Origin of the sequence: Pseudomonas sp. UC 17F4 (assembly GCF_900101695.1) — a bacterium.
Lineage (GTDB): Bacteria > Pseudomonadota > Gammaproteobacteria > Pseudomonadales > Pseudomonadaceae > Aquipseudomonas.
Genome location: NZ_FNKV01000001.1, coordinates 5001 through 117738, shown reverse-complemented (window position 1 = coordinate 117738; position 112738 = coordinate 5001). Strand labels below are relative to the sequence as shown.

Genomic DNA, 112738 nt, shown 5'->3' with positions numbered 1-112738 from the left:
GGGCAAGGGCGCGGCGCACATGTTCGTCACCTTGCTGATCGGCATGATCCTCGGCGCCATCGTCGCCTTGCAGCGCATTCCCGACATCTCCAAGCGCAAGCCCCTGGCGGCGGCGCTGTTCAACCGCCTGGCGCTTTTGGTGCAGGCGTTTCGCAACATCGTCTTTGCGCAGATCAAGATTTCCCTGCTCAACACCTTCTTCACCGGCATCTTCCTCGCCGTGGTGCTGCCGCTGTTCGGTGTGCACCTGCCGCTGACCAAGACCCTGATCGTGCTGACCTTCCTGCTCGGCCTGCTGCCGGTGATCGGCAACCTGATGTCCAACACCCTGATCACCATCGTCGGCCTGTCGTTGTCGATCTGGGTGGCGATGGCGGCGCTGGGTTATCTGATCGTTATCCACAAGGTCGAGTACTTCCTCAATGCGCGGATCGTTGGCGGGCAGATCAGTGCCAAGTCGTGGGAGTTGCTGCTGGCGATGCTGGTGTGTGAGGCGGCGTTCGGGCTGCCGGGGGTGGTGGCCGGGCCGATTTACTACGCCTACCTGAAGAGTGAGTTGCGCCAGCAAGAGCTGGTGTGAAGCCTGATCGCGGGGCAAGTCGAGGCGTCGCACCGCCCCGCGATAGTTTTTCAGCCGTACCGCTTGCGCGCCTCGATTGCCAAGCCGCTGCCAATGCTGCCAAAGATGTTGCCTTCGACATGCCGGGCATTGGGCAGCATCGCCGCCACGCTCTGGCGCAGCGCCGGAATGCCGCTGGAGCCGCCGGTGAAGAACACCGTATCGACCTGCGCCACACCCACGCTGGCCTTGGCCAGCAGCTCGCTGACACTGCCGCGCACGCGCTCGAGCAGATTGTCGATCGACTCTTCGAACAGCGCCCGGGTCAGATCGACGCTGAGCCCCGGCTGCACCCGCTTGAGGTCGACCAGGCGGCGGTCGTTGTGGGTCAGTTCGATCTTGGTCTCTTCCACTTCCATCGCCAGCCAGTGCCCGGCGCGCTGTTCGATCAGCTTGAACAGGCGGTCGATGCCGTCGGTGTCTTCGATGTCGTAGCGCATGCTGCCCAAGGCCAGCTGGGATTTTTGCGAGTACACCGAGTTGATGGTGTGCCAGGTGGCCAGGTTCATGTGGTGGCTGGTGGGCATGAAGGCGCCGCTTTTCATCCGGCTGCCGTAGCCGAACAGCGGCATCACGCCCTGCAGGCTCAGCTGCTTGTCGAAGTCGGTACCGCCGATGTGCACGCCGCCGGTGGCGAGGATGTCCTGCTGGCGGTCGTCGAGCATGTGCCGCTCCGGGGCCAGGCGTACCAGGGAGAAGTCCGAGGTACCACCGCCGATGTCGACGATCAGCACCAGCTCTTCGCCCTGGATGCTCGACTCGTAGTCGAATGCGGCGGCAATCGGTTCGTACTGGAACGAGACGTCCTTGAAGCCGATTTTCTTCGCCACTTCTGCCAGGGTGTCCTCGGCTTCCTGGTCGGCGGCCTGGTCGTCATCGACGAAATGCACCGGGCGGCCCAGCACTACCTCGTCGAAGGCGCGGCCGGCATTGGCCTCGGCGCGCTTTTTCAGCTCGCCGATGAACATGCCCAGCAGGTCCTTGAACGGCAGCGCGGTGCCCAGCACGCTGGTGTCGTGCTTGATCAGCTTGGAGCCCAGCAGGCTCTTGAGCGAGCGCATCAGGCGGCCTTCATAGCCTTCGAGGTATTCGTGCAGGGCCAGGCGGCCGTACACCGGGCGGCGCTCCTCGATGTTGAAGAACACCACCGACGGCAGGGTGATCTTGCCGTCTTCCAGGGCGATCAACGACTCCACGCCCGGGCGGTGCCAGCCGACGGTGGAGTTGGAGGTGCCGAAGTCGATGCCGCAGGCACGGGCCGGGGATGCTTGACTCATGGATTGTACTTCCGGGGAAAAACGGCCGCGCAGTTTATGCCAGCTGGCAGCAGAATCAAGACCGATTATCTGCTTTGCGGCAAACCCATGGGCACCTTGAAAGGCTATGCTTGACCCCAATCTACACAAGCATTCGATTAACCCATGGTGATTCCTTAGATGGACTTCAAAGACTATTACAAGATTCTTGGCGTTGAGCCCACTGCGGATGACAAGGCGATCAAGACCGCCTACCGCAAGCTTGCGCGCAAGTATCACCCCGACGTCAGCAAAGAGCGTGACGCCGAGGAGAAATTCAAGGAGGCCAACGAGGCCTATGAAGCCCTGAGCAGCCCGGAAAAACGCGCCGAGTACGACGAGCTGCGCAAGTACGGCCAGCATGGCCGGCCGTTCCAGGGCCCGCCGGGCTGGCAAAGCCGTGGTTCGGCAGGTGCCGAGGGCTTCGGCGACGGTGGCGATTTTTCCGATTTCTTCAGCTCGATCTTCGGTTCGCGCGGTGGCAACGGCAATCCTTTTGGCCGCGGCCAGCAACGCAGTGCCGGACGGCGGGGGCAGGACGTGGAAATGGAACTGGCGATTTTCCTTGAGGAAACCCTGTCCAGCGAATCCAAGCAGATCAGCTTCCAGGTGCCGCAGCACAACGCCAGCGGCCAGCGCACCGGCTTCACCACCAAGACCTTGAACGTGAAGATCCCGGCCGGCGTCAGCGACGGCGAGAAGATCCGCCTCAAGGGCCAGGGTGCCCCGGGCGTTGGTGGCGGCGCCAATGGCGACCTGTTCCTGACCATTCGCATGGCACCGCACCCGCTGTTCGATGTCGAAGGTCATGACCTGATCATCACCGTGCCGCTGGCACCGTGGGAAGCCGCATTGGGCACCAAGGTCGAGATGCCGACCCTGACCGGCAAGGTCAACCTGACCATCCGTCCGGACAGCCAGAACGGCCAGCGCCTGCGGATCAAGGGCATGGGCCTGAGCAACAAGCAGGGCCAGCGTGGCGACCTGTATGCGCAATTGAAGGTGGTGATGCCGAGCCAGTCCGATGCCGCTGCCCGTGAGCTGTGGAGCAAGTTGTCGGAAAAGGCTGCGTTCAACCCGAGGACACAATGGAGTAGCTGATCATGAGCAGTACCCTGATCGTTCAACTGGACATGCAGACCCTCTGTCAGGAAGCCGATCTGCCGGCGGCCTACGTGATCGAAATCGTCGAACACGGCATTGTCGAGCCTTCCGGGCGAACGCCGGAAGACTGGCTGTTTGACGATCAGGCGCCGGTGCTGGCCAAGCGCGCGGCCAAACTGCATCACGATTTGCAACTGGAGTGGGAAGGGGTGGCGCTGGCGCTGGAGCTGCTGGAGGAAGTGCAGCAGCTGCGCAGCGAGAACAGCATGCTCAGGCAGCGCCTGGGGCGGTTTGTGCAGGGCTGATCGCGGGGCGCTTCTACAGGATCACACAATCTCTGTGGGAGCGGGCTTGCCCCGCGATGAGTCCCTAAAGCAATTTGTAGTACAACGCCGTCGCCCGATAAACCCCATCCGGCCCACAGGCGTAGTCGGGAAGCTCGCCGGCCTTGCTGTACCCCAGCGAGCGGTAAAAGTCCTCGGCCCCGGAGCCGGCCTCGGTATCCAGGTAAAGCATGCCGCGCTGCTTTTGCCGCGCCGTCAGTTCCAGCGCCTGGATCAGTTGCTGGCCGAGGCCGCGACGCCGCGCGGCACTGTGCACCAGCAGCTTTTGCACTTCGGCGCGGTTCAAGCCGTTGGGTTTCAGGCACAGCCCTAACTGCACACTGCCGAGCACTTCCTTGTCCTTGCCCACCACCCACAGCAACAGCTCGCCGCTGACCAGGCGCTGGCGCACTTCTTCGAAGTAGTGCTCGGCCTGCTGCGCATCGATATCCGCCAGAAACCCCACCGAAGCTCCGTGTTGCACGGCATCGAGCAGCAACGCCACCAGGCCGTCGCGGTAATAGGCAAAGCTTTCATGGGTTACACGGTTGAGCTGCGCAGCATTCACAGGCGTCACTCCATTGTCGGCGGCGGGGCATCGGGGTTGAGGATCAACTGCATGAAGGTCAGGTCCAGCCAGCGGCCAAACTTCACCCCGACCTGGGGCATCTGCCCGTTGAGGGTGAAGCCCAGGCGCTGGTGCAGGCGAATCGAGGCGCTGTTGCCGCTTTCGATGGCGGCGACCATCACATGCTTGTTGCAGGCGCGGGCCCGTTCGATCAGCGCTTGCATCAGCCTGGGGCCCAGGCCGTTGCCGCGCTGGTCGCTGCGGATGTACACCGAGTGCTCGACGGTATGGCGAAAGCCTTCGAACGGCCGCCAGTCGCCAAACGAAGCATAGCCCAGTACCTGCCCGCCAGCGTCGACCGCCACCAGGATCGGGTAGCCCTGGGCCTGGCGGGCGTCGAACCAGGCCTGGCGGTTGGCGAGGTCGACCGCTTGCTCGTTCCAGATCGCCGTGGTGTTGAGCACGGCATCATTGTAGATCTCGCGAATGCCCGGCAGGTCGGCAGGCACAGCATCGCGCAGCAGGTAGGTCATGGCAGGGTCTCGAACAGGGGCACGGTGATCGGCTCAGGTTAAATGGTTACCAGGCCGCGCACACCCTCGGCTTGCATATTTTCGCCACGCCCGGCCTGGATGATTTCGCCGCGTGACATCACCAGATACTGGTCGGCAAGCTCGGCGGCAAAGTCGTAGAACTGCTCGACCAGCAGGATCGCCATGTCGCCACGGGCAGCCAGCTTGGCGATCACCGCGCCGATCTCCTTGATCACTGAAGGCTGGATGCCCTCGGTGGGTTCGTCGAGGATCAGCAGCCGCGGCTGGCTGGCCAGGGCACGGCCGATGGCCAGTTGTTGTTGCTGGCCGCCGGAGAGGTCGCCGCCACGGCGCTGCTTCATCTGCTCCAGTACCGGGAACAGCTCGTAGATGAACGCCGGCACGCTCTTGGCCTGGCCGGCGCCGAAGCGCGACAGGCCCATCAGCAGGTTCTCCTCGACCGTCAGGCGCGGGAAGATCTCCCGGCCCTGGGGCACGTAGGCGATCCCGGCGTGCACCCGCTGGTGCGGCTTGAGCGTAGTGATTGCCTGGCCTTCCCAGTGCACGCTGCCTTCACGGGTGGGCAGCAGGCCCATCAGGCAGCGCAGCAGGGTGGTCTTGCCGACGCCGTTGCGCCCGAGCAGGCAGGTGACCTCGCCAACTTTGGCCTCGAACGACAAGCCACGCAGGATGTGGCTGCCGCCGTAGTATTGGTGCAGGGAATCGATTTTCAGCATGTTGTCGTCCTGTGTTGGCCTCATCGTCCGAGATAAACCTCGATTACCCGGTCATCCGCCTGTACCTGCTCCAGCGAGCCTTCGGCCAGCACACTGCCCTGGTGCAGCACGGTGACGTGGTCGGCGATGCTGCCGACAAAGCCCATGTCGTGCTCGACCACCATCAGCGAATGCTTGCCGGCCAGGCGCTTGAACAGTTCGGCGGTGAACTCGGTTTCAGCATCGGTCATGCCCGCCACCGGCTCATCGAGCAGCAGCAATTGCGGGTCTTGCATGAGCAGCATGCCGATCTCGAGGAACTGCTTCTGGCCATGGGAGAGCAACCCGGCCTGGCGCTGGGCCGAGCCGCTCAGGCGAATGGTCTGCAGGATCTCGTCGATACGGTCGCGCTGCTCGCCGCTCAAGCGCGCAACCAGGCTGGCCAGCACCGACTTGTCGGCCTTCTGCGCCAGCTCCAGGTTCTCGAACACGCTCAGCGCCTCGAACACTGTCGGCTTCTGGAACTTGCGGCCGATCCCAGCCTGGGCGATCTGCACTTCGCTCATGCGCGTCAGGTCCAGGGTGTCGCCGAACCAGGCCTTGCCGCTGGTGGGGCGGGTCTTGCCGGTGATCACGTCCATCAGCGTGGTCTTGCCAGCGCCGTTGGGGCCGATGATGCAGCGCAGTTCACCGACGCCGATGTACAGGTTGAGGCTGTTGAGCGCCTTGAAGCCGTCGAAGCTGACGTTGATGTCTTCCAGGGTCAGCACCGTGCCGTGACGCACATCCAGGCCTTCGCCGCGGCGCTGGCCAAGGCCGATGGCATCGCGGCCGCTGCCGGCGTCGAGGATCGGTTCGAGCATGAATTCCGGGTGCACCGGCGCTAGCGGGATGGCTCTCATTGTTCGCCCCTTTTCTTCAGCAGACCGACCACGCCCCGTGGCAGGTAAAGGGTCACCAGGATGAACAGCGCACCCAGGCAGAACAGCCAGTACTCGGGAAAGGCCACGGTGAACCAGCTTTTCATGCCGTTGACCAGCCCGGCGCCCAGCAGCGGCCCGATCAGCGTGCCGCGCCCGCCGAGGGCCACCCACACCGCAGCTTCGATGGAGTTGGTCGGCGACATTTCGCTGGGGTTGATGATGCCTACTTGCGGCACGTACAGGGCCCCGGCCAGGCCGCACAGCACCGCACTCAAGACCCAGACGAACAGCTTGAAACCACGCGGATCGTAGCCGCAGAACATCAGCCGGTTCTCGGCATCGCGCAGCGCGGTCAATACCCGGCCGAACTTGCTCCGGGCCAGGCGCCAGCCCAGGTACAGGCTGGCCACCAGCAAGGCGACGGTAAGCAGGAACAATACTGCGCGGGTGCTTTGCGCAGTGATTTCAAAGCCGAGGATGCTGCGAAAGTTGGTGAAGCCGTTGTTGCCGCCAAAGCCGGTTTCGTTGCGAAAGAACAGCAGCATGCCGGCGAAGGTCAGGGCCTGGGTCATGATCGAGAAGTACACGCCCTTGATCCGCGAGCGGAAGGCGAAAAAGCCGAACACCAGCGCCAGCAAACCGGGCGCCAGCACCACCAGGCACAGGGCCCAGGCAAAGTGCTGGGTGCCGGCCCAGTACCAGGGCAGCTCGCTCCACGACAGGAAGGTCATGAACGCCGGCAAGCCATCAGCGGCCGCTTCGCGCATCAGGTACATGCCCATGGCATAGCCGCCGAGGGCGAAGAACAGGCCATGGCCCAGCGACAGCAGCCCGGCGTAGCCCCAGACCAGGTCCAGGGCCAGGGCGACGATGGCGTAGCAGAGGATCTTGCCGACCAGGGTCAGTGTGTAGGCCGAGACCTGCAGGCTGTGCCCGGCGGGCAGCAGCGACAACAAGGGCAGGGCCAGCAGCACCAGCAGCACAGCGGCGCCGATGGCCAAGGTCCAGCGCGGGCCGGCCTTCTGGCTGGCGGATACAAGCAGAGGCTGGTTCATCAGTCGATTACCCGTCCCTTGAGCGCGAAGAGGCCTTGCGGGCGTTTCTGGATGAACAGAATGATCAGCGCAAGGATGAGGATCTTGCCGAGCACCGCACCAATCTGCGGCTCCAGCAGCTTGTTGGCGATGCCCAGGCCGAAGGCCGCCCAGAGGCTGCCGGCCAACTGGCCGACGCCGCCGAGCACCACCACCAGGAACGAGTCGATGATGTAGCTCTGGCCCAGGTCCGGACCGACGTTGCCGATCTGGCTCAGGGCCACGCCGCCGAGCCCGGCGATCCCCGAGCCGAGACCAAAGGCGAGCATGTCCACCCGCCCGGTGGGCACCCCGCAGCAGGCGGCCATGTTGCGGTTCTGGGTGACCGCGCGCACGTTCAGGCCCAGGCGCGTGCGGTTGAGCAGCAACCAGGTCAGCAGCACCACGAACAGGGCGAAGGCGATGATCACCAGGCGGCTGTAGGGCAGCACCAGGTTAGGCAGCACCTGAAGGCCACCGGAAAGCCAGGCCGGGTTGGCCACTTCGACGTTCTGCGCGCCGAACAGCAGGCGGATGGCCTGGATCAGGATCAGGCTGATGCCCCAGGTCGCCAGCAGGGTTTCCAGCGGCCGCCCGTACAGGTGGCGGATCACCGTGCGCTCCAGCAGCATGCCGACCCCGGCGCTGACAGCGAAGGCCACCGGCAGGGCGATCAGCGGGTAGAACTCGATGGCCCCGGGGGCGTAGCGCTGCACCAGTATCTGCACCACGTAAGTGGCGTAGGCGCCGAGCATGAGCATCTCGCCGTGGGCCATGTTGATCACCCCGAGCAGGCCGAAGGTGATCGCCAGGCCCAAGGCCGCGAGCAGCAGAATCGAGCCTAGCGACAGGCCGCTGAAGGCCTGGCCGAGCAACTCGCCGAACAACAGCTTGCGCTTGACCTGGGCCAGGCTGGTTTCGGCGGCGGTGCGCACCCCAGCGTTGTTTTCGACACCGGGTGTGAGCAAGGCCTCCAGGCGCGTGCGGGCCATGGGATCGCCGGTTTCGCCGAGCAGGCGCACCGCGGCCAGGCGTACCGCCGGGTCGCTGTCGACCAGTTGCAGGTTGGCCAGGGCCAGGCCGAGGGCGGCATGCACGGCGGCGTCTGCTTCGCTGGCGAAGCGCCGGTCGAGGAAGGCGACCTGGGCCGGCTGCGCACTTTTTTGCAGTTGCTGGGCAGCCGCCAGGCGCACTGTGCTATCTGCGCTGAGCAACTGATGGCTGGCCAGGGCGTTATCCACAAGCCCGCGCAGGCGGTTGTTCAGGCGCAGCTTGCGGGTGTCGCCGGCGGCGATGCGGCCTTGTTGCAGGGCGCTTAGCAGCTCAAGACGGGCCGGGTCCGGTTGCGCCGCCCAGTCCTGGAGCAGGCGCGCCTGCTCATTGGCCTTGGCGGCGATGAAGTAGTCTGCGTCGCTGGCCTGGGCAGTCAGGGGCAACAGCAGGAGGCTGAGGAAAAGGCACAGGAGGGCCTTGGACATGACGGTTTCCTTGTGGTGTGCTGTACGGCCGCATCGCGGGTCAAGTCGAGGCGTCGCACCGCCGCTCCTACAGTGGGAGCGGCGGTGCGACGCCTCGACTTGACCCGCGATGGGCTCAGTTGCCCTTCACCGCATAATCCGGCCGCTTGTCGTGACCTGGAATGAACGGGCTCCACGGCTGCGCTCGCAGCGGTTGCTCGGTTTCCCAGACCACACTGAACTGGCCGTCATCCTGGATCTCGCCGATCATTACCGGCTTGTGCAGGTGGTGGTTGCTCTTGTCCATGGTCAGGGTGTAGCCCGATGGCGCCTTGAAGGTCTGCCCGGCCAGGGCTTCGCGGACTTTGTCGACATCGGTGGACTTGGCTTTCTCGACCGCCTGGGCCCACATGTGGATGCCGACGTAGGTGGCCTCCATCGGGTCGTTGGTCACCGCCTTGTCGGCGCCCGGCAGGTTTTTGGCCTTGGCGTAGGCTTTCCAGTCGGCGACGAACTGGCTGTTGACCGGGTTATCCACCGATTCGAAGTAGTTCCACGCCGCCAGGTGTCCCACCAGCGGCTTGGTGTCGATGCCGCGCAGTTCTTCCTCGCCTACCGAGAAGGCCACCACCGGCACGTCGGTGGCTTTCAGGCCCTGGTTGGCCAGCTCCTTGTAGAACGGCACGTTGGAGTCGCCGTTGACCGTGGAGATCACCGCGGTCTTGCCGCCAGCAGAGAACTTCTTGATGTTGGCGACGATGGTCTGGTAGTCGCTGTGGCCGAACGGCGTGTACACCTCTTCGATGTCCTTGTCGGCCACGCCCTTGCTGTGCAGGAAGGCGCGCAAAATCTTGTTGGTGGTGCGCGGGTAGACGTAGTCGGTACCGAGCAGGAAGTAGCGCTTGGCGGCGCCGCCGTCTTCGCTCATCAGGTACTCCACTGCCGGGATCGCCTGCTGGTTGGGCGCGGCACCGGTGTAGAAGACGTTCGGCGACATCTCTTCGCCTTCGTACTGCACCGGGTAGAACAGCAGACCGTTGAGCTCTTCGAACACCGGCAGCACCGACTTGCGCGACACCGAGGTCCAGCAGCCGAATACCACCGCGACCTTGTCCTGGGTCAGCAACTGGCGGCCCTTTTCGGCGAACAGCGGCCAGTTCGACGCCGGGTCGACCACCACCGGTTCCAGCAGCTTGCCGTTGACCCCGCCCTTGGCGTTGATCTGCTCGATGGTCATCAGGGCCATGTCCTTGAGCGAAGTCTCGGAAATCGCCATGGTCCCCGACAGCGAATGCAGGATGCCGACCTTGATGGTCTCGGCGGCCTGGATGCTCCAGCTCAGGCCCATCGCCGCGATGGACGCGCTGAGGGTAAAGGCCTTGATCAGACTGCGACGCTTCATAGTGCTCTCTCCATGGAATCGGATGTTCTGTTGGGCAGATGGCGACTTCGCCCAAGAGCGTTAGCAAGGGCTGTGCCGAGTGGCGCGCAGCTGTCTGGGGCGGGGTTTGCACGGCGATTGGCGATGGCGGGCGAGCATGCTTGCACCGTGATGGCGCTGTGCCCGGTGCGCGGCAAACAAGTCTGCACAGCTTTGGTTCGCGCAGGTATCATCGCCGCCTTTGAACGCAGTTCAGGGATGACGACAGTGAACAGATTCGCCCGTGCAGGGATGGTGATGGCCGGCGTGTGGGCTGCGATGGGGCAGGTACAGGCCAGTGAGCCGTCCTCGCTGTATTTTCGCTGCAGCATGACCAAGGCGCAGTACGCCACGGTCATGGCCGCCCGGCCGGGCGAGGCCGCGGCATTCACTGACTGGCAGCAGTGGTTCGATAGCAAGGAAATGTACGGTGGCGGCAAGGTCGATACAGACGACCTGCGGCCGATGCCGGCCGAGACCCTTAGCCAGATCGCCGGCGGCAGCCGTTACGGCTCGCTATCGGAGTACGACGAAAAAACCGGCGTGTGGCGCTTCGCCCTGCTGCAGTTCAGCGAAAACTACGGGGCGATGATCTCCATGCTGGCGCCACTGCGCAGTGTCGCGCCGTACTGCGCCGCCGACTCCGACAGCTTCATGCTGGTCTATTCGTACATCTGGGGTGACGGCGACAACGCCTACCTGACCCTCAACGGCCGCAGCCAGTTTGCCGAGGCACCGACCCCAGCGCAACGCGCCGAGGCCGATGCCGTGCTGGCCGAACTGCTCAAGGCAGCAGAAGGCTGAGCCTCTCTGAGCTCGGTTTGATCAGTATTCACCCACGGAACAAGGAAAGACCCGATGGAAGCTTCGTCGCTGTACATTCGCTGTAACCTCAACCCCGCTGCCTATCAGGCCGCGATGAGCGCGCCGGTAGCCAACCCGCGGCAGTTCGACGACTGGCAATGCTGGTATGACAGCAAAGACGCGTACGGCCCGGGCGAACTCCCCGCCGAGGACCTGGATCGTACCGCCTCCTGCAGCCTGGGTGATCTGATCGAAGGCTGGGTTGAGTTTTCTGCGGGCAACAGCAGTCATTACGATGAGCAGGCTGGGGTGTGGACGTTCGCCGTGCTGGAGTTCACCGACAATTATGGCGAGATGCTGCAACTGCTGGCGCCGCTGCGGCAACTGGCGCACTACGCCGAAGTCGACTCGGACAGTTTTCTAGTTATCCTTCCTTACATCTGGGGAGGTGACATCAATGCCTGCCTGAGCCTTGGCCAGGGCCGCAGTGTGTTCATCGACGGCCCGAGCGAGGCGCAACGAGCCGAAGCCGACGCCGCACTGGAACAGCAGTGGGACCGTGCGGCGTCGGCGTACGAACAAGAAGGCTTGAAGTTCGACTGATCAGTTGTCGGCGTTGGCGGTCAGCAGCGCGCGATTGCGCCGCACGAACTGGTAAGTGACGGTCAGCAGCACGAACCACAACGGCGTGACGATCAGCGCCTGGCGGGTGTCGTGCTCAAGGCTCAGCAGCACCAGGATGAAGGCGAAGAACGCCAGGCACACCCAGCACATCAGGCGCCCGCCAGGCATCTTGTACTTCGAGGCCTGGTGCAGCGCGGCGCGCTGTTTGCGGTAGTTCAGGTACGACAGCAGGATCAGCGACCAGACGAACATGAACAGGATCGCCGACACCGTGGTCACCAGGGTGAAGGCTTCGACCAGGTCCGGAATCACGTACATCAGCAGCGCCCCGGCCAACAGGCAGGTGCACGAGAACAGCAGGCCGCTGGCCGGCACGCTGCGCTTGGACAACTGCTCGAAACGCTTGGGTGCATCCCCCTGCTGGGCCAGGCCGAAGAGCATGCGGCTGGTGGAGAATACGCCGCTGTTGGCCGACGAGGCCGCCGAGGTCAGCACCACGAAGTTGATGATGCTGGCCGCCGCCGGCAGGCCGGCGAGCACGAACAGCTCCACGAACGGGCTCTTGCCCGGCACCACGTCACGCCACGGCGTCACCGCCATGATGGTGATCAGCGCCAGCACGTAGAAGACGATGATGCGGATCGGGATCGAGTTGATTGCCCGTGGCAGGTTGCGCTCCGGGTTCTTCGCTTCGGCGGCGGTGGTGCCCACCAGTTCGATGCCGACAAAGGCGAACACGGCAATCTGGAAACCGGCAAAGAAGCCCATCAGGCCATGGGGGAACATGCCCTGGTCGTTCCACAGGTTGGCAAGGTCCGCGGTGCGTCCGGCCGGCGACTGGAAGCCGGCCATGACCATGTACAGGCCGGTGCCGACCAGGGCGACGATGGCGATGATCTTGATCATGGCGAACCAGAATTCGATCTCGCCGAACATCTTCACCGTGATCAGGTTCAGCGACAGCAGCAGGCCGACACAGGCAATCGCCGGCGCCCACTGCGGCAGGTCGGGGAACCAGAACTGCGAATAGGCCGATATCGCGATGACGTCGGCGATGCCGGTGATGATCCAGCAGAACCAGTAGGTCCAGCCGGTGAAGTAGCCGGCCCAGGGCCCGAGCAGGTCGGCCGAAAAATCGATGAACGACTTGTAGTTGAGGTTCGATAGCAGCAACTCGCCCATGGCGCGCATGACGAAGAACAGCATGAAGCCGATGATCATGTAGACGAAGATGATCGACGGGCCGGCAAGGCTGATGGTCTTGCCCGAGCCCATGAACAGCCCGGTACCGATGGCGCCACCGATGGCGATCAGCTGGATATGGCGGTTGGACAGGCTGCGTTGCAGGTGGTCATGGTTTTCCGGCGTGGGTTGTTGCGGGGGCAGGTTCGCGGTCATAGGCAGGCATTCCGTTGAGTTCAGTCTTGTTGTGCGCCGCTAGGCTAACACGCGCCTTCCTGGCGCTAGCGCGACAATACGTCTCAACGCGGGGGCGGTGTTGACCGTGATCAACGTCGGCGCATCAGGCCGATAAAGAACAGACCGCCAATGGCGGCAGTGGCGATGCCGATCGGCAGGTCCTCGGGCGAAATCAGCGTACGTGCGGCGACGTCGACCCAGATCAGGAACAGGCTGCCCAGCAGCAGGCACACCGGCAGCAGGCGGCTATGCTCGGCGCCGACCAGGCGCCGGGCGATGTGCGGCACCATCAGGCCGACAAAGCCGATCGAGCCGCTGATCGCCACCAGCACGCCGGTCAGCAGCGAGCAGATCAGAAACGCCAGCAGGCGCACCTTGCGCGCGTTCAGGCCAAGGGTCACGGCGGTCTGCTCGCCGGCCATCAACGCATTCAGCGAGCGGGCCATGCCCAGCAACAAGGCCAGGCCGAGCAATACGCTGATCGCCGGAATCGGCAGCAGCTCCCAGCGCGCCAGGCCCAGGCCACCGAGCATCCAGAACATCACTGCCGAGCTTGCCCGGTGGTCACCGAGAAACAGCAGCAGGTTGGCCGCCGCCATCATCACAAAAGCCACGGCCACGCCGCACAGCAGCAGGCGGTCGCTGTCCAGGCGGCCGTGGCGGCTGGCAATGGCCAGCACCAGCAGCATGCTGCACAGCGCGCCGATAAAGGCGGCCAGGGGCAAGGTCAGCACGCCGAGCAATTCGCCGATATGCAGCACCACCAGTACCGCACCCAGGGTTGCCCCGGAAGTGACGCCGAGCAAGTGCGGGTCGGCCAGCGGGTTGCGCGTCACCGCCTGCAGCACCGCGCCGATCATCGCCAGCCCTCCGCCCACCAGCGCCGCCAGAAGCATGCGCGGCACGCGGATCAGCCAGACGATATGTTCCTGGCCCGTGGTCCACGCCGGTGTCTCGGGGGTAACGCCGAACAGCTTGAACAGCAGTACGCGCCACACCACCTCGACCGGCACCGGTGCCGAGCCAAAGCCCAGGGACACCACGCAGGACACCAGCAGCAGGGCCAGCAGCGTGAGCAGCAACAACCGCTGCCGGGAGTTTGCCGACCTCATGCGCCGTGCAGGCTCTTGGCGATGGTCTCGATGGCTTCGACGTTCTCAAGGCTCGGCGTGGCCGCCACGTAGGGAATGACCACGAAGCGCTTGTTGCGGATCGCCTCCACCGATTGCAGGGCCGGATGCTGTTCGAGGAACGCCTGTTTCTGCGCGGCGCTGACTTCGCCGTAGTCGACGATGACGATGACCTCGGGGTTGCGCTTGACCACGCTCTCCCAGTTGACCCGGGTCCAGCTGGCTTCGATGTCATTGAGCACATTGCGCCCGCCGGCGGCGGCGATCAGTGCCTCGGGCATGCCCAGACGCCCGGAGGTCATGGCCCGGTCTTCACCGCTGTCGTAGAGGAACACCCGTGGACGCTCGGCCGGCAACTGCTGCTGGACCACGGCAACGCGCGCTTGCATGTCGCCGATCAACTGCTCGGCACGCGCCTGCACGTCGAAGATCCTGCCCAGGTTGCGCAGGTCGGTGTAGGTGTCATCGAGGCTGGCTGCCGGGCGCTTCATGACAAAGGCGCAGGATTCAGTCAGCTCGTACACCGGGATGCCCAGCGGCGCCAGGCTTTGCGGGGTGAGGTCGCCGCCGACGCGCATGCCGTAGTCCCAGCCGGCGAACAGGAAGTCGACATTGGCGTTGAGCAGGGTTTCCACCGACGGGTACTTGGCCGCCAGTTCCGGCAGGCCGTCGAGTTGCTTGCGCAGCTGCGGGGTGACCGCCTTCCAGCCGCTGACACCGCTATAGCCGACCATGCGCGAACGCAGGCCGAGGGCGAGCATCATCTGGGTCATGTTGATGTCGTGGCTCAGGGCATGCTCCGGGGCCTTGGTGAAAGTCACCTGGCGGTTACAGCTTTGCACCGTCAACGGGTATTGGGTGGCCTCGGCGAAAGCGCCGGGGCTGGCCAGCAGCAAGGCCAGGCCGAGCAACAGGATGGATCGAATCATCGCTGGGTTATCCAGGTAAGGCGAGGGTGGTCAGCCAGAGGGTGGCGGTCGATCAGCGCTTGTACGCCGAACACCGCCTGCAGCAATTCGGCGGTCAGCACCTGGTCTGGCGTGCCGCTGGCGACGATGCGGCCGTGGTCGAGCACGTACAGGCGATCGCAAAAGGCCGCCGCCAGGTTCAGGTCATGGATGCTCGCCAGGGTGCCGATGCCCAGGCGCCGCACCTGCTGCAGCAGCTCCAGCTGGTAACGCGGGTCAAGGTGATTGGTCGGCTCGTCGAGGATCAGCACCTGCGGTTGCTGGACCAGAGCCCGGGCTAGGATCACCCGCTGTTTCTCGCCACCGGACAGGCTGGCGAAGGTGTGGTCGTCAAAGCCCTGCAGGCCGACTGCCTGCAAGGCGTCCTGGACCCGTTGGCGATCGGCCGGGCTGTCGCCGTCGAACAGGCCTTTGTGCGGCGTGCGGCCCATGGCCACGACTTCCTCGACATTCAGGCCGAAGGCATCGGGAAACTCCTGCAGCACCACGGCGATACGCTGGGCGCACCAGCGCGGCGACTGCTGCCACAGGTTATGCTCGCCCAGGCGCACCTGGCCGCGTTCCGGCTTGTTGAAACGGTAGGCGCAGCGCAGCAGGCTGGTCTTGCCGCTGCCATTGGGGCCGATCAGGCCGACGAACTCGCCGGCGCCGACCTGCAACTCGACGTCGCGCAGCTGGAACTGGTGGTGGCAATGGCCGTGGCCCAGGGGCGACCAGTGCAGGTCGCTGATACTCAGGGTGCTCATCAAGGTCCTGCGGGCCTGCGGGCGATGACGCCAAAAACAGGCCCGTATCGAAAACGGGCGCTCATGTTAGCGGATTTGTCCGCGCCAGCGGTTGTGCATAACGATCCACCAGCCACACCAGCAGCATCGAGCCGCCCACCAGCGGGAAGGCCGCCCCCAGAATCAGCATGATCACGGTCGCGGTCTTCCAGCGCGGCAGGTCATGGCGCAGCGGCGGTACACCGAGGCCACCTTCGGGGCGGCGTTTCCACCACATCACCAGGCCGCTGACCGAGCCGAGCAGGATCATCAGGCAGATCAGCAGGACAATAAGCTGGTTCAGTGTGCCGAACATCTTGCCTTCGTGGAGCATCACCCCAAGCTCGGTGGCGCGGGCGACGTTGCTGTAATCCTGCCAGCGTACGTCCACCAGCACCTGGCCGGTGTACTGGTCGACATGCAAGGTGGCGTCGTTGCGCGGGTCGTCGGCGAACACGGCAATGGTGTACACGCCTTCGGCACTGGTTGGCAGGGTAATGCTGTAGCCAGGTTCGACGCGGCGGGTAGTGGCCAGCTCTTCGATCTGTTGCAGGCTGACCTGCGGCGCCGCCGGGGCGCTGGAGCCCATGCTGTGGCCGGCATGCTCGGCGTGGGCGGCGGATTGCGGCATCGGTGTGTTTTCCATGGCCCAGGGCACGGTCTGGCGGCTGGCGCTGTTGAGCGCCCGGGCTTGCTGGTCGGACTGCGGCACGTCGTTCCACATTGCCGCCGGAAAACGGTTCCACAGGTCGGCGTACTGCTTGCCCCAGAAGCCGGTCCAGGTCATGCCGCTGAGCAGCATCAACAACAACAGCGCCGCGCCCCAGAAGCCTGTGACCGCATGCAGGTCGCGCCACAGCAGGCGCCCACGGGCGTTCAGGCGCGGCCACAGCACACCGGCGCTGCGCTTGCCGCGCGGCCACCACAGGTACAGGCCCGAGACCACCAGCACCACGCCCCAGCCGGCGGCCAGTTCCACCAGGCGATCGCCAGTGGTGCCGATCATCAGTTCACCGTGCAGCGCACGGGCCACGGCCTGCAGGTTGTTTTTCGCGTCCTGTTCGCCGAGCAACTGGCCGCTGTAGGGGTCGACGAACACATTCAATTCACGGCCAGCGTTGTGCACCACGAACTGGGCACTGCGATCACTGGCGATTGCCGGCAGGTACTGGCTGACCTGGCCCTTGGGGTAAGCCTGCTGCACCTGTTGCAGCAGGCTGTCGGCGTTGTGCCGGTGATGCCCGGCCTCGACCACCATCAAGTCGCGATACAGCAATGGGTCTAGCTGCGGTTTGAACAGGTAGATGATCCCGGTGATCGCCAGCAGGATCATGAACGGCGCGACGAACAACCCGGCGTAAAAATGCCAGCGCCACGCCAGGTTGTAGAAGGATATGTGCGGTTTGCTCATGCAGCGCTCCCGTGTTGCCTGGGTAAGGCGCGATCAACGATCGCGCCCGGGTTGGATCAGAAACTCAGGTCGACCTTGGTCCAGAACGTACGCCCCGGCTCGTTGATCGGCTGCGGGTCGGTGGCCGGGTAGCCGAAGCCGGCGTTGCCCGCCAGGTTCAGGTGCTCGGCGTAGGCTTTGTCGAACAGGTTGTCGACCCCGGCGCTGAGCTTGAGGTTGTTGCTGACCTTGTAGGCGCCGTTCAGCGAGAACACGCCGAAACCGCCGCTCTTCTCGTAGTCCTTGCCCACCACGTTGCCGGAGTTTTCGGCAATGCGGTTCTGCGCCGCCACCAGGCGCCACAAGGCCCCGGCGCTCCACACATCACGGCTGTAGGTCAGGCCCAGGCGGCTTTCAAGCGGTGGCATCTGCGGCAGTGCCTTGCCGTCGCTGCTGTTCTTGCCCCAAGCGTAGGCCAGGGTAGCGTCGGCTTTCCAGTTGCTGGTCAATTTGTACGCCGCGCCCAGTTCGCCGCCCATGATCCGCGCGTCGATGTTCTGCGCCTGGGAGCTTGGCATGCCCATCATCCCCGGCCGGTAGTCGAAGAGGATGTAGTCGCGGATCTGCCCGACATAGCCCGAGGCCCAGGCGTCGACGGTTTCGGTCTGGTACTGGATGCCGAAGTCGAGCTGGGTGGTTTTCTCCGGCTTGATGCTGTCGAAGGCATTGACCGAACCTGCCGGGCCGGACTTGGGCGAGAACAGCTCCCAGTAGTCGGGGAAGCGCTGGGCGTGGCCGAGGCCGACGTAAGTGGTGGCGGGGACATCTACCAAGTCGTGCTCGTAGCGGATAAAACCGCTGGGCAGGGTATCGGCGCGGGTGTCGCCACGGGTGGCGCTGGTGGCGCGGTAATCCTTGGCCGAGGCGCGGTCCAGGCGGGCGCCGGTGATCAGCCGGTCCTGTTCGGCGGCGTACCAGGTCAGCTCGCCGAACACCCCGTAGTTGTGGAAGTCGGCGTCCTTGGTCCAGGCCATGTGCTTGTGCACATCGACGCCCATGCCGCTGCGCTGGCGGTGTTCGTTGGTTTGTGCGTCGATGCCGCTGATCAGTTGCAGGTCATCCCAACGCCAGGTGCCCTTGATCCGCCCGCCAAGGGTGCGGCGGTCGACGTTGCTGACCATCGGCATGCCCATCATGCCCATGCCCGAGGGCGTGCGCAGGCTGTAGTTGTCCATCACGTGGTCGGCGTAGTTGTAGTAGACCTGGGCTTCGAGCTTGTCGAAGACCTCGCCGATGTTGGACTTCTCCAAGCGCAGGCCAAGGCTTTCGCGCTTGAACTGCGAGCCGTCCATGCCGCGCCCGGCATAACGCGCTTCACCGTCGCCCTTGCCGGCGGTCAGTTCCACCAGGGTGTCGGCGTCCGGGGTCCAGCCCAGGGCGACGTCACCGTTCCACTTGTCCCAGCGCGACGGCACGGTGTCGCCATTGCCGTCCTCATAGTCGTCCGAGCGCGACTGGTTGCCGACGAAGCGCGCATAGCCGTAGCGATTGCCGGCGGCGGCATCCAGAACCTTGTCGAAGCGGCCGTTGGAACCGCCCAGCAGGCTGGCGTTGACGCGGCTGCCCAGCTCGCCGAATTTTTCCGGCTCGCGGTCGAAAAGGATGGTCCCGGCCGATGCGCCCGGGCCCCAGATCACGCTTTGCGGGCCCTTGATCACGGTCAGGCGGTCGTAGGTCTCCGGCGAGATGTACGAGGTCGGGGCGTCCATGCGGTTGGGGCAGGCGCCGAGCATCACGCCGCCGTTGGTGAGGATGTTCAGGCGCGAGCCGAACATGCCGCGCAGCACCGGGTCACCATTGGTGCCGCCGGCGCGGATGGCCGAGAAGCCGGGGATGGTTTTCAGGTAGTCGGCGCCATCGCTGGCCGGCACCGGCTGGCGTGGGTCCTTGGGGTTGGTGACGATAGTCAGCGGCGAGCTCGGGGCCACGGCGGTGATCACCGTCGGGCTCAGCTCGGCCTGGTCATGGACATGTGCGTCTTCGGCCTGGCTTGCGGCCAGGGCCAGAGGGCTGAGCAGGGTGCCGCAGATCACGGCGATGGTCCCTTGCAGGGACAGACGAAAAACAGCGGTGCAGCCGGACATAATGATTCCAACATCGATCAGTCATAAGGGGGCGCGCAGTCGACGGCTGATGCCGGACTTCGGGCGCAGGGAGTGAACTCAGACGACGATGAAGGGTGGCGGCGCGCGGCTGCGGGCGCCGGGGAATACCGTTTGCCGGGCATGGCCCTGGCGCGGGTAGACGATCAGCCGGTTGCTGGCGGGTACGGCTTCGGTGTTGAGCAGGCTCAGGGCCTGGGGCAGCGCCGGGCAATGGAAGAACAGGCTGCAGTAACCGCACTTCTCCCAGATCACCTTCAGCGCCGGGCTGCCGCCGTGATGGTTGTCGGCATGGCAATCGGCGGCGCTGTCCATGGCCATGCTCATGTTCATGCCTGGCGGCATGGCACGGTGATCCATCGGCATCGACTGGGAAACCAGTGGGCCGATAAAGATCATCAACATGGCAAACAGGCTCAGCCAGCTGCCGCGAAGCGTCCTGGAACCAGGACGTGCGGGGCGGGTGAACCTGCTGCGGGCGCTAGTCACGCCGGGCAGCCTTCAGCGATCAGTGATTGTGAGCGGCTGCCTCGTCGGGTGCCTGTTTCTGCACCGCGACCTCGACGGTGATGTCACCGGCGTGCTTGAAATGCAGGGTCAGCGGGAAGCGCTTGCCATCAGCCAGCAGGCTGCGGTCCTTGGGCTGCATCAGCATCACATGGTAGGCGCCGGGGGCGAATTTCAGCTCGCCGCCTGCAGGCACTTCGACGCTCATTACCTGCTGCATTTTCATCAGGCCATCTTTGTGCACATGCTCGTGCAGCTGGGCATCGTCGCTGATCGGGCTGTCGACGCCGGTCAGGGTGTCGGCGCTCTTGCCGTTGTTATGCACGACAAAATAGGCGGCAACGTTGGGCGCGTTCGGCGGCAACTCCTGCGACCACGGGTGAGCGATATGCAGCTCGCCAACGGTGTATTCATGGGCAGTGGCAAAGGTCGCCGGCAGCATCAGCGCAGCCAGCAGCAGGGCGTTCTTGAACATGGTGATTCTCCAGTCGATTCAGGTTCGCAACAGGTAGCGTAGTGAACTCAGACCAGAGGGGAGGCGCGGGGGTTGAGGGCCGGCCACTGTTGGCGTGGCGTGGGTTGATAGGCGGTGAGCAGCGGTTCGAGCCCGATCGACAGGGCTAGCGGTTTGCTCAGTTGCGGCGCATGCCCGGGAAGCGCCAGCAACGGCGCGGCGCCCGAGCAGCACCAGCAGTGCTGCATGTTCGAATGGTCATCGCCTTGCTGGCCGAGGTCGATCTTGCCCAGGGCCATGATTGCCGGATTGGCCTTGGCCCCGACGCTCGAACAGAAGGCCCCCCACAGCAGTTGTTCGGCCGGGCCCTTGGGGGCTGCGGACGCCAACGGCATGGCCAGCAGATTGAACAGCACTGCGAAGCAGGCGATCCAGGCGATGGCGGGCCGATATGGGGACATGGAAAGATCCGGTCAGGAATCAGAGGTGGCTATTGTAGCGCCCAGTATAGGAAAAATTACCGGGGGTGCGGTGAAGTGCCGCACTCCCGGTTCGCATCAGGCCTGTTTGTTGCGGCCCATCAGGCCGCGCACGGTTTCCTGCAGGTCGGCCGGCAGCACCACGACCTTGGCGTTGTCGCTGCTGGCAAGGCTTTCCATGGCGCCGATGTAACGCTCGCCGAGCAGGTACATGGCCGGGGTGATTTCGGTGCCGACCGCGTCCCGAACCAGGGTGATGGAACGCGCCGAGGCTTCGGCGAGGTTGATCTGCGCTTCAGCGTCGAGCTTGGCCGCCTGTTGGCGCGCTTCGGCTTCGAGAATGGCGGCCTGCTTGGCGCCTTCGGCGCGGGTGACGTCGGCTTTGCGTTCACGCTCGGCGGCGGCCTGGCGCTCCATGGCCGCCTGCATGTTCTGCGACGGCTTGATGTCCTGGATCTCTACCGAGCGCACGGTCACGCCCCAGTCTTCGGTCTGCTCGGACATCGCTTCGCGCAGGCGCGCCTTGATCTGCTCGCGGCTCGACAGCGCTTCGTCGAGGTCCATGGCGCCAACGATGGCACGCAGCGAGGTCATGGTCAGGCTGGTGACCGCGAAGCTGAAGTCCTGCACGCCGTAGGCGGCTTTTTGCGGGTCGACGACCTTGGCGAAACACAGCGCGTTGGCGACGATCACCGCGTTGTCGCGGGTGATGATTTCCTGCTGCTGCACGTCGAGGATGATGTCCTTGGTCGGCAGGCGGTAGGCGACCACGTCCATGTACGGGATCAGCAGGTTCAGGCCCGGCTTGAGGGTGCTGTGGTAGCGGCCCAGGCGCTCGACGATCCACTCCTCGCCCTGGGGCACGATGCGCACGCCCTTGAACAGGGTGATGAGGGCGAATGCGGCGATGGTGCCGACGACGATAAGGCTGGTCATGAGTCAATGCTTCCTTTTACTGATCAGGCCCGGGCAACCCGGGCGGTATTGCCTTCGATGGCAGTGAGGCGCACGCGCTCGCCGGCCGGGATCTCGGCATCGGCGACGCACACCCATTCTTCATTGCCGAGAATCGGCTTTTGAAAGCGCACGCGGCCCTTGTGGAATTCGGAAACCGTGGCAGTGAGCAGGCCGACTTCGCCGATCACGCTATCGGCAGTCCAGCGGGTGTCCGGCTGCTTCCTGCGAAACACCTTGAACCACAGCAGCGTGGTGATCGACGAGAACACCACCCACAGCAGCACCTGCATATCGAGCTGCAGGCTCGGCGCCAGGAAGGCAATGAACGAAACCAGCACGGCACCAATGCCGAACCAGAGGATGAAGAAGGTTGGCAGGACCAGTTCGAGCACTACGAGGCCGAAACCGAATACCAGCCAGATCCACCATTGCATTTCCATATGGGTGAGGTCTTCCGGGGGGAGGAGGGGGTAGTTTAAGGCACTCAGAGGGCGATGGGCTATTGAGCGGGGGTGAGCCAGTCTTCCACGCGCAGCCCAGGAACACGCTGGAATTCGCGGATGTTGTTGGTTACCAGTAGCAACCCCAATGAACGCGCATGTCCGGCAATCATCTGGTCATAGGGGCCAATCGGTGTTCCGGCTCGGGCCAACTCTGCACGCAACTGACCGCTGTGAGCCGCAGCACGGTCATCGTAACTGAGGACCTCCAGGCGTGCGGCGAATCCTTCGACTACGGCAAGATTGCGTTCAGGTGCAGCGGATTTTTCAGCGCCATACATCAATTCCATCAGCGTCACTGTGCTGATGCACAGTTGGCCGTAATGGCGATTGAATGCTTCACGTACGACCAGAGGCTTGTTCTTGAGGGTGAAGATGCAGATGTTGGTATCGAGCATGTACTTGAGCATCAGAACCCCTCACGCTCCTGATCGGTGTCTTGCTCACGTTCGGCCATGAAGTCCGGGCTGACATCCTGACCTTCGAACCAGCTGTCCCAGGCTTCACCGGAGGGAGAAATAATTCGGGTTCGCCCCACTGCGACTATATCCACGCGTTTGACATCCTCTGGCAGGGCTACGGACTTGGGCAGGCGCACAGCTTGGCTGCGGTTGCTCTTGAAGACGGCACCTTGCTCCATGATCCACCTCGTTGTATATGCCAAATGTATATCCAAGTTTAAAAGAGCGCCGACATCTGTCAACGGGATATGCCTTTGCCCTTGGAAAATACTCACTGAAGTGCTTGCAGCAGTGCTTGAACCGTCGAGAAACTGCGAGTGGCGGGAGGGAGGTCAGGCCTGCGAAGCACCAGTACCGGTAGGCTGCGCTCACGTGCCACTTGCAATTTAGGCTCGGTCGCCCCGCTGCCGCTGTTCTTGCTGATCAGCACATCGATCTGCCGACGCTCGAACAGCGTGCGTTCGTCTTCCAGGTGGAATGGCCCGCGGGCGCCGATCACTTCGCAGCGTGCATTGCCGGGGCAGGCTTCGAGGGCGCGCAAGGTCCAGAATTGATGGGCGGGAATTTCGTGCAGATGCTGCAACGGCTCACGGCCGAGGGTGAACAGCGGGCGCTGGAACGGGCGCAGGGCGTCGATCAGTTCGGCCCAGTCGCTCACCTCGCGCCAGTCATCGCTGGCCTGGGCTTGCCAGGCCGGGCGGCGCAACGCCCAGCACGGCACACCGGTGAGTTGCGCGGCGTGGGCGGCGTTGGCGCTGATGCGGGCGGCATAGGGGTGGGTGGCGTCGATCAGCAGGTCGATGCGTTCTGCGCGCAGGTAAGCGGCCAGGCCCTCGGCGCCGCCAAACCCGCCGACCCGTACCTGACAGTCCAGGTCAGTAGGCACCCGGCCGATCCCGGCCAGGCTGTAGACGTGCTGTGGGCCCAGGGTGCGGGCAATGGCCAGCGCCTCGGTGACGCCGCCGAGCAACAGGATGCGCGTCATGCAAAGCCCCCCGCATGGCCTACGATGCCGCCCTGACGATCAATGGCGAACACTTCCACCTGCACCTGCGCCGGCACCACGCTGCGGGCAAAGGCCAGGGCGTGGGCGCAGACCGCATCACCCAGGGCAATGCCGGCGGCACTGGCGAGGGCCAGGGCCTGCTGGCTGGTGTTGGCCTGGCGAATAGCGTCTTGCAACGCCGGGTCGGCACCAATGGCTGCAGCCCAGTCGGCCAGTTGCGGCAGGTCGATGCTCGAATGGCGGCTGTGCAGGTCCATGTGCCCGGCGGCCAGCTTGCTGATCTTGCCGAAGCCGCCGCACAGGCTGAGTTTATCCACAGGCACCTTGCGCAGGTGCTTGAGCACCGCGCCGACAAAATCGCCCATTTCGATCAGGGCGATTTCCGGCAGGTTGTAGACCCGGCGCATGGTGTCTTCGCTGGCATTGCCGGTGCAGGCGGCGATGTGCTGGTAGCCGTTGGTCTTGGCCACGTCGATGCCCTGGTGGATCGAGGCGATATAGGCCGAGCAGGAGAACGGCCGGACAATGCCGCTGGTGCCGAGGATCGACAGGCCGCCAAGAATGCCCAGACGCGGGTTCATGGTCTTCAGCGCCAGGCTTTCGCCGTCCTGCACGTTTACCGTGACCTCGAAGCCGCCGCTGTAGGCGAATTCGGCGGCCAGGCGCAGCAGGTGCTCGGTCATCATCCTGCGTGGTACCGGGTTGATCGCCGGTTCACCCACGCCGAGCACCAGGCCTGGGCGGGTCACCGTGCCGACGCCGTGGCCGGCAACAAAGCGCACACCGGGTTCGGCCTGCAGGCGCACGCGGCTGTAGAGCAGGGCGCCGTGGGTCACGTCCGGGTCATCGCCGGCATCCTTGAGGGTGCCGGCTTCGGCGCCGTCCTCGTGCAGGCGACAAAACTCCAGGCGCATCTGCACCACCTTGCCCTTGGGCAAGGTGATCTGCACCGCATCGTTGCTCTGGCCGCCCAGCAGCAGCCGCGCCGCCGCCAGGCTAGTGGCGGTGGCGCAACTGCCAGTGGTCAGGCCGCTGCGCAGTGGCGCGGGTTGTTCGCGGGTTTCGTCACGCATCGGCAGGCTTGACCGCGTCTAGCAGGGTGATCGGCAGGGCCTGGCGCCAGGTGTCGAACTCGCCCAGGGGTTGCGCCTGGGCGATATGGATGCGGGTCAGCTCGCCGCCATGCTGCTCGCGCCAGTTGACCAGCGCCAGTTCACTTTGCAGGGTCACGGCATTGGCCACCAGGCGGCCACCCGGGCGCAGTTGCTGCCAGCAGTGTTGCAGCACGCCTTCGCGGGTCACGCCGCCACCGATGAAGATCGCATCCGGGCGTTCCAGGCCCTGCAGGGCCATCGGCGCACGACCTCGAATCAACTGCAGGCCAGGCACGCCAAGGGCATCGCGGTTGTGTTCGATCAGTTGCTGGCGGCCCTCGTCGGACTCGATCGCCAACGCCCGGCAACTGGGGTGGGCGCGCATCCACTCGATACCGATCGAGCCGCTGCCGGCGCCGACATCCCAGAGCAGTTCGCCCGGCTGCGGGGCCAGGCGCGCCAGAGTGATGGCGCGCACATCGCGCTTGGTCAGCTGGCCGTCGTGTCTGAAGGCGCTGTCTGGCAGACCGGCAAGCGGCGACAGGCGCGGTGCATCGGGCGTGGCCAGGCATTCGATGGCGACCAGGTTCAAGTCGGCAACTTGCGGGTGCGGCCAGTGCGCGGCAGTGCCCTCGAGGCGACGCTCGGCGCTGCCGCCCAGGTGCTCGAAGACCTGCAGGCGGCTCAGCGCGAAACCGCGTTCGCGCAGCAGGGCGGCGATCGCGGCCGGGCTGCTGCCATCGTTGCTCAGCACCAGCAGGCGCACGCCGCTGTACAGTTGGGCGTTGAGCGCAGCGATCGGCCGCGCCACCAGCGAGAGCGTCAGCACCTCCTGCAGTGGCCAACCCAGGCGGGCGGCGGCCAGGGCGCAGGAAGAGGGCATCGGCAACACGTTCATTTCGCTGACGTCGAGCTGGCGCGCAAGGCTTGCGCCTACGCCATAGAACATCGGGTCGCCGCTGGCCAGCACGCACACCGGCTCGCCGCGCAGGGCCAGTACCGGCGCCAGGGAAAACGGGCTGGGCCACAGCAGGCGTTCGCCGCTGATGCAGTGCGGCAGCAGGTCCAGCTGGCGCTGGCCGCCAAACACCCGTGAAGCGCCCAGCAGCGCGCGCCGGGCCTGCTTGCCCAGGCCACTGAAGCCGTCTTCACCGATACCTACTATTGTCAGCCAGGGCGACATGGATTTCCTCAATTCAACGCAATCCGACCGGCAGGCTTTTCATGCCTTCGGACAAAGCAGGCATAATACCGCGCCTTCTACACTGAAGTGCCTTTTCACGATTGCCGGGTGACCTTTTGAACCAGCCTGTATCGGCCCACCAGCCCCAAGCTTCGCTGCGTCCCTCGGCCTGTCCGGGGTTGTGGCGCATCGTCCAGGCGCTGGACGGCGGCATCTGCCGGATCAAGCTGGCCGGCGGGGCGCTGACGGCGGCTCAGGCCGAGGCCGTGGCCGCTGCGGCCGAGCGTTATGCCGGTGGTGAAATCGAAGTCACCAACCGTGGCAACCTGCAGATTCGCGGCATCGGCGGCGACCACGCCGGGCTGATCGAAGGGCTGCTGGCCGCAGGCCTGGGCCCGCGCGAGGCCGCCGGCGACGATGTGCGCAACCTGATGCTCAGCCCCGTCGCCGGCCTTGATCGGCAGATGCTGTTCGATACCCGGCCTTTGGCGCAGCAGGTGCTGCAGTCGCTGGAAACCACCCCGCGTTTTCATCAGCTCTCGGCCAAGTTCGCCGTGCAGCTGGATGGCGGCGAGGCCCTGGCGATGCTTGAACACCCCCATGACCTGTGGCTCAGCCCGCTGAAGCTTGACGACGAACTGTGGCTGGCATTCGGCCTTGCCGGTTGCCCGGCCGCGGATGCGCCGTTGGGTGCTGTACCCCTGACACGCGGGCACGAACTGGTACTGGCGGTACTCAAGCGCTTTCTCGATCTGGCCCGGCCAGAGCAGACGCGGATGCGCCAGTTGCTCAGCGAACATACGCCCGAGGCGTTTATCGCCGGGCTGGTTTTGCCGGTGCGGGCGGATGCGGCGGTTTGCCAGTGGCGTCGCTCGCCGGTAACGGCGGGCTATCTGGGGATTTATCCACAGCTGCAACACGGCCTGAGCGCCGTCGGTTCGGCAGCGCCCCTGGGGCGTCTGAACCCTTCGATGCTGCGCGCTGCGGCCCGGCTGGCACGGGAGCAGGGCGACGGCACCTTGCGCATGACCCCTTGGCAGGGCGTGCTGCTGCCCAACATTGGCCACCATCATGCCGGGCAAGTGGTCGACGGCCTGGCCCGATTGGGGCTGCTGGTCTCGACCCATGATCGACTGGCGCGCCTGGTCGCCTGCACCGGTTGCGCCGGCTGCGCCAAAGGCCAGGCCGAAACCAAGGGCGATGCGCGCCTGCTGGCCACCATGCTGGCACCCGGAGCACCGGCCAGCGTGCACTTGAGCGGCTGCCTGCGCTCGTGCGCCATGGCCCACGTGGCGCCCGCCACCTTGCTGGCGCAAAGCCCCGGCCACTACGACTTGTACCTGCGTGACGCAACCGAGCCTGGCTTCGGCCGCCTGCGCGCACGCAACCTCACACTAAAAGAAGCCGGCGCACTGCTAGACGCCTGCTCACGGAGCACCCTTGATGATTGATTACATCCGCGATGGTCAGGAGATCTATCGCAATTCCTTCGCGATCATTCGAGAGGAAGCCCGGCTCGATCGCATCCCGGCCGATCTGGAAAAGCTTGCGGTCCGCGTGATACACGCCTGCGGCATGGTCGATGCAATCGATGGCCTGCAGTTCTCCCCGGGTGCCGGCAAGGCCGGGCGTGATGCCCTGGCCGCCGGCGCGCCGATCCTCTGCGATGCGCGGATGGTGTCCGAGGGTATTACCCGTGCACGCCTGCCAGCCAACAACTCGGTGATCTGCACCCTGCGCGACGAGCAGGTGCCGGAACTTGCCCGCGAGCTGGGCAACACCCGCTCGGCGGTGGCCCTGGAGCTGTGGCGGCCGCACCTGGAAGGCAGCGTGGTAGTTATCGGCAACGCGCCGACTGCGCTGTTCTACCTGCTGGAAATGCTCGACGCTGGCGCGCCTAAACCGGCGTTGATTCTCGGCTTCCCGGTGGGCTTTGTTGGCGCCGCCGAGTCCAAGGCGATGCTCGCTGCCGACAGCCGTGGCGTGCCGTTCGTGATCATGCAAGGGCGCCTGGGCGGCAGCGCCATGGCCGCCGCCGCGGTCAATGCCCTGGCCACGGAGGTCGAATGATGCAGGCTCGTGGACGTTTGCTGGGCCTGGGCGTTGGCCCCGGCGATCCAGAACTGATTACCGTCAAGGCGCTGCGTTTGCTGCGCGAGTCGCCGGTGGTGGCCTACTTTGTCGCCAAGGGCAAGCGCGGCAACGCCTTCGGCATCATCGAAAGCCATCTGCAGGAAGCCCAGACCTTGCTGCCGCTGGTGTACCCGGTGACCACCGAGGTGCTGCCGGCGCCGTTGTCTTATGAACAGGTCATCAGCGACTTTTACGATGCCGCCAGCCTTGAGGTTGCCGCGCACCTGGATGCCGGCCGCGATGTGGCGGTGATCTGCGAAGGCGATCCGTTCTTCTACGGCTCCTACATGTACCTGCACGACCGCCTCGCCGAGCGCTACGATGCGCAAGTGATCCCGGGGGTCTGCTCGATGCTCGGCGGCGCCTCTGTGCTCGGTGCGCCGCTGGTGTATCGCAACCAGAGCCTGTCGGTACTCTCCGGCGTGCTGCCGTATGACGAACTCAAGCGCCGCCTGGCCGATGCCGATGCCGCGGTGATCATGAAACTTGGGCGTAACTTCCCCAAGGTTCGCGATGTGCTGGCCGAGCTCGGCCTGGCCGAGCGTGCCCTGTATGTGGAGCGGGCAACCATGGCCAACCAGAAGATCGTCGCCCTGGACCAGGTCGATCCGCAGTCCTCGCCGTACTTCTCGCTGATCATCGTGCCCGGTGAAAGGTGGCAAGGTTGATGACCCGTAAAGCCCCGGCCATTGTCATCCTTGGCAACGGCAGCCTGGCCACTGCCCGCAAGATCCAGCAGTTGTACCCGGACGCATTGATCCATGGCCTTGAGGGCCGGGTCGAAGGCGCCGACCGCAGTTACCAGGAATTCGGCGCCACCGTGCGCCAGCTCTATCAGCAAGACACGCCGATCATCGCCCTGTGCGCTGCCGGTATCATCATCCGCACCCTGGCCGGCCTGTTGCTGGAGAAGGGCGCCGAGCCGCCGGTGCTGGCGGTGGCCGAGGATGGCAGCGCTGTGGTGCCGCTGCTCGGCGGGCTCGGCGGGGTCAATCGCATGGCCCGGGAAATCGGCGCCGGCCTGGGCGTGGCGGCGGCGATCACCACCAGTGGCGAGCTGCGTTTCGGTACCTGCCTGCTCAACCCGCCCAGCGGTTATGCCCTGGCCGACCTTGAGCTGGGCAAGCGTTTCGTCTCCGACCTGCTGGCCGGCGAAAGCGTGCGTATCGACGGCGCTGCGCCCTGGCTTGAACAGGCGCAGCTGCCGCAAAGCGAGCAGGCGCACCTGGCGATTCATGTTGGTTGTGATGCCCGTGCAGCCTCGGCCAATGAGCTGGTGATCTACCCGCGTTGTGTCATGGTCGCGGTCAGCGAAGTGCTGCCGGAACTGGCCCAGGCCATTCGCGATGCCCTGCAGGCGGCGCGCATTGCCGAGCCGGCGCTGGCTTGCCTGCTGGCCGCAGAGCCGCACATGGCCAACCCGGCCCTGCACGCGGCTGCTGCCGAGCTGGGTGTGGCCCTGCGCTTTGCCCCAGGCGCTGGTGATGCCAGCGCCCTGGCTGCTCAGGCACTGCCGCAATTGCTGCCACCGCAGTCGGTGAGCGATGGCCTGGCCATCGTGGTCTCGAACCAGCCGATCGATCCGCAGCAGATCGGCCGCGCCCGCGGGCGCCTGGCGGTGATCGGCCTCGGGCCTGGCGCTGCCGACCTGATGGTGCCGGCGGTCAAGGCGGAGCTGGCGCGGGCCAACGACATACTCGGCTATGAAACCTATGTGCGCATGGCCGGGCCGTTCCGTGCCGATCAGGTGCTGCATTGCACCGACAACCGCGAAGAGATGCAGCGTGCCCGGCATGCCTTCGAGCTGGCGGCGCAAGGGCGTTCGGTAGTGGTGGTGTCTTCGGGCGACCCTGGTGTGTTCGCCATGGCCGCGGCGGTGCTCGAAGCGCTGCACGAGTCGAACGATCCGGATTGGCACGCAGTGGAGCTGGAAATGCTGCCCGGCGTTTCCGCTTCCCTGGCAACTGCAGCGCAGGCCGGCGCTCCCTTGGGCCATGACTTCTGTGTGCTGTCGCTGTCGGACAACCTCAAGCCCTGGTCGATCATCGAGAAGCGCCTGGACCTGGCCTGCCAGGCCGACCTGGCGCTGGCCTTCTACAACCCGATCTCGCGCTCGCGGCCGTGGCAGCTCGGGCGGGCCCTGGAAATTGTCCGCCAGCATCGAGCCGAGCTGACTCCTGTAGTCCTTGGCCGCGACATCGGTAGGCCGGGTCAGACACTGAGGGTGGTCAGTCTCGGTGAGCTGCAAACGGACATGGTCGATATGCGCACCATGGTGCTGGTCGGATCCTCGACGACCTGCGAGTTTGCCCGCGCAGACGGTGGTCAGTGGGTCTATACCCCGCGTTGGTATCCACGGCAGCATTGATGCTGCCGTGGAAGGCTTTCGATCCTGATTGAAGCGGCCGTCTCGAATAGCGTGAAGCCCCCCGTCGATAGCGACCGGGGCTTCATGAAAAGGACTATTCGAGATGAACGACACCGCCGAAATTCTGAGCACCAATACCGCTGCAGTTCTGGAACAATCGCTGATGGCGTTTGGTGCCGGCATGTCCGTGCAAAGCCGCACCGACGTGAAAAACTCTTACCAGTTCGCATCGCTGGTGGCCAGCAAGCTGTATGACCAGGAAGGCCAGGGTGAAGCCTGGTTCAAGCAGTTTCTTAAAGTTCTGCAGGACTGCGGCTGGGTCACCGCACGTCGTAGCTATGAGCGCGAATTTACTTCCTCCAAGACGTTGACTGTCGGTGCCGTCGCCTCCAAAGCGTTGGGCGCGATAGGTACTGCGGTGATGGGCGGCCCCGTCGGTGTGGCGCTGAACAAGCTGACTGGCGATGCGCTGGCGAAGCTGGGGCAGGTTGAGCAGGCGCAGAAGCTGTTTGATCGCAACGTCAAAAACAAAAAAACCGCCACCATCGGTCTGGCCTCCTGTATCGAAACCTCTGAGGGTGAAGTGGTCCTGGCCATGAGCTGCCTACATTCGGACGCCTCTGCCAAGGACCTGGATGTCTTCGTTCTGGAATGGAACAGCAGCTCTGCCGAGTTCTACACCGGCTCTGCAGCACTGTCGTTCAACAAGTCAGTGTATGAGCGCGTACGCGCCGCCATTGAAGAGAAACTCGGCGAGCGCAGCATCAATAACGTACTGGACTACGAGATCTGATTGTTCGGGATGGCTCGTCAGGCGGGCCATCCTGCCTTTGCAGGAGCAAAGACCATGGAAACGGATGACTATTCGGTATGCACGGCGGGCGGCACCTTGCTGTTGATTGCCCCGCAAGTGGCGCCTGCCCAGCGCCAGGCGGTGCTCGACTCGCTGCTGTATTCGCAGTTACGGGCCAACAAGCTGGCCGGGTCGCGCTTCGAGCACTATCAAGCCTGGTTTGGAAGTTACCGAAAGGAACTCTCGGCGCGGGGGTGGATCATCACCCAGTTCTACCACGATACGCAGTCTGCAAGCGCCGGCTCGTTGCTGGCGCCCATTCAGCCGTTGCGCCTGTGGCTGGACAGCCAGTACGAGACGGCGGACGGCATCATTGAAGCGGCTTTGGGCAGGCTCAAAGGCACGCAGAGCAGCCTGGATGAATTTCGCGGCTTCACTTTCGAGGGGCGCGAGTGTGGCACGCGTATTGCCCTTGAGATTGGCCTGGTTCATCCAGGGCCTGTCATCAGCCTGTGCAGCATCGCCTTGCATGCGTCGGAGCCGGTAGAGCAGGTCAGTATCGAGGGGCCGTTGCTTGCCAAGGGGTTTCAGGGGGAGGTGTTGGTCAAAGGGCTGGTGGCGCATCTGGATGGTCAGCAGTACGAGCCGCAGCGTGTTCAGTTGCGAGCTTTGATCGAGCGTAAGCAACAAGAGCATCCTTCGTTGACCAGGAATCTGCCAGGAGGCATCCATGAGTGAACAACAGGTAGCCGTAGTGGGCGCAAGCCTGATGTCGTTCATGCCCGGCTTGTCGCCGGGGCAGCGCAGCTCGGTACAGCTGGCAATACTGCAGGCCGAGCAGGAAACGCGCTTTGTCCACGAGCAGGGCCAGGTTCAGGACTGGTTCAGCTATTACAAGAACAAACTGAAGTTCTACGGCTGGGACGCGGTGCCGCCTAGCGAGGTCCATTGGCCGGGCAACGAGCGCTCGGATGTTGTCGATAGCGCGCTAAAGGCCATCTCGGCCGTCGCCGGCAGCCAATATGCAAGTTCGACGGAATTGGCCATGCGGGGGCTCAAGCAGGACGCCAGGGCCTTGGTACAGTTTGAGCGGCGTACGCGTGAGCAGGGCGTGTTTCAGTTGTTGCCGTGTGCGCCGGGCCGAAATGGCTCGGTGGATATGGTGCTGTATTACGAAGAGCTTGAGCAATCGCAAATCACCGCCGGCTTTCTGTTTCGTAAACGCCGGCACCAGCAGGTCAGGGCCGAGCTGGTGCGCTTTAACACCCGTCTGTTCGATCAACAGTTCAGAAGCAAGGTGGAGCGGAGCCTGGCGACTATCGCCCTGCGGGAAATCCTTGAACTGGAGCTTTAGGGCACCAGGTAACCCTTGATTCCGGTAAAGATGATCTGCGCCGCCAGGGCGCAGACAAACAACCCCATCAAACGGCTGACAATCTGCAGGCCCTGGTCGCCGAGAATCCGCTCGATACGGTTCGACAGGTACAACACCAGGCCGACGGTGAAGCTGGCCATGGCAATACTGACGATGGCCAGCAGCTTGTCGTCCCAGTGCGGCTGGCCAATCCCCATTACCAGCAGTGCACCGATGGTGCCAGGGCCGACGGTCAGGGGGATGGTCAGCGGCACGATGGTTACATCCTGCTGCACGTTGTCGGTCTGCACCGCCGACTTGCCCTGGGCCATGCCCAGCGCGGAAATGAACAGCACGCTGCCGGCACCGATGCGAAATGCATCCACGGTGATGCCGAATATGCCGAAGATCACCCTGCCGAACAGGTATAGCAATACGCTGGCGATCAGCACGGCGATTGCCACGCGCCAGGCCAGTTGCTTGCGCTCCTTGCTGGAGTAGCCGCGGGTCAGGCTGATAAAGCACGAGAGCACGAAGAACGGGCTGTAGAGCACGAGCATTTTCAGGTAGACGCTGAACAACTCATGGAGCATGGTCGAGGCTCGCGGCAAGGGTGATGTGGAGCAAGTGTATGCGAATTACGGGGTTGGAATCTGACTTGATTCGGCTTCGCGATGCGCCACCCAATGCTCGATCAGCTCGCGCAACTGCGACAGTTCCACCGGTTTGGACATGTGCCCGTCCATGCCGGCCAGGCGTGCGCGTTCCTTGTGCTCGGCGAGGATGTGCGCGGTCAGGGCCACCACCGGTGTGCGCCGGCGCTGGTTGCTGACTTCCCAGATGCGCAGTTGCTGGGTGGCCGAGAAGCCATCGAGCACTGGCATTTCGCAGTCCATCAACACCAGGTCGTAATGGTTGGCCTTCATCGCCTGCAGGGCTTCCTCGCCATTGCTGGCGGTGTCCGGCTCCAGGCTCAACTTGCCGAGCATGCCACGGATCACCTTGGTCGAGATGTTGTTGTCCTCGGCCACCAGGATGCGGAAATCGCTGGGCAGGTTCAGTGGCGCCGACAGCCCGGTCTGCACCGGGATACTCGGCTGGCCCTTGCTGCGCTGGGACAGCTCTTCGGCCAGGGTGGTCTTGAGGGTGTAGCCGGCCACCGGCTTGGCAAGGATGCGCTTGACCCCGGCATTGCGGGCGATGACCTTGCTTGGCGCGTTGCTGATACCGGTGAGCATCACCAGCAGGATGTCGTGGTTCAGGCTAGGGTCTTCCTTGATCTTCGCCGCCAGTTGCATGCCGGTCATGCCCGGCATGTTCTGATCGAGCAGCACCGCATCGAAGTAATCGCGCAGGTGCGCCTTGGTGCGCAACAGGGCCAGGGCTTCCTTGCCCGACGGCACGGCGCTGACGTTCATGCCCCAGGCGCTGCACTGCTGGACCAGGACCTTGCGGCAGGTGTCGTTGTCGTCCACCACCAGCACCCGGGCGCCGCGCAGCGGGCCGTCGAGGTCGGTGGGTGGCTGTTCGAGGCGGTGCGGGTCGAGCGGCAGGGTCATCCACAGGGTGTTGCCCATGTTGTGGCTGGTCTTGATGCCGAACTCGCCCTGCATCAGAGTGATCAGTTGCTTGGCGATGACCAGCCCCAGGTGGCCGCCGAGCTTGTTGCTGGAGAGGAAGTGCTTGCTGTGCAGCTCTGCCTGCAGCAGCGCTTCGCGCTCGCCCGGCGGGATCGGTTCGCCGCTGTCCTGCACGGCAATGCGCAGGCGCGGGCTGTCGCCGCGCTGGTCGAGGGCGACCACCAGCAGGATCTCGCCCTGGTCGGTTTTCTTCAGGGCGTTTTCCAAAAGGCTCAGCAAGGCCTGGCGCAGACGCGTCGGATCGCCACTGATGACCCGCGGTACCTGCGGCTGGGTGAAGCTGATCAGTTCGATGTTTTGCTGCTCGGCCTTGGCCCGGAAGATACTCAGGCAATCCTCGATCAGGGCATTGAGGTCGAACTGCACGTCATCCAGCTCGATCTGCCCGGATTCGAGCTTGGAGATGTCGAGAATCTCGTTGATCAGGGTCAGCAGCTCGTTGCCGGCGCTGTGGATGGTCTGCACGTAGTCGCGTTGCTTGACCGACAGCGGGGTGCCGAGCAGCAGCTCGGTCATGCCCAGCACGCCGTTCATGGGCGTGCGGATTTCGTGACTGATCTTGGCCAGGAACTCGGCCTTGGCGTTGATCTCGGCGTTGCTGGCGGCCAGTTCGCGGCTGGCGCTGAAGCGCTCTTCGCTGATGCGCCGCAAGCGCTCGCTGACGGCCAGGTTGAGCAGCAGGCCGCTGAAACTGGTGAGCCCGAGGAGAATGAACAGCAGCCATTGGGTCGGCGTGCGGGTCAGGCCGAGCAGGGCCGGCAACACCACCAGGCAACCGATGTTGAACGCCAGCATGGCCAGGGCGAACAGCCGCGCCGGGGCATACCCCTTGTACCAGTGGTAGCTGGCCACCAGCAGCATGCTCAGGCTACCGACGGCCATCAGCGCATAGGTCATCAGGTTCAGCGGCAAGGTATCGACGAACAACAGCAACAGGCCGCACAGCGCGATCAGCAGCATCTCGCCCTGCAGCAGACGGCTCAGGCGCGGTTGCTCGCAAGGCGTGAAGAAGCGCAGGGTAAAGGTCAGGCCGGCCAGCGATGCCAGCAGGGCAGTAAGGTAGGCCGCCGGTGTTTGTGCCGAATGCCAGAGGCTCCACCAGGGGCCGCTGAGGTTGAGCAGAATCAGTGCGCTGAGCAGCATCAGCGCGTGGTAGACCGCCAGGGCCAGGCTGGTACTGGAGCGTGAGTAAGCGAAGCGGATCAGGTTGTGCAGCATCAGCATCAGCAGGCAGCCGAACAACAGGCCGAAGAACAGCGGCTGGCGCTGGTCGGCGGCGGCCTGGGCGGCAGGCTCGAGGCTGATGGCCGGACGCAGCTGGTGTTCCGACACCAGGCGCAGGTACACATCCAGCGGTTGCGTGCTGTTGGGCAGGGCCAGGACATGGTCGCTGCTGCGCAGGTAAGGGTCGCCGCTGTCGCTCTGGCGACCGTTGTGGATCTGCTTGATCAGCCGGTCGCCTTGCAGGGCGTAGAGGTCCAGCCGTGACAGGTCGGGGGCGAACACTCGCAGCAGTTTTTCTTGCTGTCCGGGTTCCAGCCGATAGTGCAGCCACAACGCCTGGTCGGGCGTGGCAGCGTTGAGTTCGTTGAGTTCGAGGGGGCTGAACTGGTTGCGGTAGCGTTCGGAACGTACATCGCTCAATTGCAGGCTGGCCTGGTCGTCAAGCAATACCGCCCAACCACTGCCCTGTTCGGCCACGGCCGGGAACAGGCAGAGCAGGGTCAGCAAGCTGACAGTAAGACCAATGGCAATCCTGAGCCAACGCAAGACGAAATCCTTTCTTAGCCAAATGCCGGATGGTAACTATGCGCGGCGCGCCAAGCCGAAGGCAAGGCCCATGGCGGGCCCTGTCGACGAGCCGGGGGCAGGGCGCTCGTCGCGCCGCTGCCACCAGGCACCGGTTTACTCCTGGTGTTCACCGCGTTCGCGGGCAATGGCACGGTAGCCGATGTCCTTGCGGTAGAAGCTGCCATCCCAGTTGATCTCGGCTGCCAGGCGGTAGGCTTGTTGCTGGGCCGACTCGACGCTGCTGCCCATGGCGGTGGCGCACAGTACGCGGCCGCCAGTGGCAACTACCTGGCCGTCCTTGAGCGCGGTACCGGCGTGGAACACCTTGCCTTCAATCTGCGCTGCAGCATCCAGGCCGTGGATGACCGCGCCTTTGCTGTAGTCGCCAGGGTAGCCGCCAGCAGCCAGCACCACGCCCAGGCTCGGACGCGGATCCCACTGCGCTTCGACCTTGTCCAGGGCCTTGGCGAAAGCGGCTTCGATCAGCAGCACCAGGCTCGACTCCAGGCGCAGCATGACCGGCTGGGTTTCCGGGTCGCCGAAGCGGCAGTTGAACTCGATGACTTTCGGGTTACCGGCTTTATCGATCATCAGGCCGGCATAGAGGAAGCCGGTGTAGACGTTGCCTTCCTCGGCCATGCCGCGCACGGTCGGCCAGATCACCTGGTCCATGACGCGCTGGTGCACGTCGGCGGTGACCACTGGCGCTGGCGAGTAGGCGCCCATGCCGCCGGTGTTGGGGCCGGTGTCGCCGTCGCCGACGCGCTTGTGGTCCTGGCTGGTAGCCATTGGCAGCACGTTGTGGCCGTCGACCATGACGATGAAGCTGGCTTCCTCGCCGTCGAGGAACTCTTCGATTACCACGCGCGAACCTGCGTCACCAAAGGCGTTGCCGGCGAGCATGTCGCGTACGGCGTCTTCGGCCTCGCCCAGGGTCATGGCGACGATCACGCCTTTACCGGCGGCCAGGCCGTCGGCCTTGATCACGATCGGTGCGCCTTTTTCCCGCAGGTAGGCCAGGGCCGGCTCGATCTCGGTGAAGTTCTGGTAGTCGGCAGTCGGGATCTTGTGGCGCGCCAGGAAGTCCTTGGTGAAGGCCTTGGAACCTTCCAGCTGGGCCGCGCCCTTGGTTGGACCAAAGCAGTCCAGGCCGCGGCTGCGGAACAGGTCGACGACACCGGCAACCAGCGGGCCCTCAGGGCCGACGATGGTCAGGGCGACATTTTTTTCGGCGAAATCGGCCAGTTGCTCCAAAGCGCTGACGTCGATGTCGACGTTCTCGCACTTGGCTTCAGTGGCGGTGCCAGCGTTGCCCGGGGCAACGAAGACTTTTTCGACCCGTGGGTCCTGAGCGACTTTCCAGGCCAGGGCGTGTTCACGACCGCCGCTACCGATAATCAGAATATTCATGAAGGCTCCTTCGGAGAAGCTGCAAGCTGCAAGCTACAAGAAAAAGCAGCCAGTGCTGCCTTTTGCGTAGCTTGCAACTCTGAAATTTAAGGGGCTGCAATGCAAGAGGATGCGACGCGATGCGCTTTTTCTTGCAGCTTGCAGCTTGGAGCTTGTCGCTGCTTCACTCAGTGACGGAAGTGACGCATGCCGGTGAAGACCATGGCAATGCCAGCTTCGTCAGCGGCGGCGATGACTTCGGCATCGCGCATCGAGCCACCTGGCTGGATCACCGCGGTGATGCCGACCTTGGCAGCGTTGTCGATGCCATCACGGAACGGGAAGAACGCGTCCGATGCCATGACCGCGCCCTGAACCTGCAGGCCGGCGTGCTCGGCCTTGATCGCAGCGATACGGGCGGAGTTGACGCGGCTCATCTGGCCGGCGCCGACACCGATGGTCTGGCGGTTCTTGGCGTAGACGATGGCGTTGGACTTGACGTACTTGGCCACTTTCCAGGCGAAGATCAGGTCGTGGATTTCTTGCTCGCTCGGCGCACGCTTGGTGACCACTTTCAGGTCGCCCTCGGTGATCATGCCGATGTCGCGGCTTTGTACCAGCAGGCCGCCGGTGACGCGCTTGAAGTCCCAGGCAGCGGCACGTTCTGCCGACCACTCGCCGCAGGCCAGCAGGCGCACGTTGGCCTTGGCCGCCACCACGGCGCGGGCTTCGTCGCTGACGCTCGGGGCGATGATCACTTCGACGAACTGGCGCTCGACGATGGCTTTGGCGGTTTCGGCGTCCAGTTCGCGGTTGAAGGCGATGATGCCGCCGAACGCCGATTCGGTATCGGTGGCGTACGCCAGCTCGTAAGCCTGGCGGATACCGCCTTCAGCGTCGGGGCTGACCGCCACGCCGCACGGGTTGGCGTGCTTGACGATGACGCAGGCCGGCTTGACGAAGCTCTTCACGCATTCCAGCGCGGCGTCGGTATCGGCCACGTTGTTGTACGACAGCTCCTTGCCCTGCAACTGCACCGCGGTGGCGATGCCGGCTTCGGCCGGCTTGGCCTCGACATAGAACGCCGCGCTCTGGTGCGGGTTCTCGCCGTAGCGCATTTCCTGGGCCTTGGTGAACTGGCTGTTGAAGGTCCGCGGGAATTCGCTGCGACCTTCGGTGCTGAGGGTTTCAGCGGCCTGGTTCACGGTGCCCATGTAGTTGGCGATCATGCCGTCGTAGGCTGCAGTGTGCTCGAATGCCTTGAGCATCAGGTCGAAGCGCTGGGCGTAGGTCAGGCCACCGGCCTTGAGGCTTTCCAGGACCTGGCCGTAGTCGCTGGCGTTGACCACGATGGCGACGTCCTTGTGGTTCTTGGCCGCCGAGCGGACCATGGTCGGGCCGCCGATGTCGATGTTCTCGATGGCGGTCGGCAGGTCACAGCCCGGCTTGGAGATAGTGGCTTCGAACGGGTAGAGGTTGACCGCGACCAGATCGATCGGCTTGATCCCGTGCTCGGCCATGATGGCGTCGTCGGTACCGCGACGGCCGAGGATGCCGCCGTGGATTTTCGGGTGCAGGGTTTTGACCCGGCCGTCCATCATTTCGGCGAAGCCGGTGTAATCGGCAACTTCCACCGCGGCAACGCCATTGTCCTGGAGCAACTTGAAGGTGCCGCCGGTGGACAGGATCTCGACGCCGAGCTGTTGCAGCTCACGGGCGAATTCAAGGATCCCGGTCTTGTCGGAGACGCTGATCAAGGCGCGGCGGATCGGCAGGCGGGTAGTCTGGTCGGTCATTTCAGATTCCATAACGCGGTGGAGTCAGCAAAAAAGGCGACCTCATCGAATGGGAGCCGCCTTTTCTGGTTTGGATGCTTGCTTACAACAAATCGTACTGCTTGAGTTTCTTGCGCAAGGTGCCGCGGTTGAGCCCGAGCAGCTCGCTGGCCTTGGTCTGGTTGCCCTTGACGTAGTTCATTACGCTTTCGAGCAACGGCGCTTCGACTTCCGAGAGCACCAGGTTGTACACGTCCGTGACGGCCGCGCCCTCCAGATGGGCGAAATAGTTGTGCAGCGCCTTTTCCACACTGCCGCGAAGGGTCTGACCCTCTTCGCTCGGCGTATTCAGGTGCTGTTTCAGGTTGACGTTGTCGCTCACGGGCGTTGTTCCACTCACTAAAGTCTCGGTCATCATCGTCATGCGGCCACCCCTTGTCCGTCCTCTGTCTCAAGGCTCTGTTCACGCTCGCTGAAGAAGCCGCGAACGTTGGCGCACTGCGCTTGCGTGTCTTCCAAACGGTTGAACTGGGCGCGAAACTCCTTGGCGCCCGGTAGCGTTGCCAGGTACCAACCAACGTGCTTGCGGGCGATACGTACGCCCATCACATCGCCATAGAAGGCGTGCAACGCGGTCAGGTGCTCCAGCAGAATTCGTTCCACTTCGTCCAGCTGCGGTGCCGGCAGTTTTTCGCCGGTACGCAGGTAATGCTCGATCTCGCGAAAGATCCATGGCCGCCCTTGGGCAGCCCGGCCAATCAGCAGACCGTCGGCACCGGTGGCATCCAGCACCGCCCGGGCTTTTTCTGGCGAAGTGATATCGCCATTGGCAAAAACCGGGATCGACACCGCCTGCTTGATCGCCGCGATGGTGTCGTATTCGGCTTCACCGGTGTAGAGGTCGGCGCGTGTGCGTCCATGTACCGCCAGTGCCTGGATCCCGGCCTGCTCGGCGATCCTCGCCACAGTCAGGCCGTTCTTGTTGGCCCTGTCCCAGCCAGTGCGGATCTTCAGCGTGACCGGCACGTCCACGGCGGCAACCACCGCGTGGAGGATTTCGCTGACCAGGGCTTCATCTTTCAATAAAGCAGAGCCTGCGGCCTTGTTGCAGACTTTTTTTGCCGGGCAGCCCATGTTGATGTCGATAATCTGCGCGCCGGCCTCGACGTTGGCCCGGGCCGCCGCTGCGAGCATCTGCGCGTCACCGCCGGCGATCTGTACCGAGCGCGGCTCGGGATCACCTTCGTGAATCATGCGCAGGCGCGACTTGCGGCTGTTCCACAGGCTCATGTCGCTGCTGACCATCTCCGACACCACCAGGCCTGCACCCATTCGTCGGCACAACTGACGAAAGGGCTGGTCCGTGACCCCGGCCATGGGCGCGAGGATCAGGGCGTTCTGCAGTGTGTATGGGCCGATGCGTACCGCCGACATAGGAGTTCCCTGTTGTGGGGGCCGATCTTAGAGTTCGAAAAAGGGTTGGCATGATACCCGCTCTCGGTGACCGGATAAAGATCGATTTGGATAAAATCTGAACAGTTGGCTTTGAGCTTCAAGCTGCAAGCTTCAAGCCGCAAGCAAAAACGGATCAGCGCATGGGGCTGCTTTTCCTTGTGGCTTGACGCTTGCAGCTTGCCGCTCGCCGACTATTCCGGCGACCGGAACGACAGGCTGTAGTTGACCGCCTTGGGGCCCGGATCAAGGATGTCCAGGGCGATGTGGATCGGCGTCTGGCTGGGCATTTCGCCCTTGCCGGCCAGTTCACCGCTGAGGTACTCGGTGGGCTTGAAGCGGCGGCTGGCGATCAACTGGCCATTGAGGTCGGCAAAGCGCAGCTCCAACAGCGGGAACGGCTGGGCGAAGGGCGCCCGGTTGTAGATGATCGCATCGACGATCAAGGCGCCGTTGAAGTCCGGGTGGCTGCGCACCACCAGGTTACTGCTCTTGATCCGGGCGATATCGACCCGCGACGGCACCTGGCAACCGACGGTCGGACAGACCGCCTGGAACCACGGGCGGTAGCGGTCCTGGCGGGCCAGTTCGTCGAACTGGTACCAGATGTATTGGCCGGCCAGGGCCGCAGCGGCCAGCAAAATCAACAGGATCCACAGCAGGCGCCGGGCCCAGTTGACCTTGGGCTTCTGCCAGTCGAGCTGGATCGGATCGTCGACCAGGTCGAGCAGCGGCTCCTTGCGCGCCGGGCGGTTGCTGACCGGGCCCAGGCCCGGTTCGCGGCGCTCGTCGAACTCGGGTTCGGGGCTGTCCAGAGGGTCCTCAGGCTCGCGCGCCGACAGACGCTCGCCGGGCAGTTCGTCATCATCGGCGCGTAGCGCAGCGGCAGGTGCCAGCGGGGCGTCGAGGTCGTCATCGATGGCATCCAGCGACAGCGACGGCTCGGTACGCTCGCCGGGTGCCGGCGCGAGGTCCAGGGCTTCCTGCTCGATCAGCGGCGGTTGCGGCGCGTCGAGCTCGGCACTGAGTTGCTCGCGCTCGGCGGCCGGGCTGCTGAACAGGCTGTCGGGCCAGTGCTGGTCGTCTTGCTCGGGGCTGTCGCGGTGCGCGCTGAGGCTCTCTTCGCGTGGTGCAGCGGCCTTGAACTCGGTGGTCGGCTGGATTTCGCGCTGTTCCAGGCGCGCCAGCTCCTGATCGAGGTCGAGCTGGTCGAGGTCCAGCTCGGCGGCGCTCCACTCGTGCTGGTTCGGTGCTTTTGCGGGCTCCGCCACTGGCTCGACCGGCACCGGCGCTGCAGGCGGGTTCTGCGCCGCGCTTTGCTCCAGCAGTTGCCGGGCGGCGTTGAACACTTGCAGGCAGGCGCCGCAACGCACCATGCCGCGGGCCACGCTCAACTGATTGTGGCTGACGCGAAAGCTGGTCTGGCAATGCGGGCACTGGGTGACGAAACTGTCGGTCATGCGGCGGTCCGGGTTATGCAGAAGGTTATTCTAGGCGCACTTAGCGGCGGCGACCACTGATGCGTACCCAGCCATCGCGTACGGCGATCGGGTCGAGGTCGAAGTCCTTGGCGTAGGCCGCGGCAACTTCATCACCCTGCTCGGCGAGAATCCCCGACAGCGCCAGCAGGCCACCCGGACGTACCAGCCCGGACAGTTGCGGGGCCAGCGAGACCAGCGGGCCGGCGAGGATGTTGGCGACCAGTACGTCGGCCTGCATGGCCGGCATGTGCTCGGGCAGGTACAGGGCGAATTTCTCGTCGGCGATGCCATTGCGTCCGGCGTTGTCGCGCGAGGCTTCCAGGGCCTGCACGTCGATGTCGGTACCGACCGCTTCACGGGCACCGAGCAGCAGCGCGGCGATGGCGAGGATGCCCGAGCCGCAACCGAAGTCGAGCACCTGGGTGTCTTTCAGGTCCTGGCCGTCGAGCCATTCCAGGCACAGTGCGGTGGTCGGGTGGGTGCCGGTGCCGAAGGCCAGGCCCGGGTCGAGCAGCAGGTTGACCGCCTCAGGCTCCGGTGCCGCGTGCCAGCTTGGCACGATCCACAGGCGCTGGCCGAAACGCATCGGCTGGAAGTTGTCCATCCAGCTGCGTTCCCAATCCTGGTCTTCGATGACTTCGGCCTGGTGCTCCGGCAGTTCGGCGCTGGTCAGCAACTGCAGGTGGGCGAACACCGCGCTGGCGTCGGTATCGGCTTCGAACAGTGCCAGCAGGTGGGTATGCGACCACAGCGGGGTGGTGTTGAGGTCCGGTTCGAAGATCGGCTGATCTTCGGCATCCATGAAGGTGACCGAAACGGCGCCTACTTCGAGCAGGGCATCTTCATAGGTTTCGGCTTGTTCCGGGCTGATGGCCAGACGTACTTGCAGCCAAGGCATGGCGGGCACCTTTGGAAAAATCTACAGGGGCAGCCCGAGGCTGCGAGAAGCCCGCCAGTTTACTTGAGTGCGAGGGGTTTGTGGGAACCCTGTGGGAGCCCCAAAAAAAGACCCCGGTCACGGGACCGGGGTCTTTTTTACATCACTGGCGAATCACTCCTGGCTAGCCAGTTTGTGTTCCAGGTAGTGAATGTTGACGCCGCCTTTGCAGAAACCTTCATCACGCACCAGGTCGCGGTGCAGCGGGATGTTGGTCTTGATGCCGTCGACGACGATCTCGTCCAGGGCATTGCGCATGCGTGCCATGGCTTCGTCGCGGTCCTTGCCGTAGGTGATCAGCTTGCCGATCAGCGAGTCGTAGTTCGGTGGAACTGCGTAACCGCTGTACAGGTGCGAATCGACGCGAACGCCGTTGCCACCCGGGGCGTGGAAATGCTTGACCGTGCCTGGGCTCGGGATGAACTTCTTCGGGTCTTCGGCGTTGATCCGGCACTCCAGCGAGTGACCGCGAATCACCACGTCATCCTGGGTGAACGACAGCTTGTTGCCAGCGGCGATGCTGAGCATCTCCTTGACGATGTCGATACCGGTGACCATCTCCGAAACCGGGTGCTCCACCTGAACACGGGTGTTCATTTCGATGAAGTAGAAACGACCGTTCTCGTAGAGGAACTCGAAGGTGCCGGCGCCACGGTAGCCGATCTCGATGCAGGCATCGACACAGCGCTTGTAGACTTCCTGGCGGGCTTTTTCATCGATGCCCGGTGCCGGCGCTTCTTCCAGTACCTTCTGGTGGCGGCGCTGCAGCGAGCAGTCGCGGTCACCCAGGTGCACGGCGTTACCCTGGCCGTCGGACAGGACCTGGACTTCCACGTGACGTGGGTTGGTCAGGAACTTCTCGAGGTAGACCATCGGGTTGCCGAAGGCTGCGCCAGCTTCGGTGCGGGTCAGCTTGGCCGAGGCGATCAGGTCCTCTTCCTTGTGCACCACGCGCATGCCGCGACCACCACCGCCACCGGCGGCCTTGATGATCACCGGGTAGCCGACTTCACGGCCGATGCGCAGGGCTTCTTCTTCGTCTTCCGGCAGCGGGCCGTCGGAACCTGGCACGGTCGGAACGCCAGTCTTGATCATCGCGTCCTTGGCCGAAACCTTGTCGCCCATCAGGCGAATGGTGTCGGCTTTGGGGCCAATGAAGGCAAAACCGGAGTTCTCGACCTGCTCGGCGAAATCGGCGTTTTCCGCGAGGAAACCGTAGCCTGGGTGAATGGCGGTAGCGCCGGTCACTTCAGCCGCGGCGATGATGGCCGGAATGTGCAGGTAGGACTGGCTGGCCGAAGCAGGACCGATGCAGACCGACTCGTCTGCCAGGCCCAGGTGCATCAGTTCGCGGTCAGCCGTGGAGTGTACGGCGACGGTCTTGATGCCCAGCTCTTTGCAGGCACGCAGGATCCGCAGGGCAATTTCCCCGCGGTTGGCAATCAGGACTTTTTCCAGCTTCGCAGACATCGTTGGCTCTCCGCGGTTCAAACGATGGTGAACAGCGGCTGGTCGAACTCAACCGGCTGACCGTCTTCTACCAGGATGGATTCGATCACACCGCTGGTTTCAGCTTCGATGTGGTTCATCATCTTCATGGCTTCGACGATGCACAGGGTGTCGCCTTTCTTCACGGTCTGGCCGACTTCAACGAAGGCTGGCGAGGCAGGCGAGGCTTTGCGGTAGAAGGTACCGACCATTGGCGAACGGGCAACGGTGCCGTTCAGTTTTGGTGCGGCAGCTTCGGCTGGAGCGGCGGCAGCGGCCGGGGCGGCGGCTGGTGCGGCAACAGGAGCGGCGACTGGAGCCGGAGCGTAGTACTGCTGGGCTGGAGTCTTGCTGTGGCGGCTGATCCGTACGGATTCCTCGCCTTCCTTGATCTCCAGCTCGTCGATGCCAGATTCTTCCAGCAGTTCGATCAGTTTCTTGACTTTACGGATATCCATTAATCATCAACTCCCAAGGTTCGGTCAGGGGCGTAAATATAAAAACGTGTTAGCAAACGTTTCTTGTGAGCCCCGGCCCATAGGCCAGGTTCTCGTCATCAGGGCTTTGCGTTAGCAGCCAGGTGTTCCAGGGCAGACTCCAGGGCCAGGCGATAACCGCTGGCACCCAGGCCGCAAATCACTCCTACGGCGACATCAGAGAAGTAGGAGTGATGGCGAAAAGGTTCGCGTTTGTGCACGTTGGACAGATGCACTTCGATGAATGGGATGCTCACCGCCAGCAACGCGTCACGTAATGCGACACTTGTATGTGTGAAAGCCGCCGGATTGATCAGGATGAAGTCCACACCTTCGCTGCGCGCGGCATGAATGCGGTCGATCAATTCGTACTCGGCGTTGCTTTGCAGGTATTGCAGATGATGGCCGGCGGCGCGGGCGCGCTGCTCCAGGTCCTGGTTGATCTGGGCCAGGGTCACGGCGCCATAGACGCCCGGTTCGCGGGTGCCGAGCAGGTTCAGGTTGGGGCCGTGCAGCACCAGTAGCGTTGCCATCTGTGGTTCCTTTTTATCGTTAGGAAACTTTGCGCGGCGACTATGCCGTAAACCGGCGGGCACTGTCCAGTTACCAGCAATAGCCAGCACGATGACCGATATTCACGCTAAATATGTGACTAATTTATTAATTTCGGTCATCGAAAGCGGCTTTTTAGCGGCCCGAAGAAGTTATAGACCCAGATCGGCGCGAATGCGCGTCAGATGCTCGGCAAATTCGCCGGCGTTTATCTCGCCAACCACACGATCGGCGGTGATTTCGCTGCCGTTCGCGGCAAAGAACAACAGCGCTGGCGGGCCGAACAGCTGGTAGCGGTCGAGCAGGGCGCGCTGTTCAGCGTTGCTTTCTGTGATATCGAAGCGCAGCAACTGGTAGTCCTTCAGTTGTGCTAGCACTGCGGGTGCATTGAGCACCTCGTGCTCGATCACCTTGCAACTGATGCACCAGTCGGCGTACCAGTCCAGCAGCACCGGCTGGCCGGCGGCCTTGGCGGCGGCCAGGGCGCTGTCCAGCGCCGCCGGGGTGGTGAGGGTCTGCCAGGCGCTGGCGCTGCTGGCCTGGGCGCTTGCACCAGTACTGGCGTTACTGGCTTGAGGCAGCGGGCGCAGCGGGTCGGTCTGCCCGCTCAAGGCGCCGTACCAGCAGGTCAACCCATAGAACAGCAGGGCCAGGCCGAGCAGCTGCGCCAGGCGCTGCCGGGTGGTTTTCACCGTGAACTCCAGGGCGCCAAGGAACACCGCGGTACCGGCGGCCAGCAGGCCGACCAGCAGCAGCGTGACCTGCCCCGGCAGCACGCGGCTGAGCAGGCCAATGGCCAGGCCCAGCAAAAGCACGCCGATGGCGTTTTTCACCGTTACCAGCCATGGCCCGCTTTTCGGCAGCCAGGCCGCACCGCCGGTAGCGATCAGCAGCAGTGGCGCGCCCATGCCCAGGCCCAGGGCGAACAGCTTCAATGCACCCCCCAGGGCATCGCCGCTGGCGCTGATATACAGCAGGGCGCCGGCCAGTGGCGCCGACACGCACGGCGATACCAGCAGGCTGGAGAACACCCCGAGGATCGCCGCACCCATCAGCGATCCGCCCTTGGTCTGGCCGACCAGACGTTCCAGGCGACTACTGATGGCATGCGGCAATTTGAGCTCGAACAGGCCGAACATGGCCAGGGCAAACAGCACGAAGAACAGCGCAAACGGCACCAGCACCCAGGCCGACTGCAAGCGTGCCTGCAGGTTGAGGCCGGCACCGAACAGGCCCATCAGCGCGCCGAGCAGGGCAAAGCAGGCAGCCATCGGCAGTACATAGGCCAGCGACAGGGCAAAACCGCGTACGCCACCGACCTGGCCGCGCAACACCACGCCAGAGAGGATCGGCAGCATCGGCAGCACACACGGGGTGAAGGTCAGGCCGACGCCGGCGAGAAAGAACAGCAGCAGGCCTTGCCAGTCCCGGCCGGCCTTGGCGACCGTGGTGGTAGCTGGCGGCGCACTGCTGGTGATGCCATCGATGCTCAGGCGTGCGGTTTCCGGCGGGTAGCACAGGCCCTTGTCGGCGCAGCCCTGGTAGCCCACCAGCAAGGTGAAGGGGCGTTGTTCGTTGGCCGGGCGGGGAATTTCGATGTCGAGGATGCCGTGATAGACCTCGACGTCACCGAAGAACTCATCGTGCTTGGCTTCACCCGGGGGGATCTGCGCCGTGCCCAGGGCTATGTCGGCAGGCTCGCTGCGAAACTGGAAGCGGTGGCGGTACAGGTAGTAACCGTCGGCGGCGACGAAGCGCAGTTTCAGGCTTTGCCCTTGATCCTCGACCAGGCTCAGCTTGAAGGCTTCGTGCACTGGCAGAAAGTCGCTGCTGTTGTTCAGCGACGCGGCGCCGAGGGTGGCGCTGGGGCGATTGTCGAGCAGGCCGGCGCCGACGGCGGGCAAGGCCAGGAGCAGAAACAGGAGGCAAAGCAGGCGGCGCATGGCGGTCTCGCAGTACAAAAGTGCCTGCATGATAACGGACTTTGCAGCCCTGTTGCCTTCATCGCGGGTCAAGTCGGATCGCCGCGACACATCCTCACAGGCGAAAGGCCCGCACCGCCGTATTCAACTCGCCACCCAGGCGAAGCAACTGCTCACCCTGCTCACGCCCTTCACCAATACGTTGCAAGTTGTCTTCACCCAAGCCATGAATCCGCTCGCTGTGGTCACGAATCTCGCTCACCGCGCCGCTCTGCTGGGCGGTGACATCGGCAATCCGTACCGCTGTGGCCGAGATGGTCTGGATTGCCGCGACAATTTCATCCAGCGCGCCATCCGCCGCCTGGGCCTGGTCAGCGGTGGCCTCGGCATGTTCGAGTTGCGCGCGCATGCCTTCAACCGATTCGCGGGCCGCCTGCTGCAGGCGCCCGATCAAGGTCTGGATCTCACCGGTAGCGCCGGTAGTGCGCAGGGCCAGGGAGCGTACTTCTTCGGCAACCACGGCAAAGCCACGGCCCATTTCCCCGGCCCGCGCCGCTTCGATCGCGGCATTGAGGGCCAGCAGGTTGGTCTGCTCGGCAATCGAGCGGATCACCGTCAGCACGCCGCCGATGGTCGCCGATTCCTCGGCCAGTTGTTCGATCATCTGCGCGTTGCCCTGTACTTCGTCGACCAGCGCCCGCAGCCCGGTCAGGCTCTGGCCTATCACTGCCTGGCCTTGCTCGACCGCACGCCCGGCGTCGTGGCTGGCGTCGGCCGCCTGGCTGGCGTCGCCGGCGACCTGGAGGATGGTCGCCTCCAGCTCGCCGAGGGCATCACGGATTTGCGCGGTGTCGCCGGCCTGGCGTTCGGCGCCGTCGTGCAGGGCGCTGCTCATGCCGGCCAGGGCGTGGCTGCTGCCAGCGACCTGCTCGGCGTTGTGGCGGATGGTGCCGACCAGCTCGACCAGGTAGACCCGCAGGCGGTTGAGCGAGTCCTGGATATCATGCATTTCACGGTTGCTGCGGCCCAGGGCAATGGCCTGGCTGAAGTCGCCCTCGGCCCAGCGCGAGAGTGCCGGCGCGAGGTTGGTCAGCACCCGCGCCAGGCGCCGCTGCAGGGTGTCGATAAGCAGTGCGATCAGCAGGATCAAACCGATCATCAGGCCCTGGATCACCCGCACTTCGCCCTGGATGGCGGCATGCTGGCTACGCACACTGGGTTCGAGCTCGGCGATGGCCTGCTGCACGGCGCCGATGCGCTCGAAGGTGCTGCTGGCCAGGGCGCTGCGTTGCTGGATCTGCTCGCGGGTGCGCTGCAGCTCGCCGGGGTAGCGCTTGATCAGGCTGTTGAGTTCGCGTTTGAGCGCCACCCCGGTGTCTTCGGTCGCTGTGCTGGCCTGGGTCTCCAGGCCCATCAGCGCGGCAAAGTCGTCGGCGCTCGAAGCGCTGCTGGCGGTCACCCCCAGCAGCGGCAATTGTTCGAGTAACTGCGCCTGGGCGGCGATCTGCGCAAGTTCGCGCTCGACTTCATCGGCCAGTTCGCTGCGGCCGCTGCTGACCATTTTGTCCCGCGCCAGGGATAGCCGCGACAGGTGCAGGGAGGCGTTGAACAGCAGCGGCGAATAGCGCCCGGCATCGCTGCTGGTGCTGCTCTGGGCATAGTTGGCCAGTTGCTCGAGGCTCGCACCCAGTTCGCGTTCGGCCTGCAGCAACAGGGCCTGCGGGTCGCCGGCCAGCTTGCCGGCGCCCAGCAACTCGTTGGCGGTGAAGCGCTGCAGGTTGTCCAGGCTCGGGCGCAGGCGCTCGGCAAGCTCTGCCGGCAGTTGCTCCAGTTCACCCTGCAGGGCGGCGGTGGTCTGCAGCGCCGTGGCATGGCGCAGGGCGTCGCCGCTGCTCAGGTAGTCCTGGATATTGCGCGCCGCCTGGTTCTGGAATTGCTGCGACAGCGACAGATAGCGCTCCATTAATAAATAGGGGCGCTCCAGGGCGCGCTGCGACCACCACAGGGTCGCGCCCAGGGCGATGCACACGGTAACCAGCAACAGGGTATTGAAATTGGTGAGCAGCTTCAGGCGCATGTCCGGTGTCTACCAACGGCCGAATGGTAAGCGCCTGAAGTTATTGCGTTTTTATGACCGGGTTATGACGGAGCGGGCGGTTCGGTGAAAAAAACTGGCACTTTGCCTTTATGCTTCGACCCGTTGCACGCAGTTGCGCCCGGCACCCTTGGCGCGGTACAGCGCCTCGTCGGCGGAGGTGGCCATGCTCAGGGCGTCCAGGCCTTCGCTCAGTTGCACCACGCCGGCACTGAAGGTGCAGGACAAGTCGCGCGGCTGGGCCGGGTAATGGATCTCGGCAAAGCGCCGGCGAATTTCGTCGAGCACCTTGTGCGCCGAGCCCAGGTCGGTGTTGGGCATGACGATGGCAAATTCTTCACCGCCGTAGCGGCCAATGAAGTCGGTCTTGCGCAGGCGCTGCTTGAGGAACAGCGCCAGGCTCTTGATCACCCGGTCGCCCATGGGGTGGCCGTGGCTGTCGTTGACCTTCTTGAAGTGGTCGATGTCGAGCATGGCGAAGCTCAGTGGCTGCGCTTCGCGGCGCGCACGGAAGCTGCAGTCCTCGAGCAATTGCAGGATATGGGTGTGGTTGTACAGCCCGGTGAGGCTGTCGCGCACCATCCGCGCCTTGAGGTTGCGCGCCCGGGCGGCGCGGTTGCGCACGGTGGTGATCAGGTGCCGCGAGCGGATCGGCTTGGTCAAAAAGTCATCACCGCCCTCGCTCATGGCGTCGAGCTGTTTGTCCAGATCGTCCTCGGCCGACAGGTAGATGATCGGCACGCTGACATAACGGTCGTTGTGGCGGATCACCTTGGCAAGCTCGGTGCCGGTGCAGGCCGGCATGTACATGTCGAGGATGATCAGGTCGGGCTGGAAGTCGGCAAGCTCGGCCATGGTCTGGATCGGGTCGATCAGGGTGCGGGTGACGATCCCGGCGCTGTTGAGCAGGCGCTCGGTGTGCAGGGCCTGGGCCCGCGAGTCGTCGATGATCAGCACCTTGAACGGTTCGTACTGGGTGACGCTGGTCAGCAGCTCGACCTTTTCCAGCAGGCTCGAGGCTTCCAGGGTGCCGGTAAGGAACTCCTGGCCACCGGCGCGCACGGCGGCCAGGCGCGTCGGCGTGTCGGTTTCGTGCAGGCTGAAGAACAGCAACGGCACCCGCTGCTCCAGGCCCTGCTGGGCCTGGGCGGCCAGTTGCAGGCCGACACCGGGGCCGGTGAAGTCGACGTCCATGACGATTGCAGAGGGCAGCCGTTCGCTCATGGTCGCCTGGAACGCGGCGGCGCTGTACAAGGCCTGTACACCGAGGCCGAAGAATTCCAGTTGCTGGGCCAGACGCTCGGCGCGGTCGTGGTCCTGGAGCATGATGTACACCGGCTTGCGCAGCGGCGGCAGCGGCACTTGCTCAAGTTGGTCGCCCTGGCGCAGGCCGGTGCGCGACAAACGTTGCATCAGCCGGTTGAGGTCGCTGATCAGCTGGCTGCTCAGGCGCGCGCTGTTGGCTTCGACCGCCTCCAGGGCATGGCCGATGGCCTCGGCCAGCTGGCTGTGCTCGGGCTGCTCGAAGCGCTCGGCATAGCGTTGCAGGCGCAGGTTGGCTTCGCACAGCTCACCCAGGTCGCCAGTCGACCACTCGCTGCGCTGCAGGCGCTGCCAGATCTCGAGGATTTGCCGGGCCTGATGAATGACCCGCTGGGCAAAGTGTTGCTTGAGGCGCTCACGATTGGGGTCTTCTGGCTCGGTCATGTCCTGACTACTTATAAGGGGTGAGGCTGAGTTCGAGTGATGGCTCTATGCTAGCACCACTTTCCCGGCAATCGAGTGCCTTGTATCAATTAACTGTACAAGTCCGTTTATTCATTTGCTGACCCAATAGTCGCTTATGCGAAGCGCCGTGCTTGATTTATAGTGCAGCGATACTTGCCGACCCCGGCAGGTGGCGCGCGGCATTAAAAGCCCATCGCGCTGGCACGAAGCCCGGGGGTTGCGGTCGAACCCCTTGAACCGACGTGACTGAAAGGACAACGCCATGCTGGACTGGAAAAACCGTACAGGCAAAGCCGAGGCGCGTGAGCGGGTCGAACCGCGCACCGCTGCCACCCGCAGTTATTTTGGCGGGTTGTTCTTCAGCCGCGCCCTGGGCTCGCTGATCGGCCTGTACCTGCTGGTGTGCGTGGGCCTGGGCTGGTACTGGAGCGCCGAGCCCGACCTGTTCCCGGTGCAGCAGAACGCCCAGGCGGCCGCCGAGAAAACCGGCAAGCAGATGGTCGTCGGCTATACCACCATCGAAACCCTCAAGACCGTGGCCGGCACCCTGCTCAACAAGCCCGGCGGCTATATTTCCAACGACCGCTTCCCGCCTGGCCTGTGGATGGACAACATGCCCAGCTGGGAGTACGGCGTGCTGGTCCAGGTGCGTGACCTGAGCCGCGCCCTGCGCAAGGACTTTGCCCGCTCGCAGTCGCAGTCCACCGAAGACGCTGACCTGGCCAAGGCCGAGCCGCGCTTCAACTTCGACAACAAGAGCTGGATCCTGCCGTCGAGCGAATCGGAGTTCCAGGAAGGCATCAACTCGCTGACCCGTTACCAGAACCGCCTGGCCTCGCAGGATCAGCAGGGCGCGCTGTTCTACACCCGCGCCGACAACCTCAACAACTGGCTGGGCGACGTCGCCACCCGCCTGGGTTCGCTGTCGCAGCGCCTGTCGGCAAGTGTCGGCCGGGTCAAGCTCAACAGCACCCTGAAGACCGAGTCGGTGCTGCCGGGCCAGGTGCCGCAGCTTGACGAAGAAGTGGTCGAAACCCCGTGGCTGCAGATCGACAACGTGTTCTACGAAGCCCGCGGCCAGGCCTGGGCGCTGTCGCACCTGCTGCGCGCCATTGAGGTCGACTTCGCCGATGTGCTGGCGAAGAAGAACGCCACGGTCAGCGTACGGCAGATCATCCGTGAGCTGGAAGCCTCGCAGGAGCCGCTGTGGAGCCCGATGGTGCTCAATGGCAGCGGCTTTGGCATGTGGGCCAACCACTCGCTGGTCATGGCCAACTACATTTCGCGGGCCAACGCTGCCGTCATCGACCTGCGTCAACTGCTGACTCAGGGCTGATCGGTGTCGATCTCCGAGCAGGAGGCAGCGCACCGCGCCGCCTCCGACCGCGAACTGATTGCCTGGGTCGACGAAAGCGACCGCCTGCTCGGCGCCGTGGCCCGCGCCGAGCTGCGCGAGCGCGGGCTGATTGGCCGCGGCACCTACATCCTCTTGTTTAATTCCGCTGGCCAGCTGTGCGTGCACCGGCGCACCCAGAGCAAGGCGATTTACCCCGGGTACTGGGATGTCGCCGCCGGTGGCATGGTCCAGGCCGATGAGAGCTATGCCGAATCGGCGGCCCGCGAACTGGAAGAAGAGCTGGGGGTCGGTGGGGTCGAACTCACCGCGCATGAATGTTTTTTCTTCGACCAGACCGGCAACCGGCTCTGGTGCGCGGTGTTCTCGGCGGTCTGGGACGGGCCTTTGCGCCTGCAGCCCGAAGAGGTCAGCGAGGCACGCTTCATCGCCGTCGAGCAGGCCCTGGCCGACAGCCAGCAACAGCCATATTGCCCCGATTCACTGGCTGCCTTGCGGCGCTACCTCGACCGTCGAGCCTGACGTCGCTAAACACATGCAAAATGGCGCAGTTTTGTACTTAGCATTCGCGACTTTTATCGTTACACTGCGCGGCCTTTAAAGGCTGCCGCACGCTTCATGCGGCAGTTGCGCTGCCCCTGCCAGAGTGGGGCTTCGCGGTCGGTACCCCGCCAGGGGCGTCGACCAGTTTTTATCCTCACCGTAGAGGATCAAAAGTGGCCAAGAAAGCCGCATCATTCGCCGCCCTCGGTGGCCTGGTGTTCTCCACTGATGCAGGCCGGCATTGCCCGGACTGCAGCAAACCCATAGATGCCTGCATCTGCAAACAGACGCTCATCCCCGAAGGCGATGGCATTGCTCGCGTGCGTCGCGAAAGCAAGGGCCGTGGCGGCAAGACGGTGACGACCATCAGCGGCGTGCCGCTGCCCCTGGAACAGCTCAAGGATCTGGCTAGCACGCTCAAGCGCCGCTGCGGAACCGGCGGCGCGTTGAAAGACGGGGTCATCGAAATCCAGGGCGATCATGTCGAGCTGCTGCTGGCCGAACTGATCAAACAGGGCTTCAAAGCGAAAAAGTCCGGCGGCTGAAGACTGCATCGCGATTTTTTGCAATTCGCTTTCTAAACTCGTTCCCGTAGGAAGGGTCTATCCCTGAACACGGATAATCGTCACTTTCAGGTTTTACACTGCGCCCGCCCCATGCAGGCCGGTGTTTTTCGACTTTCTATATAGGGGACTTCAATGTCCGTACGACGCACACGCAAAGACGATGGCAGCCAATGGACAGTTGCGGACAGCCGCAGTGTTTACGGCATTCGCCATTGGGGGGCCGGCTACTTCGCAATCAACGAGGCCGGGCGCGTCGAAGTCCGCCCGAACGGGCCTGGCAGCGCGCCGATCGACCTGTTCGAACAGGTCGACGAACTGCGCAAGAGCGGCCTGTCGCTGCCGCTGCTGGTACGTTTCCCGGACATCCTCCAGGACCGCGTGCGCCAGCTGACTGGCGCTTTTGACGCCAACATCGCGCGCCTGGAATACCAGAGCCAGTACACCGCGCTGTACCCGATCAAGGTCAACCAGCAAGAAGCGGTGGTGGAAAACATCATCGCCACCCAAAACGTTTCCATTGGCCTTGAAGCCGGCTCCAAGCCTGAGCTGCTGGCCGTGCTGGCGCTGGCACCGAAAGGCGGCACCATCGTCTGCAACGGTTACAAGGACCGCGAGTTCATCCGCCTGGCACTGATGGGCCAGAAACTCGGCCACAACGTCTTTATCGTCATCGAGAAAGAGTCGGAAGTGGCCCTGGTGATCGAAGAAGCCGCCGAGCTCAAGGTCAAGCCGCAAGTTGGCCTGCGCGTTCGCCTGTCGTCGCTGGCCTCGAGCAAGTGGGCCGATACCGGTGGCGAGAAGTCCAAGTTCGGCCTGTCGGCGGCGCAACTGATCTCGGTGGTGCAGCGTTTTCGCGATGCCGGCCTGGACCAGGGCATCCGCCTGCTGCACTTTCACATGGGCTCGCAGATCGCCAACCTGGCCGACTACCAGCACGGTTTCAAGGAAGCCATCCGTTACTACGGCGAGCTGCGCGCGCTGGGCCTGCCGGTCGATCACATCGACGTCGGCGGCGGCCTGGGTGTGGACTACGACGGCACCCACTCGCGCAACGCCAGTTCGATCAACTACGACATGGATGACTACGCCGGTGTCGTGGTCGGCATGCTCAAGGAGTTCTGCGATGCCCAGGGCTTGCCGCATCCGCATATTTTCTCGGAGAGCGGCCGCTCGCTGACCGCGCACCACGCCGTGCTGGTGGTGCAGGTGACCGACGTCGAGAAGCACAACGACGAAGTGCCGCTGATCGAGAACAAGGAAAGCCTGCCCGAGACCGTGCAGTGGCTGGCCGACCTGCTCGGCCCGACCGATATCGAGATGGTCACCGAAACCTACTGGCGCGCCACTCACTACATGAGCGATGTGGCCGCCCAGTATGCCGACGGCAAGATCACCCTGGCCGAGAAAGCCCTGGCCGAGCAGTGCTACTTTGCCGTGTGCCGGCGCCTGCACAACTCGCTCAAGGCCCGGCAACGCTCGCACCGCCAGGTGCTCGACGAACTCAACGACAAGCTGGCCGACAAGTACATCTGCAACTTCTCGGTGTTCCAGAGCCTGCCGGACACCTGGGCCATTGGCCAGGTCCTGCCGATCCTGCCGCTGCATCGCCTCGACGAAGAGCCGCTGCGCCGCGCCGTGCTGCAAGACCTGACCTGCGACTCGGACGGCAAGATCAACCAGTACGTCGACGAGCAGAGCATCGAGACCAGCCTGCCGGTGCACGCGATCAACGAAGGTGAAGACTACCTGCTGGGTATCTTCCTGGTCGGTGCCTACCAGGAAATCCTCGGTGACATGCACAACCTGTTCGGTGATACCGACTCGGTGAACATCTACCAGAACCCGAACGGCAGCGTGTACCACGCCGGTATCGAGACCCATGACACCATCGAAGACATGCTGCGCTACGTGCACCTGTCGCCGGAGGAGTTGATGACTCACTACCGCGACAAGTGCGCCAGCGCCAAGATCACCGCCCGTGAGAAGACCCAGTTCCTCGACGCCCTGCGTCTGGGCCTGACCCGTTCGTCGTACCTGTCGAGCTGATCAGTGGTGCGGGTCGCGTGCAGTCGCTGGCTGCGCGTCGATCCTATCGCGGGTCAAGTCGGGTCGCCGCACCGCCGCTCCTACAGGGTCGGCATGATGCTGAATCTGTGGGAGCGGCGGTGCGTCGACCCGACTTGACCCGCGATGCTTTCAACTACCGACGCACAAACCACCCATCCCGCCGCTGCAACCGCCAGCCCATCACCCCCAGCGTTACCCCGCGCAAGGCCATGAACAGCAGAAAGCCCAGCCACAGGCCGTGGTTGCCCAGATCGCGAGCCAGATAGGCAACCGGCAGGGCGATGAGCACGCTGAGCAGCATGCCGTTGCGCATCTCCCGCGCCCGCGTGGCGCCGATGAACAAGCCATCGAGCAGATAGCTCCACACCGCGATCAACGGCAGCAAGGCCAGGTACGGCAAGTACTGGTAGGCGGTTTCGCGCACGTTGGCGATGTCGGTCTGCATGTTGATGAACAGATGCCCACCGAGCAAAAACAACACGGCAAAGCCGCTGCTGGCCAGCAGCGACCAGCCGCAGGCGACGGTCAGTGAGCGGCGCAGCGCCTGGCGATCGCCAGCGCCGATGGCGTGCCCGCACAGCGCTTCGACCGCATGGGCCAGGCCATCAAGGGCGTAGGCGGTGAGCAGCAGGCCATTGAGCAGCAAGGCATTGGCTGCCACGGTCGCTTCACCCAGGCGTGCGCCTTGCACGGTAATCAGGAAGAACACCGCTTGCAGCGCCAGGCTGCGGATGAAGATGTCGCGGTTGACGCTCAGCAGCGGCCGCCAGCTCTGCCAGCGTGCCAGCAGTGCCCAGGCGATCTGCCCGGGGTAAGCGCGCAGGGCCGGGCGGGTCAGGGCCAGGCCGAGCAGGGCGGCGCTCCATTCGGCAATCACCGAGGCCCGCGCCGAACCGATCACGCCCCAGTCCAGGCCGAGCACGAACCACAGGTTGAGGGCGATGTTGAGCAGGTTGGTGGTCAGCAGGATCGCCAGCGGCGCCCTGGCGTTCTGGGTGCCGAGGAACCAGCCGACCAGGGCGAAGCTGGCCAGCGCCGCCGGCAGGCCAAGCAGGCGGGTCTGGAAGAAGTCGTGGGTCGACTGCTCCAGCGCTGCCGAGGGCTGCATAAGTTGCAGCGCCAGGTGGCTGAACGGCAGGGCCAGAACACCCAGCAGCAGGGCGAAAAACAGCGCCAGCAACAGGCCCTGGAGCAACACTTGGCGCAGTGCTGCGCCGTCGGCACGACCCGCCGCCTGGGCGGCGAAACCGGTCGAGCCCATGCGCAGAAAGCCCATCACCCAGGCCAGGAAGGTGTACAGGCTGGCGCCCACCGCCACCGCACCGAGCTGATGAGCATGGGGCAGGTGGCCAATCACGGCGCTGTCGACCAGGGCCACCAGCGGTACGGAAATGTTCGAAAGTATCATCGGCGCGGCCAGCGCCCAGACCTTGATATGGGTCGGGCGGTCGCGCCAGTCGGTCAGCAAACGGGACATGAAAGCTCCTGGCAAGCCGGCATTGTAGCCGCTGCGGGCACCAAATCGTGCGAAGGCGGTCTCACATCCGCTCGCCGCATCACTGTTGCGGCGCGGTTGATATATAGTGCACCCCTAAGATTCCGCTGCCCGAGAGTTACTACTCCCATGCTCAACAAAGGATTGTTGCTGGCCTGCGCGCTGGCCTTGCTCAGTGCCTGCGATTCGTCTGCCCCGGACAAACCGGCCCCCGCGGCCCCGCCTGCGCAGACCCAGGACCAACCCGCAGCCCCGGCCCCGGCCGCCCCGGCTGCACCCGCAGACGCGACCAAGCCCGCTGCAGCCAAGGACGATGCCGCGACCCTGGCCAAGCGTTATGCCGGTCGCGAGCTGAGCGTGGTGGATGTCTCGGAAGTGCAGGTCGATGGCGCCAGCGCCCTGGCCCTGACCTTCTCGGTGCCGCTGGATGACCAGCAGAACTTCGCTGACAAGGTGCACCTGGTCGATACCGTCAAAGGCAAGGTCGACGGCGCCTGGGAGCTTTCTGCCAACAAGATGGAGCTGCGTCTGCGCCACCTGGAGCCCCAGCGCAAGCTGGTGCTGACCATCGACGCCGGGCTGCTCGCGGTCAATGGCAAGCGCCTGCCCGCCGAGTCGATCAGCCGCCTGGAAACCCGCGACATGCAATCGACCATCGGCTTCGCCAGCCGTGGCTCGCTGCTGCCGACGCGACTGGCCGAAGGCCTGCCGGTGATCGCCTTGAACGTCAACAAGGTCGATGTCGAGTTCTTCCGCATCAAGTCGGACAAACTGTCGCCGTTCCTCGCCACCTGGGGCCGCAACAGCAGCCTGTACTACTACACGTCCAAAGAAATCCTGGACATGACCGAGCTGGTTTACAGCGGCCGCTTCGACCTCAACCCGGCGAAGAACACCCGCGAAACCGTGCTGCTGCCGATTGCCGGCATCAAGCCGCTGCAAGAGCCAGGCGTGTACCTGGCGGTAATGCGCGCCTCCGGAACCTACGACTACACGCAACCGGCGACGCTGTTCACCCTCAGTGACATCGGCGTCTCGGCGCACCGTTACCAGAACCGCCTGGATGTCTTCACCCAAGGCCTGGAAGGTGGCAAGGCGCTGAGCGGTGTCGAGCTGGAACTGCTCGACGGCGAAGGCCGCGTGCTGGCCCAGGCCAAGACCGACAGCGACGGCCATGCCCAGTTGCCGACGCCACCCAAGGCCGAAACCCTGCTGGCCCATCAGGGCGTGCACACCACCATGCTGCGCCTCAATAGCGCTGCCCTGGACCTGGCCGAATTCGACATCACCGGCCCCCAGGCCAACCCGCTGCAGTTCTTCGTGTTCGGCCCGCGCGACCTTTATCGCCCGGGTGAAACCGTGCTGCTCAACGGCCTGTTGCGTGACCAGGATGGCCGCCCGCTCAAGCCGCAACCGGTGACCGTGGAAGTGCGCCGTCCGGATGAGCAGATCAGCCGCAAGTTCGTCTGGGAAGCCGATGCCAATGGCTTCTATCAGTATCAGCTGCAACTGGCCGATGAAGCGCCGACCGGGCGCTGGCAGTTGCTGTTCGACCTCGGCGGCGGCAAGAAGCAGGTGTTCGAGTTCCTTGTCGAAGATTTCCTGCCCGAGCGTCTGGCCCTGGAACTCAAGGGCAGCGACAAGCCGCTGAGCCCGGACCAGACTGCGCAGATCAAGGTCAACGGTCGCTACCTGTACGGCGCCCCGGCTTCGGGCAATCGCCTGAGCGGCCAGGCCTATGTGCGCCCGCTGCGTGAAGCGGTGCCGGCACTGCCGGGCTATCAGTTCGGTTCGATCACCGAAGAGGAACTGAGCCAGGACCTGGAGCTCGACGAAGTCACCCTGGACAGCAACGGCAAGACCACCCTGAACATCGAAAGCAAATGGTCCGAAGCCCGTTCGCCGCTGCAACTGACCGTGCAGGCCAGCCTGCAGGAGTCCGGTGGCCGGCCGATCACCCGCCGCCTTGAGCAACCGATCTGGCCGGCCGGGCGCCTGCCTGGCTTGCGCGGTCTGTTCGAGGGTGAAGAAACCGATGGCGAAGGCCCGGTGGAATTCGAAGTGCTGGTGGCCGACCCGCAAGGCAACAAGCTGGCGGTCAACAACCTCAAGGTGCGCCTGATTCGCGAGCGCCGCGACTACTACTGGAACTACTCGCAGAGCGACGGCTGGAGCTACAACTACAACGAGAAATTCCTCATCCAGAGCGAAGAGACGGTCAACGTCAAGGCCGGCTCCACCGCCCGGGTCAACTTCCTGGTTGATTGGGGCCCGTACCGCGTCGAGGTCGAAGACCCGCAGACCGGCCTGGTGTCGAGCGGGCGTTTCTGGGCCGGCTACCGTGCCCAGGACAACGCCGACGGCGGCGCCGTACGTCCGGACCAGGTCAAACTGGCCCTGGACAAACCGTCGTATGCCGATGGCGCTACCGCCAATATCACCGTCACTCCGCCTGCCGCAGGCACCGGCTACTTGATGGTCGAGTCCAGCGAAGGCCCGCTGTGGTGGGAAGAAATCGATGTACCGGCCGAAGGCAAGAGCTTTGCCGTCAAGCTCGATCCGAAGTGGGCGCGCCATGACCTGTATGTCAGCGCCCTGGTGATTCGCCCGGGCGAGCGCAAGGTCAATGCCACGCCGAAACGTGCCGTGGGTGTGCTGCACCTGCCGCTGGATCGCCACGAGCGCAAGCTGGCGGTAACCCTCAATGCCCCGGAAAAAATGCGTCCCAAGCAGCCGCTGACCGTCAAGGTGCAAGCGCGCAACGCCGACGGCAGCGTGCCCAAACAGGTGCATGTACTGCTGGCAGCAGTGGACGTGGGCATCCTCAACATCACCGAGTTCGAAACCCCCGACCCGTTTACCGGCATGTTTGGCCGCAAGGCCTATGGTGCTGACCAACTGGATATCTATGGCCAGTTGATCGAAGCCGGGCAGGGCCGTCTGGCCAGCCTGGCCTTCGGTGGTGATGCGGCCATGGCCAAGGGCGGCAAGCGCCCGAACACCACGGTGACCATCGTTGCCAAGCAAAGCGCCCCGGTAACCCTCAATGACAAGGGTGAAGGTGAAGCGACGGTCGATATCCCTGACTTCAACGGTGAGCTGCGGCTGATGGCCCAGGCCTGGACCGACGAGCGCTACGGCATGGCCGAAGGCAAGACCGTGGTTGCCGCGCCGTTGATTGCCGAGCTTTCGGCGCCGCGCTTCCTCGCCGGCGGCGACCGCACGACTCTGGCCCTGGACCTCTCCAACCTGTCGGGCAAGGCACAGAACCTGACCGTGCGCCTGAGCACCGAAGGCCAGTTGAATCTGCTCGGCGCCGCCGAACAAACCCTGAGCCTCACCGAAGGCAAGCGCGTCACCCTGCTGGTGCCGGTGCAGGCCAGCGGTGGCCTGGGCCAGGGCAAGGTCAAGGTCGAGGTGCAAGGGCTGCAACTGCCAGGCGAGTCGGCCACGGCCTTCAGCCGCGACTGGACCCTGGGCATTCGCCCGGCCTACCCGGCAATGCTGCAGCACTATCGCGTCGCTCTCAAAGACCAGCCCTGGACCCTGCCGGAAGCTGACCTGGCGCTGTTCGAGCCGGTGGGCCTCGAGGCCTCACTGGCGCTGTCGAGCCGCCCGCCGCTGAACCTGGCCGAGCAGATCCGCGCCCTCGAAGCCTACCCGTACGGCTGCCTGGAACAGACCACCAGTGGCCTGTACCCGTCGCTGTACGCCGATGCCGCGACGCTCAAGCGCCTGGGCATCAAGGGTGAGCCGGCGGACGTGCGCAAGCGCAAGATCGAGATGGGCATCGAGCACCTGCTGGGCATGCAGCGCTACAACGGCAGCTTTGGCCTGTGGAGCGCTGACGACGAGGAAGAATACTGGCTGACCGCCTATGTCACCGACTTCCTCCTGCGTGCACGCGAGCAAGGTTATGCCGTGCCGCCCGAGGCCCTGAAAAAAGCCAGCGAGCGCCTGCTGCGCTACCTGCAGGAGCGCAACCTGATCGAGATCAGCTACAGCCAGAACGCCGAGCACAGCCGCTTTGCCGTGCAGTCCTATGCTGCCCTGGTGCTGGCGCGTACCCAGCAAGCGCCGCTGGGCGCCCTGCGCAGCCTGTTCGAGCGGCGCAGCGATGCGCGTTCCGGCTTGCCGCTGGTACAACTGGCCATCGCCCTCGACAAGATGGGCGACAAGCCGCGTGCGCAACAGGCGCTGCAGGCTGGCCTGGCGGTCACCCGTAGCGAGAACAGCTGGCTGGCCGACTACGGCAGCCCGGTGCGTGACCAGGCGCTGATCCTGTCGCTGCTGACCGAAAACAACCTGGCCAGCGACAAGCTCGACGCACGGCTGTTCGAGCTTTCCGACCAGATGGCGGGTAACCGCTGGCTGTCGACCCAGGAGCGCAACGCGCTGTACCTTGCCGGTCGTGGCCTGCTGCGCAAGCCTGAAGGCAACTGGTCGGCACGCCTGGACAGCGCCGGTGAAGTGCGCGAATTCAACAACGAGCAATCGGGGATGAAACTCGAAGGCCCGCTGCTGGCCTCGCCGCTGACCATCCAGAACGAAGGCAGCGAGACGCTGTTCCAGCAACTGACCCTGTCCGGTTATCCGCGCCAGGCCCCGGTTGCCCGCGGCAGCGGCATGACCATCCGCCGCGAGTTCCTCGGCATGAATGGCCAGGCCCTGGACATCAAGGCGCTCAAGAGCGGTGACCTGGTGCTGGTGCACCTGGCGGTGACGGCCAATACCCAGGTGCCGGATGCCCTGGTGGTCGACCTGCTACCGGCGGGCCTGGAGCTGGAAAACCAGAACCTGGCGCAAAGCGCGGCAAGCCTTGAGAACGCCAGCAGTGCAGTGAAGCAATGGCGCGAGTCGATGCAGAACGCCGCGGTCGTGCATCAGGAGTTTCGTGATGACCGCTACGTGGCGGCGCTGAGTATCGACCAGTACTCCACCACCCACCTGCTGTACCTGGCCCGCGCGGTAACCCCGGGGACCTACAAGGTACCGCCGCCGCAGGTCGAGTCGATGTACCGGCCGAACTACAACGCGGTGGGCGAATCGCCTGCCGAGTTGGTGGTTAAAGGCCGCTGACACAGGGCGTTGTGGGAGCGGGCTCATCCGCTCCCACACCTTCTATTTAGTCAGTGAATGATCCAGCTCAGCACCCACAAACCCAGCACCAGCCAGATGATGCCGAGTATGATCGAGGCGCGCATGAAGGCGCGGATCGCCGAGTACAGCAACATCAGGCCGATGATCAGGGCGAGGATGCTGACCAGCGAAGTGTCCATGCCCAGGGTGCGTGACAGGCCCTCGATGAAATTGCCACCGGCGTTGGCCAGCAGGTTGAACAACCCGCTCAGGCCGTCGACGATAAACCGGATCACCGCCCCCAGCGCCTGGCCGAGCCACTCGAAAAAACCTTCTACATGCATAGTTGCTTCCTGATGATCAATTCGGCGAATGCGCCGTTGCCAAGCCTTTGGCCATGCCAGGGCCGGGTCGGTTCCCTGCGTAGCTGCTACGCCAGGAGGGCCTGATGCACATCTTAGCTCGCCTGCGTGGCGTCATCGGCAAACCCCTGGGTTTGCTGCTCGCCATCCCCTTGCTGCTGATTGCCTTGCTATGGCTTGCCGACCGCATCTGGCCGTTGCCGATGCCGGCCGATGACCTCGCCCGGGTAGTCCTGGCCGAAGACGGCACGCCGCTGTGGCGCTTTGCCGATGCCGACGGGGTGTGGCGCTACCCGGTCACTGCCGAGCAGGTTTCGCCTTATTACCTGGAGGCGTTGCTGACCTACGAGGACCGCTGGTTCTACCATCACCCCGGTGTCAACCCGCTGGCCCTGGGCCGCGCGGCCTGGCAGAACCTGCGCGGTGGCCGGGTGCTGTCTGGTGGTAGCACCCTGTCGATGCAGGTCGCGCGCCTGCTCGACCCGCACTCGCGCACGCTGCCTGGCAAGCTGCGCCAGCTGTGGCGTACCGCGCAACTGGAATGGCACCTGTCGAAGGCGCAGATCCTCGAGATCTACCTCAACCGTGCGCCGTTCGGCGGCACCTTGCAGGGTGTCGCCGCGGCCAGCTGGGCCTATCTTGGCAAGTCGCCGATGCACCTGACGCCTTCAGAGGCGGCCTTGCTCGCGGTGTTGCCCCAGGCGCCCAGCCGCCTGCGCCCGGATCGGCACCCGGAGCGCGCCCAGGCGGCGCGCGACAAGGTCTTGCAGCGCCTGGCCGAGTACCAGGTGTGGCCGCAGCAACGGGTCGCCGAAGCAGAAGAGGAACCGCTGTTGCTGGCACCACGTCAGGAGCCGGCGCTGGCGCCATTATTGGCGCGACGGCTGAACCGCCCGCACAGCCCGCCGTTGATTCGCACCACTCTCGACGCCTCGTTGCAACGGCGCCTGGAAGACCTGCTGCTGGGCTGGCGTGCGCGCCTGCCCGAGCGGACCTCGGCGGCGATTCTGGTGGTCGAGGCGCAGAACATGGCGGTGCGCGCCTACCTGGGGTCGGTGGACCTGAATGACGAGCGCCGCTTTGGCCACGTCGACATGATCAGCGCCCTGCGTTCCCCCGGCTCGACCCTCAAGCCGTTCCTCTATGGCATGGCCATGGACGATGGCCTGATCCATTCCGAATCCTTGCTGCAGGACGTGCCGCGCCGCTACGGCGACTACCGCCCGGGCAACTTCTCCATGGGCTTCAGCGGGCCGGTGGCGGCCAGTTCCGCCCTGGCCCTGTCGTTGAACCTGCCGGCGGTGCAACTGCTTGAAGCCTACGGGCCGAAACGCTTTGCCGCGCAGATGCGCAGTGGCGGCGTGCCGTTGATCTTGCCGCCGCTGGCCGAGCCTAACCTGTCGCTGATTCTCGGCGGCGCCGGTAGCCGCCTGGAAGACCTGGTGGGCGGCTACGCCGCGTTTGCCCGCGATGGCCTGAGTGCGCCGATCCGCTTGCAACCCAATGACCCGCTGCTTGAGCGACGCCTGCTGTCGCCCGGCAGTGCCTGGATTATCCGGCGGATTCTCAGCGGCCAGGCGCGCCCGGACCGCGACCCTCACGCAGAGCTAGTGCAGCGCCCGCAACTGGCGTGGAAGACCGGCACCAGCTATGGCTTTCGCGATGCCTGGTCGATTGGCGTCGGCCCGCGTTACCTGATCGGGATCTGGATCGGCCGCCCGGATGGCACGCCGGTGCCCGGCCAGTTCGGCCTGGCCTCGGCGGCGCCGTTGATGCTGCAGGTGCATGATGTGCTGAGCAACCGCGACAGCCAGCGCGGGATTGCCACACCCCTGGCGGCGGTGCCGGCCAACGTCGGGGTTGCGGCGATCTGCTGGCCGCTCGGCCAACCCATGGCCCGCCAGGACCCCAATTGCCGGCGCCAGCGTTTTGCCTGGACCCTGGACGGTACCACGCCGCCAACCCTGCTGGCCCAGGACCAGCCCTTGAGTGTCGGCTTGCGCGAGACGGTCTGGGTCAACGATCAGGGCTTGCGTGTCGACGCTACCTGCGCCGGCGCCCAGGCCCGGGAAATCGCCCTCTGGCCGTCGCCACTTGAACCGTGGCTGCCAAGGGTGGAACGCCGCGAGGCGCGCTTGCCCAAGGTCGACCCGCAATGCCCGCCGCAGGTGCCGGCCAGTGCGCCGCCGCTGTCAATCGTCGGCGTGCGCCAGGGCGATCAGCTACGCCGCCCGGCCACCAGCAGCGAACCATTGCGTTTCAAGGTCTCGGCCCTTGGCGGTAACGGACGCCACTGGTGGTTCCTCAACGGTGCGCCGCTGGGCGAAACCAGCGGTCAGGAGAACCTCACGGCAAGCTTCGAGCAGGCCGGGCGCTTCGAGCTGAGCGCCCTGGATGAAAGCGGCGAAACCGCCCGGGTCGAATTTCAGGTCAATGACTGACGCTCTCTATTAGACGATGACAGGGCCAGCACCTACGCTTGGATTGACGAGGCCGCCGCCCTGGCGGCCTTGTACTGTTCGGGATCATGGAGTGTCCGATGCGTGCGTTGGCCGTCGCGATAGTGGGGTTGTCCTGGGTGAGCGTTGCCAGCAGCGAACCCCTGCCGCGTTTTCTCGACAGCCACGAAATCGAACGCAACCTGCCGGCCCCCAATCTGCCGGCCGATGCCTACCGGCCAAGCAACCCGGGAGTGCTGGTGCCGGTGCCGGTAACCCAGGCCCGGCCGTTGCTGCGCGACACGCGGATCTTCCTGCGCAAAGTGCGCTTCGAAGGCGGCAGCATCTACCCCTTGAGTGACCTGCGCGACAACTACCAGAGCCTGGCCGGCCGCGAGGTCAGCCTCGGCGAGCTGATCGACGCCACCCAGCGCCTGACCCAGCGCTACCAGCAGGACGGCTACCTGTTGTCGCATGCCTACCTGCCCGAGCAGGACTTCGCCGATGGCCGGGTGCGGGTGGTGCTGGTCGAAGGCTACATCGATGAACTCGAGCTGCACGGCGAGGTGGGCCCGGCGGCGGCCTACGTTGAGCAACTGGTGGGCCGGCTCAAGGCCGAACGGCCGCTGACCCGCGCCACCTTCGAGCGCTACGTCGCGCTGATGAGCCGCCTGCCCGGCTTCAGCGTGCAGGCAAGCCTAGCGCCTGCCAACCCTGTCAGTGGTACCAGCCGGCTGATCGTCGAGGCCAGGCGCCGGCCGTTCAGCGGCAACCTGACCGTCACCGATGGCACCCGCGATGACCCCCAGGCCTTGCTCAGCGTGAGCAGCAACGCGCAGACGGCGCTGGCCGAACAGTTCAGCGTCACCGCTCTGGCGCCGCGCGGGGAAGATCACGAAAGCTATTTTCGCCTGGACTACTCCCAGTACCTGGACGATCAGGGCAGCCAGTTGCACCTGTCGGCCTCGCGTTACGACAGCGACCCCAGTGCCCAGGTGCTGCTCGGCGATGGCACCCAGCTCAAGGCCCATCGCGAGAACGACCGCTTTTCGGCGGGCCTCAGCCAGGTGCTGCTGGCCGCGCCCGGTGAGTCGCTCAACGTTGCTGCGCGTTTCTACATGGTCAATGACGATGTTGAGTATCGCGCGGTCGACGCGCCCTTGCGGCTGAGCAATCGCACCGATGTGCGTGCCCTGGGCTTTGAAGGCGAGTGGCGCAAGGCCGATGCCGACCAACTGCGGATTGTCAGTGGTGGCGCCTATCAGGGCCTGGATTACCTGGGGGCGAAAAGCAACAGCGATTTCGACCTGGATTTCCTCCGCCTGCGTTTGTCCGGTTTGCAGAGCGATCGCCTGTTCGGCAATTGGCAGGGGGTGGCGTCGGCGGCCTTGTACTGGAGCCGCGACAGCCTGCCCGACAGCGAGCGGGTGGTGTTCGGCGGGCAGAGCTTTGCCCGCGGTTACCCCGCCGACCAGGCCCTGGGCGACAAGGGCTGGGGCCTGGCCTATGAGCTCAATTACAGTTTCAACGGCGATGGCCGCTGGGTAAAGTTGCTGCAACCTTATGCCGTACTGGACACCGCGCGCACCTGGTTCAACGAGGTGGACCTGCGCGATGCACACTTGAGTTCAGTGGCTTTGGGGCTGCGCATCGGTGACGGGCGTTTCTACAACCTGGCACTGGAGCTGGCCAAGCCGCTGTCGGATGTTGCCCTCGACAGCTTTGACCGCGAGCCACGGCTGAGTGTGAGTTTCAGCGTGCAGCTGTGAACCGGCTCCTACAGGGGCCGTAGCCCCCGCAGGTTCATTGCACCAGTTGCATCCGCGGTTTGGGGAACAGGTTGTCGAGGGTTTCCAGCAGGCGGTTGTGGTAGATCGGCTTGCGGAACAGGTCCAGCACCTGCAGGCGCAGCAGGTCGCTGATGTCGTCCATGTCGGCATGCCCGGAGGTGACGATCACCGGCAAGTGCTGGCGCGAGGTGTGCTCGCGCAGGCGCCTGATCAGTGATATGCCGCTCTCCTCCGGCATGCGCAGGTCGGTGATGACCAGGGCCACGTCCGGGTGGCGGGTGAGTTGTTGCAGGGCGAGTTTCACCGAGGTGGCGGTGTAGCAGCAAAAACCCTCGCCCTCCAGCAATTCGGCAAGTTCCAGCAAGGCGTCCTCTTCGTCATCCACCAGGAGTAGCTGTTGACGGGGGGAAGAGGTCGGCATGGGGCGGTCCTGTGATGGGGGAGTTGATCAGTGCATTGGCGTGAACCGATGAAGCCACTCGTCAGCTACCACTGCCACCACTGCCACCGCCCGAAGCAGGCGGCGCTTTTAGCGCGTTTTCAATCTTGGTCATGACCCCAGACACATTGGTAGAAATGGGCGTAATGAACGCTGTCAGCGCTACAGCAACCATGGCCGCGACAATCGCGTACTCGATGCCCGAGGCACCATCCTTGCGGTAGAAGAATTCTTTGCAGCTCTTGAGGACTCGGGAAAGACGCATGGCATTTCTCCTTGCGCCGGAGGCGCAGATGGCAGGGGTATTCAGTGATTCCCCTTTGCCACCACAGCATCGTCAACGGGCCAAATCTCGGCAAATGTAAGAAGGTATTAATACTAAAGTTATAACCAAATACCGACGCCAATAAGCTGTTGTTTTATGGGGGTGTCGGCTTTGCGACGGAAAAAAATCTGACGGGTAATGGCATTTTGTCCTAGCTGCGCTACCGTCAAATAGCGAAATAGTTGTTTCCGACTGCAGTGCTGTGGGCCATTTCACAAAAGTGAGCCTGAAGGACAGCTTGGGGAGAAGGAGGGCCAGCATGAGCAGTCGCATTACCATCATCCTTGCAGGCCTCTTTTTGATCGGTGCGCTGCTGGCCGGCTACTGGGGGCTGATGCTCAGCCAGCCGCCAAGCGAGCCGGCGCCGGCAGCCGCCGTCGTACCCGCGCAGGCTCCGGTGACCCGGGTGGTCACGGAAGCAACAGACGAACTGCGCAAGCCGGTTGTCGTGCTGCGTCGCGATGTCAGTGCATATACCCCGCTGGTGGCCGAAGACCTGCTGATCGAACGCCTGCAGGTGGCGCCGCCGGGTAGTTTCCAGACCCTTGAACAAGTGCTCGGGCGCAGCAGTTGGCGCGCCTTGAGCGCCGGCACCTGGCTGGAGCAGGGCAGCTTCGAGGCCGGTGGCCCGCTGGCACGGATGATTCACCCCAGTGAGCGGGCGCTGGCGGTGGCGGTGGACGAAGTGGTCGGCGCCGCCGGGCAACTGCGCCCGGGTGACTATGTCGATGTGCTGGTGTTCCTGCGTGAAGACAACAGCAACCCGCAAGCCTCGGCCCAGGTAGTGTTGCCGGCCTTGCGCCTGCTCAGTGTCGGTGCGCAGTTGGGCCTGGCCAACGATGGCCAGCCTGCCGAGGCGCCCATGGATGACAAGGCCCGTCAGGAACAACAGCGCAACCCGGTGCGCACTGTGGTGCTGGCGGTCCCCGAAGCATTGGCCAGCCGCCTGCTGCTGGCCGCTCAGGCCGGCAGTCTGCGCCTGGCGGTACGCAGCGCCGAGGAGAAGCGCCTGGCCCAGTACTGGACTGACCCGCATGCCAGCGCCAAGGCCGTCGACAACGCCAACCGTGAACTCTATCGCTTCAGCCAGCTCGCCCAGGTACCGGCCGCCCGACCTGTGGCCAGCGCAGCGCCGCCACGCGGCATGGAAATCATCCGCGGTAATCAAGCCAACACGCCAACCCCCTGACCAAGCAAGGATGCCCTTCAATGAGCAGTCGTTCCGAGCGGGTAATCAAGCAGATGCTCTGCGCCCTGTTGTGCGCCGTGCCGCTCGCCCCAACGGCGATGGCGGCGTCCGGCTGCGCGGCGCTGGAGCAGGTGCCGGGCGTCATCGAGATCGATCAGGGCCTGCAGCAGGAGGTGCGCCTGCCGGTGGCAATCACCCGCGCGGCGATTGGCGAGCCGAAGATTGCCGACGTACATGCCAGTGGCACTGACGCGGTGCTGCTGACGGCGGTCGGCCCCGGCGCCACCAGCCTGATGCTGTGGACTGCCTGCGCCAAGACACCGCGCCAGGCCATGGTGTTCGTCAAGGGCATTGCCAGCAGCGAGATGGCTGCCAGTGCGCTGCCGCCGTCCGAAGATCCGCTGCTGCCCAGCCAGGTGCAGGCCGATATCCGCTTTGTCGAAGTCAACCGCACCAAGTACAAGGAGGCCGGCGCGCGGCTGTTCTTCAAGGGCTCCAACAACACCCTGATCGGCTCACCGAGCACTGTGCCGAACACCACCGTAAGCCCGGGGCAGGTGCCCACCGTGCCCGGCACGCCGAACATTCCCCTGGACAACGGCGTGTTCAACATCATTTGGGGCGGTGGCAGCAGTCGCTTCCTGGCCGCGATCAATGCCCTGGAAACCAGCGGTTTCGCCTACACCCTGGCGCGCCCCAGCCTGGTGGTGCTCAGCGGCCTGACCGCAAGTTTCCTCGCCGGCGGCGAGATCCCCATCCCGGTGCCCAGCAGCGGCAGCGACAGTGTCTCGATCGAATACAAGGAGTTCGGTATCCGCCTGACCCTGTCGCCCACCGTGGTCAGCCGCAATCGCATCCTGCTGAAAGTCGCGCCGGAAGTCAGCGAACTGGACTACAACAAGGCGGTGAATATCGCCGGTACCCAGGTGCCCGGCCTGACCGTCAGGCGTACCGATACCAGCATCTCTCTGGCCGATGGCGAGAGCTTCGTCATCAGTGGCTTGATCAGCAGCCAGTCGCGCTCGACCGTCGACAAGTTTCCAGGCCTTGGCAACCTGCCGATCATTGGCGCGCTGTTTCGCCAGTCCTCGGTGCAGCGCGACGAGACCGAACTGCTGATGATCGTTACCCCGCACCTGGTCCAGCCGTTGGCGGCCGATGCCCAGTTGCCGTCGCTGCCGGGTGAGGGCTTGCGCAACTACGACCCGAGCTGGGGCCGCTTGTTCTTCCTCGAAAACGGCGACTTTGAACGTCGCAGCGGGTTATCCCAATGAGTGAAAGCCTGAGCCAGACCTTCCTCGCCATCACCCGCAACGATGGCGACCTGCAATGGTTGCAGGGCGCACTGGCGCCGCTGGGGCAAGTGGTGGGTGCCGGCAGTGGCAGCCTTGACGAGTTGCTGGCGCTGGTCGATGTCACCTTCGCCAGCCTGGTGTTCGTCGGCCTTGACCGCGAGCAGGTGGTCAACCAGTGCGCGCTGATCGAGGGCGTGCTGGAAGCCAAGCCGATGCTGGCGATCGTCGCCCTCGGCGATGGCATGGACAATCAACTGGTGCTCAACGCCATGCGTGCCGGGGCGCGGGATTTTGTCGCCTACGGCTCGCGTTCCAGTGAAGTCGCAGGCTTGGTGCGGCGCTTGAGCAAACGCCTGCCGCCGGTGACCAGCAACCCCAGCCTGGGCGGGCTGACCGTGCTCTATGGGGCCCAGTGCGCCGCCGACGGCGCCTTGCTGACCACGCACATGGCGCGGGTGGTGCAGACCAGCGGCCAGCAGACCCTGCTGCTCGACCTTGGCCTGCCGCGGGGTGACAGCCTGGCGCTGCTCGGCCTGGAAGCCTCGTTTCATTTCGGCGATGCCCTGCGCCACCTGCGCCGGCTCGACAACACCCTGATCGACAGTGCCTTCACCCGCGAAAGCTCAGGCCTGCGCCTGCTGGCTTATGCCGAGACCGACGAGCCGCTGGAGCGCACCAGCGCGGCAGAGCTGTACATGCTGCTCAGCGCCTTGCGCCAGCACTTTCAGCACATCGTCGTGAACCTCACCGGCCAGGCTGACAGCGAAGCCCTGCGCACCTTCGTCAGCCACTGCGACAAGCTGATCTGGTACACCGACCAGAACGTCCTCGATTGCCGGCGCAACCTCGAAGTGCTGACCCAGTGGCGCGAGAAGGGCATGAAGCTCGAACACGCAAGCCTGTTGGTCGACCGCTACCTGCGCGGTGTCGCGCCGGATTCCGAAGCCTTGGGCAAGCGCTACGGCCTGCCGGTTCTGCGGGTCTTGCCCTATAGCCCGGAGGTGCGCCTGAACGCCAAGAACCAGGGCCTGACCCTGTTCGAGCTGGCGCCGCGCGAGCCGCTTACGCAACAGCTGAAAAGCCTCGGTGAACGCCTGGCGCGGCGCTCGGAAAACAACCCGCCGGTGGTCGCCACCTGGCTCAATCGGCTGTGGGGGCACAAGTGAGCGGCGACGAGTTGTTCGGTGGCCCACGGCATAACCTGGGGGCCGACCCACAGGCGCTCAAACGCGCCCTGCACCGTTACATCATCGACGCCATCGAGGACAGCGGCCGCAACCTGCTCGAAGGTTCGCGCCCGGCCCTGGCGCAGTTCGTGGTGGAACAGGTCGGCGATTACATTGCCCGCCTGCACCTGGCGTTGTCGCGCTACGAGATGGAACGCCTGGCCGAGGAAATCGTCGACGAGCTGACTGGTTTCGGCCCGCTGGAAGTGCTGCTGCGCGATGCCAGCGTCACCGAAATCCTGGTCAACGGCCCGCACCGGGTGTTCATCGAGCGGGCCGGGGTGCTGCAACAGACCGACCTGCGTTTTATCGATGCCCATCATGTCGAGCGGGTCATGCAACGGATTCTTGCGCCCCTGGGGCGGCGCCTGGACGAGTCCTCGCCGATGGTCGACGCGCGCATGCCCGATGGCAGCCGGGTCAACGCCATCATCCCGCCGGTGGCGCTCGACGGCCCGTGCCTGTCGATCCGCAAGTTTCGCAAGGACATGCTCAAGAGCGCCGACCTGCTGGCCACCCGCACCATCGACCAGGGCATGCTCGACTTCATCCAGCTGGCGGTGGCGCGGCGCTGCAACATCCTGGTCAGCGGCGGTACCGGCACCGGCAAGACCACCCTGCTCAACATCCTCAGTCAGTTGATCAGCCCCCACGAACGCCTGGTGACCATCGAGGACGTGGCCGAACTGCAGCTTGATCATCCGCACGTAGTGCGCCTGGAAACCCGTCCGCCGAATGCCGAAGGGCATGGCGAGATCAAGGCCAGCGAGCTGATTCGCAACGCCCTGCGGATGCGCCCCGACCGTATTCTGCTTGGCGAGATTCGCGGCGTCGAAGTGCTCGATGTGCTGACGGCGATGAACACCGGCCACGATGGTTCGATGAGTACCGTGCATGCCAACACTGCCCAGGATGCCTTGCTGCGCCTGGAAACCCTGGTCGGCCTGACCGGTCGCCAGGTGGCCGAGAAAACCCTGCGGCAGATGATCTGCGCGGCGCTGGATGTGGTCATCCAGCTGACCCGCCTGGCCGATGGCCGCCGCTGCGTCAGCGAGGTGCTGGAGGTGGTCGGGGTGCGTGATGACGTGTACGTCACCAATACCCTGTTCCGGCTCGATCGGCGCACGGGCGAAGGCTTTTTGCGCGAAGCGCCGAACCCGGCCGGCGACAAGCTGCGCCGCGATTACTCGGAGCCGCAGCCGTGATCGCCGCGCTCCTCGGGCTGATTTGCCTGGCCTTGCTCGGCTTGTCGGTGCACCTGTTCTACCGCGGCATGCGCAAGTCTGCCCAGGAGCGCATCCTCCGGCGTCTGGGTCAGGTCGAGCAAGCCGCTGCGCTGGCGCCGGTCGGGCACGACTGGCTGGACCGCCTGCTGCAGCGTGCCGGTATCGAGCGGCGTAACGAGCTGTTGTGGCTTTGGCTGGCCCTCTGGCTGCTGGCCGCGCTGTTGACCGGGCGGGTCGTGGGCTGGGTGGCAGGCCTTGGCCTGTTGCCCATCGGCCCGCTGCTGGCCTGGTTGTACCTGGGCTGGCGCTATCGGCAGCGGCTGCAACGGATGATCGAGCAACTGCCGGTGCTGCTCGATCACAGCGTGCGCAGCCTCAAGGCCGGGCGCACCCTCAGCGATGCCGTGCTCGGTGCCATCGATGCTTCCCGCGAGCCGTTGCACGGCGCCTTGCAACGGGTGCGGCGCAATGTGCAGATGGGCGTCAGCCTCGACGATGCCATGGCTGAACTGGCCGAGTTGTATGACCAGGACGAACTGCGCCTGTTTGCCCTGGGCCTGCGTATCAACCATCGCTATGGCGGCAACGCCAGCGAGCTGCTGGAGAACCTGATCAAACTGATTCGCGAACGCGAGCAGGGCGCGCGGCAGTTGCGCGCCATGACCGGCGAAACGCGCATGACGGCTATGGTCCTGGGCCTGTTGCCGGTGGGCATGGCCGGTTACTTCCTGATCAGCAATCCCAACTATCTGCTGACCATGTGGCGCGACAGCAACGGCCAGTTCCTCCTGCTCGGGGCCTTCCTCCTGCAGGCCTTGGGCTGCCTGGCGCTGTGGCGCATGTTGCGGAGTATCTGAAATGGCCCTGTTGCTCAGTGCCCTGATGCTGTTTGCCGCCTTTGCCTTGCTGCTGGCTCAGTTCCTGCGCCAGCGGCATCGTCAGCGCCTGGTCGCCCAGCGCTTGCAGGGCCAGCTGGGCGCGGACAACCGCTTGGGCAACTGGCTGCAGCAGCTCGGCGCCAGCCGCCTGGGCCAGCGTTCGTTGAATCTGGACGGCGAGACACGTTTGCTGCTTGATCGCATCGGCTGGCGGCGTAGCCGGCAACGGGCGCTGTTCGCTGCCTGCCAGGTGGGGGCGCCGCTTCTGGCGCTGGGCCTGGGAGTGATCGCGCAGGAAACCCTGTACCACACCAGCCAGACCCCGTGGCTGGTACTGCCGCTGTGCGCCATGGGCGCCGGTTACCTGTTGCCCAAGCGCTTGCTGGCCTGGGCGGCGGCGCGCCGTCAGCAGCAGGTGGCCCGGGAGGTGTCGACCTTTATTCCGCTGCTGCGGATCCTGTTCGAGTCGGGCCTGGCAGTGGAGCAGGCCTTGCGCGTGCTGAGCCAGGAATCACGGCAACTGTTGCCGGTGCTGAGTGAGGAGCTGCGGGCGATTCTGCTGCGGGTCGACTCCGGCCTGGCCCTGGCCCCGGAGCTGGAAAAAGCCGCGCAATTGCTCAGCGTCGATGAGTTCAGCGACAGCTGCGTGATCCTCCAGCAACTGCTGAGCCAGGGCGGCGGGGCGATGAAGTCGTTGCTGGCACTCAAGCAACTGCTCGATGACCGGCGCCTGACGCGCATGCAGGAGCGAATTTCGAAGATGTCCGGGAAGATGTCGATAGTGATGATGGTGTTCCTGTTTCCGGCCTTGCTGATTGTGTTGGCAGGGCCCGGTTTCACTGCGTTGGCCAAGGCCTTGGGTTCATGAGCGGAGGGATGTGCATGAAAGCAGTCATGGTGATCATGAGCCTGGCGCTGCTCGCTGGCTGTACCACTCAGGACGGCGCACAGTGGCTGGCCTTGCCGGGTATGCCGGTCAGTTGCAGCAAGCCGGATTCGGCCCAGGAGCTGGCCTTGAGCATGGCCGACGAGATGCTCGCCGAGGGCCGCCCGCATGCCAGCCTGGCGCACCTTGAGGCGTTGCCGGCGGACATGGCCCAGGTGCGCTTGCGCAAGGCCCGGGTGTCGCGCCTGCTCGGGCGCAGCGAAGCCGAGCCGTTGTACCGTAGCCTGCTCGGTGGCTGCCTGGCAGCAGAAGGCGAGCATGGCCTGGGGCAACTGGCCTCGGCCCGTGGCGACAACCTCCAGGCCCAGCGCCACCTGTTGCGCGCGGTGCGCCTGGCGCCGACCGACGAAAAGGTGCGCAACGACCTCGGCGTGGTTTACCTGAACCTGGGTAATGTCGAGCAGGCGCGTTTCGAGTTCCTTACCGCCATCGAGCTCAAGGACAACAACGCCCTGGCGGCGGTCAACCTGGTGAGCCTGCTGTTGTACCAGGACAAGTTCCAGCAGGCCGCCGGCCTGGTCAGCCGCCTGCACCTGACGCCGGCGCAATTCAGTGAAGCCCGGGCGCGCGCCGAGCAACTGAAGAAACCCGCGGCGCGGACCGACCAGGTCGCGGTGGTTACCCCAGAAGCCTCAAGCGTCACCCAACAGTGAGGTCGTGATGAACAGGTCATTGCTCCTGCTTGCCCTCAGCGCACTGCCCCTGGCCGCCCTGGCGCTGGAGGGCGGGCCTTCGTCCAAGGCCCAGCAAACCACCGAAGCCTGGCTGCAGCTGCAGGCGCGCAACCTCGAGGCGTCGAAGATCCCGCAGACGGCCACGCCCAAGGAGCGCGACCAGAGCATGCAGCGCTGGCTCGACAGCTACAAATATGTGATCCCGGACTTCTACCGCTGGGAAAGTACCGGTGCGTCCGACAAGTGACTCAGCCGCCAAAGCGCACTCAGTGCGCCGTGACTCGCTGATGCAGGGGCGAGGAGCCGGGTGACAACGCCAGCGCCAGCTGGGTGCGGTTGTGCATGTGGGTCAGGCGCAGCACCTGCGACACGTAGAGTTTCACGGTGTTCTCGGTGATGCCCAGTTCGCAGGCGATCTGGTAGTTGGTCTTGCCCTTGCTGACCAGTTTGGCCACGTCCAGCTGGCGCGGTGACAACTTGTCGAACAGCGCTGGCAGGTTGTCGCTTTCAGCTTCCGGCTCGATATCGCTGGCGCGCCGGTGCGCACCGAGCCCGCGGGCCTTGTCCAGGTCCTGGTAGAGATCGTCGATCGACTCGGCGAGAAACTGCAGTTTCTGGTTCAGGTCACCCAGGTGCTGGTAGCTGCGGCGCCGCTCCAGCACGGCGGCCTCCTGGCGTTGTACCCCTTCAAGCAGCTCGTTGAGGTCGACCGGTTTTTGATAGTAGTCGGCAAAGCCTTCGCGCAGCGCCTTGATCACGTCCTGCTTGGCCGCGCGCCCGGTGAGCATGATCGCTTCGAACTGACGCTGCGGCCCGGCAATGGCCTTGAGCGCGCGCATCAGTTCGAGGCCATCGCAGTCGGGCATGTGCAGGTCGCACACCACCAGGGCAATCTCCTGATCGACACTGAACTGCTCGATGGCCTGGGTACTGGAATGACAGGGCAGGCAACGGTAGCCGCTGCCCTGGAGAAATTCGCACAACTCTTCGACTATCAGTGGCTGGTCGTCCACGACCAGCACCTTCAACTCACTGACTGGCTTGCTCACATGCAACTCCCTGCGCTATTCGCCTTGGTGTTCCCGCGGCCAGGTCGAGCCTGGATCCATTCCTGGCACACACTAGAAAGTAGTCGCACTTTTTGACTATGTACAAGGTTTGTACATCCTTTTGCGTGCGGTATTCGGCTAATTGATCCAGACCGCCGCCAGTAGAAAACCGACTAGCAGGAATGGCGCGAACGGCTGTTTTTTTGACGATTCTTCGCTCAATTGCTTCAGACGGTTCTTAACCTTCTGACTTAAAAGGGACCACAGCCAACGGCGGCTGAGCAGCCAGGCGACAACTGCGACCCCGGCACCGATAAATGTCCCCAACAGGTGCATGCGATCAGTGGCCAGGGCCAGGGCACCGAGCAATTTCACATCGCCGGCGCCGAGGCGGCCAAGCATGTAGCCGGGCAGGGTCAGCAGCATGACGATGGCCAGCGCCAGGCCGCCTTCACTGGCCTCGGCGCCAATCCAGGTGTGTCCGGTAACGAACAGGTAGCCCAGGGCGCAGGCGGCGGCGCCGAGGGTCAGGGTATTGGCGATCTGGCGTTCGCGCAGATCTTGTTCAGAGCACAAGGCAAGCCACAGCAGCAGAACAATGCTTTGCATTGGCGAAAGGCCATCCCTTTGTGGTGAATGATTCTATGCTGTCTTTCAGGTGTCACTGTCAGGGTAGACGCGATCATGCAAGCAAGCCTGTGCAAGCGGCAAAAAGGCGCGGCAGCCCTCGAGTTTGTCGCGGTATTCGTGATCTTCTTCGCGGTCTTCTACGGGGTGGTCAGCTACGGCCTGCCGATGCTGATGCTGCAATCGTTCAACCAGGCCAGCAGTGAAGCGGTACGCCGCTGTGTGGCGCTGGATCCTGCCAGCGCCACTTACGGCGCTGATGTCGAGGCGCTGGCCAAGCGCGTGCTCGGCGAGCAACTGGCGTGGATGCCAGCGCCGTTGGCTTTCCAGTTCAGCAGCGATGCCAAGGTTGTCCTTACCCCGGGCAAGCTGCTGACGGTGAAGATCAACTACGCCAAGAGCAAACTGACGGCGGTATTGCCGGTACTGAAACTGCCGGGCATCGGTGAGGTGCCGCGCCTGCCCGACAGCCTCAAGGCCGAAGCGAGCCTGCAGCTGTGAGTGGCGGGCAAAGCCTGTTCGAGCGCTGGCGCGGGCGCGCGGCGCCGGTCGAAGAGCCCGTGGCGCAAGCCCCCGAGGTGCCGGCGGTGGGCCTGCAACTGTGGCTCGATGGCGCGGCCAGGGTGTTGCGCCAGGCCGGCCCGCTGCGCGCGGCGCTGGCGCTGCCGACCCAGGCCGGGGTACGTCTGCACGACTACGTGCAGCCCTACAGCCTGCTGGTGCTCGAAGGCGAGCCGGCAGACTGGCAGGGGCAGCTTCTGGAACTGGACTTCAAGGCGGCCGGTGGCCACACCTTGCACACCCGCGGCTGGTTGCAAGCCCAGGGCGATGGCTGGTTGTTGCAACTATTCGATATCGGCGACCTGTTGCTGCACCGCCAGCAAGCCCTGGCTGCCGAGCGCCAGCAACACCTGACTGCGCACCTGGCCTGCGCCTTGCGCGCCTGCAGCATCGAACGCCTGCAAGCGGTGGCCGAAGAACAGCTCAACTGGCTGGTACGCCACTGGCGGGCCCGTGGCGCGGGAGTGCTGGTGCAAACCGAGCAGGGCTGGCAGATCTACGCCTGCAGTGGCGATGCGCTGCACTGGCTGCGTGACGAACAGCTTGCGCCGTTGCTCGATCGGCAGTTGCCGGCGAGCATGCTAAGCAGTGCCAGTGAGCCCGCGCTACAGGCCCTGTTTCCAGGGCTGGCGACTTACCTGTTGGCGTTTGCCCAGGGCCAGGTCAACCAGGCCTGGCTGATCTGCATCGAGCCGCAAGAGGTGCTGCAGGCCGAGGATGCCCTGCTGGTCGCCGCCGCCTTTGTCGAACCGCTGCTCGCTCGCCTGGCTGCGCACCAGTTGCACCAGCAGAGCGAGCGCCTGGACAGCCTGCAGCTGCAGTTGGGGGCCGGCTGGTGGCAATGGCGTCTGGACGAGCCGCAGTTGCATCTGGACCCGGCACTGGCCCAGAGCCTGGGCGTTCCGGCGGCGCTTACCCTTAACCAATGGCTGAGCCGCGTGCACCCGGCAGACCGCGAGGCGGTCCAGCTGGCGTTTGCCGAGCTGCAGCGCCAGGGCTGCGCCTTGCAACTGAGCCTGCGCCTGCTTGATCACAGCACCCAGGCGCAGCCGCGCTGGTATCGCTTGTGCGGCCAGGTGCACGGCAGCGGCGGCAATCGCCGGGTGCAGGGTTTTATGCTCGACATCAGCGACATCAAGGCGCAACAGCTGCAGGCCAGCGCTGCCCAGGCGCGCCTGGAAAACCTGATCGCCAGCTCGCCAGCGGTGATCTACATCCAGCGCTACGCCGAGGGCGCATTGCTCACCGAGTTCTGCAGCGCCAGCCTGACGCCGATGCTCGGCTGGCAGCCGCTGGCCGGCGAGCCCCTGCAACCGGGGCAGTGGCTGCACGCCGATGATCAGCTGCTGTGGCTGGAGCGCACGCGCATGCTCTTGCAGCACGGCCAGAGCCGCAGCCGCTATCGCCTGCGTGATCAGCATGGCGGTTATCACTGGGTACTGGATGAAGCGCGCCTGCTGCGCGATGACCTCGGTTTGCCGGTGGAGGTGGTGGGCATCTGGCTGGACGTCAGCGAGGCCACCGAGGCTACGGAAAAAATGCGCCAGAGCGAGGAGCGCTACCGGGTGTTGGTCGAGGATTCACCGGCGATGATCTGCCGCTACCGGCCGGACCTGAGCCTGGTGTTCGGCAATCAGCCTTTGGCTGATTACCTGGAATGCCCGCCCGCGCAACTGGCCGGCGTGAACCTCGGCCAGTGGCTGTCCGCGACCCAGCGCCAGGCCTTTGTCGAACGCCTGGCGGGCTTGACCCCGGAGCAGCCGGTGAGCAGCGCCGAGATCTGCCTGCAACTGCCAGGGCGCGAGCATGCCTGGTGGTTGTGGTCTGATCGTGGGTTATTCGACGAGCACGGCCAGTTGCAAGAAATCCAGGCGGTGGGCCGCGACAACACGCAAGTGCGGCGCACCCAGCAGCAACTGCTGCAAAGCGCGAAAATGGCCACCCTCGGCGAAATGGCCACCGGCCTTGCCCATGAGATCAACCAGCCGCTCAACGTCATGCGCATGGCCGTGGTCAACGCGCTCAAGCGTCTGGAAAACGGCAATGCCGAGGTCGACTACCTGCAAGACAAACTAAAACGTATCGATGCCCAGGTGCTGCGCGCCTCCAAAGTAGTCGACCACATGCGCGTGTTCGGTCGGCGTTCGGAGCTTGAGCAGCAACCGTTCGTGCCCTGGCAGGCGGTGGAGGGCGCCCTGTCGTTGCTGGCCGACGGCTTGCGCGCCAAGGGCGTGGAATTGCATGTGCAGGCACCTGGGCAGCAGGTGCAGGTCAGTGGTCATCAGGATCAGCTGGAACAGGTGCTGATCAACCTGCTGGTCAACGCCCGCGATGCCCTGTTGGCCCGACGCGAGCAGCACCGCGAGCTGCAGCCGTGGATTGCCGTGAGGCTGGAGCAGGATGCCCGGCAGGTGCGGTTGCTGGTCGAGGACAACGGCGGCGGCATCGAGCCGCGTTTGCTCGAACGCATCTTCGAGCCGTTCTTCACCACCAAGCCGGTGGGCGTTGGCACTGGCCTGGGGCTGTCGGTGAGCTACGGCATCATCGACACCATGGGCGGCAGCCTGAGTGTCGAGAACGCCGAGCTGGGGGCGCGGTTCTGTATCGAGTTGCCGGTCTACAGCACCAGTTGAGCGCGGGAGCTGGAGCAGGTCAGGTTGGCACTGACCTCGACCGTGTTCAAGTCGATGCCGAGGACCTTGAGCAAGGCGTTGAGCAGGGGATCGACCAGCGGGCTGAGCAGGTTCTTGATCATCGGTTTGAGGATATTCGTCACCCCGGTCAGCACGCTGCTGGCAACACTGAGGATCTCGCCCAGCACATCACCGTTCTGTGGTTTGTAGACCTGCAAAGGAAGGGTATCGATGGTGGTGCTCAGGCTTTGCACCACGTTGATCGGTTGCATGCTCAGGTAAGGCGCAGGCTTGCCGATCTCCGGCAGGTTGGCGCCACTGAACAGCAGGTTCTCGTGGCGTGACAGTACCTGCAGCGGATCCGGCTTGATGCCCACGCCCCCGCCTACCCAGGGCACCCGGGTTGCGCATTTGGGAAACAGCCCGAGCACACTGGTGCAGATGTTGGTACCGATATCGATCAGCGGGATCGGGGTGACCGTGCCGCTACCGGTGCTGAAGAAGGTCGCCGGGTTGTCGATCTTGCCGATGGTGACCGTGGCTGCCGCGCTGTCGGTTGACGCAGTCAATTGCTTGTCGGGGCTGCAGCGGTAGGCGCTGACACGGCTGGTCGCCTTGACCGTGTCGATGCTGATATCAATGCGCGCAGCTTTGCTCAGGGCTTCGATGTCACTGACCTTGCACGGCACGCCGAGTGCGCAGGTCAGGGACTGTACGGTGCCCAGCAGGTTCAGGTGCAGCAGGTTGTTAAGGATATTGGTCAGCGGTGCGGCCAGCTTCAGCACCTCCGTGACGATACCGCCGAGGGTATCGACTACCGGCGTATTCAGCGACACCAGGGTGCGGATCTGTGCAGTCTGCACGCTGATGTCGTCGGTCTGCGGATTGCCGATGGCGGAAATTCGCGGCGGCTCGATGACCTTGATCTGCACCTTGCCGCTGACCAGCCCCAGGGCATTGAAGGGCAACTCGACCGAAGCGGCATTGTACTTGTCGGCCAGCAGGATCACCCCTTGCACCAGTTGCAGCAATTGCAGGCTGGTGTCCAGCCCGGCCTTGGCGGTGCCGGCCTGGATATCGAGGATTTCGTTGAGCTTGAGCACGCGGTTGTCATCGGTGGCGACGGTGAGCTTGCCCAGGTTGGTGGCGACGTCGATGGCGGTGTTGCTGCCTTGTTTGAATACGTCGATTGCCGCCTGGATCAGTTGCGTGGCCGACAGCTGCTTACCCAGCAGCTCGTCGTAGTTGCCGGCTTGTACACTGACGTTAATTGCCAGTTGGTCCAGGTACTTGAGCAGGTTGATATCCGTGTTGGCCAGGCCTTGCCAGCCCAGGGCATCCAGTTGCACCCGCCCACCCAACGGATCGAGCAGGGCATTGAGCAATGCCGACTTGCGTGAGTCGATGTCGGCCAGGGTTGTACGGATGCGCAATACGGCCAAGGGTGGCTTCGGCGTCGCCGCCACGGCCTGGGCCGTGAGGTTGGTGGTGGTAGGCAGGGTATTGCCGCGAACCAGCGCCTGCACCCCTGCGGCGATGCTGGTGGGCACGCTGTTCTGGGCGATAACCCTGATCGCATCGTTGCGTGCGGGGTTGACGGTAAAACGGCGCAGGCTGTCGACGCCGGTCTGCAGGGTGCCGCAAGCGGTGGCCAGGGTTCGCCCTTCGGCCAGGGTAAAACCATTGCGGCTGGCGCTGGTTTGGGCCAGGGCAGCGGCCTGGGGCCCGGGGCCGCTGCACACGGCGCTTTGCCCGGCTGCCTCCAGTGCCGCCATATCGACCACCCGCTGCAACTTGCGCTGCTCCAGGTAGAGCCGCCCGCTGTCGACCACCAACAGCCCGAACAATAAGGCCATGCCCAGGGTCAGGGCGGCGATCAAGCCGATGGCGCCACGTTGCCGTGCTGGAAAGCGAGTAGACACGAGCACTCCTTTGCCGGCCCAAGGCCGCGCGGGGCAGCAGCAGTGCAAAGGAGTGTAGACAAGATAATGGCCAGTCGCCTGCATGGCGACTGGCGGGTGGGGTTCAGCGTGGTGGGTAGTTGCCCATCAGCTTGGCGACGGTGTTCTGGATTGCCGAGTTGCGCTCTTGCGGGCTTGGCGGGTAGTTGTTCATGATCTGCTCGGCACTGCCGCGCCACACCAGCTTGCCGTCGCGGGCGTCGAACAGGTCGACCTGGATGGTTGCCACCTTGTAGTCGACGCTGCGGGTTTCGTTGTACATCGGCCCACCCCAGTAGCCGCCCCAGTAGCCACCCCAGGCGCCGCCATAATTGGTCGTGACTTGTTGCTGGCGGTTCTCGACGATCAGGTAGGACTGCACCTTGAGGTCCGGGCGGCTGTTGCCCTGGGCCGGGCGCAGGCCACGCTGGTCAAGCTGGCCGGCCACCGCCTGGCGGATGCGTTGTTCGGTGAGGTCGCTCTTGATCCGCGGGTCATCCGGGCGGTATTGCAGCCCCGGCTCCTGCCAGGCCCAGCTGCGGTAAGCGGCGAAGTCGCGGCTGGCGTCGAAATCCTGGGTGACATTGTTGCTCTGGCAGGCGCCGAGCAGCAGCGCGAGCGAGAGTAAAGCGAGACGGCGCAACATGATGGTTCTCCGATTACCTTTAACTGGGAGGATAGCTGGCCAGGGCCTTTTGCACCGATTCGCGCACCGCGTCCGCGCGCTTGCCCTGGGAGTCCTGGCTGGCGGTCTCGGCGCTGGCGCTCCAGACTGGCTGGCCGTCGCGGGCGTCATACAGCTCGACGTGCACCACCATCACTTCGACCTCGTATGTGCGCACCAGCGGCACGCTGGCGTAGGCCCCGTAGCCATTGTGATAGCGGCCAAAACTGCCGTAGCCGCCGTAACCACCATAGGGGTAGTTGTCGTAGGGGTAGTAGTCTTCGCGCACCTGGCGCAGGCGCCGTTCCAGGCGCAGGTCGGCGCTCACCAGCAGGTCGCCTGCCTGGCCATTGCGCGCCGGGCGCAGGCCGCGCTGGTCGAGGGCGTTGCTGACCGCATCGGCCAGCTGTGCAGGCTCTGCATAGGTGCTGCCCGCCGGCAACTGGCCGTTGAGCCAGGCCCAGCTGCGGTAGCGGGCGTAGTCGCGCGGCGCGGCCGGGTAGGCGCTGGCATCGAAGGTCGTGGCGGCCTGTGCGGGGGCCGGGGGCAACGGGCGGGAGCTGGCCACATACGGGTTGCTGCCCTGGCAGGCGGCCAGGGCCAGGCACAGCAGGCCCAGGGTCAAACGGTACGGCATGTCACCCTCCCGGTGGGTGCGCTTCAGCGCGGTCGGCAGATCCAGTGCAGGTAGCGGCCCAGGCCGGCGAAGGCCGGGTGACGACGATGCGCCAGTTCCATTTCCAGCAGGTCGAGCAGCTCGGCCTTGGCCTGGAAATCGCGGGGCATGTAGTCGTGGAAAACCCGTACGCCGCTTTCACTTTCGACCTGCCACAAGCCTTCAAGTTGCGCCTTGAGCGTGCGTGGATCAAGTGGTTTTTGCGGGGTCAGGCTCTGCTTTTCACCGGCCAGCTCGTTGCTGCGCAACTTGCGGAAATGGCCCTTGAGCAGGTTGCGGTACACCAGCGCGTCGCGGTTGTAGAACGCCAACGACAGCAGGCCATCGGTGCGGGTCAATTGATGCAGCACCGGCAGGATGGCCTCAGGTTCGGCCAGCCATTCCAGTACCGCGTGGCACAGCACCAGGTCATAGGGCTCGGTCAACTGGCCGAGCAGGTCCTGCCACGGTGCCTGGATGAAGGTGGCTTGCTGGCCGGCTTCGGCAAAGCGCTCTCGGGCGCCGTCGAGCATCGGCGCGGCGGGTTCGGCCAGAGTCACCTGGTGCCCGCGCTGGGCCAGCCATAGCGACATATGACCCAGGCCCGCGCCGATATCCAGTACCCGCAGCGGGCGATCAGGGAGCGCTTCGGCGAGGTCCGCCTGGAGTACTGCCAGGCGGATCGCGCCTTTGGCACCGCCATAGATTTTTTCGGCAAAACGGGTCGCCAGCTCATCGAAGTGACGGTCGTTCATTTGGCAAAACGCCTTTCGCTGTCGGCCAGTTTGCTTCTGACCACCTGCTCCATGTCCAGGCCCAGCTCGCTGCACAGCAGCAACAGGTAGAGGACGATATCGCCGACTTCCTGGCCGGCGTGTTCCAGCTGCTCGGGCGGTAACTGGCGCGACTGGTCTTCAGTCAGCCACTGGAATATTTCCACCAGCTCGGCCATCTCGACGCTGGCGGCCATGGCCAGGTTCTTCGGGCTGTGAAAGCCGCGCCAGTCGTTGTTGTCGCGGATGCGGTGCAGGCGTTCGGTCAGTTCTTGCAAATTCATCGGGGCTCTCCTCAAGCGGCATAGCTTCAGGCGGGCGCCGTCGCAACGCAAGAGGGCGCTGTCAGCTCAGTGGCCGCCAGGCGCCGCGCATGTGCACCAGCTCGCCATGGCCGTCGAGCTGCAACTGGCCCTCGGCCGCGGCCGGGCTGGCATTGAGGATCACCTCGCTGGGCAGGCGCACCGGTTTAACGAAGCCCACCCCTATCTCATAGCCACTGACCGGCAGGTGCCCGCGCAAGGCGGCCAGGGCCATGGCCTTGCTCCACATGCCATGGGCAATGGCGGTAGGAAAGCCGAACAGCCTGGCGCTGGCGGCACTGAGGTGGATCGGGTTGTAGTCGCCGCAGACCCTGGCGTAACGCCGGCCGATATCGCTGTCGGCGTACCAGCGGGTCAGTTCGCTCAAGGGCAGGGTTTCGGGCTCGTCTACCGCAGGCGCGTCGCCGCTCAGTTTCAGCCCTCGGCAGAGCATGCGGCTGGTTTCGGACCAGATCAGGCCGAGGCCGTCTTCGGCTTCGGTGATCAGGTCGCAGGTGGCGCCTTTTTCATGGGGCTGCAGGTTCTCTACATGCACGCTAAAACGCAGGCGACTGATGCCGCCCAGCGGGCGCAGCACACGAATGCTGTTGTGCAGGTGCACCAGCCCCAGCAGCGGCAAGGGAAAGTCCTTTGCGGTCAACAACTGCATCTGCAGGGCGAAGGCCATGACATGCGGGAAGGTCGGCGGCAGGCGCCCGTCGTCGCTGAAATGGCAGAGTTTGCGGTAAGCCTCAAGCTGCTGCGGGTCGACGCTCAAGTGGCAGCGCAAGCCAGTGCCGGGCAGGCGGTCGCCGCTGATCTTGCGCTTGCGCGCGGCGCGCAGGTACAGCCCGGAAAGCGCCGCCGTGCTGCCCAACTCGATCCATGTGCGGCTCATGTTCAGGCCCCCATCACGGCTTGGCCGCAAACCCGCAGCACCTGGCCATTGACCGCGCCGCTGCCCGGTTGCGCCAGCCACGCCACCGCTTCGGCGACATCCTCGGGCAGGCCGCCCTGGCCCAGCGAACTCATGCGTCGCCCCGCTTCGCGCAGGGCGAAGGGAATTGCCGCGGTCATGCGTGTTTCGATAAACCCGGGGGCCACGGCGTTGATGCTGGCGCCGCGCTCGGCCAGCTTCGGTGCCCAGGCCTGGGCCAGGCCGATCAGCCCGGCTTTGCTGGCGGCGTAATTGGCCTGGCCACGGTTGCCGGCGATGCCGCTGATTGAAGCGAGCAGCACGATACGTGCGTTGTCGTGCAGGGCGCCGCTGTCGAACAGCGCCTGGGTCAGCAGTTGCGGGGCCTTGAGGTTGACCGCCAGCACTGAGTCCCAGAATTCCGGGGTCATGTTGGCCAGGGTCTTGTCGCGGGTAATGCCGGCGTTGTGCACGACGATGTCGATGCCGTCGGGCAGTCCTTCAAGCAATTGTGCCGGGGCGTCCGTCGCGCAGATGTCCAGGGCCAGGCTGCGCCCGCCCAGGCGCGCGGCCAGGGCCTCGAGGTCGGCCTTGGCCGGCGGTACATCGAGCAGGATCACTTCGGCGCCATCGCGGGCCAGGGTTTCGGCAATCGCCGCACCGATGCCACGGGCGGCGCCGGTGATCAGCGCCTTGCGCCCGGCCAGCGGCCGGCTCCAGTCCTGGACCGCTGTGCCGCAGGCCTCCAGGCGCAGGACCTGGCCAGAGATGAACGCGCTTTTGGGCGAAAGAAAGAATCGCAGGGCGCCTTCGAGTTGATCTTCGGCCGCTTCGTTCACATACAACAGTTGCAGGGTGCCGCCGGCGCGCAGTTCCTTGGCCAGCGAGCGGCTGAAGCCTTCGAGGGCACGCTGGGCAACCTGCGCCAGCGGGTCATCGAGTTGTTCCGGGGCGCGGCCGAGAATGACGATATGGGCGCTGGGCGCCAGGCTGCGCAGCAGCGGCTGGAAGAATTCGCGCAATTGCTTGAGCTGGTCGATATCGTCCAGTTCGCTGGCATCGAACACCACCGCCTTGAGCTTGGGCCCCAAGCCCGCCACCCATTCGCTGGCCTCAAGGTCGGGGCTGGCAAAGCTGTACAACTCATCGGTCAGGCGCTTGGCGAAGGTTTCGACGGTCTTTGCCAGCGACCCGCCACCGAGCAGCAGGGCGCCCTCGATCGGCCGCAGGCGGCCGGCTTGCCAACGTTCCAGGCGCGCCGGGCTGGGCAGGCCGACGGCACCTACCAGACGGCGGCCAAGGTCGGAGTTGGCGAAGTCGATATAGCGGTCGCTCATGTGCGGTTCTCCCTGAAATAGCTTCAAAGTGTGGACCATGATTGGCCATTGGTCGTTCGACTGGGCAAAAAACACCTACGCTGTAGCGGACCGTTTCGTAAAAGAGGATGTTACGTATGCGCTCATTGCGCCGGGTCGCGATCATTGGCGGCAATCGAATTCCGTTCTCCCGCTCCAACGGCCCTTATGCCAAGGCCAGCAACCAGGCAATGTTCACCGCTGCCCTCGAAGGGCTGATCGAGCGCTACAGCCTGCATGGCCTGCGTTTGGGCGAGGTGGTGGGCGGCGCGGTGCTCAAGCATTCGCGTGACATGAACATCAGCCGCGAAAGCGTGCTCGGCTCGCGGCTATCGCCGCAGACACCGGCCTACGACGTGCAACTGGCCTGTGGCACGGGGCTGGAAACGGCGCTGCTGGTGGCCAACAAGATTGCCCTGGGGCAGATTGACAGCGCCATTGCCGGTGGCGTCGACACCACCTCCGATGCACCGATTGCGGTCAATGAAGGGCTGCGCCAGATACTGCTGCAAGCCAACCGCGCGCGCAGCACCGCCGACAAGCTCAAGGCCTTCTTGCACCTGCGCCCCGGGCATCTGAAGCCCGAGTTACCGCGCAATGGCGAAGCGCGCACCGGCCTGTCCATGGGCCAGCACTGCGAGCTGATGGCGCAGACCTGGCACATCCCCCGCCAGGATCAGGACGAACTGGCCCTGCGCAGCCACCACAACCTGGCCGCGTCGTTTGCCGAAGGCTGGCACGACGACCTGCTGACCCCGTTCCTGGGCCTGACCCGCGACAACAACCTGCGCCCGGACCTGACCCTGGAGAAACTCGCCAGCCTCAAGCCGGTGTTCGAGCGCAGCGACAAGGGCACGCTGACACCCGGCAACGCCACACCGCTGACCGACGGCGCCTCGGTGGTGCTGCTGGGCAGTGAAGACTGGGCCCGCGAGCGCGGCTTGCCGGTGCTGGCCTATCTGGTCGATGGCGAAACCGCCGCAGTGGATTTCGTCAAAGGCCATGAAGGGCTGCTGATGGCCCCGGCCTATGCCGTGCCCCGCTTGCTGGCGCGCAACGGCCTGAGCCTGCAGGATTTCGACTACTACGAAATCCACGAAGCCTTTGCCGCGCAGGTGCTGTGCACCCTCAAGGCCTGGGAAGACCCCGAGTACTGCAAGACCCGTCTGGGCCTGGATGCCGCACTGGGCTCAATCGACCGCAGCAAGCTCAACGTCAAGGGCAGTTCGCTGGCTGCCGGGCATCCCTTCGCCGCCACCGGCGGGCGCATTCTGGCCAACATGGCCAAGCTGCTGGCCAATGCCGGCAAGGGCCGTGGCCTGATCTCGATCTGCGCCGCCGGCGGTCAGGGGGTAACGGCGATCATCGAGCGTTGACCAGCGCCGCCGGGCTGGCTTGCCGGGCCGGGCGACTGGCGTAGTGCTCGGCCATGATCGAGCAGACGATCAGCTGCAACGGGTGGTAGATCATGATCGGCAACAGGATCAGCCCCAGCCCCGGGTGCCCGGCGAAAATCAGCGCGGCCATCGGTGCGCCAGCAGCGAGGGATTTTTTGCTGGCACAGAACACCGCCGCAATCTCGTCCGCCGGGCTGAAGTTCAGGGCCCGCGCGGTGCGGGTGGTCAGCAGCAGAATCAACCCCAGCAGCACGGCGCTGCCCACCAGGGCCATGGCGATTACCGAGGCGCCTTGCTGCTGCCACATGCCCGAAACCATCGAGTTGCAGAACGCCGCATACACCAGCAGCAGGATCACCAGCTTGTCCATGACATTGGTGTAGCGCTTGTGCCGGGCGAAAAAGCGCCCGAACCAGGGCCGCAGCAACTGGCCGAGCAGCAGCGGCAGCAACAGGAGTGCGCACAGGTCGAGCAGGGTTGCGCCCAGATCAATGCCGTCGCTGCCGCTGCCGAGCACCAGGCTCACCAGCCAGGGGGTGAGGAAGATCCCCAGCACGCTGGACAGGCTGGCATTGAGGATCGCCGCCGGCACGTTGCCGCCGGCACTGCCGGTCAGTGCCACCGACGAGGAAATGGTTGAGGGCAGGGCACACAGATAGAAGAAACCCAGCATCAGCAGCGCCGGCAACTGGCTGCCGAGCACTTTATTGCCCAGCCACCACAGCAGCGGGAAGACCAGGAAGGTAAAGCCCTGGACCATCAGGTGCAGGCGCCAGTTCTTCAGGCCGTGGCGGATCTGTTCACTGGACAGGTTGATGCCGTGCAGGAAGAACACCAGGAACACGCCGACATTGATCACCACCTCGGCATGCAGCGCTCCGCCGCTACGGCCGAACTGCGGGAACAGCCAGGCGAGGAAGGTGGCGAGGAACATGCCGCAGAGGAACCAGTCGGTTACTACGCGTTTGAGGTGTTTGAGCGCTTGCATAGGCGGGCCTGCGAATCATTTTGTATTCATCGAGCCCAGAGGCTACGCTCGGCAAGTGCTTACCGTCTTGCGACATAAGGCCAACTGATGCCGAGTAACGGACAAAAACTCAACGCTCGGGCGATTCCCCAATTGGAGCGCTTGCCCCGGCCCCTGTATGCCCGCGCCGAAAGCCTCGGTGCCGGCTCGTGGACGCCACGCCACCGGCATGACTGGGTGCAGTTCTCGTATGCGATCAGCGGCGTGCTCGGGGTCTATACCGCTGACGGCAGCTACTTTGCCCCACCGCAGTGGGGGGTATGGATTCCGGCCGGAGTCGAGCATGAGGTGCTGACCTCGATGCAGGCCGAGATGCGCAGCCTGTATGTTCGCCGCGGAGAAGCCAGCTGGGCCCCGGGGCAGTGCCGGGTGCTGGAGGTGACACCGCTGGCCCGCGAGCTGATCAAGCAGTTCTGCCTGTTGCCGGTGGACTATGCCGAGGGCGACAGCGCCGAGGCACGGCTGGTCGCGGTGTTGCTCGACCAGTTGCGGGCGCTGCCGGAGGTGGGCTTTTCGCTGCCGTTGCCGCAGCACCCGCGCTTGCTCGAGCTGTGTAACGAACTGCTCGAACAGCCCGAGCAGGGCCAGACGCTCGCGCAGTGGGCGCAGCGCCTGAACACCTCGGAAAAAACCCTGACGCGCCTGTTCCAGCGCGAAACCGGCCTGAGCTTTCGCGGCTGGCGCCAGCGCATGCGCCTGTTGTCATCGCTGACTGCGCTGGAGGCTGGGCACAGCGTCACCGAAGCCGCGCTGGGCTGCGGTTACGACTCCACTTCGGCCTACATCGCCGCCTTCAAGGGCCTGTTCGGCTTTACCCCGGGCGAGCTGCGCCTGTAGCCCTCAGGTGCGAAAGCGCCGTACCAGCGCATCCAGTTCGTTGGACAAGCCGGCCAGGCTCTGCGAGTCCTGGCGCGCCGAATTGGCCAGCTCCGCCACCAGCTGTGCATCACCATGGATCTGGCTGATATGGCGGTTGATGTCCTCAGCCACCTGGTGCTGCTCTTCGGCGGCGGTGGCGATCTGCGTGTTCATGTCGCGGATGATGTCCACCGACTCGCGGATCTGCCCGAAGCTGTTGCGCGCCTGGCCGATACGGCTGACCGACTGTTGCGACACTTCCAGGCTGGCGTGCATCTGCTGGGCCACTTCACTGGTGCGGTTGGCCAGGTTGCCGAGCAGGTGGTCGATCTCGGCCGTGGAGTCGGCAGTGCGCTTGGCCAGCGCCCGCACTTCGTCGGCGACCACGGCAAAGCCGCGGCCCTGTTCACCGGCGCGCGCAGCTTCGATGGCGGCGTTAAGGGCCAGCAGGTTGGTTTGCTCGGCAATCGAGCGGATGGTGCCGAGGATCGACTGAATGGCATTGCTGTCGCGCTCCAGTTGCTGCATCGACTGCGCCGACTGTTCGATCTCCTGACTCAGGCGATCAACACTTTGCACTGCCGCGTCGATCTGCTGTTGGCCTTCGCGGGCCTGCTGCTGGCCGCTGTCGGCGGAATCGGCGGCCTGGCTGCAGGAGCGGGCGACTTCGTTGGCGGTGGCGACCATTTCGTGGAAGGCGGTCGAGACCATGTCCACCGCTTCGCGCTGGCGCCCGGCGGCTTCGGCCATGTCATGGGAAACCTGGGTCGAGCTGCTGGAGGTGGCGAGGATTTTGTTCGCCGCCTGGCCGATGCTCTGGATCAGGTTGCGGATCGCGGCCAGGAACTGGTTGAACCAGTTGGCCAGTTGTGCGGTTTCGTCGCGCCCGCGCACCTCCAGGCTGCGGGTCAGGTCGCCTTCACCCTGGGCGATGCCTTCCAGGCCGCTGGTGACGCTGTGGATCGGGCGCACGATGAGCTTGGCAAAAGTCGCACCGACCAGGGCGAACACCGCCGCCAGCACGATGGCGATAGCGGCGACCAGCCAGGTCAGCTGGGTGGCGGTGTGCATCACTTCGTCATGGCGGATCAGGCCGATGAAATTCCAGCCCAGTTGCTCCGAAGGCCAGATGTTGGCCATGTAGCGTTCGCCGTCCAGCTCGACTTCGACCAGGCCCTTGCCGGCCTTGGCCAGTTGCGCGTATCCCTCGCCGAGGCTGCCCAGCTGCTTGAAGTTGTGCCCCGGATCGCGTGGGTCGACCAGCACGTTGCTGTTGTCTTCGAGCAGCATCAGGTAGCCGCTTTCACCGAGCTTGATCTGCTTGACGATCTCGGTCAGCTGCTTGAGCGAGACGTCGATATTGACCACGCCGCCGGGGTTGCCGAGCTGGTTGGCCACGGCGCGCACGGTGCTCACCAGCACGGCGTCATCGCCGGCCCAGTAATAGGCGTCGGTGCGCAGGGTCTTGCCCGGGGTGGCCATGGCCGCCTGGTACCAGGGGCGTTGGCGCGGGTCGTAGTTGGCCATTTTCGCATCGCCCGGCCAGAACGCGTAACCGCCATCGCTCAGACCGTAGGACACGTAGGAGTAGGCCGGATGACTGGCGGCGAGGCTGGCAAAGAAGTCGTAGAGTTTCTTGTCATGCTCGCCCAGGGCGATTTTCGCGGCATCGGCGCCCAGGTACTTTTTCACCTCGCCGCCGGTAGCGCTGACCAGTGGCTGGGCGGCCAGGTAGTCGACGTTCTGGCTGATGCCTTCGAAGAACAGTTGCATGGCGTTGGCCACCTGGCGGATCTCGCGGCTGCTGCCGTCGACGAAGCCTTCGCGAGCTTCACTGCGCAGGTTGAGGACCACCAGGGTGGCGACCAGAATCACCGGCAAGCCGGCGATTACGGCGAAGGCCCAGGTCAGTTTTTGTTTTATGTTCATCCGCGCTCCAGAATTTTTCTTGTAAACGTACGAGGCTGCTGCAGACTACATCGGCCGTGTGCTCTGGAAATAAAGTGTTACTTGGGGGAAATCCCCCGTGTTTATTGGTAATTGCCGAATTTTGTGACCGTTTGGTCGCCTTCGGGCAGAAAAAGAATGGCAAGTCAGGCTGATTGCCGTTACAACGCAGTGCGGTCTTGCTTCAGCGACAAGCAGGTTGCAGAACCTGTGACCTATAACAATCCCGTGTTTGGCCAGACAGGACCCCCGACAGAAACCGATGAAGACTCCAAAACGCATTGAACCGCTGGTTGAAGATGGACTGGTCGACGAAGTACTACGACCGCTGATGAGTGGCAAGGAGGCTGCGGTGTATGTGGTCCGCTGCGGTCGGGAGCTACGGTGCGCCAAGGTCTACAAAGAAGCCAACAAGCGCAGTTTCCGCCAGGCCGCCGAGTACCAGGAAGGCCGCAAGGTACGCAACAGCCGCCAGGCCCGGGCCATGGCCAAGGGCTCCAAGTTCGGCCGCAAAGAGGCAGAAGACGCCTGGCAGAACGCCGAAGTGGCGGCGCTGTTCCGCCTGGCCAATGCCGGTGTGCGGGTACCCAAGCCGTATGATTTTCTTGATGGCGTGCTGCTCATGGAGCTGGTCGCCGATGAACATGGCGACGCCGCGCCACGCCTGAACGACGTACACCTGGAGCCTGAACAGGCCCGCGAATACCACGCCTTCGTGATTCGCCAGATCGTGCTGATGCTTTGCACCGGCCTGGTCCATGGTGACCTTTCGGAGTTCAACGTGCTGCTCGGGCCAGACGGCCCGGTGATCATCGACCTGCCGCAAGCGGTCGACGCTGCTGGCAACAACCACGCGTTCAGCATGCTCGAGCGCGATGTCGGCAACATGGCCGCCTACTTCGGCCGTTTTGCCCCGGAGCTCAAGCAGACGCGCTATGCCCGTGAAATGTGGGCCCTGTACCAGGCCGGCAAGCTGTTGCCGGAAAGCCCGTTGACCGGGGTGTTCGCCGATGACGAGCACAGTGCCGACGTTGACGGTGTCATGCGCGAGATCGACGCGGCGCGCATCGATGAAGCCCGCCGGCGTGCGGCCAAGGCCGACGCCGAGCGGGGTACGGTCAAGGACGAAGAACCGGCGCCGCCCTGGCTCCAGTAAACGCGTCAGTGACAGCAACTGCCGCCGGCTGCCAGGTCCTTGAGGATCGGGCAGTCCGGGCGGTCGTCGCCCTGGCAGTGGGCAACCAGTTCGCTCAAGGTGTCACGCAAGCTCACCAGTTCCTCGATGCGCCGGTTGAGGTCGTCGATGTGCTGGCTGGCCAGGGCCTTGACGTCGGCGCTGGCGCGCTGGCGGTCCTGCCACAGGGTCAGCAGGCGGGCGACTTCTTCTAATGAAAACCCCAGGTCCCGCGAGCGCTTGATGAATGCCAGTTGGTGCAGGTCTTCCTGCTGGTACAGGCGATAGCCGCTGTCGCTGCGCAGGGCCGGCTTGAGCAGGCCGATCGACTCGTAGTAGCGGATCATCTTCGCGCTCAGGCCCGAGCGGCGGGCGGCTTGGCCGATATTCATTGGGCATCGTCCTCAGGCGGGGTGGTCGGCTTCCAGGTTTTCAGCAATAGCGCGTTACTCACCACGCTGACGCTCGACAGCGCCATGGCGGCGCCGGCGAGCACCGGGTTGAGCATGCCGAAGGCGGCCAGGGGAATGCCGATCAGGTTGTAGATGAACGCCCAGAACAGGTTCTGGCGGATCTTGGCGTAGGTCTTGCGGCTGATCTCCAGGGCCGCCGGTACCAGGCGCGGGTCACCGCGCATCAGGGTGATGCCTGCCGCCTGCATGGCCACGTCGGTGCCGCCGCCCATGGCGATGCCGATGTCCGCAGCGGCCAGGGCCGGAGCATCGTTGATACCGTCGCCGACCATGGCCACCACCCCGGACTGCTTGAGCGTGGCAACCGTGGCGGCCTTGTCGGCAGGCAGGACCTCGGCATACACGTCAGTGATGCCTAAGGCTTCGCCGACCACCTTGGCACTGCCGCGGTTGTCGCCGGTCAGCAGGTGGCTGCTGATGCCTTGCCTGGCCAATTGGCGAACCGCTTGACCGGCGCCGGGCTTGAGGCTGTCACCGAAGGCGAACAGGCCCAGCACGCGCGGCTGCGGGCTGCGTTCGAGCAGCCACGACAGGGTCCGGCCTTCGGCTTCCCAGGCTTGGGCATCGACGGCCAGCTCACCAGGCTGCAAGCCGCTTTCATCCAGCAGGCGGCGGTTGCCCAGGGCCAGCTCGCGACCGTCGAGGCTACCGGCGATACCCCGGCCGGTCAGCGACTGGCTGTTGCTGATATCAGCGACCCGCAGGCCTTGCTCTTCACAGGCATCGAGCACCGCCTTGGCCAGCGGGTGCTCGCTGCCGCGCTGCAGGGCGCCGGCCAGTTGCAGCAGCTGTGCCTGGTCACCGACCAGCGCACGGCTGTGGACGATGCGCGGGCTGCCGGAAGTCAGGGTGCCGGTCTTGTCGAACACCACGCGATTCACTGCATGGGCGCGTTCCAGAGCTTCGGCGTCCTTGATCAGGATGCCGTGGCGGGCCGCGACGCCGGTGCCGGCCATGATTGCCGTCGGTGTGGCCAGGCCCAAGGCGCACGGGCAGGCAATTACCAGCACGGCGACGGCGTTGATCAGCGCGGTTTCAATCGGCGCGCCGCTCAGCCACCAGCCCACCAGGGTAATCAGCGCCAGCACCAGCACGGCGGGGACGAACACCTGGCTGACCCGGTCGACCAGTTTCTGGATCGGTGCTTTGGCCGCCTGGGCGTCTTCGACCAGGCGAATGATGCGTGCCAGCACGGTTTCCGTGCCCAGCGCCAGGGTGCGGACCAGCAGGCGGCCTTCGCCGTTGATCGCGCCACCGGTGACCTTGTCGCCCGGTTGCTTCGGTACCGGCAGGCTTTCGCCGCTGATCAGTGCTTCGTCGGCGTGGCTCTGGCCCTCGACGACTTCACCATCGACCGGAAAGCGCTCGCCGGGCTTGACCAGCACCAGGTCATGCAGGCGCAGCTCGCTGATGGCGACATCGCGTTCCTGGCCGTCGACCAGCAACAGCGCGCGCTCCGGGCGCAGGGCCTCCAGGGCGCGGATGGCACTGGCGGTCTGGCGCTTGGCGCGGCTTTCCAGGTACTTGCCCAGCAGAATCAGGGCAATCACCACCGCCGATGCTTCAAAGTACAGGTGCGGCATGACCCCGGCGCTGGCTGTGGCCCATTCGTAGAGACTCAGGCCGTAACCGGCGCTGGTGCCGATGGCCACCAGCAGGTCCATATTGCCGGCCCCGGCGCGCACGGCTTTCCAGGCCGCGACATAAAAACGCGCACCGAGGATGAACTGCACCGGGGTGGCCAGCACGAACTGCGCCCAGGCCGGCAGCATCCAGTGGATGCCGAAGGGTTGCAGGACCATTGGCAGCACCAGCGGCAGGGCCAGCAGCACCGCCAGGGCCACCGACCAGCGCTCCTTGCGCAGGCGGCGTTCGGCGTCGGCCTGGTTGACCTTGGCGCTCTGCGGCAGGCTGGCGCTGTAGCCGGCCTGGCTGACGGCATCGATCAGCACGTTGCTGTCGACCTGGCCCAGCAGCTGCAGGTGGGCGCGTTCGTTGGCCAGGTTGACGGTGACTTGCTGCACGCCCGCGACCTTGGCCAGGGCGCGCTCGACGCGCCCGGCGCAGGAGGCGCAGGTCATGCCGCCGATCTGCAGCTCGAGGGTTTGCGCGGGCACGCTGTAGCCGGCTTGTTCGACGGCTTCGACCAGCGCCGGCAGGCTGTCGGCCGGGGCCTGGATGCGGGCCTGCTCGGTGGCCAGGTTGACACTGACCTGTTCGGCACCGACGACCTTGCGCAGGGCGCGCTCGACCCGGCCAGCACAGCTGGCGCAGGTCATGCCGGCAATCGGCAGGTCGAACGTGGTAGATGCGGACATGGGGCACTCCTCCTTGGACAGGCCTCAAGCATCAACCTTGCCATGCGGGGAAGGTCAATAGCCCAGGCCGGCCCTGATCAGCTTGAGGCCATTCTGGTCCACGGCGATGCGGTATTTATTGATCTCGCCGGCCTTAAGCGTGAGCTTCTGGTTGCGCTGGTTCTCCAGGCCGTTCTGGCAGCCCGGCATCTGTGCCGGCAGCAGGCGCAGGCGCACCGCGACCTTGCCCGGCGGCAGGTTGAACGAGGTCGACTGTTCCTGGAACAGCCGCGCCGAAAGCTGGTCATTAAGGTACACGCCGATCTCGCACGAGGTCGCCACTTCCAGGCGCTCGCGGGAAATGGTCAGAATGCTGTAGTCGGCGTTGCCCTCGGCACTGGCCGCGGGCACCAGGCCCATTACTCCCAGCAGGCCGAAAAGGCCCAAAGCTGCCCTGCGCATGAATTCAAACTCCTGCAAATCGATTCTCAGGCTTGCAGCTTGGCGGAGCGGCGCGCTGATTTCCAGCCCGGCAGGCAATCCTCGCACTTGACCTTGCCCCGATGGCAAGCTTGAAACTGCGCTCAAACCCCACAGGAGGCTGTTGCAATGCAAGTATTCACTGTTCAAGGAATGACCTGCGGCCATTGCGCCAAAGCTATCACGCGTGCCGTTCGCGAGCATGATGATGAGGCTGTGGTCGAGATCGATCTGGCGCGCAAGCAGGTTAAAGTGCAGAGCGATTTACCGGCAGACAATATTCTCAAGGCAATTCGTGCCGAGGGCTACGGCGCCGAGCCAGCCTGACCGCCGACGCCCGCGCGATGGATAAAAGATTCATCGCGCAGGCGTAACTCTGTCAGCGAAACCCCGGCAGGGCGGTTAGACTAGCGGACTTGCTTAGCCTGCTACGGATTTCCGATGAACCTGCGAACCATCCTGATTCTCGGCGCCTTGAGTGCGTTCGGGCCCCTGGCGATCGACTTCTACCTGCCCGGTTTCCCGGCCATGGCACTGGCCTTTGGCACCGACGAGAAGCACATCCAGACCACCCTCGCGGCATACTTCCTTGGCCTGTCGCTGGGCCAACTGGCTTATGGGCCGGTGGCCGACCGCTTTGGCCGGCGCATTCCGCTGCTGGTCGGGGTGACCCTGTTCACCCTGGCGTCGCTGGCCTGCGCTTTCGCCCCGAGCCTTGATGCATTGATTCTGGCGCGTTTCGTTCAGGCCCTCGGCGGTTGCGCCGGGATGGTGCTGTCGCGGGCAATCGTCAGCGACAAGTGCGATGCGGTGGGATCGGCCAAGGTCTTCTCGCAGCTGATGTTGGTCATGGGCCTGGCGCCGATCCTGGCGCCCATGCTCGGTGGCCTGATGGTCAACCTGTACGGCTGGCAGTCGATCTTCATTGCCCTGACCCTGTTCAGTGCACTGTGCACCCTGGCCGTGGCCCTGGGCCTGCCGGAAAGCCTGCCGGCCAACCAGCCACGCCCGCCGTTGTCCGGTTCGCTGCGCCAGTACGGCCGGCTGTTCAAGGACCGTATCTTCCTCGGCCACGCCTTGACCGGCGGCATCGCCATCGCTGGCATGTTTGCCTACATCGCCGGCTCGCCGTTCGTCTTCATCAAGCTCTATGGGGTGCCGGCCGAGCACTATGGCTGGCTGTTCGGCAGTAACGCAGCGGGGTTCATTCTGGTGGCGCAGGTCAACGCACGGCTGCTGGCCAAGCGTGGCCCGGCCTTCTTGCTGGCCCGGGCGGTGTGGGTTTACCTGGCGGCGGGCCTGACCTTGCTGGGCATCAGCGCCCTGCACCCGGCAGCGCTGTGGCCATTGCTGATTCCGTTGTTCATTTGTATCGCCAGCCTCGGCTGCATCATCCCCAATGCCTCGGCCTGCGCCATGAGCGGGCAGGGCGCCCGTGCCGGCAGCGCTTCAGCCCTGCTCGGTTGCCTGCAGTTCAGTGTGGCGGCCGCGGCGGCGGCGCTGGTGGGGGTGCTGCACGACGGCTCGGCGGTGCCGATGGCCATCGTCATCAGCCTGTGTGGCCTGGCGGTGGTGAGCGTGGCAATGCTCACCCGCAGGCTGAACCTCAGCCGCTCCGTTTGAGCGGGTGGGGTGCCTGGAGACGGGTTTGCAGGGTGTTGACGAAGGCGCGGGCCTCGGCCTCGCTGCGAAAGCTGACCACGTGCTGGTCGAGCTGGACCTGCCAGGGGCAGCCGGGCTTTTTTGCTGATGCACTGACCTGGATATTCATATCTGCATACCTGAGGTTGGCGTTGGCTGATGCATTGTAGCGCCGGCCACGGGCAGCGGAATGACCTGGATCAGTTGTCGGACTGACGGTCGCGCCCACCCCGTAAACGAGGTGGGCGCGCCTTTTCAGAAGCCTTCGAGGACGATCTTGCCCTTGGCCGCACCGCTTTCCAGCAGGGCATGGGCGCGGCGCAGGTTGGCGGCATTGATGGTACCGAAGTGTTCGCCGAGGGTGGTTTTCAGCGTGCCGCTGTCGATCAGTTCGGCCACCCGGTTGAGCAGCTTGTGCTGTTCGAGCATGTCGGCGGTTTCGAACAGCGAGCGGGTGTACATGAACTCCCAGTGCAGCGACAGGCTCTTGCGCTTGAGTTTGGTCACGTCCAGCTGTTTGGGATCATCGATCAGCGCCAGTTTGCCTTGCGGTGCCAGGGCTTCGACCAGTTGATCAAGGTGCTGGTCGGTCTGGGTCAGGCTGGCCACGTGGGTGACCTGCTCGATGCCCTGGGCCTTGAGTGCGGCGGCCAGCGGCTGGCTGTGATCGACGACGTTATCGGCACCTAGCTCACGGACCCAGTCCTGGGTTTGCGGGCGCGAGGCGCTGCCAATCACGCTGAGGCCGGTGAGTTTGCTGGCCAGTTGCGTGAGGATCGAGCCGACCCCGCCGGCGGCACCGACGATCAACAGGCTCTGGCCCAGGTCCTGCTGGCCTTCAGCGATTTGCAGGCGTTCGAACAGCAGCTCCCAGGCCGTGATGGCGGTCAACGGCAGCGCCGCCGCTTCGGCAAAGCCGAGGGTTTTCGGCATGTGGCCGACGATGCGCTCATCCACCACGTGCAGCTCGCTGTTGCCGCCGGCACGGGCGATGGAGCCTGCGTAGTAGACCTTGTCACCCGGCTGGAACAGGCTGACCTCGCTGCCCACCGCCTTGACCACCCCGGCCACGTCCCAGCCCAGCACCTTGGCGGCGCCAGCCTCTGGCTGCACGTTCTGGCGCACCTTGGTATCCACCGGGTTCACCGAGATCGCCTGCACCTCCACCAGCAAGTCGCGTGGGCCAGGCTCCGGGGCTGGCAGTTCGATGTCCTGCAGGGCTGCTGCATCGCTGATGGGCAGGGAGTGATAGTAGGCAATGGCTTTCATGGAGATTCCTCGGTGGGGTGGTCAATGCGGGCCATGATTGGTGCTTTCACTTGCGGTTAAAAGCCGCTAAAACTACAGATACTTTCAATATTATTTTGATAATGGCGGGTGTGTTGGGTGCGTATCGATGATCTGCAGTTGTTCGTTCGTGCCGCCGAACTGGGCAGCCTGTCGGCGGCGGCGCGCCTGCTCGACTTGTCACCGGCGGTGGCCAGCGCCTCGCTCAAGCGTCTGGAGCAGCAATTGGGCGTGCGCCTGCTGGCGCGTTCGACCCGCAACCTGCGGTTGACCGCCGAGGGCGAGGGATTTTTGCAGCATGCCCGTTCCGCCCTGGCGAGCCTGGAGGAGGGCCGGCGAATCCTGGCCCATGGGCAGGATCAAGTCAGCGGTACCTTGCTGTTGTCGGCACCGTCCGATTTTGGTCGCAACGTACTGTTGCCGTGGCTGGATGAACTGCAGCACGAACATCCGCAACTGAACCTGCGCCTGTTGCTGGGCGACCGCAATGCCGACCTGTTTCGCCAGCCGGCCGATATCGCCCTGCGCTATGGCGCCCCGGAAGACTCAAGCCTGGTGGCCTTGCCAGTGTGCGCGGACAACCGTCGGGTGCTGTGTGCCTCACCCGCCTACCTGGCCCGGTACGGCGCGCCGATGGAAGTCGCGCATCTGGCCCAGCACAATTGCCTGCTGTACCAGCTTGGCAACCGCGTGCATGACCATTGGCGCTTTGGCGAGGGCGCCAATGAGGTGGGCGTGAGCGTCAGCGGCGATCGCTTTTGTGACGATGCCGATGTGGTTCGGCGCTGGGCGCTGGCGGGTGTCGGCATCGCTTACAAGTCCTGGCTGGATGTGGCCTATGACGTGCAGGCCGGGCGCTTGAGGTTACTGTTGCCTCACGTGCATGGTGAAGCCGCGCCGTTGAACCTGATGTGCACGCACCGGGCGCAACTGGGCAAGCCGGTGCAGTTGTTGCGAAATATGCTTCGAGCTCGTTGTCAGGCATTGTTTGAGAAATTGCCTGGTATTACAGGCTAAAGTAATTTGAATTTCCCACATTCCTACGTGGTTAGCAGGTAGCATTTGTGAGTTACAGTAAAATTTATTGTAGGTTTTATCTGGCGATATAACGTCAAGAATAATCCGGCAGTTGCGGGCAAGATATGTAACGTGGGGCTTGGGCTGCAGATGTGCAAACGTCTCTGCAGAGCCTTTGAAGACGGCCCCTGCCAAGGTTGCCCATACCATGGAGATCCGCCGGATTAAGTTCGCGCAACGCGGCTTATAATGGATCCAGCAGTCATTTCCAGCGAGAGATACTTCCATGTCCAGGGCGGCAACTGACGCCTCTCACACGACGTTCTGATAACTTCCACTTCCTGCTTTTCTGGCATCGGACACCTCGCAGTAAATGCTGCCGACATGGTTAATCAATCGATATCAGACATGATCTCGCAGGGAGTTTGAGATATGAAGCCAGTAACAAGTATCAGCCAGATCGCCAGCTTGTTGGCCGACCCGAAACGCAGTGCAATGCTATGGGCCTTGATCGATGGTATGGCCCGTCCTTCCGATGAGCTTGCCAGCATGGCCGGGCTGACGCCTTCTTCGGCCTGTGCCCACCTGGCCAGGTTGTCGGCCAGTGGCTTGTTGAAGCTGGAGCCGCGGGGGCGCAAACGTTATTTCAGGCTGGCCGCGCCGGAGGTCGGCGCGGCTGTCGAAGCGCTGGCCAGTGTTCAGGTCAAAACCCCCGAAGACAGCCGCGAACAAGAGGTGGGCGGCATCCCGTTGTCCATGCGCCGGGCGAGGCTGTGCGGTGATCACCTGGGGGGCGAGCTGGCGGCGGACCTTTATCAGCGCCTGTTCGATGCTGGCTGGCTGGAGGGCAGCGAGCAGCACATCGAAGTCACCCAGTATGGACGTAGCCAGTTCGCCACCTACGGCATTTTCATCGAGGCGCTGGCCCAGCATCAACGTCGAAGCTTCAGCAGTTGCCGCTGTTGCAGTGAGTGGAGTGATCATCGCCCGCATCTGGGCGGCGCGCTGGGCAGTAGCCTGCTCAAGCTGTTCTTGCAGTCTGGCTGGATCCGCGAGAGTGAAACCTCGCGCATGCTGCAGATCAGTGCCGCAGGTCTGGCTCACATCAACCGTATGGCCCAGGTTGCCGTGTTGAAGACTGCTGGCTGAACCCAGGAGGTACGGTGTCTGGCGAGGTCGCTGCTGACAATGCGCCCGAAGGCAGATGCCGTGACACTCGGGGTTGGCACAACTTCCGGGGGGCGGAGTGGGAGCAGATTCACCGGTACGTCGGATCGACGCGAAGGACTGCATCGCAGTCCGGTCTGTGGGGCCGCTGTGCGACCCTTCGTGGCGAATCCGTTCCCACCTTCGGCCCGTCAGGGTTTGACCAACCGCGCATCCAGGCTGTTCTGCGCCAGGCGCCGTGCCTGTTCCTGGGTCATGCCCAGGTGTTCATGCAGGGCCTGGAAGTTCTCGGTGACGTAGCCACCGAAGTACGCCGGGTCATCGGAATTGACCGTGACCTTCACGCCACGCTCGAGCATGTCGAGGATGTTGTGCTGGCTCATATGGTCGAACACGCACAACTTGGTGTTGGACAGTGGGCAGACGGTCAGCGGGATTTGCTCGTCGATGATCCGCTGCATCAGCCGCTCGTCCTCGATGGCGCGCACGCCGTGGTCGATCCGCTGGATCTTGAGCAGGTCGATCGCTTCCCAGATGTACTCGGGCGGGCCTTCTTCACCGGCGTGGGCAACGGTCAGGAAGCCTTCACTGCGGGCACGGTCGAACACGCGCTGGAACTTGCTCGGCGGATGGCCCATTTCCGAGCTGTCGAGGCCGACGGCGATGAAGGCATCGCGAAACGGCAGGGCCTGGTCGAGGGTCTTGTGCGCTTCTTCTTCACTGAGGTGGCGCAGGAAGCTGAGGATCAGGCCGCTGCTGATGCCCAGTTGTTGCTGGCCATCCTTGAGTGCGCCGCTGATGCCGTTGAGCACCACTTCGAAAGGGATACCGCGATCGGTGTGGGTCTGCGGGTCGAAGAACGGCTCGGTGTGAATCACGTTCTGCGCCTTGCAGCGCTGCAGATAGGCCCAGGTCAGGTCGTAGAAGTCCTGCTCGGTGCGCAATACGTCGGCACCCTGATAGTAGAGGTCGAGAAATTCTTGCAGGTTGTTGAACGCGTAGGCGTCGCGCAGGGCTTCGACATCATTCCAGGGCAGGGCGATCTTGTTGCGCTCGGCCAGGGCGAACAGCAACTCGGGCTCCAGCGATCCTTCCAGGTGCAGGTGCAATTCTGCCTTGGGCAGAGCGTTAAGCCAGTCGTACATAGTGGTGAAATCTCATCAGGTGCGGTTGCCGCCATTCTACAGAGCTTGCGCTGCCCGCGCGGAGAAAGCTGACCAGGCGGTTGGCCGGGGAAACCTTCTACAGTGACTACAGTCACTAGCCAGTACCCACCTGCGCAGGGCCGCCGATGCTTGCACTTCTTAATCAGGAAAAGCCGCTGCTGCTCGCAGTGCTGCTGGCCGCGCTGGCCTGGCCGCTGCAGGGCCAGCTGCTCGGACATGGCCATGGCCTGGCGCTGTTTGCCGGCGCGGTGCTGGTGGCGGCGATCATCTGTGCCTCGATGCGCGTGGCCCAGCACGCCGAGCTGCTTGCGGAAAAAGTCGGCGACCCTTACGGCACCATGATCCTGACCCTGTCGGCGGTGATGGTCGAGGTGCTGATCCTGGCGATCATGATGAGCAACCAGGCGTCGCCGACCCTGGTGCGGGACACCATCTATTCGGCGGTGATGCTCGACATCAATGGCATCCTCGGCCTGGCCGCGCTGATGGGCGGGCTCAAGCATGGCGAGCAGTCGTACAACGATGATTCGGCGCGCACCTACAGCGTGATGATCATGACTGCCATGGGCGTGTCGATGGTAGTGCCGGAGTTCATTCCGCGGGCCGACTGGAAGCTCTATTCGGGGTTCACCATCGCCGCGATGGTGGTGCTCTATGCCTTGTTCCTGCGCATGCAGGTCGGGCCGCACAGTTACTTCTTCAGTTACAGCTATCCACAGAAAAAGCGCCGCGACCCGCAGGGCGGTACACCGGCGCCGGTGAATAAAGTCCGCTCGATCGCGATTCTGGTCAGCGGCGTGGTGATCATCGGCCTGCTTGCCGAAGTCATGTCGCACACCCTGGACTACGGCCTGGAAGGCAGCGGCGCGCCGCCGGTGCTGATGGCAATTGTGGTGGCGGCCATTTCTGCCGCCCCGGAGATTCTCACTGCCTTGCGCGCAGCATTGGCCAACCGCATGCAGTCGGTGGTCAATATCGCCCTGGGCGCGTCGCTGTCCACGGTGATATTGACCGTTCCGCTGATGGAGGCGATGGCGCTCTACACTGGCCAGCCGTTCCAGATGGCCATGACACCGGTGCAAACGGTGATGATCTTCATCACCCTGATTGTCAGCGCGATCAACCTGAACGATGGCGAAACCAACGCGATCGAGGGCATGACCCACTTCGTGCTGTTCGCCACCTTCATCATGCTGGCATTGCTCGGCCTTTGAGCCTTCAGCCAGCGATCAACTGGGCGGCGGCCTGACGGTGATCGGCGATCAGTTTCTGCACGTCGAGGCCTTCGATCTGGCCATCGGTCACCCGCCACTGGCCGCCGACCATGACCCGGTCAGCGCGGTCGGCGCCGCATAGCAGCAGCGCCGAGAGTGGATCGTGGCTACCGGAGAAGCGCAGTTCATCGAGTTTGAACAAGGCCAGGTCAGCCTGTTTGCCCACCGCCAGTTCGCCGATGTCGGTACGCCCGAGCAACTGCGCCGAGCCGCGGGTGGCCCAGCCCAGCACCAGCTCCGGGGTGATCGCCTCGGCGCCATAGCGAAGCCGTTGCAGGTACAGGGCCTGGCGCGCTTCGAGGATCATGTTCGATGCGTCGTTGGAGGCCGAACCGTCCACGCCCAAGCCCACTGGCGCGCCGGCGCCGGTCAGTTCCAGGGTCGGGCAGATGCCCGAAGCCAGGCGCATGTTTGAACTCGGGCAATGGCAGATGCCGGTGCCGGCGGCGCCCAGGCGGGCGATCTCGTCCGGATTGAAATGGATGCCATGGGCCAGCCAGGTGCGCGGCCCGAGCCAGCCGACGCTGTCGAGGTAATCGACCGTGCGCAGGCCGAAACGCTGCAGGCAGAAGTCTTCTTCGTCGAGGGTTTCAGCCAGGTGGGTGTGCAGGCGCACGTCCAGCTCTGCGGCGAGGTCAGCGCTGGCGCGCATGATCTCAGGGGTGACCGAGAACGGCGAGCAGGGGGCCAGGGCGATCTGGATCTGCGCACCGTCGCCACGCTCGTGGTAGCTGTGGATAAGTCGCTGGCTGTCGGCCAGGATCACTTCGCCCTGTTGCACTGTCTGTTGCGGCGGCAGGCCGCCGTCGGCTTCGCCCAGGCTCATGGAGCCACGGGTGAGCATGGCGCGCATGCCCAGTTTGCGCACCGCTTCGACCTGCACGTCGATGGCGTTTTCCAGGCCATCGGGGAACAGGTAATGGTGGTCGGCGGCAGTGGTGCAGCCCGACAGTAACAGCTCGGCCAGGGCCACGCGGGTCGCCAGTTCAAGCTTGGCCGGGGTCAGCCGGGCCCAGACCGGGTAGAGGGTTTTCAGCCAGGGGAACAAAGGCTGATTGACCACCGGCGCCCAGGCGCGGGTCAGGGTCTGGTAGAAGTGGTGGTGGGTGTTGATAAGCCCCGGCAGCACCACGTGTTCGCGGGCGTCGAAGACTTGTCCACAGGGGCGGGCCGGGGCTTGCCCTAGGCCGAGAACTTCGTTGATACGGCCGTCTTCGATGACCAGGCCGCCACGGGCGTCGAGGGTGTTGGCGGTGAAGATGGCCAGGGGGTTTTTCAACCAGATACGGGTCGCAGGCATGGTGCCGGCTCCTCTGAAAGTGGGTTCAGGTTAGCCAGCTCAGTGTTGCCCTGTCTGCTGATCCAGGTCCGCCGCGGTGGGCGAGGTGTCGAGTCTACACCCACCGCGCAAGGTTTCACCAGATCAGGTTTTCGCCTTTGTAGTTGATGAATTGCAGGCCGCCTTTGCCGGCATTGGCCTTGATCTGCTCAAGCATGCCGCGGGTGCTGGTGAGCACGTCGATCTCGGCGTTTTCCCCACCCATGTCGGTTTTCACCCAGCCCGGGTGCATGGCCAGGACGGTTTGCTGTGGCTGTTGCAGAGTAACGAAGCTGTTGATCATCGAGTTCAAGGCCGCCTTGCTGGCCTTGTACAGGCACATCTCGCTGCCGTCGGGAATGGCGACGCTGCCAAGGATCGAACTCATGAACGCCAGCACGCCGTCTTCGCGCAGTTGCGGGGCCAGGCGCTGGGCCACGCGAATGGGCGATACGGCATTGGTCAGGAACAGCTCGCCGACATCGGCCGGTTGCGCGCGCTCAGGGTTCTGGTCACCCGGGCCCATGACCCCGGCATTGACGAACAGCAGGTCAAACACCTGCCCCTGCAAACGTTGCTGGAGGGCATCCAGTTGGCTGCCACTGTTCATTTCCAGGGTTTCGACCTGCACGCCGGGCAGGGCGCTGAGGATATCGGCCTTGGCCGGGTCGCGCACGGTAGCGATCACGTTCCAGCCGTCTTCCACCAGGCGTTGCACCAGGCCAAGGCCCAGGCCGCGCGAGGCGCCGATGATCAGGGCGATTTTATTCGTGGACATGGAGAACTCCTTTCGAGGGTTATCAAACGTTGATCAAAGAATAACCAGTCTAGCCAAGCCGTGGCCCGGCAAGCCGTTGGCGCAGGGGTGCACGGCTTATCCACAGCTTGCTCCACAGTATTTGTGTGCAAGCATGCAGGCTGGGTACAAGCCGTGTAGTGGTGGCTTGCATGCGCAATAACTGGGGATAACTTACTGATTTTTCGCCAGTTCAAGCGCTGTCATGAAATCTTGATCAAAATATGATCGTTCTTCTGCAGGCCCCGTGGTTAAAGGCTCGCAGGCGAATGCCCAGAGCTTATCCACAGCCGGGCCCACAGTGAATGTGGGCAAATGTTCAGGCCCGTTCCAGCAGGATGCGGCCACGGCTGAGGTCGGCCAGCTGGCGTTGCAGCGCCTCGATCTGTTCCTCGCCCAGGGCCAGACGCAGGTCGACGCCATTGGCGGTGAACTGTTCGTCCAGCACCAGGCCATCAGCCTCGGCCACGCGCAATTTGAGCAGTGCCAATTCGCTGAAGCTGCAACTGCAGGTCAGTTCGCTGCGGCTGACCAGCAAGCGCTTTTCTGCCTGCTGCAGGCACTTGTTGGCGCCGCCGCCGTAAGCGCGGGCCAGGCCGCCGGTGCCCAGTTGAATGCCGCCGTACCAGCGGATCACCAAGACTACCACCTGGTCGCAGTCCTGCGCCTCGATGGCCGCCAGGATTGGCCGCCCGGCGGTGCCGCCGGGTTCGCCGTCGTCGCTGCTGCGGTATTGCCCGCCCAGTTTCCAGGCCCAGCAATTGTGGGTGGCGGCGAGGTCGCTGTGGCGTTCGATGAAGCTCATGGCTTCGGCCGGGCTGCTGATTGGCGCAGCCAGGGTGATGAAACGGCTCTTGCGAATCTCTTCGCGAAACTCGCAGGTGTCGAGCAGGGTAAAAGGCATAAGGCAGATTCAGTCGCGAGGTGTCAGGCCACAGCCTTTAAGAATGATTTGGATAAGATTGTTGCTGGCATCTTCCATGTCCTGCTTGGTCAGGCGGCTGCGGCCGGTGACCTGGCAGATCTGGGTGGCGAAGTCGGCATAGTGCTGGGTGCTGCCCCAGAGCAGGAAGATCAGGTGCACCGGGTCGACCGGGTCCATCTTGCCGGCGTCGATCCAGGCCTGGAACACTGCGGCACGGCCCTTGAACCAGGCACGGTAGTCTTCGCTGAAATAGTCGCTCAGGCACTGACCGCCGCTGATGATCTCCATGGCGAAGATCCGCGAGGCTTGCGGGTTGCGCCGGGAGAATTCCATCTTGGTGCGAATGTAGCTGCTCAAGGCCAGGGCCGGGTCGTCGTCGACGGTCAGGGCGTTGAAGGTGCTGTCCCACAACTCGATGATGTTGCTCAGCACCGCCACATACAGGCCGAGCTTGTTGGTGAAGTAGTAATGCAGGTTGGCCTTGGGCAGCCCGGCCTTGAGGGCGATGGTGTTCATGCTGGTGCCCTTGAAACCGTGGCGGGCGAATTCGTCCTCGGCGGCCTGGATGATGGCCTGCTCGTTCTTCTGGCGAATGCGGCCGGCGGGCTTGCCCGAGGCTTGGAGGCGATGCGCAGGGACTTCAAAGGTCATGAACGATTCCAGACAAGGCAATGGGTATCTCTTATGACTGGCTAACCTACCAGCATTAGCCCTCAGCGAGTAGCCGCCAGGCTTTCGAGGAAGCTTTCCAGGACCAGGTGCGGGCGCCGGCCCTTGCGCGTTACCCAGCACAGGCTCAGGTCATAAAAGCGCTCGGCGGGCTTGAGTGCCCGCAGCCGGCCTTGTTGTACCCAGAAGGTCGCGTAGTGGTCGGGCAGGTAGCCGATGTAGCGCCCGGTCAGAATCAGGAAGGCCATGCCTTCGCGGTCCGAGGCACTGGCGGTGCAGTTGAGCGCCTGGTAATGGGCCTGGACATCGGCGGGCAGGCGGAAGGTCGGGGCGATGGCGTCCTGGCTGTTGAGGCGCTCATCGTCCAGTTGCCGGTCGTCGGCGTAAAACAACGGATGACCGACCGCGCAGTACAGCAGCGAACGTTCGCTGTACAGCGGCTGGTACTCAAGGCCCGACAGCGGGCTGGTCTGCGGCACCACGCCAACGTGCAGGCTGCCATCGAGCACGCCTTGCTCGACCTGGCTGGGGGCGATCATGCGGATCTGGATCCGCACGTCCGGGCCGCGGTCCTTGAGCTGGGCCAGGGCGTGGGTGATGCGCATGTGCGGCAGGGTCACCAGGTTGTCGGTCAGGCCGATGTTCAGCTCGCCACGCAAATGCTGGTGCAGGCCGTTGACCTCGGTGCGAAAGCTTTCCAGGGCGCTGAGCAATTGCAACGCCGATTGATACACCTCGCGGCCCTCCTCGGTCAGCGAAAAACCGGCGCGCCCGCGCTGGCACAGGCGCAGGCCCAGGCGCTGCTCAAGGTCGCTCATCTGCTGGCTGATGGCCGAGCGGCCGATGCCCAGGACGTTCTCAGCGGCCGAAAAGCCGCCGCACTCCACCACGCTGCGGTAGATCTTCAGCAGGCGGATATCGAAATCGCTGACCTGGGCCAGGGGTTGTGGACGTTTCACGCGATGCCTTTGCGTTGAGGAACATGAAAGGCAGACAACATACGCTGATCAGACATTCTCGCGCCAGCGGCGCGCCTGGACGAGCAGGGCCGGGGCAAAGTGCAACAGCAGCATGCGCACCAGGTGGTGCGACAGCACCAGCACCACGTTCAGCCCACCGCTGAAGGCGACGATGGCAATGGTTTCGATGGCCCCGGGCATGTAGGCCAGCCACAAAGTGAATGGATCACTGCCTAGCACCTTGGCGGCCACCCCGGCAAAGACGGCAGCGACCAGCAGCATCAGGCCCACCGACATCAGCCCGGCGCCGCCGTGACGGACCAGCTCCTTGAGGCTGATTTCCCTGAACCTGGCGCCGATCAGCACACCGAGGATCAGCGCGGCAAAATCGACGCTCCAGCCGGGCAGATGAAACGCCTGGAGCAAGCCCATCTTTACATAGGCCGCCGTGGCGATGATCGCCGTGAGCATGAAGGGCGCAGGAACACCAAGCTTGAGCAGCAGGCGCCCGAGCAGGATGCACAGGGCAAGCAGCGACGCCAGGGTCAGCAACAGGCCTGGATTAAGCGCGGTGCTCGCGCTTGCAGGGACATCGCTACCGGCGCGAATGCTCAGGCTGACCAGCAGGGTAATCGACACCAGGCGCATCAGGTGCACAACGATCACCTTGCTCGAAGCCCGTTCCGACTCGAGCAAGTCGAACACCGCAGCCAGGGCGCCGGGGTACACCGCCAGCAGTGAATCCTTGAGGTTCCAGCCGCACCCCCTGAACAGCCACAGGCCGGCGATGGCAATCTGCGCACTCAGGCACAGCAGCAGAAAACCCAGGCTCGGCAGGATGCTGGCCACCGTGTCGCTGTCCCAGGCTTCGAACATCAAGCCGGTGGCGATACCCATGACCAGTTGCACGTATTCCAGACCAAAGCGCAGGTCGGGGGTAAAGCGCAGCCGGCTGACCAACATGGCGCTGGCGACGATGGCGCCCAGCAACAGCCCGTGAGGCACACCGGCAAACTGTACGGCGGCGCCAACCAGGGCGCAGATCAGTAAACACAGGATGGTTTTCATGGTGAGTGTGCTTGCGCGTCCTGCGCCAAGTCTCCTGAAGGGGCCGCCCGCATCATGCGCCTTGCCGGGGTGCATGGAAACACTTTGTAACATCGTTGCGGCTGGATGTTGTGAATTAATGTTTAGCCGGTGGTGATCTGAAGATTAGAAAAGCCAGATTTTCCAAACCTTAAGCCCATGCCAATTTAGGCACAACAACACTTGTCGCTGCCCAATTGCCTTGCGAGGACTTGTCCGATGAATCTGCCTGAAAACGCTCCTGTCGGTCTGGCCAGCCAGCTCAAGCTGGACGCCCACTGGATGCCCTACACCGCCAACCGCAATTTTCAGCGCGATCCACGGCTGATCGTCGCCGCCGAAGGCAGCTACCTGACCGACGACAAGGGCCGCAAGATTTATGACGCCCTGTCCGGCTTGTGGACTTGCGGCGCCGGTCACACCCGTAAGCAGATCCAGGAAGCAGTATCGCGCCAATTGGGCGTGCTCGATTACTCGCCGGCTTTCCAGTTCGGCCACCCGCTGTCGTTCCAGCTGGCCGAGAAAATCACCGACCTGACCCCGGGCAACCTCAATCACGTCTTCTATACCAACTCCGGTTCCGAGTGCGCCGACACCGCGGTGAAGATGGTCCGTGCCTACTGGCGCCTGAAAGGCCAGGCCACCAAGACCAAGCTGATCGGCCGTGCCCGTGGCTATCACGGGGTGAATATCGCCGGTACCAGCCTGGGTGGCGTCAACGGCAACCGCAAGCTGTTCGGCCAGTTGCTCGACGTCGATCACATTCCGCACACCCTGCTGCCGGGCAATGCCTTCACCAAAGGCATGCCGGAGGAGGGCGGTATCGCCCTGGCCGATGAAATGCTCAAGCTGATTGAGCTGCACGATGCTTCGAACATCGCCGCGCTGATTGTCGAGCCGCTGGCCGGTTCCGCAGGTGTACTGCCACCGCCGAAGGGCTACCTGAAGCGTCTGCGGGAAATCTGCGACCAGCACAACATCCTGCTGATCTTCGACGAAGTCATCACCGGCTTTGGCCGCATGGGCTCGATGTTCGGTGCCGATGCCTTCGGCGTCACCCCGGATCTGATGTGCATCGCCAAGCAAGTCACCAACGGCGCCATCCCGATGGGCGCGGTGATCGCCAGCAGCGAGATCTACCAGACCTTCATGAACCAGCCGACCCCGGAATACGCGGTGGAATTCCCCCACGGCTACACCTACTCGGCGCACCCGGTCGCCTGCGCCGCCGGTCTCGCCGCGCTGGACCTGCTGGAGAAAGAAAACCTGGTGCAATCGGCCGCCGAACTGTCGCCGCACTTCGAGAAGGTGCTGCACGGGGTCAAGGGCGCGAAGAACATCATCGACATCCGTAACTACGGCCTGGCCGGCGCCATCCAGATTGCCGCCCGCGACGGTGACGCCATCGTGCGTCCATACGAGATCGCCATGAAGCTGTGGAAAGCCGGCTTCTATGTACGCTTCGGCGGCGACACCCTGCAGTTCGGCCCAACCTTCAACAGCCAGCCGCAGGAACTGGACCGCCTGTTCGATGCGGTCGGCGAGGCCATCAACCAGGTCGATTGATTGTCCCTCTATATATAAGCAGCGGGCGCGAGTGATCTCGCGCCCAGGCATACCCTCTTTCTGGAGTTCTGCATGAGCACTGTTCAACACCTGATCAACGGCGAACTGGTTGCTGCCGACACGCGCACCGCCGATGTCTTCAACCCGTCCACTGGCCAGACTATCCACAAGGTTGCCCTGGCCAGCAAGCAAACCGTGCAGCAGGCCATCGACTCGGCCAAGGCCGCCTTCCCGGCTTGGCGCAACACGCCGCCGGCCAAACGCGCCCAGGTAATGTTCCGCTTCAAGCAACTGCTGGAGCAGAATGAAGCGCGTATCTCCCAGCTGATCAGCGAAGAGCACGGCAAAACCGTGGAAGACGCCGCCGGTGAACTCAAGCGCGGTATCGAGAACGTCGAGTTTGCCTGCGCCGCGCCGGAAGTGCTCAAGGGCGAGTACAGCCGCAACGTTGGCCCGAACATCGATGCCTGGTCCGACTTCCAGCCGCTGGGCGTAGTGGCCGGTATTACCCCGTTCAACTTCCCGGCCATGGTGCCGCTGTGGATGTACCCACTGGCAATCGCCTGCGGTAACTGCTTCATCCTCAAGCCATCGGAACGTGATCCGAGCTCGACCCTGCTGATTGCCCAACTGCTGCATGAAGCCGGCCTGCCTAAAGGCGTGCTCAACGTTGTGCACGGTGACAAGGAAGCGGTGGATGCGCTGATCGAGGCGCCAGAGGTCAAGGCCCTGAGCTTCGTTGGCTCGACGCCGATCGCCGAGTACATCTATGCCGAAGGCACCAAGCGCGGCAAGCGCGTTCAGGCCCTGGGCGGGGCGAAGAACCACGCGGTGCTGATGCCTGATGCCGACCTGGACAACGCGGTCAGCGCGCTGATGGGCGCAGCCTACGGTTCTTGCGGCGAGCGCTGCATGGCGATCTCGGTGGCCGTTTGCGTTGGCGACCAGGTGGCCGATGCGCTGATCGCCAAACTCGAACCACAGATCAAGGCGTTGAAGATTGGTGCCGGTACCTCCTGCGGCCTGGACATGGGCCCGCTGGTTACCGCCGCAGCCCGTGACAAGGTGGTTGGCTACATCGACCAAGGTGTGGCTGCTGGTGCGCAGCTGGTGGTCGACGGCCGTGGCTACCGGGTTGCCGGTAATGAAGACGGCTACTTTGTCGGCGGCACCCTGTTCGACCGCGTGACGACCGAGATGAGCATCTATAAAGAAGAGATCTTCGGGCCGGTACTCTGCGTGGTACGCGTCGACAGCCTGGAAGAGGCCATGCGCCTGATCAACGAACACGAATACGGCAACGGCACCTGCATCTTTACCCGTGACGGTGAAGCGGCGCGCCTGTTCTGCGACGAGATCGAAGTGGGCATGGTCGGCGTCAACGTCCCGCTGCCGGTGCCGGTGGCTTACCACAGCTTCGGCGGCTGGAAGCGTTCGCTGTTCGGCGACCTGCATGCCTATGGCCCGGATGGCGTGCGTTTCTACACCCGCCGCAAAGCCATTACCCAGCGCTGGCCGCAACGTGCCAGCCATGAAGCGT

General features: G+C 64.3%; 104 protein-coding genes and 1 pseudogene (2 of these 105 only partly in view). 39 read left to right on the top strand and 66 right to left on the bottom strand.

Going from position 1 to position 112738, the window contains the following annotated elements; all coding sequences use genetic code 11:
• Positions 1–580, top strand: the 3' portion of a protein-coding gene (locus tag BLR26_RS00540) for an AI-2E family transporter (RefSeq protein ID WP_045196927.1). Its footprint begins 428 nt before the window's first position; only the last 580 of its 1008 coding nucleotides appear in the window; its start codon lies beyond the left edge, outside the window; it ends in the stop codon at positions 578–580.
• A 50-nt stretch (positions 581–630) separates the two neighbouring features.
• Here BLR26_RS00540 and BLR26_RS00535 read toward each other — a convergent pair whose 3' ends face one another.
• Positions 631–1896 carry an Hsp70 family protein gene (locus BLR26_RS00535; protein ID WP_093376649.1) on the bottom strand — a complete coding sequence of 422 codons (1266 nt, stop codon included), beginning with the start codon at positions 1894–1896 and terminating at the stop codon, positions 631–633.
• Between the two features lie 159 nt (positions 1897–2055).
• Here BLR26_RS00535 and cbpA point away from each other — a divergent pair, with 159 nt between their 5' ends.
• Positions 2056–3015 carry a curved DNA-binding protein gene (gene cbpA / locus BLR26_RS00530; RefSeq protein WP_045196930.1) on the top strand — a complete coding sequence of 320 codons (960 nt, stop codon included), beginning with the start codon at positions 2056–2058 and terminating at the stop codon, positions 3013–3015.
• A gap of 2 nt (positions 3016–3017) precedes the next feature.
• Positions 3018–3323: a chaperone modulator CbpM gene (locus tag BLR26_RS00525; RefSeq protein WP_045196932.1), complete on the top strand. Its 306-nt coding sequence runs from the start codon at positions 3018–3020 to the stop codon at positions 3321–3323.
• 64 nt (positions 3324–3387) lie between these two features.
• Here the strand turns inward: BLR26_RS00525 and BLR26_RS00520 are convergent, their stop codons facing one another.
• The 7 genes from BLR26_RS00520 to urtA form a co-directional block, all read right to left on the bottom strand.
• The gene (locus tag BLR26_RS00520; protein WP_093376645.1) at positions 3388–3909 is read right to left on the bottom strand and encodes a GNAT family N-acetyltransferase; all 522 of its coding nucleotides are present in this window, start codon (positions 3907–3909) and stop codon (positions 3388–3390) included.
• 5 nt (positions 3910–3914) lie between these two features.
• Complete coding sequence (locus BLR26_RS00515) at positions 3915–4442, bottom strand: GNAT family N-acetyltransferase (RefSeq protein WP_093376640.1); 528 nt, start codon at positions 4440–4442, stop codon at positions 3915–3917.
• Between the two features lie 38 nt (positions 4443–4480).
• Entirely contained in the window at positions 4481–5179 is a 699-nt protein-coding gene (urtE, locus tag BLR26_RS00510; RefSeq protein WP_093376637.1) for an urea ABC transporter ATP-binding subunit UrtE, read from the bottom strand.
• A gap of 20 nt (positions 5180–5199) precedes the next feature.
• Positions 5200–6060 (bottom strand): urea ABC transporter ATP-binding protein UrtD, encoded by an 861-nt coding sequence (urtD, locus tag BLR26_RS00505; RefSeq protein ID WP_371128632.1) that lies wholly within the window; start codon positions 6058–6060, stop codon positions 5200–5202.
• Positions 6057–7136, bottom strand: a complete 1080-nt coding sequence (urtC, locus tag BLR26_RS00500; RefSeq protein WP_093376627.1) for an urea ABC transporter permease subunit UrtC — start codon at positions 7134–7136, stop codon at positions 6057–6059. Before urtC ends, urtD begins: the two co-directional genes overlap by 4 nt.
• Positions 7136–8632 (bottom strand): urea ABC transporter permease subunit UrtB, encoded by a 1497-nt coding sequence (urtB, locus tag BLR26_RS00495; protein ID WP_093376623.1) that lies wholly within the window; start codon positions 8630–8632, stop codon positions 7136–7138. The genes urtC and urtB overlap by 1 nt, the downstream gene beginning before the upstream one ends.
• 115 nt (positions 8633–8747) lie before the next feature.
• A complete protein-coding gene (gene urtA, locus BLR26_RS00490) occupies positions 8748–10013 on the bottom strand; it encodes an urea ABC transporter substrate-binding protein (protein ID WP_093376619.1) in 1266 nt (421 codons plus the stop codon).
• Positions 10014–10259: 246 nt separating this feature from the next.
• Here urtA and BLR26_RS00485 point away from each other — a divergent pair, with 246 nt between their 5' ends.
• Both BLR26_RS00485 and BLR26_RS00480 read left to right on the top strand, forming a co-directional pair.
• Positions 10260–10835, top strand: coding sequence for a hypothetical protein (locus BLR26_RS00485; RefSeq protein ID WP_256326692.1), 576 nt, complete (start codon positions 10260–10262; stop codon positions 10833–10835).
• Positions 10836–10889: 54 nt separating this feature from the next.
• Positions 10890–11438 carry a hypothetical protein gene (locus BLR26_RS00480; protein WP_038997400.1) on the top strand — a complete coding sequence of 183 codons (549 nt, stop codon included), beginning with the start codon at positions 10890–10892 and terminating at the stop codon, positions 11436–11438.
• Here BLR26_RS00480 and cycA read toward each other — a convergent pair whose 3' ends face one another.
• From cycA to cbiE, 16 genes are all read right to left on the bottom strand, one after another.
• Positions 11439–12857: a D-serine/D-alanine/glycine transporter gene (cycA, locus tag BLR26_RS00475; protein WP_093376614.1), complete on the bottom strand. Its 1419-nt coding sequence runs from the start codon at positions 12855–12857 to the stop codon at positions 11439–11441.
• Positions 12858–12967: 110 nt separating this feature from the next.
• Positions 12968–13990, bottom strand: coding sequence for a FecCD family ABC transporter permease (locus BLR26_RS00470; protein WP_093376609.1), 1023 nt, complete (start codon positions 13988–13990; stop codon positions 12968–12970).
• On the bottom strand, positions 13987–14937 hold the full coding sequence (locus BLR26_RS00465; RefSeq protein WP_093376604.1) for an ABC transporter substrate-binding protein: 951 nt from the start codon (positions 14935–14937) through the stop codon (positions 13987–13989). The genes BLR26_RS00470 and BLR26_RS00465 overlap by 4 nt, the downstream gene beginning before the upstream one ends.
• Positions 14934–15722, bottom strand: coding sequence for an ABC transporter ATP-binding protein (locus BLR26_RS00460; RefSeq protein ID WP_093376599.1), 789 nt, complete (start codon positions 15720–15722; stop codon positions 14934–14936). Before BLR26_RS00460 ends, BLR26_RS00465 begins: the two co-directional genes overlap by 4 nt.
• Before the next feature lie 61 nt (positions 15723–15783).
• Positions 15784–17151, bottom strand: a complete 1368-nt coding sequence (locus BLR26_RS00455) for a PepSY-associated TM helix domain-containing protein (RefSeq protein WP_093376594.1) — start codon at positions 17149–17151, stop codon at positions 15784–15786.
• A 56-nt stretch (positions 17152–17207) separates the two neighbouring features.
• Positions 17208–19274: a TonB-dependent copper receptor gene (locus tag BLR26_RS00450; protein ID WP_093376590.1), complete on the bottom strand. Its 2067-nt coding sequence runs from the start codon at positions 19272–19274 to the stop codon at positions 17208–17210.
• Positions 19275–19352: 78 nt separating this feature from the next.
• Positions 19353–19781: a DUF2946 domain-containing protein gene (locus tag BLR26_RS00445; RefSeq protein WP_093376587.1), complete on the bottom strand. Its 429-nt coding sequence runs from the start codon at positions 19779–19781 to the stop codon at positions 19353–19355.
• A 19-nt stretch (positions 19782–19800) separates the two neighbouring features.
• Complete coding sequence (locus tag BLR26_RS00440; RefSeq protein ID WP_045196966.1) at positions 19801–20274, bottom strand: copper chaperone PCu(A)C; 474 nt, start codon at positions 20272–20274, stop codon at positions 19801–19803.
• Between the two features lie 47 nt (positions 20275–20321).
• The gene (locus BLR26_RS00435; RefSeq protein ID WP_045196971.1) at positions 20322–20714 is read right to left on the bottom strand and encodes a DUF2946 domain-containing protein; all 393 of its coding nucleotides are present in this window, start codon (positions 20712–20714) and stop codon (positions 20322–20324) included.
• A 96-nt stretch (positions 20715–20810) separates the two neighbouring features.
• Positions 20811–21668, bottom strand: coding sequence for an SPFH domain-containing protein (locus BLR26_RS00430; RefSeq protein ID WP_045196972.1), 858 nt, complete (start codon positions 21666–21668; stop codon positions 20811–20813).
• A gap of 23 nt (positions 21669–21691) precedes the next feature.
• Positions 21692–22129: an NfeD family protein gene (locus BLR26_RS00425; RefSeq protein WP_045196974.1), complete on the bottom strand. Its 438-nt coding sequence runs from the start codon at positions 22127–22129 to the stop codon at positions 21692–21694.
• Between the two features lie 59 nt (positions 22130–22188).
• Positions 22189–22599: a type II toxin-antitoxin system tRNA(fMet)-specific endonuclease VapC gene (gene vapC / locus BLR26_RS00420; RefSeq protein WP_093376584.1), complete on the bottom strand. Its 411-nt coding sequence runs from the start codon at positions 22597–22599 to the stop codon at positions 22189–22191.
• A complete protein-coding gene (gene vapB / locus BLR26_RS00415) occupies positions 22599–22829 on the bottom strand; it encodes a type II toxin-antitoxin system VapB family antitoxin (protein WP_093387177.1) in 231 nt (76 codons plus the stop codon). Before vapB ends, vapC begins: the two co-directional genes overlap by 1 nt.
• Positions 22830–22921: 92 nt before the next feature.
• A complete protein-coding gene (locus tag BLR26_RS00410) occupies positions 22922–23635 on the bottom strand; it encodes a cobalt-precorrin-6A reductase (protein WP_093376580.1) in 714 nt (237 codons plus the stop codon).
• The gene (locus BLR26_RS00405; protein ID WP_093376577.1) at positions 23632–24729 is read right to left on the bottom strand and encodes a cobalt-precorrin-5B (C(1))-methyltransferase; all 1098 of its coding nucleotides are present in this window, start codon (positions 24727–24729) and stop codon (positions 23632–23634) included. Before BLR26_RS00405 ends, BLR26_RS00410 begins: the two co-directional genes overlap by 4 nt.
• Positions 24722–25933, bottom strand: coding sequence for a precorrin-6y C5,15-methyltransferase (decarboxylating) subunit CbiE (gene cbiE, locus BLR26_RS00400; RefSeq protein WP_093376572.1), 1212 nt, complete (start codon positions 25931–25933; stop codon positions 24722–24724). Before cbiE ends, BLR26_RS00405 begins: the two co-directional genes overlap by 8 nt.
• A gap of 116 nt (positions 25934–26049) precedes the next feature.
• Here cbiE and cobG point away from each other — a divergent pair, with 116 nt between their 5' ends.
• From cobG to BLR26_RS00365, 7 genes are all read left to right on the top strand, one after another.
• Positions 26050–27384 carry a precorrin-3B synthase gene (gene cobG / locus BLR26_RS00395; protein WP_283817167.1) on the top strand — a complete coding sequence of 445 codons (1335 nt, stop codon included), beginning with the start codon at positions 26050–26052 and terminating at the stop codon, positions 27382–27384.
• Complete coding sequence (locus BLR26_RS00390) at positions 27377–28003, top strand: precorrin-8X methylmutase (RefSeq protein WP_093376563.1); 627 nt, start codon at positions 27377–27379, stop codon at positions 28001–28003. Before cobG ends, BLR26_RS00390 begins: the two co-directional genes overlap by 8 nt.
• Positions 28003–28734 (top strand): precorrin-2 C(20)-methyltransferase, encoded by a 732-nt coding sequence (locus tag BLR26_RS00385; RefSeq protein WP_093387173.1) that lies wholly within the window; start codon positions 28003–28005, stop codon positions 28732–28734. The genes BLR26_RS00390 and BLR26_RS00385 overlap by 1 nt, the downstream gene beginning before the upstream one ends.
• Positions 28734–30434, top strand: coding sequence for a precorrin-3B C(17)-methyltransferase (cobJ, locus tag BLR26_RS00380; protein WP_093376558.1), 1701 nt, complete (start codon positions 28734–28736; stop codon positions 30432–30434). The genes BLR26_RS00385 and cobJ overlap by 1 nt, the downstream gene beginning before the upstream one ends.
• A 103-nt stretch (positions 30435–30537) precedes the next feature.
• Positions 30538–31227 (top strand): hypothetical protein, encoded by a 690-nt coding sequence (locus tag BLR26_RS00375; RefSeq protein ID WP_093376554.1) that lies wholly within the window; start codon positions 30538–30540, stop codon positions 31225–31227.
• 54 nt (positions 31228–31281) lie between these two features.
• On the top strand, positions 31282–31965 hold the full coding sequence (locus BLR26_RS00370; protein WP_093376550.1) for a hypothetical protein: 684 nt from the start codon (positions 31282–31284) through the stop codon (positions 31963–31965).
• Positions 31958–32581, top strand: a complete 624-nt coding sequence (locus tag BLR26_RS00365) for a hypothetical protein (RefSeq protein WP_093376545.1) — start codon at positions 31958–31960, stop codon at positions 32579–32581. The genes BLR26_RS00370 and BLR26_RS00365 overlap by 8 nt, the downstream gene beginning before the upstream one ends.
• Here BLR26_RS00365 and BLR26_RS00360 read toward each other — a convergent pair.
• The 14 genes from BLR26_RS00360 to BLR26_RS00295 all read right to left on the bottom strand — a co-directional run bounded on the left by BLR26_RS00360 (position 32578) and on the right by BLR26_RS00295 (position 51286).
• Entirely contained in the window at positions 32578–33174 is a 597-nt protein-coding gene (locus tag BLR26_RS00360; protein ID WP_093376541.1) for a MarC family protein, read from the bottom strand. The genes BLR26_RS00365 and BLR26_RS00360 overlap by 4 nt on opposite strands.
• A 45-nt stretch (positions 33175–33219) precedes the next feature.
• A complete protein-coding gene (locus tag BLR26_RS00355) occupies positions 33220–35991 on the bottom strand; it encodes a hybrid sensor histidine kinase/response regulator (RefSeq protein ID WP_045196995.1) in 2772 nt (923 codons plus the stop codon).
• A 135-nt stretch (positions 35992–36126) separates the two neighbouring features.
• Positions 36127–37422, bottom strand: a complete 1296-nt coding sequence (gene purD, locus BLR26_RS00350; RefSeq protein WP_045196997.1) for a phosphoribosylamine--glycine ligase — start codon at positions 37420–37422, stop codon at positions 36127–36129.
• A gap of 167 nt (positions 37423–37589) precedes the next feature.
• Positions 37590–39197, bottom strand: coding sequence for a bifunctional phosphoribosylaminoimidazolecarboxamide formyltransferase/IMP cyclohydrolase (purH, locus tag BLR26_RS00345; RefSeq protein WP_045196998.1), 1608 nt, complete (start codon positions 39195–39197; stop codon positions 37590–37592).
• Positions 39198–39279: 82 nt separating this feature from the next.
• Positions 39280–39600 carry a DNA-binding transcriptional regulator Fis gene (gene fis, locus BLR26_RS00340; RefSeq protein ID WP_003186237.1) on the bottom strand — a complete coding sequence of 107 codons (321 nt, stop codon included), beginning with the start codon at positions 39598–39600 and terminating at the stop codon, positions 39280–39282.
• Positions 39597–40610, bottom strand: coding sequence for a tRNA dihydrouridine synthase DusB (gene dusB, locus BLR26_RS00335; RefSeq protein WP_045197001.1), 1014 nt, complete (start codon positions 40608–40610; stop codon positions 39597–39599). The genes fis and dusB overlap by 4 nt, the downstream gene beginning before the upstream one ends.
• A gap of 212 nt (positions 40611–40822) precedes the next feature.
• Positions 40823–42088: a DUF3426 domain-containing protein gene (locus BLR26_RS00330; RefSeq protein ID WP_093376537.1), complete on the bottom strand. Its 1266-nt coding sequence runs from the start codon at positions 42086–42088 to the stop codon at positions 40823–40825.
• Between the two features lie 40 nt (positions 42089–42128).
• Positions 42129–43007, bottom strand: a complete 879-nt coding sequence (gene prmA / locus BLR26_RS00325) for a 50S ribosomal protein L11 methyltransferase (RefSeq protein ID WP_093376532.1) — start codon at positions 43005–43007, stop codon at positions 42129–42131.
• Between the two features lie 153 nt (positions 43008–43160).
• The gene (gene accC / locus BLR26_RS00320) at positions 43161–44516 is read right to left on the bottom strand and encodes an acetyl-CoA carboxylase biotin carboxylase subunit (protein ID WP_045197008.1); all 1356 of its coding nucleotides are present in this window, start codon (positions 44514–44516) and stop codon (positions 43161–43163) included.
• 17 nt (positions 44517–44533) lie between these two features.
• Complete coding sequence (gene accB, locus BLR26_RS00315; RefSeq protein WP_093376528.1) at positions 44534–44992, bottom strand: acetyl-CoA carboxylase biotin carboxyl carrier protein; 459 nt, start codon at positions 44990–44992, stop codon at positions 44534–44536.
• Between the two features lie 98 nt (positions 44993–45090).
• The gene (gene aroQ, locus BLR26_RS00310; protein ID WP_028945755.1) at positions 45091–45543 is read right to left on the bottom strand and encodes a type II 3-dehydroquinate dehydratase; all 453 of its coding nucleotides are present in this window, start codon (positions 45541–45543) and stop codon (positions 45091–45093) included.
• A 171-nt stretch (positions 45544–45714) separates the two neighbouring features.
• Positions 45715–47505 carry a protein-disulfide reductase DsbD gene (locus tag BLR26_RS00305; RefSeq protein ID WP_093387168.1) on the bottom strand — a complete coding sequence of 597 codons (1791 nt, stop codon included), beginning with the start codon at positions 47503–47505 and terminating at the stop codon, positions 45715–45717.
• 94 nt (positions 47506–47599) lie between these two features.
• Positions 47600–48379 carry a methyl-accepting chemotaxis protein gene (locus tag BLR26_RS27610; RefSeq protein WP_371128661.1) on the bottom strand — a complete coding sequence of 260 codons (780 nt, stop codon included), beginning with the start codon at positions 48377–48379 and terminating at the stop codon, positions 47600–47602.
• A gap of 1290 nt (positions 48380–49669) precedes the next feature.
• Positions 49670–51286: a diguanylate cyclase gene (locus BLR26_RS00295; RefSeq protein ID WP_093376519.1), complete on the bottom strand. Its 1617-nt coding sequence runs from the start codon at positions 51284–51286 to the stop codon at positions 49670–49672.
• A 283-nt stretch (positions 51287–51569) separates the two neighbouring features.
• Between BLR26_RS00295 and BLR26_RS00290 the strand changes: the two genes are divergently transcribed.
• The 4 genes from BLR26_RS00290 to speA all read left to right on the top strand — a co-directional run bounded on the left by BLR26_RS00290 (position 51570) and on the right by speA (position 55816).
• Positions 51570–52643 (top strand): DUF2333 family protein, encoded by a 1074-nt coding sequence (locus BLR26_RS00290; RefSeq protein ID WP_093376515.1) that lies wholly within the window; start codon positions 51570–51572, stop codon positions 52641–52643.
• Positions 52644–52646: 3 nt separating this feature from the next.
• Positions 52647–53183 (top strand): NUDIX hydrolase, encoded by a 537-nt coding sequence (locus BLR26_RS00285; RefSeq protein WP_045197017.1) that lies wholly within the window; start codon positions 52647–52649, stop codon positions 53181–53183.
• Between the two features lie 194 nt (positions 53184–53377).
• On the top strand, positions 53378–53749 hold the full coding sequence (locus BLR26_RS00280) for a translation initiation factor Sui1 (protein ID WP_010221702.1): 372 nt from the start codon (positions 53378–53380) through the stop codon (positions 53747–53749).
• Between the two features lie 153 nt (positions 53750–53902).
• Positions 53903–55816 carry an arginine decarboxylase gene (gene speA / locus BLR26_RS00275; RefSeq protein WP_045197019.1) on the top strand — a complete coding sequence of 638 codons (1914 nt, stop codon included), beginning with the start codon at positions 53903–53905 and terminating at the stop codon, positions 55814–55816.
• A gap of 154 nt (positions 55817–55970) precedes the next feature.
• Here the strand turns inward: speA and BLR26_RS00270 are convergent, their stop codons facing one another.
• Positions 55971–57314, bottom strand: coding sequence for an MATE family efflux transporter (locus BLR26_RS00270; RefSeq protein WP_093376511.1), 1344 nt, complete (start codon positions 57312–57314; stop codon positions 55971–55973).
• Between the two features lie 147 nt (positions 57315–57461).
• Here BLR26_RS00270 and BLR26_RS00265 point away from each other — a divergent pair, with 147 nt between their 5' ends.
• On the top strand, positions 57462–62411 hold the full coding sequence (locus BLR26_RS00265; RefSeq protein WP_093376506.1) for an alpha-2-macroglobulin family protein: 4950 nt from the start codon (positions 57462–57464) through the stop codon (positions 62409–62411).
• 50 nt (positions 62412–62461) lie between these two features.
• Here BLR26_RS00265 and BLR26_RS00260 read toward each other — a convergent pair whose 3' ends face one another.
• Positions 62462–62755, bottom strand: coding sequence for a hypothetical protein (locus BLR26_RS00260; protein WP_038997361.1), 294 nt, complete (start codon positions 62753–62755; stop codon positions 62462–62464).
• 104 nt (positions 62756–62859) lie between these two features.
• Between BLR26_RS00260 and pbpC the strand changes: the two genes are divergently transcribed.
• Positions 62860–65214 carry a peptidoglycan glycosyltransferase PbpC gene (gene pbpC / locus BLR26_RS00255; protein WP_093376502.1) on the top strand — a complete coding sequence of 785 codons (2355 nt, stop codon included), beginning with the start codon at positions 62860–62862 and terminating at the stop codon, positions 65212–65214.
• 98 nt (positions 65215–65312) lie between these two features.
• Positions 65313–66980, top strand: a complete 1668-nt coding sequence (locus BLR26_RS00250; protein ID WP_093376498.1) for a ShlB/FhaC/HecB family hemolysin secretion/activation protein — start codon at positions 65313–65315, stop codon at positions 66978–66980.
• A gap of 34 nt (positions 66981–67014) precedes the next feature.
• Here the strand turns inward: BLR26_RS00250 and BLR26_RS00245 are convergent, their stop codons facing one another.
• Complete coding sequence (locus tag BLR26_RS00245; protein ID WP_045197030.1) at positions 67015–67422, bottom strand: response regulator; 408 nt, start codon at positions 67420–67422, stop codon at positions 67015–67017.
• Positions 67423–67483: 61 nt separating this feature from the next.
• A complete protein-coding gene (locus BLR26_RS00240; RefSeq protein ID WP_093376494.1) occupies positions 67484–67705 on the bottom strand; it encodes a Flp family type IVb pilin in 222 nt (73 codons plus the stop codon).
• A 319-nt stretch (positions 67706–68024) separates the two neighbouring features.
• Here BLR26_RS00240 and cpaB point away from each other — a divergent pair, with 319 nt between their 5' ends.
• Genes cpaB through BLR26_RS00200 form a run of 8 tightly spaced genes read left to right on the top strand, consistent with a single transcriptional unit; the run spans position 68025 to position 75446 of the window.
• Positions 68025–68954 carry a Flp pilus assembly protein CpaB gene (gene cpaB, locus BLR26_RS00235; RefSeq protein ID WP_093376490.1) on the top strand — a complete coding sequence of 310 codons (930 nt, stop codon included), beginning with the start codon at positions 68025–68027 and terminating at the stop codon, positions 68952–68954.
• Between the two features lie 20 nt (positions 68955–68974).
• Positions 68975–70228, top strand: coding sequence for a type II and III secretion system protein family protein (locus BLR26_RS00230; RefSeq protein WP_093376485.1), 1254 nt, complete (start codon positions 68975–68977; stop codon positions 70226–70228).
• On the top strand, positions 70225–71415 hold the full coding sequence (locus tag BLR26_RS00225) for a CpaE/TadZ family protein (RefSeq protein ID WP_093376481.1): 1191 nt from the start codon (positions 70225–70227) through the stop codon (positions 71413–71415). Before BLR26_RS00230 ends, BLR26_RS00225 begins: the two co-directional genes overlap by 4 nt.
• Positions 71412–72680: a TadA family conjugal transfer-associated ATPase gene (locus tag BLR26_RS00220; RefSeq protein ID WP_093376477.1), complete on the top strand. Its 1269-nt coding sequence runs from the start codon at positions 71412–71414 to the stop codon at positions 72678–72680. The genes BLR26_RS00225 and BLR26_RS00220 overlap by 4 nt, the downstream gene beginning before the upstream one ends.
• Positions 72677–73558, top strand: coding sequence for a type II secretion system F family protein (locus tag BLR26_RS00215; protein ID WP_093376474.1), 882 nt, complete (start codon positions 72677–72679; stop codon positions 73556–73558). Before BLR26_RS00220 ends, BLR26_RS00215 begins: the two co-directional genes overlap by 4 nt.
• 1 nt (position 73559) lies before the next feature.
• Positions 73560–74447 carry a type II secretion system F family protein gene (locus tag BLR26_RS00210; protein ID WP_093376470.1) on the top strand — a complete coding sequence of 296 codons (888 nt, stop codon included), beginning with the start codon at positions 73560–73562 and terminating at the stop codon, positions 74445–74447.
• A 14-nt stretch (positions 74448–74461) separates the two neighbouring features.
• Positions 74462–75178 carry a tetratricopeptide repeat protein gene (locus BLR26_RS00205; protein ID WP_093387164.1) on the top strand — a complete coding sequence of 239 codons (717 nt, stop codon included), beginning with the start codon at positions 74462–74464 and terminating at the stop codon, positions 75176–75178.
• A gap of 7 nt (positions 75179–75185) precedes the next feature.
• A complete protein-coding gene (locus tag BLR26_RS00200) occupies positions 75186–75446 on the top strand; it encodes a DUF3613 domain-containing protein (protein WP_045197046.1) in 261 nt (86 codons plus the stop codon).
• A 19-nt stretch (positions 75447–75465) separates the two neighbouring features.
• Here the strand turns inward: BLR26_RS00200 and BLR26_RS00195 are convergent, their stop codons facing one another.
• Both BLR26_RS00195 and BLR26_RS00190 read right to left on the bottom strand, forming a co-directional pair.
• Entirely contained in the window at positions 75466–76248 is a 783-nt protein-coding gene (locus tag BLR26_RS00195; protein ID WP_045197049.1) for a response regulator transcription factor, read from the bottom strand.
• Positions 76249–76386: 138 nt separating this feature from the next.
• Positions 76387–76857 carry an A24 family peptidase gene (locus BLR26_RS00190; protein WP_093376466.1) on the bottom strand — a complete coding sequence of 157 codons (471 nt, stop codon included), beginning with the start codon at positions 76855–76857 and terminating at the stop codon, positions 76387–76389.
• A 75-nt stretch (positions 76858–76932) separates the two neighbouring features.
• On the opposite strand from BLR26_RS00190, the gene BLR26_RS00185 reads away from it, so the two are divergent.
• Both BLR26_RS00185 and BLR26_RS00180 read left to right on the top strand, forming a co-directional pair.
• A complete protein-coding gene (locus BLR26_RS00185; protein ID WP_045197053.1) occupies positions 76933–77376 on the top strand; it encodes a TadE/TadG family type IV pilus assembly protein in 444 nt (147 codons plus the stop codon).
• A complete protein-coding gene (locus tag BLR26_RS00180) occupies positions 77373–80069 on the top strand; it encodes a PAS domain-containing sensor histidine kinase (RefSeq protein ID WP_093376463.1) in 2697 nt (898 codons plus the stop codon). The genes BLR26_RS00185 and BLR26_RS00180 overlap by 4 nt, the downstream gene beginning before the upstream one ends.
• On the opposite strand, the gene BLR26_RS00175 is transcribed toward BLR26_RS00180, so the two are convergent.
• The 7 genes from BLR26_RS00175 to BLR26_RS00145 all read right to left on the bottom strand — a co-directional run bounded on the left by BLR26_RS00175 (position 80054) and on the right by BLR26_RS00145 (position 86656).
• Complete coding sequence (locus tag BLR26_RS00175) at positions 80054–81991, bottom strand: pilus assembly protein TadG-related protein (RefSeq protein ID WP_249744380.1); 1938 nt, start codon at positions 81989–81991, stop codon at positions 80054–80056. The genes BLR26_RS00180 and BLR26_RS00175 overlap by 16 nt on opposite strands.
• Positions 81992–82094: 103 nt before the next feature.
• Positions 82095–82655 (bottom strand): DUF4136 domain-containing protein, encoded by a 561-nt coding sequence (locus BLR26_RS00170; protein ID WP_093376454.1) that lies wholly within the window; start codon positions 82653–82655, stop codon positions 82095–82097.
• Positions 82656–82674: 19 nt separating this feature from the next.
• Complete coding sequence (locus BLR26_RS00165; RefSeq protein ID WP_045197059.1) at positions 82675–83310, bottom strand: DUF4136 domain-containing protein; 636 nt, start codon at positions 83308–83310, stop codon at positions 82675–82677.
• 23 nt (positions 83311–83333) lie between these two features.
• The gene (locus BLR26_RS00160; RefSeq protein ID WP_093376449.1) at positions 83334–84083 is read right to left on the bottom strand and encodes a methyltransferase domain-containing protein; all 750 of its coding nucleotides are present in this window, start codon (positions 84081–84083) and stop codon (positions 83334–83336) included.
• Complete coding sequence (locus BLR26_RS00155) at positions 84080–84385, bottom strand: MazG-like family protein (RefSeq protein ID WP_045197063.1); 306 nt, start codon at positions 84383–84385, stop codon at positions 84080–84082. Before BLR26_RS00155 ends, BLR26_RS00160 begins: the two co-directional genes overlap by 4 nt.
• Positions 84386–84446: 61 nt before the next feature.
• Complete coding sequence (locus BLR26_RS00150) at positions 84447–85301, bottom strand: MaoC family dehydratase (RefSeq protein ID WP_093376444.1); 855 nt, start codon at positions 85299–85301, stop codon at positions 84447–84449.
• A 2-nt stretch (positions 85302–85303) separates the two neighbouring features.
• Positions 85304–86656 carry a 3-oxoacyl-ACP reductase gene (locus tag BLR26_RS00145; RefSeq protein WP_093376441.1) on the bottom strand — a complete coding sequence of 451 codons (1353 nt, stop codon included), beginning with the start codon at positions 86654–86656 and terminating at the stop codon, positions 85304–85306.
• 116 nt (positions 86657–86772) lie between these two features.
• Between BLR26_RS00145 and BLR26_RS00140 the strand changes: the two genes are divergently transcribed.
• Positions 86773–88050, top strand: coding sequence for an acetyl-CoA C-acetyltransferase (locus BLR26_RS00140; protein WP_093376436.1), 1278 nt, complete (start codon positions 86773–86775; stop codon positions 88048–88050).
• Here BLR26_RS00140 and BLR26_RS00135 read toward each other — a convergent pair.
• Complete coding sequence (locus tag BLR26_RS00135) at positions 88037–89059, bottom strand: bile acid:sodium symporter family protein (protein WP_093376432.1); 1023 nt, start codon at positions 89057–89059, stop codon at positions 88037–88039. The genes BLR26_RS00140 and BLR26_RS00135 overlap by 14 nt on opposite strands.
• A gap of 87 nt (positions 89060–89146) precedes the next feature.
• On the opposite strand from BLR26_RS00135, the gene BLR26_RS00130 reads away from it, so the two are divergent.
• Complete coding sequence (locus tag BLR26_RS00130) at positions 89147–89935, top strand: AraC family transcriptional regulator (RefSeq protein ID WP_093376428.1); 789 nt, start codon at positions 89147–89149, stop codon at positions 89933–89935.
• A 3-nt stretch (positions 89936–89938) separates the two neighbouring features.
• On the opposite strand, the gene BLR26_RS27605 is transcribed toward BLR26_RS00130, so the two are convergent.
• A complete protein-coding gene (locus tag BLR26_RS27605) occupies positions 89939–90667 on the bottom strand; it encodes a methyl-accepting chemotaxis protein (RefSeq protein WP_371128660.1) in 729 nt (242 codons plus the stop codon).
• A 129-nt stretch (positions 90668–90796) separates the two neighbouring features.
• Positions 90797–91729, bottom strand: a pseudogene (locus BLR26_RS27600) (cache domain-containing protein); the annotation flags it as partial.
• A 436-nt stretch (positions 91730–92165) separates the two neighbouring features.
• Between BLR26_RS27600 and BLR26_RS00120 the strand changes: the two are divergent.
• Entirely contained in the window at positions 92166–93059 is an 894-nt protein-coding gene (locus BLR26_RS00120) for a PA4780 family RIO1-like protein kinase (RefSeq protein ID WP_045197075.1), read from the top strand.
• Positions 93060–93064: 5 nt separating this feature from the next.
• On the opposite strand, the gene cueR is transcribed toward BLR26_RS00120, so the two are convergent.
• The 3 genes from cueR to BLR26_RS00105 are packed head-to-tail and all read right to left on the bottom strand — an operon-like array spanning position 93065 to position 96309.
• Positions 93065–93469, bottom strand: coding sequence for a Cu(I)-responsive transcriptional regulator (cueR, locus tag BLR26_RS00115; RefSeq protein WP_010221738.1), 405 nt, complete (start codon positions 93467–93469; stop codon positions 93065–93067).
• Positions 93466–95868, bottom strand: coding sequence for a heavy metal translocating P-type ATPase (locus BLR26_RS00110; protein ID WP_093376421.1), 2403 nt, complete (start codon positions 95866–95868; stop codon positions 93466–93468). The genes cueR and BLR26_RS00110 overlap by 4 nt, the downstream gene beginning before the upstream one ends.
• 54 nt (positions 95869–95922) lie before the next feature.
• Positions 95923–96309 carry a hypothetical protein gene (locus tag BLR26_RS00105; RefSeq protein WP_045197115.1) on the bottom strand — a complete coding sequence of 129 codons (387 nt, stop codon included), beginning with the start codon at positions 96307–96309 and terminating at the stop codon, positions 95923–95925.
• A 147-nt stretch (positions 96310–96456) separates the two neighbouring features.
• Between BLR26_RS00105 and BLR26_RS00100 the strand changes: the two genes are divergently transcribed.
• Together BLR26_RS00100 and BLR26_RS00095 are read left to right on the top strand one after the other, a co-directional pair.
• Positions 96457–96654, top strand: coding sequence for a heavy-metal-associated domain-containing protein (locus tag BLR26_RS00100; RefSeq protein ID WP_045197079.1), 198 nt, complete (start codon positions 96457–96459; stop codon positions 96652–96654).
• A gap of 114 nt (positions 96655–96768) precedes the next feature.
• A complete protein-coding gene (locus BLR26_RS00095) occupies positions 96769–97950 on the top strand; it encodes a multidrug effflux MFS transporter (protein ID WP_093376417.1) in 1182 nt (393 codons plus the stop codon).
• Here the strand turns inward: BLR26_RS00095 and BLR26_RS27260 are convergent.
• Together BLR26_RS27260 and BLR26_RS00090 are read right to left on the bottom strand one after the other, a co-directional pair.
• On the bottom strand, positions 97934–98098 hold the full coding sequence (locus BLR26_RS27260; RefSeq protein ID WP_176794194.1) for a hypothetical protein: 165 nt from the start codon (positions 98096–98098) through the stop codon (positions 97934–97936). The two genes, BLR26_RS00095 and BLR26_RS27260, sit on opposite strands and share 17 nt — an antisense overlap.
• Before the next feature lie 125 nt (positions 98099–98223).
• A complete protein-coding gene (locus tag BLR26_RS00090) occupies positions 98224–99237 on the bottom strand; it encodes a zinc-binding alcohol dehydrogenase family protein (protein WP_093376414.1) in 1014 nt (337 codons plus the stop codon).
• Between the two features lie 117 nt (positions 99238–99354).
• Between BLR26_RS00090 and BLR26_RS00085 the strand changes: the two genes are divergently transcribed.
• Positions 99355–100272, top strand: a complete 918-nt coding sequence (locus BLR26_RS00085; protein ID WP_045197085.1) for a LysR family transcriptional regulator — start codon at positions 99355–99357, stop codon at positions 100270–100272.
• Positions 100273–100704: 432 nt separating this feature from the next.
• Positions 100705–101421: an ArsR/SmtB family transcription factor gene (locus BLR26_RS00080; RefSeq protein WP_045197087.1), complete on the top strand. Its 717-nt coding sequence runs from the start codon at positions 100705–100707 to the stop codon at positions 101419–101421.
• A gap of 209 nt (positions 101422–101630) precedes the next feature.
• Here the strand turns inward: BLR26_RS00080 and BLR26_RS00075 are convergent, their stop codons facing one another.
• Positions 101631–102584 carry an adenosine deaminase gene (locus BLR26_RS00075; RefSeq protein WP_045197089.1) on the bottom strand — a complete coding sequence of 318 codons (954 nt, stop codon included), beginning with the start codon at positions 102582–102584 and terminating at the stop codon, positions 101631–101633.
• A 146-nt stretch (positions 102585–102730) separates the two neighbouring features.
• Here BLR26_RS00075 and BLR26_RS00070 point away from each other — a divergent pair, with 146 nt between their 5' ends.
• Positions 102731–103819, top strand: coding sequence for a calcium:cation antiporter (locus BLR26_RS00070; RefSeq protein WP_093376411.1), 1089 nt, complete (start codon positions 102731–102733; stop codon positions 103817–103819).
• Between the two features lie 4 nt (positions 103820–103823).
• Here BLR26_RS00070 and BLR26_RS00065 read toward each other — a convergent pair whose 3' ends face one another.
• The 6 genes from BLR26_RS00065 to BLR26_RS00040 all read right to left on the bottom strand — a co-directional run bounded on the left by BLR26_RS00065 (position 103824) and on the right by BLR26_RS00040 (position 109614).
• The gene (locus BLR26_RS00065) at positions 103824–105179 is read right to left on the bottom strand and encodes an 8-oxoguanine deaminase (RefSeq protein WP_093376407.1); all 1356 of its coding nucleotides are present in this window, start codon (positions 105177–105179) and stop codon (positions 103824–103826) included.
• Between the two features lie 115 nt (positions 105180–105294).
• Positions 105295–105975 (bottom strand): SDR family oxidoreductase, encoded by a 681-nt coding sequence (locus BLR26_RS00060; RefSeq protein ID WP_093376403.1) that lies wholly within the window; start codon positions 105973–105975, stop codon positions 105295–105297.
• Between the two features lie 337 nt (positions 105976–106312).
• On the bottom strand, positions 106313–106897 hold the full coding sequence (locus BLR26_RS00055; RefSeq protein WP_093376399.1) for an IMPACT family protein: 585 nt from the start codon (positions 106895–106897) through the stop codon (positions 106313–106315).
• A gap of 9 nt (positions 106898–106906) precedes the next feature.
• Positions 106907–107569: a TetR/AcrR family transcriptional regulator gene (locus BLR26_RS00050; RefSeq protein WP_093376396.1), complete on the bottom strand. Its 663-nt coding sequence runs from the start codon at positions 107567–107569 to the stop codon at positions 106907–106909.
• A 62-nt stretch (positions 107570–107631) separates the two neighbouring features.
• Positions 107632–108546: a LysR family transcriptional regulator gene (locus BLR26_RS00045; protein WP_093376392.1), complete on the bottom strand. Its 915-nt coding sequence runs from the start codon at positions 108544–108546 to the stop codon at positions 107632–107634.
• Positions 108547–108594: 48 nt separating this feature from the next.
• Positions 108595–109614, bottom strand: a complete 1020-nt coding sequence (locus BLR26_RS00040; protein ID WP_093376388.1) for an AbrB family transcriptional regulator — start codon at positions 109612–109614, stop codon at positions 108595–108597.
• Between the two features lie 237 nt (positions 109615–109851).
• Here BLR26_RS00040 and BLR26_RS00035 point away from each other — a divergent pair, with 237 nt between their 5' ends.
• The gene (locus tag BLR26_RS00035; RefSeq protein WP_093376384.1) at positions 109852–111198 is read left to right on the top strand and encodes an omega-aminotransferase AptA; all 1347 of its coding nucleotides are present in this window, start codon (positions 109852–109854) and stop codon (positions 111196–111198) included.
• A gap of 72 nt (positions 111199–111270) precedes the next feature.
• A protein-coding gene (locus BLR26_RS00030) for a CoA-acylating methylmalonate-semialdehyde dehydrogenase (RefSeq protein WP_093376381.1) crosses the window boundary here: on the top strand, positions 111271–112738 show its 5' portion. The gene runs 26 nt beyond the window's last position; only the first 1468 of its 1494 coding nucleotides appear in the window; the start codon lies at positions 111271–111273; its stop codon lies beyond the right edge, outside the window.

Excerpts from the sequence above, each read along its gene's own strand:
- BLR26_RS00440 (WP_045196966.1), bottom strand. The coding sequence starts at position 20,274 with ATGTTCAAGAACGCCCTGCTGCTGGCTGCGCTGATGCTGCCGGCGACC.
- BLR26_RS00370 (WP_093376550.1), top strand. The coding sequence starts at position 31,282 with ATGGAAACGGATGACTATTCGGTATGCACGGCGGGCGGCACCTTGCTG.
- BLR26_RS00165 (WP_045197059.1), bottom strand. The coding sequence starts at position 83,310 with ATGCCGTACCGTTTGACCCTGGGCCTGCTGTGCCTGGCCCTGGCCGCC.
- BLR26_RS00210 (WP_093376470.1), top strand. The coding sequence starts at position 73,560 with ATGGCCCTGTTGCTCAGTGCCCTGATGCTGTTTGCCGCCTTTGCCTTG.
- BLR26_RS00470 (WP_093376609.1), bottom strand. The coding sequence starts at position 13,990 with ATGAGGTCGGCAAACTCCCGGCAGCGGTTGTTGCTGCTCACGCTGCTG.
- fis (WP_003186237.1), bottom strand. The coding sequence starts at position 39,600 with ATGACGATGATGACCGAGACTTTAGTGAGTGGAACAACGCCCGTGAGC.
- BLR26_RS00290 (WP_093376515.1), top strand. The coding sequence starts at position 51,570 with ATGCTGGACTGGAAAAACCGTACAGGCAAAGCCGAGGCGCGTGAGCGG.
- BLR26_RS00390 (WP_093376563.1), top strand. The coding sequence starts at position 27,377 with ATGATTGATTACATCCGCGATGGTCAGGAGATCTATCGCAATTCCTTC.
- BLR26_RS00105 (WP_045197115.1), bottom strand. The coding sequence starts at position 96,309 with ATGCGCAGGGCAGCTTTGGGCCTTTTCGGCCTGCTGGGAGTAATGGGC.
- BLR26_RS00035 (WP_093376384.1), top strand. The coding sequence starts at position 109,852 with ATGAATCTGCCTGAAAACGCTCCTGTCGGTCTGGCCAGCCAGCTCAAG.
- BLR26_RS00075 (WP_045197089.1), bottom strand. The coding sequence starts at position 102,584 with ATGTACGACTGGCTTAACGCTCTGCCCAAGGCAGAATTGCACCTGCAC.
- BLR26_RS00160 (WP_093376449.1), bottom strand. The coding sequence starts at position 84,083 with ATGAACGACCGTCACTTCGATGAGCTGGCGACCCGTTTTGCCGAAAAA.
- speA (WP_045197019.1), top strand. The coding sequence starts at position 53,903 with ATGTCCGTACGACGCACACGCAAAGACGATGGCAGCCAATGGACAGTT.
- accB (WP_093376528.1), bottom strand. The coding sequence starts at position 44,992 with ATGGATATCCGTAAAGTCAAGAAACTGATCGAACTGCTGGAAGAATCT.
- BLR26_RS00110 (WP_093376421.1), bottom strand. The coding sequence starts at position 95,868 with ATGTCCGCATCTACCACGTTCGACCTGCCGATTGCCGGCATGACCTGC.
- BLR26_RS00525 (WP_045196932.1), top strand. The coding sequence starts at position 3,018 with ATGAGCAGTACCCTGATCGTTCAACTGGACATGCAGACCCTCTGTCAG.
- BLR26_RS00450 (WP_093376590.1), bottom strand. The coding sequence starts at position 19,274 with ATGTCCGGCTGCACCGCTGTTTTTCGTCTGTCCCTGCAAGGGACCATC.
- cycA (WP_093376614.1), bottom strand. The coding sequence starts at position 12,857 with ATGACCGCGAACCTGCCCCCGCAACAACCCACGCCGGAAAACCATGAC.
- BLR26_RS00270 (WP_093376511.1), bottom strand. The coding sequence starts at position 57,314 with ATGTCCCGTTTGCTGACCGACTGGCGCGACCGCCCGACCCATATCAAG.
- BLR26_RS00265 (WP_093376506.1), top strand. The coding sequence starts at position 57,462 with ATGCTCAACAAAGGATTGTTGCTGGCCTGCGCGCTGGCCTTGCTCAGT.
- BLR26_RS00080 (WP_045197087.1), top strand. The coding sequence starts at position 100,705 with ATGAAGCCAGTAACAAGTATCAGCCAGATCGCCAGCTTGTTGGCCGAC.
- BLR26_RS00200 (WP_045197046.1), top strand. The coding sequence starts at position 75,186 with ATGAACAGGTCATTGCTCCTGCTTGCCCTCAGCGCACTGCCCCTGGCC.
- BLR26_RS00425 (WP_045196974.1), bottom strand. The coding sequence starts at position 22,129 with ATGGAAATGCAATGGTGGATCTGGCTGGTATTCGGTTTCGGCCTCGTA.
- BLR26_RS00535 (WP_093376649.1), bottom strand. The coding sequence starts at position 1,896 with ATGAGTCAAGCATCCCCGGCCCGTGCCTGCGGCATCGACTTCGGCACC.
- BLR26_RS00065 (WP_093376407.1), bottom strand. The coding sequence starts at position 105,179 with ATGCCTGCGACCCGTATCTGGTTGAAAAACCCCCTGGCCATCTTCACC.
- BLR26_RS00205 (WP_093387164.1), top strand. The coding sequence starts at position 74,462 with ATGAAAGCAGTCATGGTGATCATGAGCCTGGCGCTGCTCGCTGGCTGT.
- BLR26_RS00150 (WP_093376444.1), bottom strand. The coding sequence starts at position 85,301 with ATGAGCCGCACATGGATCGAGTTGGGCAGCACGGCGGCGCTTTCCGGG.
- cpaB (WP_093376490.1), top strand. The coding sequence starts at position 68,025 with ATGAGCAGTCGCATTACCATCATCCTTGCAGGCCTCTTTTTGATCGGT.
- BLR26_RS00465 (WP_093376604.1), bottom strand. The coding sequence starts at position 14,937 with ATGATTCGATCCATCCTGTTGCTCGGCCTGGCCTTGCTGCTGGCCAGC.
- BLR26_RS00090 (WP_093376414.1), bottom strand. The coding sequence starts at position 99,237 with ATGAAAGCCATTGCCTACTATCACTCCCTGCCCATCAGCGATGCAGCA.
- BLR26_RS00095 (WP_093376417.1), top strand. The coding sequence starts at position 96,769 with ATGAACCTGCGAACCATCCTGATTCTCGGCGCCTTGAGTGCGTTCGGG.
- BLR26_RS00170 (WP_093376454.1), bottom strand. The coding sequence starts at position 82,655 with ATGTTGCGCCGTCTCGCTTTACTCTCGCTCGCGCTGCTGCTCGGCGCC.
- BLR26_RS00060 (WP_093376403.1), bottom strand. The coding sequence starts at position 105,975 with ATGTCCACGAATAAAATCGCCCTGATCATCGGCGCCTCGCGCGGCCTG.
- cueR (WP_010221738.1), bottom strand. The coding sequence starts at position 93,469 with ATGAATATCGGCCAAGCCGCCCGCCGCTCGGGCCTGAGCGCGAAGATG.
- BLR26_RS00295 (WP_093376519.1), bottom strand. The coding sequence starts at position 51,286 with ATGACCGAGCCAGAAGACCCCAATCGTGAGCGCCTCAAGCAACACTTT.
- urtE (WP_093376637.1), bottom strand. The coding sequence starts at position 5,179 with ATGCTGAAAATCGATTCCCTGCACCAATACTACGGCGGCAGCCACATC.
- BLR26_RS00460 (WP_093376599.1), bottom strand. The coding sequence starts at position 15,722 with ATGAGCACCCTGAGTATCAGCGACCTGCACTGGTCGCCCCTGGGCCAC.
- cbiE (WP_093376572.1), bottom strand. The coding sequence starts at position 25,933 with ATGTCGCCCTGGCTGACAATAGTAGGTATCGGTGAAGACGGCTTCAGT.
- BLR26_RS00070 (WP_093376411.1), top strand. The coding sequence starts at position 102,731 with ATGCTTGCACTTCTTAATCAGGAAAAGCCGCTGCTGCTCGCAGTGCTG.
- BLR26_RS27260 (WP_176794194.1), bottom strand. The coding sequence starts at position 98,098 with ATGAATATCCAGGTCAGTGCATCAGCAAAAAAGCCCGGCTGCCCCTGG.
- BLR26_RS00145 (WP_093376441.1), bottom strand. The coding sequence starts at position 86,656 with ATGAGCGACCGCTATATCGACTTCGCCAACTCCGACCTTGGCCGCCGT.
- BLR26_RS00480 (WP_038997400.1), top strand. The coding sequence starts at position 10,890 with ATGGAAGCTTCGTCGCTGTACATTCGCTGTAACCTCAACCCCGCTGCC.
- cbpA (WP_045196930.1), top strand. The coding sequence starts at position 2,056 with ATGGACTTCAAAGACTATTACAAGATTCTTGGCGTTGAGCCCACTGCG.
- BLR26_RS00435 (WP_045196971.1), bottom strand. The coding sequence starts at position 20,714 with ATGTCCCCATATCGGCCCGCCATCGCCTGGATCGCCTGCTTCGCAGTG.
- accC (WP_045197008.1), bottom strand. The coding sequence starts at position 44,516 with ATGTCTGCGAAGCTGGAAAAAGTCCTGATTGCCAACCGCGGGGAAATT.
- prmA (WP_093376532.1), bottom strand. The coding sequence starts at position 43,007 with ATGCCTTGGCTGCAAGTACGTCTGGCCATCAGCCCGGAACAAGCCGAA.
- BLR26_RS00250 (WP_093376498.1), top strand. The coding sequence starts at position 65,313 with ATGCGTGCGTTGGCCGTCGCGATAGTGGGGTTGTCCTGGGTGAGCGTT.
- pbpC (WP_093376502.1), top strand. The coding sequence starts at position 62,860 with ATGCACATCTTAGCTCGCCTGCGTGGCGTCATCGGCAAACCCCTGGGT.
- BLR26_RS00375 (WP_093376554.1), top strand. The coding sequence starts at position 30,538 with ATGAACGACACCGCCGAAATTCTGAGCACCAATACCGCTGCAGTTCTG.
- BLR26_RS00230 (WP_093376485.1), top strand. The coding sequence starts at position 68,975 with ATGAGCAGTCGTTCCGAGCGGGTAATCAAGCAGATGCTCTGCGCCCTG.
- BLR26_RS00515 (WP_093376640.1), bottom strand. The coding sequence starts at position 4,442 with ATGACCTACCTGCTGCGCGATGCTGTGCCTGCCGACCTGCCGGGCATT.
- BLR26_RS00330 (WP_093376537.1), bottom strand. The coding sequence starts at position 42,088 with ATGACCGACAGTTTCGTCACCCAGTGCCCGCATTGCCAGACCAGCTTT.
- BLR26_RS00260 (WP_038997361.1), bottom strand. The coding sequence starts at position 62,755 with ATGCATGTAGAAGGTTTTTTCGAGTGGCTCGGCCAGGCGCTGGGGGCG.
- BLR26_RS00135 (WP_093376432.1), bottom strand. The coding sequence starts at position 89,059 with ATGCAAGCGCTCAAACACCTCAAACGCGTAGTAACCGACTGGTTCCTC.
- urtB (WP_093376623.1), bottom strand. The coding sequence starts at position 8,632 with ATGTCCAAGGCCCTCCTGTGCCTTTTCCTCAGCCTCCTGCTGTTGCCC.
- BLR26_RS00120 (WP_045197075.1), top strand. The coding sequence starts at position 92,166 with ATGAAGACTCCAAAACGCATTGAACCGCTGGTTGAAGATGGACTGGTC.
- purH (WP_045196998.1), bottom strand. The coding sequence starts at position 39,197 with ATGACCGACCAGACTACCCGCCTGCCGATCCGCCGCGCCTTGATCAGC.
- BLR26_RS00245 (WP_045197030.1), bottom strand. The coding sequence starts at position 67,422 with ATGCCGACCTCTTCCCCCCGTCAACAGCTACTCCTGGTGGATGACGAA.
- BLR26_RS00225 (WP_093376481.1), top strand. The coding sequence starts at position 70,225 with ATGAGTGAAAGCCTGAGCCAGACCTTCCTCGCCATCACCCGCAACGAT.
- BLR26_RS00430 (WP_045196972.1), bottom strand. The coding sequence starts at position 21,668 with ATGACCAGCCTTATCGTCGTCGGCACCATCGCCGCATTCGCCCTCATC.
- dusB (WP_045197001.1), bottom strand. The coding sequence starts at position 40,610 with ATGTCGGCGGTACGCATCGGCCCATACACACTGCAGAACGCCCTGATC.
- BLR26_RS27610 (WP_371128661.1), bottom strand. The coding sequence starts at position 48,379 with ATGAGCAGCGCCCTGCACGACGGCGCCGAACGCCAGGCCGGCGACACC.
- BLR26_RS00405 (WP_093376577.1), bottom strand. The coding sequence starts at position 24,729 with ATGCGTGACGAAACCCGCGAACAACCCGCGCCACTGCGCAGCGGCCTG.
- BLR26_RS00305 (WP_093387168.1), bottom strand. The coding sequence starts at position 47,505 with ATGCGCCGCCTGCTTTGCCTCCTGTTTCTGCTCCTGGCCTTGCCCGCC.
- BLR26_RS00055 (WP_093376399.1), bottom strand. The coding sequence starts at position 106,897 with ATGCCTTTTACCCTGCTCGACACCTGCGAGTTTCGCGAAGAGATTCGC.
- BLR26_RS00050 (WP_093376396.1), bottom strand. The coding sequence starts at position 107,569 with ATGACCTTTGAAGTCCCTGCGCATCGCCTCCAAGCCTCGGGCAAGCCC.
- cobJ (WP_093376558.1), top strand. The coding sequence starts at position 28,734 with ATGACCCGTAAAGCCCCGGCCATTGTCATCCTTGGCAACGGCAGCCTG.
- urtD (WP_371128632.1), bottom strand. The coding sequence starts at position 6,060 with ATGAGAGCCATCCCGCTAGCGCCGGTGCACCCGGAATTCATGCTCGAA.
- BLR26_RS00040 (WP_093376388.1), bottom strand. The coding sequence starts at position 109,614 with ATGAAAACCATCCTGTGTTTACTGATCTGCGCCCTGGTTGGCGCCGCC.
- BLR26_RS00360 (WP_093376541.1), bottom strand. The coding sequence starts at position 33,174 with ATGCTCCATGAGTTGTTCAGCGTCTACCTGAAAATGCTCGTGCTCTAC.
- urtC (WP_093376627.1), bottom strand. The coding sequence starts at position 7,136 with ATGAACCAGCCTCTGCTTGTATCCGCCAGCCAGAAGGCCGGCCCGCGC.
- purD (WP_045196997.1), bottom strand. The coding sequence starts at position 37,422 with ATGAATATTCTGATTATCGGTAGCGGCGGTCGTGAACACGCCCTGGCC.
- vapC (WP_093376584.1), bottom strand. The coding sequence starts at position 22,599 with ATGCTCAAGTACATGCTCGATACCAACATCTGCATCTTCACCCTCAAG.
- BLR26_RS00155 (WP_045197063.1), bottom strand. The coding sequence starts at position 84,385 with ATGAATTTGCAAGAACTGACCGAACGCCTGCACCGCATCCGCGACAAC.
- BLR26_RS00385 (WP_093387173.1), top strand. The coding sequence starts at position 28,003 with ATGCAGGCTCGTGGACGTTTGCTGGGCCTGGGCGTTGGCCCCGGCGAT.
- BLR26_RS00100 (WP_045197079.1), top strand. The coding sequence starts at position 96,457 with ATGCAAGTATTCACTGTTCAAGGAATGACCTGCGGCCATTGCGCCAAA.
- BLR26_RS00130 (WP_093376428.1), top strand. The coding sequence starts at position 89,147 with ATGCCGAGTAACGGACAAAAACTCAACGCTCGGGCGATTCCCCAATTG.
- BLR26_RS00410 (WP_093376580.1), bottom strand. The coding sequence starts at position 23,635 with ATGACGCGCATCCTGTTGCTCGGCGGCGTCACCGAGGCGCTGGCCATT.
- vapB (WP_093387177.1), bottom strand. The coding sequence starts at position 22,829 with ATGGAGCAAGGTGCCGTCTTCAAGAGCAACCGCAGCCAAGCTGTGCGC.
- urtA (WP_093376619.1), bottom strand. The coding sequence starts at position 10,013 with ATGAAGCGTCGCAGTCTGATCAAGGCCTTTACCCTCAGCGCGTCCATC.
- BLR26_RS00455 (WP_093376594.1), bottom strand. The coding sequence starts at position 17,151 with ATGAGCAAACCGCACATATCCTTCTACAACCTGGCGTGGCGCTGGCAT.
- BLR26_RS00365 (WP_093376545.1), top strand. The coding sequence starts at position 31,958 with ATGAGTGAACAACAGGTAGCCGTAGTGGGCGCAAGCCTGATGTCGTTC.
- BLR26_RS00185 (WP_045197053.1), top strand. The coding sequence starts at position 76,933 with ATGCAAGCAAGCCTGTGCAAGCGGCAAAAAGGCGCGGCAGCCCTCGAG.
- BLR26_RS00190 (WP_093376466.1), bottom strand. The coding sequence starts at position 76,857 with ATGCAAAGCATTGTTCTGCTGCTGTGGCTTGCCTTGTGCTCTGAACAA.
- BLR26_RS27605 (WP_371128660.1), bottom strand. The coding sequence starts at position 90,667 with ATGGTCTCGACCGCCTTCCACGAAATGGTCGCCACCGCCAACGAAGTC.
- BLR26_RS00240 (WP_093376494.1), bottom strand. The coding sequence starts at position 67,705 with ATGCGTCTTTCCCGAGTCCTCAAGAGCTGCAAAGAATTCTTCTACCGC.
- BLR26_RS00140 (WP_093376436.1), top strand. The coding sequence starts at position 86,773 with ATGCGCTCATTGCGCCGGGTCGCGATCATTGGCGGCAATCGAATTCCG.
- aroQ (WP_028945755.1), bottom strand. The coding sequence starts at position 45,543 with ATGGCAACGCTACTGGTGCTGCACGGCCCCAACCTGAACCTGCTCGGC.